This is a genomic window from Mesorhizobium sp. AR02 (genome assembly GCF_024746835.1).
Classification (GTDB): Bacteria; Pseudomonadota; Alphaproteobacteria; order Rhizobiales; family Rhizobiaceae; genus Mesorhizobium.
On sequence record NZ_CP080531.1, the window covers coordinates 6,140,334 to 6,253,415 of the forward strand.

Below are 113,082 nucleotides of genomic sequence, written 5' to 3' on the forward strand. Positions count from 1 at the left end.
ACATCGCGCATCTCGTCGCCGACGTGTCGCTAGCGCGCGAGACGCTTGGCTGGCGGGCGGAGGTCGCGCTGGCCGATGGCGTGCGCGATTGCCTGGGTGAGATGGCGTGACGCGGACGATCCTGGTCACCGGCGCGCAAGGGTTCATCGGCCGCTATCTGGTGCGCGCTTTGTGCGATCGCGGCGATTGCCGGGTGGTAGGCGTCGGGCGTTCGCCGGGCAATGCGACACACTTCACGCACCACATCCATCCCGGCGGTCCCGAGCGCGCCGCGCCGCTGCCAAATGCTCTGGTGCCCGACGCGCCGAATTATGCCTATGTCGCCACCGACCTGTCGGATGCGGCGGCAGCGGCGCGGCTGATCGCGGAAACGGCGCCTGACATCGTTTTCCATCTTGCGGGATCGCTTCGCGACGAACCGTTCGATCGGCTGGTGACCAACAACATTGTTGTCACGCGCCATCTCTGCGATGCGCTGGCGGCGCATGGTGCGGTGCTGGTGCTGGGATCCTCGGGCTCGATCTATGGCGAACTGGGCAGTGGGGGCCTGCCGCTGGTCGAGACTGGCGCGACCGAGCCAATCGACCTGTACGCCGCGACCAAGCGCACCAGCGAGGACATCGTGCGGATCGAAACGCGCGCGGGGAGGATCGATGGCCGCGTGGCGCGCATCTTCAACGTCGTTGGTCCGGGCCAGGAGGAGCGCCATGTCGCCGGCCGCATCGCCAGCCAGATCGCCGAGCTGAGGGAGGGGCGCCGTAATGGCATCGCCCTCGGTCCGCTGACCGCGTGGCGCGACTTCATCGACGTGCGCGACGTGGCCAATGCGCTGGTCGCGATCGGCTTCGCCGGGGCCGGCGATATCTTCTATAACGTCGCCTCAGGGTGCGAGACGCAGATCGCCACCGTCTACTATCTGCTCGTCGCCGCGGCTGGGATTCCCGATCCCACGCGGACGCCATTGCCGGGGCGGGCAGTAGATATCGCGCGGCAGGTGGTCGATGTCAGCCGGTTGCGCGCGCTAGGCTGGCAGCCCCGTGTCGATCTTCCGAAGAGCCTGGGCGACGTGATACATTATTATCTCGAACTGGAGACCAAAGCGTGACGGAGGACACGCAGCGATCGCATGGCGCGCTGGGGCGATCGGTGAGGCAGTGGCCGATTCACTTAACTTGCTCGACATTGGCCTGGTCGTGATCGGCGGTGCGCTCGCCCAGCATTTCCTACCGACGTTCGGCGCGCACGAAGCAGGCCGCGTTCGCCGAGATCGCCGCCGATACCCAGATTGAGGTGGCCCGAGCCGGGGCCGATGGTGGGGCGTGAGCGGCGATGCTGTTCGCCGAAGCGGCCTGCTGACGGAGAGCGTGATATGGCCGCGCCTTACCCGATAGCGAGACGACGTCCGACAACGCTCCGGGTTCACGGGGTCAAACGTCAGGATGGTCGTACCGCCGGCGTCCTTGAAAGACGGCTTTATAGGCGCCGGCATCATCCAGATAGATGTCAGGGAAGCGTCCTGCTGCGTGTATGATGATGGCGGTATGGAATACGGAACGACTTTTGCTGGGATGCACTAAAATTTGCCGGTGAGTAGTTCTGCCCGAACATCGGACTCAACCATGTGGATACCCACCCGAGAGCAGCTTTCCCTTCGGTCTTCCCGTGACCACACCTTCGATGTCACTCTTTTCGAAAGTCTCAACTCGTCGGATTTCTGCGAGTGGATTAACGCCCGTGCTCGCAATCGGACTATGCTGGCGGTCACCACCCCTACTGTCGACAGGCTCTATGGCAACGCGATTCGTGCAGCCTTCGCAAGCGTGGGTCTGAAGCCGTCGTGGCTCGTGTTGAACTGCACTGAGCGGACAAAGACCATGAAATCCGTGTTGACCGTTTGTCGCGCAGCCTCTGACGCCGAGATTGATCGCCGGGGTGCGTTGGTAGCGATCGGGGGCGGCGTCTGCTCAGACATCGTTACGATGGCGGCCTCAATGCTTCGCCGGAGTTTATCTCACCTTCGCATCCCTACCACCTTGATTGGGCAGGTCGATGCCGGGATCGGATTGAAAGGTGGCGTCAATTTCGGAGAATGCAAGAACTACCTTGGTTGTTTCCACCCACCAGAAGCTGTCGCGGTGATCCCGTCATTGCTCAAGACCCTGGGCGTTGACACGGTCAGACAGGGGGTTGCCGAGATGATCAAGGTTGCCTGTACCTCCGACATAGATCTCTTTCGTATGATTGAAGAGGCTCGCGGAGGCGTGCTGCAGTCCTGGTTCCTCAACGGCGACTTTTTGGCTCACGAGCCAATCCAGCGGGCCATCGCCGCTATGCTGGGAGAGCTTTCGAAGAACCCCTTCGAGGTTACGTCCTACGAAAGGGCGGTAGATTTGGGTCACACGATCGCTCACCCGCTTGAAGCTTCGACCCACTACGAGCTCCACCACGGCTTTGCCGTCGCGATCGACCTCGCTTTTTCCAGCGTCCTCGGCTGGCACCTCGGTTGGCTCAGGGAGGAAACGGCCCTGCGCATAATGGACATGCTGGTGGCCGTTGGTTTGCCGGTCTGGCACGAGCATCTGAACGAAGATTTGGTCTTGAAATCGTTCCGAGCCGCCGCCAAGCATCGAGGCGGCAATATTAATATGGTGGTGCCGACCGACATTGGCCGCTATCGCTTCCTCAAGCGGGACGATCAGTGTCCGCCCGGGCTGATACCCGAGGTTCTCACATATTTGCGCGCACGGAGCTGGCAGGAAGGTGATTCTAATAGCGGTTCGGCCCGATATGGGGCGGCACTTCCTGCCGAGGGAAATCTGGCCAGGATTGGCGTGCAATGAGCGTAGGGTCCTTCCTGTCAAGGCCAGGTTCGGAGCGAGTTTCTGTCTATGGCGACGGCGGTCGAGTGTCGGTAGACAGACCAATAACTTCGCGCCGGCCGACTTTGATCCATCTCCAGAGTGTCTTAGCCGGTCGCGGATCCAGCGCGGGGCGGTTCCCCATTATGGAGCCTCTTGCCGGCGAACTACAGGCGCTGCCAGCCCTGGTGTGCATACCCCAGGAGGAGACCGCCCACGTCACTGCGGCCGTCGGCTCGTCCCGGCAGTCCTGATGACGCGGGTCAGCGTTCTCGGCGGTAGTTCGCCCTTCACGGTGGCGCTTATCAACGCAATTGAGGAAAGCAAGGCGTTAAGCCACCACTTGCACGAGTGGGTGTTAATCCTCCAAGGGCGCAACGTGCAAAACCTCGATGCGGTTGCACATTATGCCCGGCACCGGCTCGGAGGATTTGGAACCTCGGTCATATCTACCACCGACCTCGACGCGGCCCTGACCGATGCCGAGGTCGTGATTGTCCAGACACGCTTCGGCGGGCTTGAGGCGAGGGCCAATGACGAACTCTTCGCAAGCGAACTGGGATGCATCGCCGACGAAACTTTGGGACCCTGCGGCCTCCTATCTGCCTTCCGTCAAATACGGCCGGTAGACCATCTCGCGATCCGCATGAAGGCAATCTGTCCCGGTGCCTTCGTCGTGAACATGATTAACCCGCTGAGCCTAACGACGGCCATGATGCTCCGCCGCGGCTTGGCTACGGTCGGCATCTGCGAGCTTCCCCTCGCCACACTCCAGGCTTTCGCAAGGGCGCTGCGCATTGATCCGCACGACCTTTACTGGAGTTACGAGGGCCTCAATCACAGAGGCTTTATTCCCATCGTCAGGACCCGTGACGGGGAGGATCTCCTGCAGCATGTCCTCCGGTTGGCCCCAGATACCGCAACGCAGAAGTACCGAGACGATATTCTTCGCCTTGGCGCAATATCCACAAAATACTTCGCTCTTTTCGATGGCCGGTCTTCGCACGACAAGGGTCGGGCGGTCGCGCTAATATCTCTGCGAGATGCGATTGCTAAGGATCTTATCGCGGATCCTACGCGAAGGCCTGCGCGAATAGCAGAGCGTGATATGCCTTGGTATGCGCAAGCTGTCGTACCGCTCGTCGCCGCTCGCGTCGGAGCGCAGGGCTACGATGCCACCATAAACGTCGCTGTGGATGGACTTCTCGTTCACGAGCGGCGAGCCCGCGTCCTCGGTGATCGCATCGATATTCTTGAAACGGCACCAGCGAACGGTTCATTCCGCGACTGGCTCGCGGCGTTCGAGCATCACGAACGATTGTGCCTCGCAGCGCTTTCCGATCCTACACCATACACGATAGGTGCAGCGCTCGAAGCCGATCGAATCACGCCTTCCGACAAAGTTCGGGCTGCAGCTACGCGAATTTTCCAGATTTGGCGCGATGCCGCCAGCAATCCGCCGACCGTGCGAGGCCAGCAATGACCAATAAGGAAATTGCTGTCTTTGATATCGGCGGCACGCATTTTCGTTCGGCCCTGTGGACAAATGGAAGGCTGGGTCCAGTGACGCGACGACGTGCGATCAACTACCTTAACACGGCTCACCACAGTCCCGTCGAACTTCAGGAAGCGTTGGCCGACTATCTGGTGGCCGAGACTAAGCGTTTGCAGTTGGAGAGCGGAACCGCGATAAATCATGCCGGCATCTCACTCGGAGCACCTGTGAACGCTCGTAGCGGTAGTGTGCTGCAATCTGGCCCACTCTGGGGCCCGAGGTCGGGCCCGTTCGAACTCCAGGCCGCGTTGATACGTCGTCGATTGGACATCCGCTGGACGATCGCGAATGACGTGACTGCTGGACTGGCATGTTACATACAGACCTGCGATCCGGGGAGGCATTCGCGTATCCTGTACGTCACGGTGAGCACTGGAATCGGGTCGAGGCTCTACGATTTCGCGCGAGGCGGCGTGCCGGTCGATCCCGTACACGGGATACAGGGCGAAATAGGCCATACCAAAGTAGAAGCTTTCTTCCGAGGCACGCGTCTTAAATTTACCTGCGATTGCGGTGGATCTGACCATCTGAACGCCTATTCGTCCGGACGAGGCGTGTTGAAACTACTGCGCGAGTTGTCAGCTCGTTCCCCGGACATGCTAGCAGTCTCGACCATGGCCGCAGCACGCGACCAGGACGATGATGCCATACTCGCGGAGTTCTCGCGTGGGGTAGCGGCCGCTGATGCCCTCGCCTTAGACGTCCTCGCTACGATCACGCAACCGCTAGCACTTATTTTCTCGGCGCTCCTAACGCACGATCCGCTACTTGATTCAATTGTTCTCACCGGGGGTGTCGTGGATGCACTCGAACCGGCCTATTCGGTTAGCCTTGATCGGCAATTCCGCGACCACGGATTATTCCAGATCATTGAATGCGATCCGTCCTATCTCGCCCGCCGGCTCCATATCGTCGCGCCGGGGGACCTGTCTGGACTCATCGGTGCTGGCCATCTCGCCGAAATGGCGGATGAGGGGCGAAGCATCTATGTTTTCCGGTGATCGGATCAGCTTGACCGGACCGAAGTCGCACCTCGCGCTGGTGCGGCCGCCGGGTGCGGGTGCCCCAAGACTGGAGCAGGTCCGGGCACCCGTGGCGCTACCGGGCGATCTTGTGTGCCGGACCCTCGTTGCCGGCGTCTGCGGGACCGACCTTCAGATTCTGCGCGGCGTGCGTGACGATCCAGCCCGGATCCTTGGCCATGAGGGCGTCGCGGTTGTCGACGAAGTGGCTGCGAAAGCGGACCAGCGCTGGCTAGGTGCGACGATTGCTGTGAATCCAACGCCAGACTGGGGCACCGCTGAACTCGGCCATACTCTCGATGGGATGATGCAGCAGCGCTTCCTCGTGCCTGCTCGGTTGCGGCCCTTGGTCGTTTCGTCGCCCGCAGAACTGGCAGCCGATCTCGCTATTCTCGCTGAGCCGCTCGCATCCGTCCTAACTTGCGGGGGCATTCTCAAGCGGGTCGCGGAATCGATCCGTGTATTGGTGGTGGGACGAGGTACGATCGGCCAACTGCTTCGTCTTGCGCTCAGAACTGTCTGCGCCTCGGTTCGGGACGTAGTAGTCATAGGGACGAAAGAGACGGCCGGTATTGAGTTCGGAGCGTTCGACACTGTGATCCTATGTTCCTCGCGGCAGGATGTAGCAGCCGCCCTCAGTATCGGGATCGACGCCTTGTGCGACGGTGGCATCCTTCATCTCTTCGGAGGTCTCCCGTCCGAGTGTCGAGATCCGCGTCTGCCCGGGGTCAATCTCAGCGAAGTCCGCGCGCGAAATACCGGCGGACGTGTCGGTTGGCCGCTTACCGAGCAGTGCCAAACAACTATCGGCCACAAGTGGGTCTCGATCACGGGGCACCGCGGTTCTTCCAACGCGATGCTGACGCGGGCAATGCTCGACCTCAGCGCTCGCCCCGATACCTATCGGCCACTTCTTACGATCGTGACAGACCCGGAGGAAGCTGTCCGCACATTATGCGACGCTGTCGGCTATCCGCCGGTTAGATCTTGGACCAAGCTTGGGATCGATTTACGGAGGTGGCGAACTTGAAGGACCGTCCGTTGACGAGCAGCGCGCATTTGACTGTCGCGCAGAGCATCTATCGACCACAAATCGGGGTCGCGCTGTGGAAGGTGGGGGACCGGGGTCTGACCGGCTTTGAAACCGTCGCCGCGGCGGGTCTCGATCACGTTCACGTCGACTTGGGTGGCCCGACCCGCGGTCCCGATCTCACAGATGCCGGAGTAATGGCGGCCTTCGACACAACGTCGCGCCGTTTCGCGCTTCCGATCACCGCCCTTGCAGTAAATCGGCTTAACGATCTTGGCCTGATTGCGCCAAAGGGTAGCGAGGAAGCGCTGGAAGTCCGGCGAAGTATTTTGCACGCGATTAGAGTGGCAGACTGTTTGCGGGTGCCTAGGATCATCATTCCGGGCTTTCGCCAGAGCGTCGTTCGGACGCCCGAGGACGTGGCTAAAACAGCTGAAGTGCTGCGTTTTGCACTTGGTCCCGCCCAAGCCGTAGGGATTACTTTGGCATACGAAAGCGGGCTTGACTCCGAAAGAACACTCCAGATTCTTCAAGCAGTTGGCCAGCCGGGCATCTGCGTACAGTTTGACACGGGAAATCCCGCTATCTATGGGCATGCTGCAGCCTCCATTTGGGCGCGACTTGCTGACGTCGCCTCGCTGGACGTCCACCTTAAGGATGCTTTGGGGGCGTCGGTAGAGGGGAATGTGCCGCTGGGCGGCGGTGTAGCCGAGCTAGAGCTTACGTTTGTTGCCTTCGCGCGCCAGCCGAGGCCTACATCCTTCACACTCGAGGGCGATTATAGTGTTGATTCAGGACCTCGCATCCGTCGCGACCTCGCCCGACTGAAGATACTCATCAGGAGGACGATGTTGTCGGGCGGCCCGTACTAGGTCCGGGGGCGAGTCTGCGTGGCCGGTCCAAACGCACAGCGGCGGCTACTAGGCTGCCGCGCTGGCGGCAAGGCACAAGGTAGTTCTTACCTCGACACGTTCCGGCCCCTGGCTTTGCCCGGTAGAGTGCGCCGTCGGCGCGTTCTATCAGAGCGTCAAGGCTCTCGCCTCCGCTGCTCTCGGCTAGGTCGACAGGACTTTGCATCCGGCAGAGACCGGCTCGATCCGACATTACCCAAATGCCCCGCGATGAACGGGGAGATTTTGATGCCGGCAAAGAGAAGGCTGACCATGAGACAGTTACCGGGGAGCGTTTGCGTCCAAGTAGCCTCCGCATAGGTGAAGTTGGATGCGCCAAGCACCGCCATGAAAATTCGCGAGGGAGATGGTGCCGTTGGCACGCCGGCCCGCGAGCGCCCGGTTCCTTTATTGGGGAAGCCGGAACAGACGCAAGCGATCCAGAAGTCGTCAAGATCCAACCGAGTCCACGACCGCCCGGTGACGCGCATACGTTCGAAGAAGGCCCGATGGCCAAGCGTTGGCCCGGCATCTCTCCCATGCGAGTGTTTGGGCCTTATCCATCTACGCGGGAGGTGCCGCGTTGACCTTCGCGACCCAGCTCGTCATTGCCCGGCTGGTGGGCGTCACGAGCTATGGCATCTACAACTACGTGTTCGCCTGGGTCACGCTCCTTTCCTACGGTTCGACTCTCGGTTATCACGTGGCGGTCTTGCGATTTGTGCCAGCTTATGAGGCGACGAACCAATTTCCGTTGGTGCTCGGATTCATCCATTTTGGTTTCAAGGCCTGTACCGCTGCGGCAATTCTAATCGCAATTGTCGCCGCGCTGATCGTTGCGGCGCCGCGAAATTTGGATCTGGAACTGGTCACCAGCATGCTGATAGGCATGGCGACGCTTCCCCTAATCACAATTTACCTGGCTGGCGCAGGTGTTGCCCGCGCCTTTGGAGGAGTTGTTTCGGCACGCCTTCCTGAGCGTATTGTGCGGGACGGACTTGTGCTCGCGCTCCTCGGCTTGGCAGCTCTCTTGACGTCGTGGCGCCTGGACGCAACGATTGTGATGTGGACGCTGCTGATGAGTTCAGCCGTTGCAGTCTGCATAACGGGTGTGAGCGTCTGACGCCTTTGGCCCGCTGAGCTGAGTTCCGCGCAGCCGGCCTATGCTCTCCAGGATTGGTGGCCTTCGCTTCTGCCGATCACGATTATGACGTTCCTCGACATCTTCATGAGCCGCACAGGAGTGATGTTGCTCGGCTGGAGAGGAGTCATTGAAGATGCCGGGATATTCGCGGTCGGATCGAGTATGGCAGCCATGTCGCCACCAGCTGCAACTTCCGGCGCAAAAAACGCCAAAGAACAGACCGACCGCGATCCAGCTATAGAAAACGATCTCGAAGACGATCGACCAGTAGACGCCGTCCATGAAGGGTCTCTTGAACGCCGCGGCGACGATGAACAGATTGGCGACCCACCTGCTTGGTTCATACGGAAGCTTGGGATCGGCAGCCACCGACTGCACGATGAAGCTGGCGGTCATGCAAACAAGGAAGCCAGGATAAAGGTGCGCTAACCTTGCTACGGCGAACTCCGTCCAGCTCCTGCCTTCGGCCGCCCATGCGATGACGAAACCGCTGATCAGAAAAAACAGATTGACGCCCATATAGCCATACATCGCGAAGGGGCTGGCTTCGGGATTGCCGTGTGCCAGAACCGGCGGCGCAATCGACGCCCGAAACAGGTAGTGGAAGCAGACGGCAAGCGTATTTGGGGCGGGTGATGCGGATCACGCGAAGCTGCGCCGGAACCCAGTCGAGCATCTCGCTGACGCTGTCGCCGATTGCATGCAGAGCGCCGCCGCAGCACGTGCAGACGGTGCCGCCGATGTCGAGCAGGACGTCCTCTCGCGGCAGATGATCGGGCAGCGGCTTACGATGGGATGGCCGCTCGGTCGGCTGTTTTTCGATACTGGGACGGCTCTCCCGGATGCGGGCGATATCGCCATCGAGGTCTTCCAGGGCGAGCGGCAGTTGATCGGGATCGAGGCGTTCGGAGCGCCGGCCGAACTGCGCCCGCTGGAGCTTTTTTGATGATCGACTGAAGGCGCTCGATCTCCCCGTCGCGGCTCTCGACGACATCAGCCATCTCGCGCACGAGACGCTGCAGGAGATCGACGTCGGAAGGCAAATCAGCAAGGTCGAGCCGCATGCTCGATTCTATCACAAGAGGCCCACAACCCCAAGGATTCTGGCCATTTCCGCAACGATCGGCGGAGTGTTTTCAGCCCGCCAGGGCAGGCTTCCAAACGCGCTCGGGTACGTGCCAGTCGATACCTTCGATCAGCATGGCGAGTTGCGCCGGACTGAGTGTGACGGAGCCTTCGACCCCTGTCATTCGGGGCCACGTAAACCCACCTTGATCAAGCCGCTTGTAACTCACTTGGAAATGCAGGCGGTTCATCGTCCCCGTTGCAGTTTGTGATGGTGACTCACCCCTTTCATCCGTATTCCGGGCAGCACGGTGCCTGCGTTGGGAAGCGCGGTAACCGAGCGGGCAAGCTGTTGCTGCTGCGCTTTGACGATGGCCGGATTTGCTCTGTTCCGCCGCAATGGACCGATGCAGCCGTGCCCAGCCTTGAGGTTGTCGCGGGAAACGGGCGCGCACTGTGCAGCCTCACCGACCTACTGGAACTCAGCAGTCTCGTAGAGCGCCTCATATCGCAAGGGAGATGCGCAACGCCGCAAGATTGTAAAGGAAATTTCGCCGATGTTGTAAGGAAAATAACGCCGCAAAATCCATGGGGGCTTCGCTGAATGTGCTGTATTAGTAGAGATTATATGCGATTGGTTGGCAGATACACGCTTGACAGTTTAATCATACGCGGCATATTTATAATTACGATAATTGAGTCGACATCGGGGGGCAGCGCAGGTGTCGGACAGCGTCAAACACAGGCAATCGAAAGCCAGCGCTTTGGCCGAGGATGGCACGCTCAATCCAGCCCCGGAAAAAATCGGCGATCAGAAGTTCCGGGAGGACGGCTTCTTCGATCCGCGCGACATCGTGCAGGTGAAGTACGAGATGCTGCGGCGCGTATCCGTCGACAAAATGTCGGTAACGGAGGTGTCCGACGAATATGGCGTCTCCCGCCCGACCTTCTACCAGGCCAAAGCGGACTTCGAGGACGCGGGTCTGGCCGGCCTAGTACCGAGGAAGCGCGGCCCGCACGGCCCGCACAAGATCCAGAGCGAAGTGCTGGCCTTTCTCAGGGCCCAAGTGGTTCCAGGCGAGCCCATTCGGGCACGCGAACTGACGAACCGGCTCTGGACAGAGTTCGGCCTCGATGTCCACCCCAGAACAATCGAGCGTGCGCTCGGCGTAAAAAAAACGGCGTAACCATCAGTGGTGGTGCGCAATTGCATTGCGCGATGCAGTCCCGCGCCACGGAGCGATACGAAATACTGCGCGCCGCCGCGCTTGGTGCCGCGCTCCCTGTGGAGGCACGCAGTGGTCTTAGCATCCTTCTGCATCGCGGCATGTGGGCCTGGGTTAGCGCGATCTTGCGTGCGCCGGGCTGGTCCCCACCCGCGGCTTCGCCGCCTGTAGCCAGGCTGCCGATCGCGGACGAAACGTCCGAGCGACGCACAATCATCCACTTGCTCGCCGCCATCGTGATGGCGGCCCCTGAACGGAGAACAGCATGAACGAAAAGCTCAAGGTCCAATCGCATCATCTCGAGCGGAGCGCTTACCTCTACATCCGACAGTCATCGATGCGCCAGGTCATGGAGAATGTCGAAAGCACCAAGCGTCAATACGATCTTCGTGGTCGCGCGATCGGGCTTGGATGGCACGACGACCAGATCACCGTCATCGACAGCGACCAGGGCGAATCCGGCGCTTCAGCGTCGTGGCGCGAAGGCTTCCAGCGCTTGGTGTCCGATGTCGGCATGGGGCGCGCGGGGATCGTCATGGGCCTGGAAGTCTCTCGCCTCGCCAGAAACAACGCGGACTGGCATCGGCTGCTGGAGATCTGCGCTTTGGCCGACACGCTCATTCTCGACGAAGATGGCGTCTACGATCCGGCTAACTTCAATGACCGGCTTCTGCTGGGCCTCAAGGGCACGATGAGCGAGGCCGAGTTGCACGTTATCAAAGCCCGGTTGCGCGGTGGCATTCTCAACAAAGCACGCCGCGGCGAATATCGCTGTCCCCTTCCGACCGGCTTCATCTACAACGAGGTTGGCGATGTGGTCCTTGATCCAGACGCTCAGATCCGGGAGATGATCACCCACTTCTTCGAGACGTTCTCGCGGGTCGGGTCGGCCACGCAGACCGTCAAGGCGTTTGCCAGGGAAGGTCTGCTCTTCCCATCCCGGTTCCGCAACAGCAAGCGGGTGGTCTTCCAACCGCTGACCACATCGGCGGCCTTACGCACGCTGCACAATCCTCGCTACGCGGGCGTCTATGCCTATGGTCAGCGTCTTTACCGCAGAACCGTCGACGGAAAGAAACAGTTCCGCAAACGTGAGCCCAATGAATGGCTCGCATGCATCCCGGACGCACATCCCGGCTATATCAGCTGGGAGCAGTTCCAGCACAACCTCAAGGCGCTCGAGGCCAATGGCCAAGGCTACCAGACCGCGCGCATCTCGCCACCGCGCGAAGGCGCGGCTTTGTTGCAGGGGCGCGTCATATGCGGGCGGTGTGGCTGTCACATGAGGGCCCGTTACGTCACCCGGCGCGGTCAGGTGGACACTTGGTACGTCTGCAGCCGCGCCTACGTCTCTCGGGGTGAGCCTCACTGCCAGTCGATCGCAGGCTGGCCCGTCGACGCGGCGATCGGTGAACTGATCGCTGCGGAAATGACGCCCGCCGCCGTGGAGTTAGCTCTGGAGATCCGAAAAGAGATCGAAGCGCGCTATGACGAAGCGGACAAACTCCGGCTCCGTGCCGTCGAACGCGCCCAAATCGATGCCGATCTTGCACAGCGGCGGTTTATGCTGGTCGATCCGAACAACCGCCTGGTCGCCGACACCCTTGAACGCGAATGGAACGACAAACTGCGCATGCTGTCTGATCTACGAGAAGAAAGAGAGAGTGCTCTGCGCGCAGACCGAGCGACACTCGACGATGCAATCCGCGATCGATTGATCGCCATGACGGCCGACTTCAAAACGGTCTGGCGCGACCCCGCCTTGCCGAACCGAGAACGCAAGCGGCTCCTTGCCTATCTCGTCGAAGACATCACATTGCTCAAGTTCCAGGCCGAGGGAGAGACACGGATACACATCCGCTTCAGAGGCGGAAAGACCGAAACATTGATCACTCAGAACCCGAAAACCTCCGCACAGCAGGTAAAGACCCGGCCCGAGGTGGTCGAATTGGTCGACAAGCTTCTCGACGAGCATATCTGCGCTGAAATCGCTGACATCCTGAATGCAAGGGGAATCCGTCCCGGCGGCTCAGCGCGGCGCGGTAAGGCTGACACCCAGTTCAGCGACTTGCGCGTCATCTATCTCGTCAAGCAATATGGTCTGCGCTCGCGCTACGACCGGCTGCGCGAGCGGGGAATGCTGACAAAAGCAGAAGCCTGCGCAAAACTTGGAATCACCGAATGCACCCTGGTCAGATGGGCGAAATACGGCATCGTGAAAAGACATGCCTACAACGGCTATATCGGCCTCTATGAACTGCCCGGACCGCACGTCCCAGCCAAACAGTGCAGCCGATGGAACCAGCTTGCCCATCGGGCAGAGGCCATCCGCCAACTCAACTCCTCAAAATGCTCCGATCTCAAGGAAAGGGCTGTAGTATGAAGCCAGTTAGTTTGTGAACAGGCACAGCCCGTTCCCGTCCCACCACAGGATCTTGATCAGCTGCGCTCTCTTCCCTCGGAAGGCGAACAGATGGCCCGAGAACGGATCCTTCTTCAGTGTCGCCTGAACCAGCATGGCGAGCCCGTCCAGGCCCTTCCTCATGTCGGTATAGCCCAGCGCCAGATGCACCCTCACGCCAGCCGGAGCGATCAACACAATGCGGCCTCCCGTTCGGCAACCTCACGGCGCACGGCTTCCGGATCGCTGCCGATCGGCGCGAACACCCGCCGTCCGTCCGCCAATTCCACCGCCGTCATGCCGTCGAGCGGCTGCAGCAAATCGTGCAGAACAGCGGGCATCGATGAGGCCGAAGTGCCTTCTTCAATCACCGCAACCAGCGCCAGCTTGGTGCGCTTTTTCTGCGCAAAGCCAAGCTGGACGCGCCAGCGGAATAGCATGCTGGTCACGATGCCATGGCGGCGGCAAACCTCCGCCACACTGATGCCGGGCTCCTCCGTTTCCAGGACGATGGCGAGCTTTTCCTCGTCCGCGAAGCTGCGTCGGTTGGTGCGTTCCTCGCGCGGCGGATCTGCATCCGGCGCGTCTGTCAAGCCGCTTTTCACCGACATTTCCTTAGCAGCGCTGCTAGCACTAGTGCTAACGACCGGACGGGCGGAGGGGTGAAGATGCGCGCGCCAGTCGATTTCCACCTCGCCGTCGTCGAAACGGTCACACCATTTGCGCAGCGAATAGGGCGACAGATGCAGCGCGGCTGCGTATTCGCGCACGCCCATTCCGCTCCAGCTCATCGCTTCAACATGTATCGCCCAGAACGCCTGGACGGCGCGGTTGCGCACGTCCGTGCTCACCGCATGGCGAAGCCGTTGGCGTTTCCTGAGCCGCTTTTCCCGCTCCTCCCGGCGCTTTTGACGGCGCAATTCCTGCAGATATTCCGCATGCTTACGCCCCACCTCCTTGCCGGCCAGGTACTCCAGCCAGCGATCGAACGTGCACTTCCAGAGCCCGTGCTGACGACAATAGTTCGTCCGATCAAGGCCGCTGCGTTGCCACGCCTCAATGTGAATCAGCCACCAGGACTGGCGCGCCTTGTTCTCGAAATGTCTCAAATTCACCGGAGATCCTCCATGCAACGAAGGAACCCCACATGCTGCGATTTTGCACTACTCGATCTGGGTGCACAGACCGGACGCTTACGACGCTTACAACCAACCGATTAAGATGGCAGGATAAAAGCGAGCACATTGCGCTGCGGTTGGGTTGTTGTTCTTCAATTGGTTAAGACGTGATTTCGCAATGTGCGAGTGTTTCCTGCACATTGCGAGAATCGCGATTTCCCAGCTATTCCCGTGACTTAGTGCAATGTGCGGGAGCCGTTCCCGCACTTTGATGAGGATGAGGCCGGGAAGGGGGCGTGGTCAGAGACGGCGCTGAGACAGCCTCTCGCCGGCACACAACGAGGTGGTGGATAGTCAACGTCGGAACCACGTCGACCTGGCCTGCGGTGGCTCGCGATGGGCGGCCGGTTCGGCTGCCGGGAGAGAGGCTTACTACGGCCCCGATAGTCGACGTCGCCAGCATCGGCCGTAGGATGGCGGCCGAGCGCTGGCTTGTCGGCTGGCGCCATCCTCCGCACTGCGGATGCATGGGCTTCACGGTCCCGATGGAAAGCGCGCCGGTAGCGACACGTCCGCCACCAAATCCAAGCGTCCACCGGAGGGTTCCTCGGGCCCGGCATCCGCCGGCGCTGCGCATCGCCCAGCCGTACTGGCTGTCGTCTGCCAGGGGTCTCTCCATCCTGACAGGAATGCGCAAACCATCGTGTTACGGTTTGGCCGTTTTACGTCACTGGCCTGATAGCCATCAAAGCAAATTGGAGAGGTTGCCACGTCTAGGATCAACCGCCGCGCCTTGCTTCTCCACTCTGGCAGCGCAGTCGTCGCCTCATCGGTTACGGCGGCGGCGCTCGGCACAGAGCCGCCGGGTCAAGACCAAGGACCGCCCAGTAATCTGCGAGCGCTGATTGAGGCGCACAAGATAGCCTATGCTGAGTTCTGCAAAGCCCTGCACGAGATAGGCGGTGGCCGCGGCGACTCCGCCAGAGCCAGCCGGGAAGAGGAGAGGGCACTGCTCGCCATCTGCGGCTATGTTGCGGTTGAGGAAGGGGATCGGCTGGCCAAGGCCCGATATCTATTAGAGATCGAGGCGCGCGGTGAGCTCGACCTCGCAGAGCATACGCAGGCGGTTCTCCGATCGACGATGTGAAGGGATGAGGCGACCGGAGCACGGTCGGTCAGCTACTGAATGTCTGGTATGCGCCTCATGCACGAACCCGCTTCGCGGGAGGGTCGCCTCGACCTGAGATGGCGCGACAGGCATTTGACTTGAGCGGGTAGAGGCGTCGATCTGACCATGGAGTTCCCTTCAACGAGGAACTCGCCATGGCTACCCTGTCGACCGATGCACCAATCTCTCCGCTTCGCCAGCGCATGCAGCACGACATGCTCATGCGTGGCCTGGGCTCCCATACCCAGCAGGACTACGTTCGTCACGTCCGGCGCTTCGCTGTGTTCCTTGGCCGCTCGCCGGACACTGCGACGGCTGAGGACATCCGCCGATTCCAGCTGCATCAGCATGAGAGCGGCGTCGGCCCTGCGACGATCAATGGCGCGGTCTCGGCATTGCGGTTCCTGTTCCTCGTGACGCTGAAGCGGCGGGATCTGGCGCGCGCGCTGGTGATTATGAGGTATCAGCGCAAGCTGCCCGACGTGCTGAGCGTGGAGGAAGCGGCGCGGCTGCTCGAAGCGGCGCCAGGCATCAAGTACAAGGCCGCGCTCGGTGTCGCCTATGGCGCTGGTCTGCGCGTGTCCGAGGTCGCGCACCTCAAGGTCGACGACATCGATAGCACACGCATGCTGATCCGCGTTGAACAGGGCAAGGGACGCAGGGACCGCAACGCCATGCTCTCGCCGCAACTTCTGGAACTGCTGCGGCTGTGGTGGCGCGAAGGCAGGCGGCGCGGGGTGATGCTCCCGCATGGCTGGCTGTTCCCAGGGCGCAGCTGCACGGCGCCGATCTCGTCGCGGCAACTGCATCGCGCGGTCCAGGAAGCAGCCGAAGTCGCCGGCATCCGCAAGCGCGTCAGCCCGCACACGCTGCGCCACAGCTTCGCCACTCATCTGCTCGAACAGGATGTCGACATCCGCGTCATCCAGGTGCTGCTTGGCCACAGCAAGCTCGATACCACCGCGCTCTACACCAAGGTCTCGACGCGGACGATCCATGCGGTCGCAGGGCCGCTCGACCGGCTGATGGCGCTGATGGAACACAAGACGCCGCCCGGCTGAGCCGTGCGCACCTCTGTCGAGGTCGCCGACATCTTCCGTGCTGCCGGCCCCGCCTATCGGGCCGCCCATGCAGGTCACCTGAGCCTCATCCAGCTCAAGGTGATGTCGGCGATCGAGCATTGCCGAACCGCGGCGCTCGGCGGTCACGTCGAGGCCTGCGAGGACTGCGGCCAATGGCGGATCGCCTATAACTCCTGCCGCAACCGGCACTGCCCGAAGTGCCAGGGCGCGGCCGCGCGGACATGGCTCGCCGAGCGTGAAGCCGACCTGCTGCCAGTCGGCTACTTCCACGTCGTGTTCACGCTGCCCGCCGAGGTCGCCGTCATCGCGTTCCACAACAAGGCGCTGGTCTATGACCTGCTGTTCAAGGCGGCATCGGAGACGATGCTGGCGATCGCGGCGGATCCCAAGCACCTCGGCGCGCGCATCGGCATCACCGCCGTGCTCCACACATGGGGCTCGGCAATGACGCACCATCCTCATGTCCACATGATCGTGCCGGGCGGCGGCATCACGCCGGACGCGTCACGCTGGATATCGTCGCGGCCGGCCTTCCTTCTCCCAGTCAGAGTGCTGGGCAAGCTGTTCCGCCGTCTGTTCCTGACCCGACTGGTCGCGCTGCACGACGCCGGTCGGCTCGCCTTCTTCGGATCGGCGGCGCACCTCGCCGATCGTCGGGCCTTCCTACGCCACCTGGCTCCCGTCAAGAAGAAGCGCTGGGTGGTCTACGCCAAGCCGCCCTTCGCCGGTCCCGGGGCGGTGCTCGCCTATCTGTCGCGCTATACCCACCGGGTTGCGATCTCGAACCGCCGCCTGATCGCCTTCGAAGAGGCTGGGGTCACCTTCCGCTACAAGGATTATCGCCGCGACGGCACCGACCGGCAGCAGGTCATGACGCTCGCCACAGATGAGTTCATCCGCCGCTTCCTGCTCCACGTCCTGCCGCGCGGCTTCCATCGCATCCGACATTATGGCCTGCTCGCCGGCTCCGCCCACAAGGCCAGCCTCGCACGCGCCCGCGAACTGCTGGGCGTCGCTGCCCCGTCCGATGACCACACACCCGAACCAGAGGACTTCCGGCCGCCATGCTCCTGCTGTGGCGGACGCATGATCGTCATCGAGGTGTTCGAACGGTGGAGGAGGCAGCCGCGCGGACCTCCGAACGCATCGGCACCGATCCGGGAGACCGCTCCATGACCCGGCATGGTCTGATTCAGCCTCCAGCCACAGGCGCTCAACCTGCGGCGACGGACCCACGCGCGCCCATGGTGCTCAGCGAGGCCCGCAGGGCCCCGTCCGCCTGCGCGCAGAGGCTACAAGGCTGTGCGGAGGCTTCACTGAGCGGTCCGTCCGTGTCCACCGCGTCGCCTAACGGGGGCGGTCACGCCGTCGCCGACATCAGCCGCAAACTAAAATCCCCATAGCCATCAACTGTGGCCCGCGGGTTCCTGCATGAGAGGCTTTCGTACGCCTCTCGGCACCCGAAACCCTTCAGCATGTCGGCCGCCTTGATCCAGAATTGTTTCGCCCAATAGCAGACATTCGAAAACCGCACTTGTTGGTCTGCAGCGCGCCACGGAACGAGACGTGGTCAGGCGTACCGCCCATGGCCCCGAAAGCCGTTAACGCACGGACGCGCGCCGAAAGTGCGGAGCTTTCTAGTCCCGAGCTTTGGGGGTAGAGTGTGTGTGCGGAATATCTCCGCGGCTATCGCGCGCGCCGGAAACTCTGCACTTGCGCGAAATTCGGTGCGTTCCGTGTATCGAGGGAAGCGGGGCGACCGATGACAACCTTTGTTATGGTGCACGGCGCGTGGCATGGTGGGTGGTGTTGGCGCAAGGTCGCTCAGTCACTGAAGGTGCCGGGCAGTGATCTGTATACCCCCACGCTTACCGGCCTCGGTGAGCGAGCACATCTCGCCTCTCCTGACATCGACCTGGAAACGCACATTTGCGATGTGCTCGGTGTGCTGGAGACCGAGGACTTGAAAGATGTTGTCTTGGTTGGACACAGTTACGCGGGAATCGTGGTCTCGGCAGCCGCGGACAGGGCGGCCAGCCGGATAGCGCGAGTTGTCTATCTCGACGCCATCGTTCCCCGCGACGGCCAGTGCCTGTACGACTGTGCATCGGCGCAGGCCAGGGACTATTTCGAGGAGCAGGCGCGGGTCGGGGGTGAGGGCTGGCGCATCCCTGCCAGCGCGGCGACCGTGCAATTCCTCGGGTTGAAGGAGGAGAGGGACGTGAGTTGGGTAATGCCAAGGCTTACCGCGCACCCGATCCGCACCTTCAGGGAGCCGGTCAAACTGAGTGCGGGTTTCCCACGGGTGCCGCGGACCTACGTCAATTGCATCGGCGATAAACCACTTGGCCAGCCAAAGAGCGCGCAAGCCGCTGATATCGAGGACTACCACGAGTTGCGGACGGGACACGACGCCATGGTGACCGCGCCAGACGATGTCGCCGAGTTGCTGAGCCGGATCGCGGAGGACATCACCGCCCAGCCCGGGCATCGGCGGACGCGCAGCAATCTGCTCGAACCTGACCGGCCGCTCGGCACAATTGCGAAAGACGCCACCTAGCCAACGGCGACATTGGTCAAACTGCGACGCCTACCGAAGCCAGGCCAAGGACCGCTTTTGCAAATTGGCTGCTTAAAGCGGTCAGACTGTTGCCGGCCCAAAACGGTCTTGGATCGCGCCACCCAGGATCAGCTGTCGAACCGAGAAATCGGTTCAATAACGTTGTCACCTGTGCGCTCTGTATCGGATCCCGTTCTCGGATAAGAACTCGATTCCGGCACCTTCCAGGGCATGCCTTATACTCGTCAGGTTGTTGGCGATAGGCATACGTGCCCCGCGTTCAAAATCTGCAATCGTTTGTCGAGCAACGGTTGCTGCTTCAGCTAACTGTTCTTGGCTCCATCCAAGCATCGCGCGAGCGCCACGACACTGCTCCACCGTTAGCGCACGTTGCATTTCTATCAATCCGATTGACGTCAATCAATTTGTATAAGATGATGTTCCCCTTATCGGCCGAGCTGAGCGCTAGCACGCCCAGCCCGACCTAACCACAACCAAGCTGTTAGGAGCTCGGATCATGGCTGATTCCGACAATAGCACGACTCCGCCTCGCGTCACCCGCAGGAGGCTACTTGGTGCAACGGCGATTGCAATCCTCGGATGGGAGAGGAATGGGCTTGCCGGTGAAGCGCCGGCAGTAGCCGTACCCTCCGATCCCGCACTGGCGATTTGGCGAGAATGGTACAATGCTCACGAAGTGAGCGAGCGCCTCTGCGATCAGACTGCGCACCTGGAGCGCACGCTTGTCGAGACCCTTGGCTACCCATGTGCGACCGTCCAATTGCCCGGTGGCGAGGACGTGACAATTCGTTCCATCAGAGCACTCCGCGAGGTGCTCGGTGCTGGTGCCGACGCCGCCGAAGCTCGCGCGACGGCGGAAGCCCATCTTGCGGCTCATCAAGCACGCTGGGATGCCGCCGACAGGCGAATTGGCTATTCGCTCGTTGCAGAAGCTGAAAGGAAAGCGGGCGATCGAGCCGAAGAGCTGCTCCAGGCCTTGTCGGTCGCACCTGCCACCTCGCTTACCGGTGTGGCGGCTAAATTGAGTGCGGTGCTTCTTGAAAGTGAGGTACGGGAGGGCGGCGCCGAGTTCCCCTGGCCGCAGATCCGCTCGGCGCTCGTTGATGTCATGCGTGTCGGCCGGCAGCTGTTTCCCGAACAAAGATTTCCGAGTGAGATGCTGCGACCGAAACACTCTCGGGAGGGGCGCCGTTTGCGGATCGATGCGTATGGAAGCACAGCATAAGAAAGCCGATCAATCGATCACCGATCATCATCGAGGATTCGTCTTTTCGCCGCGAGACAGACGAGGCTGACGCATCGCTTGGCGAATGGTCGGCAGTTGAAGTGGCTAGCGTTGCTAATGCCCTATGAGACGATTTGGCCGTGAGGGCGATCGCGTGGGTGCTCTGGCGGCCCATTGCGGAGAGAAGATGGGGAAACACCGATTTGGGTTTGGAGTGTTTTGCGCAGCTTCGTGCTGCCCTATCTAGTTTCGACCTGGAAGGACCAACGCCAAGGGGGCGCAATGCCACGGGGCCGGCGTTTAGACCCGATTGAGGTCGCCTGCCTTCGGCAGTATCCGAATGCTCGCCTTCGATAGCTCACATAATGCCTTGTATCGGCTAGCAATTTTGATTTGGGCAGCGAAAATGGCGGAATGTCAGCTAAGGTCTATCCACTTCGCAGGTCGGCTGAGCTCATCGGTCTATTCGACTACGCCGCACCCATTCGCTGTCCAAAATCAAACCGAGCGAAACGGAACGAGAAGGAGTGGCAACCGGAAATCCTCGACGATTGGCCCGATCGTATTCCCATTTCGGTGCGAGAGTTGGACCTGTTTGAGGTTCATTGCTCCGATCTGCTTGATGAGATTTCTTGGAGCCGGAAACTGACCTGACGAGAGGAGGCCGCTCATGAATGCCAAAGCGAGCTCTGCCTTGGCCATATCCGGCCGAGCCGCACTTTATCTTCGCGTATCGACGGGCCGGCAGGCCGAGCACGACCTTTCAATTCCTGACCAGCGTCGCCAGCTACAGGCATATTGTCAGACGAAGGGAATTGCTGTGGCGACGGAGTTCGTCGAGCCAGGCGCCTCGGCGACCGATGACAAACGGCCCGAATTCCAGCGAATGATGGACGCTGCATCGCAACGGCCTGCCCCGTTCGACACAATCATCGTGCATTCGTTCTCACGGTTCTTCCGTGACCAGTTCCAGCTTGAATTCTACGTCCGTCGGTTGGCGAAGAACAGTGTTCGGCTGACGTCGATCACGCAGGATCTTGGTGACGACCCCATGAGCACGATGATGCGCCAGATCATGGCGCTATTCGATGAATATCAGTCCAAGGAGAATGCCAAGCATACGCTTCGGGCTATGCGCGAAAACGCCCGGCAGGGTTATTGGAACGGTTCACGGCCGCCCTACGGCTATCGGATCGTAACCGCCGAGCAGCGTGGCACCCGGGCTAAAAAGAAGATCGAACCGGACCCTCTGACCGTCGACCACGTTCGCTTGATGTTCCGTTTGGCGCATGCTGGCGATAGTGATTGCGGCCCGATGGGAGTCCGTCAGATCGCCAGCTACCTAAACAATCGAGGGATTCGGACCCAAACCGGAGGACGGTGGGGTCTCGGGGGAGTGCATCAGGTTCTCACGCGCACAACCTACATCGGGCGACATCGCTTCAATGTCAGCGGCAAACGGAAAGGTGTTGAAAAGGTGCCGGAAGATATCATCGATGTTGTGGTGGAACCGATCATCGAGGAGGGCGAATTCAACGCGGTCCAGGATCTGCTCAAGTCGCGAAGCCCACAATTGCGGGCGCCCCGATTCGTGAACAGTCCCACGCTGTTGGGTGGCGTTGTATTCTGTGAGGACTGTGGGGGTGCAATGACTTTGCGCACCTCAGGAAAGGGCAAACAGTATCGATATTATACCTGTTGCACGACCGCTCGACAGGGGCAAAGGGGCTGCAGGGGCCGAACAATGCCGATGGAGAAACTCAACGATTTGGTCGCGAATTATGTGGATTTGCGGCTATTGAACCCAGCCAGGCTTGAGGAATTGCTTTCAGGGCTGTTGCGTCGGAGGGCAGAGCAAGGCGATCGCGAGAAGGATCGGGTGGGTAATCTACGACGACAAGCCGCCGACGCTGAGGGTAGGCTCACACGGCTCTACGAAGCGATCGAGAACGGTCTGGCCGATCTAGCCGATAGCAACCTCAAGGGACGAATCGCCGAATTGAAAAGAATTCGGGATGCGGCCAACGCCGATGCTGAGCGTGCGGAGCATCGAGACAGCCAACCGATCGAAATTACCCAAGAAGCTGTTGCGCGGTTCGCAGAAGGGGTCAGGCAGCGACTGCGGGCTCAGGATAGAACCTTTAGGCGTCACCATCTGCAAACGCTGGTGCAGCGGGTTGAGGTGGGAGCCAACCGGATTCTTATCAAGGGATCAAAGGCTACACTCTTGCAGACGCTTATCGCGTCTAGAGGAAGCCCCGGGGTGCATACGGCGGGGCACGACGTTCGCAGTTTTGTACTGAAATGGCTCCCCGGGCCGGATTCGAACCAGCGACCAACCGGTTAACAGCCGGTTGCTCTACCACTGAGCTACCGGGGAACGGAGGCTCTTTGAGCAAGTGGCGCAGCCTATAGCAAACACCTTTCGGCTTTGCAAAGAAGCATTTCGCTTTTTTCCGAGACTTTTTCGCTCAGGCGTTTCTCGCAATCAGCGGCGTCCGCCCTCATATTAGCCGTCCTGGCGATGGGCGCGGAACCGAAAGGGCGGTCGCGGCCTTCGTAAACAGGCATTTTCGAGCGACCAGACAAGCGACCACACAGGCAGCCTTTCGCGATGACGGCAGCAGACGAAAACCGGATACCGGTACGAAAGATCTCGATTTTCGGGCGCGAGTTCGCCATGCCGCAATCGCGCGGCCTCAGAATCACGATTGGCATTCTTTTGACCATCGGCGGCGTTCTCGGGTTTTTGCCGATTCTCGGCTTCTGGATGGTTCCGATCGGACTGCTGGTGCTTTCTTATGAATTCGCCATGGTGCGCCGCCATCGGCGCCGCTTCGTCGTCTGGTGGGAGCGGCGGCGACGGCCGGATTAAGCGACAGCGCCAGCCGCATCGCTGACCACACCGTCCTTCCGATGCGTTATGCCTTTGTTCGGGTTTCGGATTTTCGCGAATCGGCTTTTCGGTCCGCACTTCTCGCCAGATCCTCGCGGATTTCCTTGAGAACGGCGGCAGCCGAGGCGAGGCGCGCACGGTCACGCGGCGAGAGCCTGGCAGTGCGTCTATCGCCAGGCAGTCGATGGCATGGCGCAGCAACGCCTCGCATCCCGATCGCGACAAGCCGTCCCACGCGTTCGTTCCGTTGCTCGGGCCTGCCGGCCGCATGGCGCACTCCTCCACGTTTCTCAACGATTGCCGGGGCGTGGAGTTTCTTATGATCTCCTGCTATACTTAACGCTCTGCTAATATGTGTTGTGGTCAATATGGCTGCGACGCTTGATTCGGAGGGTCAGATTCTTGCAGAGGAAACCGCGTGGAATGCGTGGTGGCCGCTTGACGCCATTTTCGCCGCAACCTATTGGAACCGGGTGGAACGCCGGGAGCAATGAGGCCTCGTGGCGGAGTGGTTACGCAGAGGACTGCAAATCCTTGCACCCCGGTTCGATTCCGGGCGAGGCCTCCAATACCCGGGCTCCCGCGCGCTCAGCGCTGGAGCCTGACGTTCTAATCGAAATGAACCGCGGTTCTGGCGCGGCAAGCGGATTGGTTGGGACATGAGCGCTGATTTCTCCGAGCTTCGCGTCAAGATGGTCGATGGTCAGGTTCGCACCACCGACGTGACCAGCGCCCCGCTGCTGGAAGCCATGCTATCCGTGCCGCGCGAGGTTTTCGTCGGCGACCGCCAGCGCGATCTTGCCTATATCGACGAGGACATCCGCATTGCCGACGGCGCCAATGGCGCGCGCTTTCTCATGGAAGCATCGCCGCTGGCCAAGCTGATGCAGCTGGCCGAGATCAACCTGACCGATTCGGCGCTCGATGTCGGCTGCGGCACCGGCTACGCCTCGGCCATCCTGTCGCGGCTGGCGAGGTCGGTCGTGGCGATCGAAAGCGATTCGGTGCTGGCGCAAACCGCGGTTTCGACCCTTTCCGGCCTCGGCTGCGGCAATGTGACCGTGGTCCAGGGCGCGCTGGCGCAAGGTCATGCGGCCAAGGCACCCTATAACGTCATCTTCATCGGCGGCAGTGTCGCGAAAGTGCCGGCTACGCTGCTCGATCAACTCGCCGAAGGTGGCCGACTCGTCGCGGTCGAAGGCCAGGGCAATTCCGGCGTGGCGCGACTTTTTTTTAAGGCTGGGGGGGTTGTAACCGGGAGACGGGCATTTAATGCGGCAATTAAGCCACTACCCGGATTCGAACGTGAGCATGCTTTTGAATTCTGAATGGTTTGGCCTTGCAGCAAAGGCTTTGTCATGGTCGCTTGCATTTGAACAATCGTTGCTGATCCCAGACTGGGGGCACTTTGGGACCGAGCGACAGGGAACATCGAAACACGCCACTCCGGCCGCTCTAACGAGAAGCTGGCGCGGCGCGGTTCCCATGGAAAACGAATGAGGGATATACCCGTGCCGTCTGTATCCAAGACCCTTTTTGCCGCCGTCCTCGTTTCCGCGACCGCGCTGTCGCCACTGACTGCCTCGGCGGAAACCATCACCGGCGCACTCGCCAAGGCCTATCAATACAATTCCTCGCTGAACTTATCCCGCGCCGGTGTGCGCGTCACCGACGAAGGCGTGGCCATCGCCAAGTCGGGCTGGCGCCCAACCATCCACGGAACCGCCGACGCGAATTATGTGAACACGCGCGCCAGCGGGGCCAACAGCAAAACATCGTCGGCCAGCGTCGGTATTGTCATCAACCAGACCCTGTTCGACGGCTTTCAGACCAGGAACAATGTGGCGGCGGCGGAAGCCCAGGTGAAGGCGTCGGTGGAGAGCCTGCGCAACACCGAGGAGAACACCCTGTTCAATGCGGCCACCGCCTATATGAACGTGATCCGCGACCGGCAGATCGCGGTGCTGACCGAACAGAACCTGCAATTCCTGACCGAGCAGGCGCGCGCCGCGCGCTCGCGTTTCGAGGTTGGCGAGGGTACGCGCACCGACGTCGCGCAGGCCGACGCGTCGCGCGCCTCGGCGGTGGCCTCGCTCAGTGCCGCACGCGCGCAGGCATTGGCCAGTGCCGCAACCTATCACCAGGTGGTCGGCGATGAGCCGGGCAAGCTCAAGCCGGCTGCGCCACTGGCGAAGCTGTTGCCGTCGAGCCTCGAATCGGCGATTGCCATTGGTTCGGCCGAACATCCGGCCATTCTCTCCACCCAGCATCTGGTCGATGCCGCGGCGTTCTCGGTGAAATCGGCCGAAGGCGCGCTGTTGCCGCAACTGACAGCCTCGGCCGGTATCTCGGATGACTATCTCAGTCGCAATCCGAACATCGGAACGAACGGCAATTCGACCTCGGCCAATATCGGCGCGACACTGACCATTCCGATCTATTCAGGCGGACGGACCTCGGCGGTCGTGCGGCAGAACAAGGAATCGCTTGGCGAGGCCCGCATCCAGGTCGATGTCAGCCGCGACCAGGTGCGCCAGGCCGTTGCCACCGCATGGTCGCAATACACCGCCGCGCAGCAGAGCGTGTCGGCCAACAAGCAGGTGATCGACGCCGCGCAACTGGCGCTGAACGGCGTCATCGAAGAGCGCAATGTCGGCCAGCGCACCACGCTCGACGTGCTCAATGCGCAGGCCACCGTCATCACCGCCAAGATCAACCAGGCCAATTCCGAACACGATGTCGTCGTGGCGAGCTATGCCATCCTGTCGGCGGTGGGTCGCCTGTCGGTCGACCGGCTTGGCCTGCCTGTCACCAAGTACAAGCCGGAAGAGCACTACAACGCCGTCAAGGACAAGTGGATCGGCGTGCGCACGCCGGACGGCCGCTAGGCCGCCGGTTGGAATTCTCGCGTCCACGCAGGACGCGATTTTTCGAAAACCCGTCCCGTTTCTTCGGCTTCGTGCTCTAATCTGTTGAAATCCCACATGTCCCCAGATTGGGGATTCTCGTGCGGCGATCCGTCGGTTACGCTGTCGCCATGATTCGAATCCGGCTCGTGCCGGAGCGGAAGTCCACAGGGGTCACAAAGGCGGCGGATGTGACGATGGCTACGGCAAGCAGCGCACAGCGCGAACCTTCCATGGAAGAGATACTGGCTTCCATCAGGAGGATCATCGAGGACAGCGACAACGGCCGCAAGCAGCCGGGCGAGGCCGATGAGCTGCGGCAGGATCTGGAGCCATCGCCGAGCGAGGCTCCGGCCACCGATGTCGATGCGTTTCGCGCCGAGCTGCATACCGCCCCTGAAGTCAGGATGCCGGTCGCGCTCGGGGAAATCCAGGCGCCGTCGCCCGAACCCGCGCGCATGGAATCGCAGACGCGTGCCGATCCCGCGCCGGTCAAGCCGTCGATGACGCTTGCCGAGGTCAGCGCCAGGATCGCCGCCGAGCCGGTGCCTACCGTCAGAACCGACGCGCCAGCGGCGGCGCAGGCTGAGGCCCCGCAGCCTGGCGTGACGAGCGATACCATCGTTGCCGATTGGCGGCGCGAGATCGCGGCGGTCGGAGAGCAGGCGAAAGCGATACCGGACAGGAGCGTCCGCAGGCCGGTCGCCCAACCCGAGGCGCCCCAGCCCGAGGCGCCAATAAGCGAACCGGTGGTGGAGGCTGCGTTCGAGCGGCCTTCTTCAAGCGACGCTCCGGCAGGTACAGCTCAGGCACGTGCGGCGGCAAGCGAAGCGCCCGCGGCGCGTCCGGCAATCCTTTCCGAACATACGGGCCGGCAGGTCGCTGCGGCCTTCGGCGAACTGTCGGACGCCTTTGCCAGCCGCAGCAAGAAGACATTCGACGAGATGGCCGAGGAGATGCTGCGGCCGATGCTGCAGGACTGGCTGGACAACAATCTGCCGACGCTGGTCGAAAGGCTGGTGCGCGAGGAAATCGAGCGCGTGGCGCGCGGCGCGCAGTAAGGCTTTCGGCCCATCCTCTGACGAAGCGCCGCCTTCTTGGCGGCGTTTCTGTTGGTAAGGTCGGCTCGCGATGATCATGGCAAAGGAGATTGCCCTTTTAAAGCCATGTGTGATTGCTCCCCTTGGCCGATGGACCGACAGTTGACGTACAGCTACCGATTGCGGGCGATGGTTCCGATGCTGACCGATGAAGAGTATCGGGAGGTCGTCGGCGACCCCGCAGCGCTATATTTTCAGGTCAAGAGGTTCATTTCCCAGCACGGACAATGGACAGAAATGAAGCATCCGGCGGCCGATCGCTATCGCGAACGGACCGGAGTAACACTTCATCATACTTTCTGGCTCCTGCATGTTCGCCGTTCCGACTACGGCCCTGACTGCTCATCCTGCGGAAAGCCGTACCGGACACCGAGGGCGAAGTTTTGTGCCGAGTGCGGACACGGCATTCCGTTGAAATGAATACGGTCACGCCTATTTGCTTCTCATGAACCGAGGCGACCCTTGCGGTTGACTTGGCCAAGACCTTCCGATTTACACCGAACCAGCAAAAATCCCGACAGCGCGGACCATTTTCCCATGCTTGAAAAGACCTACGACGCAAAGACCGTCGAGCCGAAGATCGCCAAAGTGTGGGAAGAGGCGGACGCCTTCCGCGCCGGTGCCGGGGCGGAAGAGGGGGCCGAAGCCTTCACCATCGTCATCCCGCCGCCCAATGTCACCGGCTCCCTGCATATGGGCCACGCGCTCAACAACACGCTGCAGGACATTTTGGTGCGCTTCGAGCGCATGCGCGGCAAGAACGTGCTGTGGCAGCCGGGCATGGACCATGCCGGCATCGCCACGCAGATGGTGGTCGAGCGCCAGCTGATGGAAAAGCAGATCCACCGCCGCGATCTGACGCGCGAACAGTTCATCGAGAAAGTGTGGGAGTGGAAGGCCGAATCCGGCGGTGCCATCTTCAACCAGCTGAAGCGGCTCGGTGCCTCGGCCGACTGGTCGCGCGAACGCTTCACCATGGACGAGGGCCTGTCCAAGGCCGTGCTGGAAGTGTTCGTCACCCTCTACAAGGAAGGCCTGATCTACAAGGACAAGCGCCTTGTGAACTGGGACCCGAAACTGTTGACCGCGATCTCCGACCTCGAGGTCGAGCAGCAGGAGGTCAACGGCAATCTCTGGCACTTCCGCTATCCGATCGAGGGCGAGACCTTCGACCCGGAAAATCCGAAAACCTTCATCACCGTGGCGACGACGCGCCCGGAAACGATGCTGGGCGACACGGCTGTGGCTGTGCACCCGGACGACGAGCGATACCGGCATCTGGTCGGCAAGAATGTGGTGCTGCCGATCGTCGGCAGAAAAATCCCTGTCGTGGCGGACGAGTATTCCGATCCTGAAAAGGGTTCGGGCGCGGTCAAAATCACGCCGGCGCATGATTTCAACGACTTCGAGGTCGGCAAGCGCCACAAACTGCCGGCGATCAACATCCTCACCATCGAGGCTGCGATAAACCTCAGGGATAATGAGGATTTCCTCGCCGGTCTCGATGTGACGCCGGAGCGCCAGGCTGTCTGGGACGATCTCAACGGGCTCGACCGTTTCGTCGCGCGCAAGAAGATCGTCGAGCTGATGGAAGCCGGCGGCTTCCTTGAGAAGATCGAGCCGCACCACCATGCCGTGCCGCATGGCGACCGCGGCGGCGTGCCGATCGAGCCGTTCCTGACCGAGCAGTGGTATGCCAATGCCGCGGAGCTCGCCAAGCCGGCGATCGCTTCGGTGCGCGAAGGCCGCACCAATTTCGTGCCGAAGAACTGGGAAAAGACCTATTTCGACTGGATGGAAAACATCCAGCCCTGGTGCATCTCGCGCCAGCTGTGGTGGGGCCACCAGATCCCGGCCTGGTACGGACCGGACGGGCGCGTCTTCGTCGAGAAGACCGAGGAAGAGGCGCTGGGCGCGGCGATCGAGTACTATCTGGCGCTCGAAGGGCCGTGGAAGGCCTGGGTCGAGGACAAGCTTGAGAATTTCAAGCCGGGCGAGATCCTGACCCGTGACGAGGACGTGCTCGACACCTGGTTCTCGTCGGCCCTGTGGCCATTCTCGACGCTGGGCTGGCCGGACCAGACGCCGGAGCTGAAAACCTACTACCAGACCGACGTGCTGGTGACCGGCTTCGACATCATTTTCTTCTGGGTTGCCCGCATGATGATGATGGGCCTGCATTTCATGGATGAGGAGCCGTTCCACACCGTCTATGTGCACGCGCTGGTGCGCGACAAGAACGGGCAGAAGATGTCGAAGTCGAAAGGCAACGTCATCGATCCGCTCGATCTCATCGACGAATTTGGCGCCGATGCGCTGCGCTTCACGCTGACGGTGATGGCGGCACAAGGGCGCGATGTGAAGCTCGACCCGGCGCGTATCGCCGGCTACCGCAACTTCGGCACCAAGCTGTGGAACGCGACGCGCTTCGCCGAGATGAACGAAGTCGCGCGCAATGACGATTTCTGGCTGAACGACGCCAAGCTGGCGGTCAACCGCTGGATCCTGACCGAACTGACGCGGGCCGCACGGGAAATCACGGACGGCATCACCTCATACCGCTTCAACGAGGCGGCCGGTGCTGCCTACCGCTTCGTCTGGAACCTGTTCTGCGACTGGTATCTGGAACTGCTGAAGCCGGTGTTCATGGGCACGGACGAGGCTGCCAAGGCCGAAAGCCGCGCCTGCGTCGCCTTCGTGCTCGACGAGATCTACAAGCTCTTGCACCCGATGATGCCGTTCATGACGGAAGAGCTGTGGGCGCAGACGGCGGGCGAGGGCAAGGAGCGCGATTCGCTGCTTTGCCATGCCGCCTGGCCGGCGCCGGACTTCGAGAACGCTGATGCGGCGGCCGACATCAACTGGCTGGTCGACCTGGTCTCGGGCATCCGCTCGGTGCGTTCGGAGATGAACGTGCCGCCGGCGGCGATCGCGCCGCTGGTTGTGGTCGGCGCCAACGATGTGACGCGCGAGCGGCTGGTTCGCGAGGAGTCCGCGATCAAGCGGCTGGCGCGCGTCGGCGACATCTCGTTGGCTGACGCGGCACCCAAAGGCTCGGCGCAGATCGTCCTCAACGAGGCGACCATCTGCCTGCCGCTCGGCAGCCTGATCGACCTCTCCGCCGAGGCGGCCCGGCTGCAGAAGGAACTCGCCAAGGTCACCGAGGAAATCGCGCGGCTGCACAAGAAGCTGTCCAACGAACGGTTCGTCGCCAGCGCGCCGGCCGAAATCGTCGAAGCCGAGCGCGAGAAACTGGCCGAGTATCGCGACGGGCAGGACAAGCTTTCGGTCGCACTGACCAGGGTCCGCGACGCTGGTTGAAGGGCAGATTCGCACGTGGCTCCTGTCTATTTCCGGTGCGTCAATTGCCTCCAAAACAGGCATTCCGTTGCGTTAATGTTGACGTAAACGGAAACTTTGTGCCCCATTGTTGCCATAATGTAACAATGGGGCCGTAACCTCTTAAAAGTGGCTGTTTTTGAGCCCTTTTTGGTTCTTTTCCTTCACTTTCTGGGCCGCTCTACACGCTTCGGACCGTTTTTCGGCCCTCCGGTGCCGCATGCATTTTGTCGAAAATGCGTTTGGCAAACATGTACACGTACGCCTCATGAATTCGTTGTTGCACCGTTAACCTGAATTGGTTCTAGCTTGATGCACTGATGTTCGGGGAGGATTTTCATGAACAATTTGCGACTGAAAGCATTGCTCGGGGCAGGATGCTTTTCACTGGCTTTGATCGGGACGGTACATGCTGGCGGCCTGGAACGCGGTGGCTACAATATTGACCTGCTGTTTGATCCGGCTCCGGTCGCTGGCGAGCTTTCGGGCACTTATGTCATGCCTGATCGGAAATTGAAAAACGTTGTCGATACCCAGACTGGTAATGGCTTGCCTGGCGGCGGCAACCTCAACTACCGACCGAACTCGGCCGATGAGACAGAAGGCTACTTCGTCCCGCGTATCGGGTTCAAGGCGAGCATAGGCCAGCAGATCGATTGTATGGCCGATTACTCACAGCCTTGGGGAGCTCATACCAAGCCGGGATCGAACTGGGCTGGCGCAAACAGCAACATCGAAACGAAGATCAACAGCAACAATTATGCCGCGACATGTTCGTACAAGTTTGATGTGGGCAAAGGGCAACTTCGGTTCATTGGTGGTGTTTTCTACCAGGAGGTCGATGGTTTCAAGGAACGACTGGTTCAGGATACCACTTTCTTTCCGTTCCCTATCAATACGTTGAGCGGCGTTGGTCGTCTGGATCTGGCCGGTCATGGCGTTGGCTGGCGCATCGGCACCGCCTATGAAATCCCGGAGATCGCCCTCAGGGCGAGCCTGGTTTACAACAGCGCGGTAGACCTTGGCGAGATCACGGGTACGCTCGACCTGAGCCAGGTTCCTGGACAGCCCAAGACTCCGATAGACGTCTTCGGCCACCAGTCGATGCCGCAGTCAGTCGAGTTAAAATTGCAGTCGGGTATCGCGCCGGACTGGCTTGCCTTCGGTTCAGTCAAGTGGGTCGATTGGAGCCAGCTTGGGATTGTCAGCTTCTGCTCCACGGCGATTAAAGCGCTTGGCTTATCGTGTACATATGGCGGCCCTGGTTTTGCCACCTCATTGGATTTGCTTTATCGGGACGGCTGGACGATTTCCGGTGGTATCGGCCACAAGTTCAATGAGCAATGGAGTGGCGCGGCGACCCTTACTTGGGATCGTGGCACGACGACTGGCCTCAGCTCTTTGACCGACACATGGACCATCGCCGCGGGTGCATCCTATACGCCGTCTAAGAATGTCGAGGTTCGGTTCGGCGGCGCGGTTGGCATTCTGACCAGCGGTTCCGTCGGCCCGGAAAACGATCCGCAGGGATTTCCGCACGGAACCGACGTCTCCTATAATTTTGGCAACGACCTTGTGACGGCACTTTCTGCCTCCGTGAAAGTTAAGTGGTAAGTCAATCGATCTGCCAGCAAGAGGGCCGGGCACTAGCCCGGCTTTTTTGTTTGCTTGGCTATCTGGTCACCTTCCGAAAGGCTTGAGGCTGGCATTCCCTTGCGGCACTGTTGACGTAAACGGAAGTTTTTGCCTCATTGTTGCCATAATGTAACAGTGGGGCCATTTGCCTTTGAAGATGGTCTTATGCAGCCATTTTGACCGGTTTTCGTGTGTTTTCGTGGCTGCTTTGCACGCTGGCGGGTGTCTTGGGCGAGGCTGTGTCGGTGCTCACGGCCTCGGAATGCATTTTCTCAAAAATACGTACGTGTACGCCTCTTGAAATCATTGTTGCACTACCCAGCCGAATTGGTTCTTGCTTGGGTTGTGCTCGAATTCGGGGAGGCGATTCATGTTCAATCTGCGTCTTAAAGCGCTGCTGGGGGCAGGGTGCTTTTCGCTGGCTTTGATCGGGACGGCGACGAACGCGGCGCATGCAGGCGGCATCGAACGAGGCGGCTACGACATCGACCTTTTGTTTGATCCGGCTCCATTCACTACGGACGCGGAGGCGACATTCGTGATGCCGGATCGCAAACTCAAGAATGCGGTGGACACGACTGGTTTTGGCCTGAACGTCAGCAGTACTGCCAAGGAAAGCGAAAGCTATTGGGTGCCGCGCATCGGCGCCAAGGCCGAGATCGTAAGAGGTGTCGACTGCATGGTCGACTACTCGCAGCCTTGGGGCGCACATACGGCGCCCGGGGCATGGAATGGTGCGTTTTCCAACATGGAAACCGATATCAAAAGCGACAACTATGCCGGGACGTGCTCCTATAAGATGGATGTGGGCAAAGGCCAGCTTCGTTTCATCGGTGGTGTGTTCTATCAGGAAGTCTACGGCTTTAAAGAAAGCCTGATAAACCCTCTTATGCCGGCTTTCTCCGGCACCGGCCGTGTCGATCTCTCAGGCAGTGGCTGGGGCTGGCGTGCCGGCATTGCGTATGAAATTCCGGAAATCGCACTGCGGGCTAGCCTCGTTTACAACTCGCAAGTGAAACTCGACAATATCACCGGCACTATCGACCTGACGAATATTGGCGTAGGCATTAAGCCGATCTATGCACCAACGGAAAGCATGCCCGATTCGTTGGAATTGAAATTGCAGTCGGGCATCGCGCCCGACTGGCTCGCTTTCGGTTCGATCAAGTGGGTCAACTGGAGCCTGCTGCAAAGTGTTCCGATCTGCTTCCAAGGTACACCGGCTGCGGCATGCATCACGGGTGACAATCTTCATTCAGCTCAGGTCACCTCCCTCGACCTGATGTATCGTGACGGTTGGACCGTCACTGGCGGTATCGGCCACAAGTTCAACGATCAGTGGAGCGCCGCCGGCCAGCTTTCCTGGGATCGCGGTACCTCGCATGGCTATGGTTCGCAGACTGATACCTGGACGCTGGGCGGAGGCGTCGCCTACACGCCGAAGCCGAACATCGAACTACGCCTAGCTGGCGCGATCGGCGTGCTGACAAGCGGCCACTCCGGGACACTCGCCGGACAGAATGGGTTTGTGGCCGGTACCGACGTCAGCTACGACTTCGGCAACGATCTGGTCACGGCGATTTCTGGCGGCCTCAAAGTCACGTTCTAACCTACTGAAAATCATAATGAAAGGCCGGGCAATGCCCGGCCTTTTTCGTTTGAGCCGGGATCACCGGTGCTCCCGTCATCCAAGCTGCGTTGCATATAAGCCGCACTGGTGCCGCCTCGTGCGATTGTGACGTTTTGGCAACACTTTCTGAACAACCCCTGCGCTAGAAGTCGGGCCGGGGAAATTGCCCATTTCCCGCCATAAACCCGGCGCACCTCGATCTTGTCTCGGGACACGCGCCAAAAGGCTCGGCGATGGGACAGGCCGCACCGCCCGCGGCAAGGATGAGAATGGACGCCAAGGTCATTTCAAAGGCTAAGCTCCCTAGCCGCTATGTGACTGTCGGTCCGGCGCGCGCGCCGCACCGGTCCTATCTCTATGCCATGGGCCTGTCGGCGGCCGAGATCGCGCAGCCGCTGGTCGGCGTCGCGTCCTGCTGGAATGAAGCGGCACCCTGCAACATTTCGCTGATGCGCCAGGCGCAGGTGGTCAAGAAGGGCGTCGCGGCCGCCAGTGGCACGCCGCGCGAATTCTGCACCATCACCGTCACCGACGGCATCGCCATGGGCCACCAGGGCATGAAGTCGTCGCTGGTGTCGCGCGAGGTCATCGCCGATTCGGTCGAACTCACCATGCGCGGCCATTGCTACGATGCGCTGGTCGGCCTCGCCGGCTGCGACAAGTCGCTGCCCGGCATGATGATGGCCATGGTGCGGCTCAACGTGCCGTCGATCTTCATCTATGGCGGTTCGATCCTGCCCGGCAGCTATCGCGGCCGCCAGATCACGGTGCAGGATGTGTTCGAGGCGGTCGGCCAGCACTCGGTCGGCGCGATCGACGATGCCGAGCTTCTTGAAATCGAACAGGCGGCCTGTCCGTCAGCCGGCTCCTGCGGCGCCCAGTTCACCGCCAACACCATGGCCACCGTCGCCGAGGCGATTGGTCTCGCGCTGCCCTATTCCTGCGGTGCGCCGGCGCCTTACGAGATGCGCGACCGTTTCAATTTCGCCTCGGGCGAAAAGATCATGGAACTGATCGCGAAAAACATCCGGCCGCGCGACATCGTCACGATGAAGGCGCTGGAGAATGCTGCGACCGTGGTTTCCGCCACCGGCGGCTCGACCAACGCAGCCCTGCATCTGCCGGCGATCGCGCATGAGGCAGGCATCAAATTCGATCTTTTCGACGTCGCAAAGATTTTCGAGAAGACGCCTTACATCGCCGACCTCAAGCCGGGCGGCAAATATGTCGCCAAGGACATGTTCGAGGCCGGCGGCATTCCGCTCTTGATGAAGACGCTGCTCGACCATGGCTATCTGCATGGCGATTGCCTGACGGTTACTGGCCGCACTTTGGCCGAAAACATGGAACATGTTGCCTGGAATGAACACCAGGATGTGGTCCGCCCGGCCAACAGACCAATTACCCAAACCGGCGGTGTCGTGGGCTTGAAGGGAAACCTCGCCCCCGAAGGCGCGATTGTGAAGGTCGCGGGCATGGCGGAGTTGAAATTCTCCGGCCCGGCGCGCTGCTTCGATTCGGAAGAGGAATGTTTCGAGGCGGTGACGCATCGCAACTACCGGGAAGGCGAGGTTCTCGTCATTCGCTACGAAGGGCCGCGCGGCGGTCCCGGCATGCGCGAGATGCTGTCGACGACGGCGGCCCTCTACGGCCAGGGCATGGGCGGCAAGGTGGCGCTGATCACCGATGGCCGCTTCTCGGGCGCGACACGCGGCTTCTGCATTGGCCATGTCGGGCCGGAAGCAGCGGTTGGCGGCCCGATCGGTCTCATCCGGGATGGCGACGTGATCTCGATCGACGCGGTGAACGGCACGATCGAGGTGGCGCTGACCGAGGCCGAACTGACGGCGCGGGCCAAGACTTGGAAGGCGCGCACGACCGACTACCAGTCGGGCGCGATATGGAAATACGCACAGACGGTCGGGTCTGCCCGCGACGGCGCGGTCACCCATCCGGGCGGTGCGAAAGAAACACACTGCTATGCGGATATCTGAGTTGTTGAGGTCATCTGTCCTTCCGGCACTGGTCGCTGTCGCGATCTTTGGCGCCGTGGGCCAGGCTTTGGCCTTCGACGACAAGGTGTTCGACGACAAGACCGGCGTGAAGCCGCAGTCGAGCCCTTGGGCGGTGTTCCAGTTCGGCTTCTCCGCCTACAAGAACGGCCACAAGGAACAGGCCGCCGAAGCCTATAAATATGCCGCCGAAAACGGCCAGATCGGTGCCACCTGGAAGCTTGCCCGCATGTATGCCGAGGGCGACGGCGTGGCCCGCGACGACTATGAGGCGTTCAAGTTCTTCTCCGAGATCGTCGACCAGGATGTCGAGCCCGGCTCGCCCGAAGAAAGCTACGTTTCCGATGCGCTGGTGGCGCTCGGCGATTATCTGCGCACGGGCATTCCCGGCAGCCCGGTTACCGAGAACGAGGTGGCGGCCCAGGAATACTACATGCGCGCCGCCGCCAACTACCGCAACCCGAACGCCCAGTTCGAGATGGGGCAGATGTTCCTGAAGGGTGAGGGCGGCGTGAAGGCCAGCGTCAAGCAGGCCGGGCGCTGGTTCCAGCTCGCCGCCGAGAAAGGCCATGCCGGCGCCCAGGCGACGCTTGGCCATCTCTTGTTCCAGAGCGGCAAGATCGTTCGCGGCCTGGCGATGATGACCGCGGCACTCGAGCGCGCGTCGCCGGCCGATCAGCCCTGGATCCGCGGCATGCAGGAAGAGGCCTTCGCTGCCGCCGGCGAAGCCGACCGGCGCACGGCGATTTCGCTGGCTGACGACATCCTGACCAAGGGCACCACCAACGCAGACCAGTAGGGGGTGGTCTCCTCCACAAGGGGGAGATCAGCGAAAGCAATTCCAGGAAGGTGTGAAGCGGTTTTCCGTCCGGAATTGTTTCAAGACCGCTCTAACGGAAAAATCAGTTCTCAGTCGGCTCCGTCGGCACCATGCTTGGCGCGGGCGTCGAGATCGGGGTGACATGCAGGTGAGGTGCCATCGTGTTTCCGGGGCAGCTGTCGCCGACCTTCGTCCAGGATGTGTTGTTGAGCACCATCTCGCAGCGAGCCAGATGGCTCTGGTCGGCAACCGTCAGGCATGCAACCTGACCGACCGGATAGGATTTTCCATTGGCAAGACATTCCGGGGCGGCGAACGCCGGCACCATGGCGGCCGTGGCAAATGCCAAGCCGATCGGACAAACAACAAATCGAATGGTCATGGGAACCCCGGCCGCCATGATGATCTCCCATCATGCGCCTGAATGTGGCGATATGAGGTCCAGCATCAGCGTGCCCGGCCCCAGACCGCAGAGGTCTCTCAGTCAGGCCGGCAGCAGTGCGAGGTCGATCGCCACCGGCACGTGATCGGACGGCTTTTCCCAGGCGCGCACATGCTTCTCGATCGAGGCCGACGAGAATCGGTTGGCGGCTTCCGGTGACAGCAACAGATGGTCGATGCGGATGCCGTTGTTCTTCTGCCAGGCGCCGGCCTGATAGTCCCAGAAGGTGTAGGTGTCGGGAGCATCGGTGACCGCGCGCACCGCCTCGGTGAAACCGAGGTTGAGCAGCCTGCGGAAGGCCTGCCGCGTCTGCGGCTGGAACAGCGCGTCGCCCAGCCAGTTCTCCGGAAAGCGCGCATCGATCGGCTCGGGAATGACGTTGTAGTCGCCGGCCAGCACCAGTGCCTCTTCCAGCCCCAGACGCTCCTCGGCCCAACGCTCCAGCCGCGCCATCCAGGACAGTTTGTAGGGGAACTTTTTCTCGTCATCGATCGGATTGCCGTTCGGCAGATAGAGCGAGGCGACGCGCAACGCGCCCTTGTCGGTCGAGAACACGCCCTCGATGAAACGCGCCTGCTCGTCGGTGTCGTCACCCGGGAGACCTCTGATAACTTCGTCAAAGCGCAGCTTCGACAACAGTGCCACGCCGTTGAAGCCCTTCTGGCCATGAGTCTCGACATTGTAGCCCAGCGCCTCGATCTCGGCGCGCGGGAACTGCTCGTCGACCGTCTTGATCTCCTGCAGGCAGACGATGTCGGGCGCGCTCTCGGTCAGCCAATGGGTGAGGTTGCCGATGCGGGCGCGAACGCCATTGATGTTCCAGGTGACGATTTTCATGACGGTCTTATTCTTCCTACGGCGGGTGGCGTTCGACGAGCCCGATCGTATTGCCTGCCGGGTCCTTTAGGAAGGCCATCCACTCGCTTTCCCCCGCCGGACCGAACTGGCCAACGGTATCGCGATGCACGAGCGTCGGTGGCGCGGTGAAGGGGACGCCCGCGGCTTTCGCCTCGGCGTGGAAGGCTTCGAGGCCCGTAATGTCGAGATAGACGATACCGGCCGGTATGCCGTCGGTGAACAGCAAGCGCACGTCGCCGGCCATGATGAAGGCGATGCCCGGGGGGATCGTAGCGAGCGTGAACGCCCATACCGAGCACGGCCTGCCAGAAGGCCAGCGTCGAATCGAGGTCGCGTCCGGCCGACAGCGCGACCTGACGGACCGCGCCGATGGCAGGCATGCCGTTAGATGGAGAAGCTCGTGCCGCAGCCGCAGGAGGCGACAGCGTTCGGATTGCGGATCTGGAAGGACTGGCCCATCAGATCGTCGACGAAGTCGATCACCGAGCCGCCCATATAGACCAAGGACAAATCGTCGATCAGCACCGTGGCGCCGTCCTTCTCGATGGCGACGTCGTCGTCGTTGCGCGTCTCGACTAGGTCGAACTTGTAGGAAAAGCCGGAGCAGCCGCCGCCTTCAACGGAAACGCGCAGCGCCGTCTTGCCGGCCTCGCCAGAGACAATCTTGGCGATCCGCCTGGCGGCGGCCTCGGTCATGTCGACTTTCATGGCAGTCTTGGCATCAGCGCCCATGGGCGTCACCTTGCTTTCGGTTTCACATCATAGGTATGAAGCGCGACGGGGCAAGTCAACTGCGGCAGCATTAGCCATGACCAATGAGCTTGGCGACATCGGATTCGGCTATCGGCCGCGCGCGGCCTATGCCACCGATCCGGCGCGCTCGCGCGGCCGGTTGTTCGACGAGGTCGAAAGCCCGACCCGCACGCCGTTCCAGCGCGATCGCGACCGCATCATCCACTCGACGGCTTTCCGGCGGCTCAAGCACAAGACGCAGGTCTTCATCGCCCATGAAGGCGACCACTATCGCACAAGGCTGACCCATTCGATCGAAGTGGCGCAGATCGCGCGTGCGCTGGCGCGGGCGCTGCGCGGCGACGAGGATCTCGCCGAAGCGGTGGCGCTGGTGCATGATTTCGGCCACACACCCTTCGGCCATACGGGAGAGGACGCGCTGAACAACAAGATGGCCGCCTGGGGTGGCTTCGACCACAACGCGCAATCACTGCGCATCGTGACGCGGCTGGAGGCGCGCTATGCCGAATTCGATGGGCTGAACCTGACCTGGGAGACGCTGGAGGGCCTGGTCAAGCACAATGGCCCGCTGACGGACGCCAGCGGCAAGGGCCTGAAAGGGCCGGTGCCGCAGGCGATTCGCGATTATTCGGAACTGCAGGATCTCGAGCTCGACCGGTTCGCCGGCATCGAGGCGCAGTGCGCTGCGATCGCCGACGATATCGCCTACAACACGCATGACATTGACGACGGCCTGCGGGCAGGGCTGCTGACGCTTGATATGCTGGAGGCGGTCTCGCTGCCGGGGAAGATCTTGGCGGGCGTGCGCCAACGCTATCCCGGGCTCGATGACGTGCGCACCGGCCACGAACTGATGCGGCGGCAGATCACCGCCATGGTCGAGGATGTCATAGTCTCGGCGACCGCCAATCTGGAGCGTGTCGGGCCGCGCAGCGCCGATGCGGTGAGGGCGGCGGGCGAGACGATGGTGACCTTTTCCGCCGAGATGGCCACGGCCGAGAAGGAACTGAAGGCTTTTCTCTACAAGCACCTCTACCGGCACAAGGAGGTGATGCGGGTGCGCGCCGGCGCCGAGCAGATCGTCAGGGACCTCTTCGACGTCTATTTCGCCGACCCGCGCGCAATGCCGGATGGCTGGCGCGAGGGGCTGGACCGGGCCGACGATCGCATCAAGGCGCGCAGCGTGGCCGATTTCCTGGCAGGGATGACCGACACCTACGCGCTCAAGGAACACAGGCGTTTGTTTGACCGCACCCCGGATTTGAGCTAGGGCGGGCGCGATTTTGCCGGCCAACGAGCCGGATTCGCCATAAAGCCGCCAGAGCAATACCCATGAACATCTTCGCCGATTTCACCGCGCGAGTCACAAAGGCTGTCGAAGCGCTTGACCTGAAAGACAAGGACGGCGTTTCGCCCGACCTGTCGCGCATTGCCGTCGAACCGCCGCGCGACGCCAGCCACGGCGATCTCGCGACCAATGCGGCGATGGTGCTGGCCAAGCCCACCGGGCAGAACCCGCGTGTGCTGGCCGACAGGCTGGCACTAGCGCTTCGGGACGACAAGGATGTCGCCGCCGTCGAGGTTGCCGGTCCTGGCTTCGTCAATCTCAGGCTCAAGGACGGCTTCTGGCAGGCCCATCTGTCGGCGCTTCTGGGCGAGGGGCGCAATTATGGCCGCTCGACGATCGGCGCCAGCCGGAAAACCAATGTCGAATATGTCTCCGCCAACCCGACGGGCCCGATGCATGTCGGCCATTGCCGGGGCGCGGTTGTCGGCGACGCGCTCGCCAACCTGATGGCGTTTGCCGGCTACGACGTGACCAAGGAATATGTCATCAACGATGCCGGGGGACAGATCGACGTGCTCGGACGCTCGGTCATACTGCGGTATCGGGAGGCGCTCGGCGACGAGATCGGCGAGATTCCGCCCGGCCTTTATCCAGGCGATTATTTGGTTCCCCTCGGCCAGGCGCTGGCGACAGAGTTCGGCCGCAGCCTGCTCCAAATGCCTGAGGATGAGGCGCTAGCCATCGTCAAGGACCGCGCCATCGACGCGATGATGGCGATGATCCGCGAGGATTTGGCGCTGCTCAACGTGCATCACGACGTGTTCTTCTCCGAACGCACGCTGCACGCCGACAATGCCAGGAAGATCCGTTTGGCGATCAATGACCTGACGCTGAAGGGCCATATCTACAAGGGCAAGCTGCCGCCCCCCAAGGGCGAGAAGCCTGATGACTGGGAAGACCGTGAGCAGACGCTGTTCCGCTCAACGGCGGTCGGCGACGACATGGACCGGGCGTTGGTCAAGTCCGATGGCTCGTTCACCTACTTCGCCGCCGATGTTGCGTATCTGAAGGACAAGGTCGATCGCGGCTTCGTCGACCTGATCTACGTGCTTGGCGCCGACCATGGCGGTTACGTCAAGCGGCTGGAAGCCTTGGCGCGGGCGATTGCCGGCGACGACGTGAAGCTCACGGTTCTGCTCTGCAATCTGGTCAAGCTGTTTCGCGACGGCGAGCCGGTCCGAATGGGAAAAAGGGCGGGGAATTTCATCACGGCGCGGGAAGTCATTGAAGAGGTTGGCCGCGACGCGGTGCGCTTCATGATGCTGTTCCGCAAGAGCGATGCGCCGCTCGATTTCGATTTCGCCAAGGTTACTGAGCAGTCCAAGGACAATCCGGTGTTTTATGTGCAGTACGCCTCGGCGCGCTGCCATTCGGTGTTCCGGCAGGCAAGCGAGCAGCTGGGCGAGGCGAATTTCGATCGCAAAAGCCTGGCTGCCGCGGCGGCTTCGCTGACCGACGAGGGCGAGCTTGGCCTGATCCGCAAACTCGCCGAATATCCGCGCCTGATCGAGTCGGCCGCTCTTGCGCTGGAGCCGCATAGGCTGGCATTTTATCTCTATGATCTGGCTTCCAGCTTCCACGGGCACTGGAACCGGGGCACGGATAATCCAGACTTACGTTTTGTTAAGGTTAACGACCGACAATTGACGCATGCCAGACTAGGGCTGGTGCAGGCTGTTTCGGACGTTCTCACGTCCGGCCTGACGCTGATCGGGGCCGCCGCGCCCACCGAAATGCGTTAGGTTTGACTAAAAAACCTGTCACCTTTTGCCCACATTGCGCTGGTAAGGGCCAACCCTGCGCGACGTCCATGGCGTCCGAATGAGTGCGAGTTCGGGAACAATAATGGCAGACAGAACCCAGCTGAGAGTAGCCGACAACAACGACATCGCTGACGATGATCCGTTCGCGGAACTGACCAGGATCATGGGATTCGACCCACGCCAGCCGGTCAAGCAGCCGGCGCCGGCCCAGCCACAGCCCGCTGTCGCCGGTCAGTCCGTGCGAGAGGACGATTTCGACATCGATCTCGAAAAGGAACTGATGGGCGATTTCGACGCTGGCGACAGCGACGCCGCTCCGGTTGTCGAGGCTCATGAGCCGGCATTCGAAACGGCGGCCACGCATACGGCTGACGACGATCTTGCGCTGTCGCTCGATGACGATTTCCATCTGGACTTCACGGGTGCCGATGACCAGGGACTCGTCGCCAGCCATGCAATTCCCGGCGCTGCCGAAGCCGCGCCGGCGGTCGAACCTGCCTTCGACGCCGATTTCGACAATGCCGTCGCCAGTTCGCTCGAGGATGTTTCGCCCTTCGAGGACGATCTGCCGATAGAGGACGAGCTTGCCGCGTCGCTCGATCAGGATTTCCACATCGAGGACCATGCCGTCCAGATCGAGGACGAGGCCGTCGAGCCCCAGCATGCCTTTGCCGAAGGGCCGGTGGCTGTCGAGCCGGCCGCCGAGCATGAATTCGATGATGCGGTCGCGCTTTCGCTCGAAGACGAGCTGATGCTGGACGACCATTCCGCGGATCAGCACCATGTGACTGCGACCGCGGTCGACTATCCGGAGCCGGTGCCGGCCGCCGCGCATGAAGCCCAGGCGATTTCCGACGAGGACTTCGAGGGTCACTTCGACGACGCCATGGCTGATGTCGATATGGATTTTGACGTTCAGGCGGACGAGCCGGTGGCCTTTGATGGCGCGGAAACGCACGAAGTGCTCGCCGATGCCGTGGACATGAAGGGCGAGATTTCAGACCCTGAGGCCGTTTCGGATGATGTTTTCGATCTGAACTTGGACGACGCGTTCGCCGAGCCTGCCGAAGAGCCGGTCGCCGAGGTTGCCGCCGCCGCGGTTCAGCCGATAGCTCCTGCAATTCCGGCAGCAATTATGGCCGAGCCAGCGCCGGCCCCCGTGGCGGACGAACGAAGCCTCGAAGACGAGCTGAACGCGCTTCTGGGTGCCATGACGGCGCGCACGCTGCCGTCGGCCAAGGAGCAGCCTGTCGTCGCTCAGCCTGTCATCGCTCAGCCCGTTGTGGCTCAGCCGGCTGCCGCTCCCGTTCAGCCGCATGTTGCCGCGCCTGCAAAGGCCGCCGAGGAGCCTGCCGATCTTGTCGGCGATCTCGACTGGGATCTCGACGAACACGCGCCCGAGGATTTGCATCCCTCCAGTGCGGCCGCTGATGCCGATCTCGACAATCTGCTGCTCGATGAACTCCAGGGCCAGGATCCTGGTTCGGATGCCGCTGATCATGTCGATGTCGATTTCGACAATGATGCGTTCGATGCGGCCTTGGTCAGGAATCTCGATTCGCGCGACGAGGTTGCCTCCCGGCAGGATCAGGCTGATTCCCTCGATTGGCTGGCCGAACGCTCCGCGCCGACCGAGCCCACCCGTTCGTGGAGCCGTGTGACACCGGTTCCCCAGCAGCCGGCATTTGCCGCGCAGCCGGCCGCTTCGATGGCGGCCAGGACCGCTGCGCCGGAAGTGGCCCCAGCGGCGGCCGTGGTGCCGTCCTACCGTGCACCCGAGCCGGTTGCGGCTGCTCCCTATGCAGCCCCCGTATCCGTGCCGCAGCCGCGACAGTCCCCGCATTACGAAGAGATGCCGGATGTTGAAACAGTCGATGTGCCGGAGCGCGTTGTGGCGCTGGCGGACGATCTCGACATTCCGGAGCTGCATTTCGAAGAAGATGAGCCGGCCACATCAGGCTATGACGATCTCGACGCCGAGTTCGCCAGCCTTCTGACGGAAATGAATTCGGTGGAGGTCGCGCCTGCTCCCGCGGCTCCTGCAAGCAGCGCTGCCTATGCCGACGAATCCTACAATGCCGGATTCACTTCGAGCTATCAGGCGCCGGCATATGAAGAGCCCAAGCCGGGTTATGACGGGTTCAAACCGGCCTTCCAGCCGGAAGCGCGGACTTATCCGGCGCGGCCGGCTGAAACGCCGGCCCGCGCGGCGGCGAACACAGGCTATGCCGACGCCGCCGACGGCTTCGATCTCGACAATCTGCCCGGCAGCCAGCCGGTCTCGCAGGCGGACGATTTCACCGTCGATGAACTCGACTATGATCCCGAGCTGGATGAGGCGATGTCTGTTCCGGGTCTCGGCGAGCGGCAAGCGGCCAGACCGTCGGGCCGCCGCGGCCTGTTCATCGCTGCGATCGTCGGTGCCGTAGCCGTCGCCGGCGGCCTTGGTGCCTTCGCCCTGTCCTTTGGCGGCAAGGGCGGCAGCGAAGCTCCGGTGATCGTCAAAGCCGACAACTCGCCGATCAAGGTCAAGCCGGAAAATCCGGGCGGCACCGTGGTACCGAACCAGGACAACAAGGTCTATGACGCGGTGGTCAAGGGCGCGAAGCCTGCTGAACCCGTGCAGCAGAAGCTTGTCACCAACACCGAAGTCCCTGTGGATGTGCAGGCGAAGGATCCGGCCCGTGCCATCGATCTTTCTGCTGATCAGAGCGCTGCCGCTGGCGGCGCCGATGACGGCAATGCCGCGCCGACCGCCGGCGCGGCACCGGCCGCCAATGCAGCGCCTGCCGACAATGCGGCGGCGCCCGCGCCCAAGTCCGAGGATCGCATCGCGCAGGTGTTGCAGGATACCGACAAGGGCACCAACACCGATGTCGTCGCCGTTGCGCCGCGCAAGGTGAGGACCATGGTGGTCAAATCGGACGGCTCGCTGGTGCCGCGCGAGGATCCGGCACCGGCCGTGCCGCAGGTGGCGGCCGCTGAGCCGACCGATCCGGCGCCGCAGCATGTCGCGCCGTCCGCCGATGCCGACCAGACTGGCACCGTGGCGCCCGCCGCCCAGTCGAACGACGAGCCGGCCCTCAAGCCGGCAGCCAAACCGGCAGCCACGGCCAAGGCCCAGTCGGCCAACACGCCGGCCAAGGTAGCGATCGCGCCGCAGCGTCCGTCCGACCAGCCGGTCGACGTCGTCGGCGAGGTCAAGCCCGATCAGGTCGCGTCCATCGATCCGGCAACGACGGCGACCGGTGGTGGTTCGTGGTCGATGCAGGTTGCTTCGCAGCCGACGGTGGAAAGCGCTCAGTCGACCTACCAGGATCTGCAGCGCCGCTACGGCAGCGTGCTTGCCGGCCGTACCGCCAACATCGTCAAGGCCGAGATCGCTGGCAAGGGCACGTTCTACCGCGTGCGCGTTGCGGCCCAGTCGCGCAACGATGCCATCAATTTGTGCACCAGCTACAAGGCTGCCGGTGGCAATTGCTTCGTCTCTCGCTAGACGCGTTCAACCAATCAAAGCCGGCGCGGCCCAAGGTCGCGCCGGCTTTTTCATGTGCCAGCGTTTTCATGTGCCAGCGTTTTTCATGTGGAAGCATTTCTGGCGCTGGACCGCATGTAATCCCAGACGATTCCCTTTGGTCGCGTGAAGCCCTAGACTCCTGATATGACCGAATCAAAATCCATGATCCTTGGCTGTGCCGGGAAATCGCTCACCCGCGAAGAAATCAATTTCTATCGCAATGAATGCCCATGGGCCTTCATCCTGTTTGCCCGCAACATTGGCGAGACCGAGCAGATCCGCGATCTGGTCGCCGAGATGCGCGACTGTATCGGACGCCCGGACGCGCTGGTGTTCATCGACCAGGAAGGCGGCAGGGTGCAACGGCTGCGGCCGCCGCTGGCGCCGAACTATCCGGCGGGCGGGGCGCTTGGCGCGCTGTGGCGCGACGATCACGACGCCGGCGCCCGTGCTGCCTGGCTGATGGCGCGCCTGCACGCCTTCGACCTGCTGCGTTACGGCATCACGGCGGATTGCCTGCCGGTGCTCGACGTGCCGATCGAGGGCGCCAGCGATGTGATCGGTGCGCGCGCCTACGGCAAGGAGCCGCGCGCGGTCATCGAACTCGGCCGCGCCGCCGCCGAAGGCCTGATGTCCGGCGGCGTGCTGCCGGTGATGAAACACATTCCGGGCCATGGCCGGGCTTTTGCCGACACGCATTTCGAGCTGCCAATAGTCAACGCCTCGCTCAGCGATCTGCAGCGGCATGATTTTGCCCCGTTCCGAGAGCTCAACGACCTACCGATGGCGATGACGGCGCATGTCGTCTACAGCGCCATCGATCCCAACAACCCGGCGACGACCTCCGGCAAGGTCATCGACGAGATCATCCGCCGCGAGATCGGCTTCGATGGGTTGTTGATGAGCGACGACACCTCGATGAAGGCACTTTCTGGGGATTTCCCGACAAAGGCAGCCTCGATCCTTGCGGCGGGCTGCGATCTGGTCCTTCACTGCAATGGCGTTTTCGAGGAGATGGCGGGCATCGCGTCGCGCACCAAGGGGCTTGAGGGCAAGTCGCTGGAGCGCGCAAAGCGGGCACTGACCTATATAAAGAAACACGACGCGGTCGAAGAAACCGAGATACGCGCTGAATTCGCCACCTATTTCGATGCGGTGGCCTAACCAAGAGGAAGTGACAGGGCAGTGGCGGAAACATTGGAAGGCAAGGCCGCGAAGGCCGCACCGATGGACCGCCTGTGGGCCGAGAATGACGATTCACGCGTCACCGGCGATCCGTCGCTGGTCGTCGACGTTGCCGGCTTCGAAGGCCCGCTCGACCTTCTCTTGCATCTTGCCCGGACACAAAAGGTCGATCTGGCACGCATCTCGATCCTGGCACTGGTCGAGCAGTATTTGACCTTTGTCGAGACGGCGAGGGCGCTGCGGCTCGAACTTGCAGCCGACTATCTGGTGATGGCGGCGTGGCTGGCTTTCCTCAAGTCGAAGCTCTTGATCCCCAAGCAGCCGGGCGAAGAGGGCGAAAGCGGCGAGGAGTTGGCGGCGGTGCTGCAATTCCGGCTGAAGCGGCTGGAAGCGATGCGCGACGCGGCGGCGCGTCTGGTCAACCGCAACCGGCTCGGCCGCGACGTGTTCGCGCGCGGCATGCCGGAAATGGTCATCATCGAGAAGCGCAACGCTTATTCGGCATCGCTCTACGATCTCTTGACCGCCTATGCCCAGCAGCGGCAGAAGCAGGCGATCAACAATGTGACGATCGCCAGGCGTGGTGTCTGGTCGCTCAAGGACGCGCGCGACATCCTGACCCGCCTGGTCGGGGCTGTAAGCGACTGGACCACGCTGGAAAGTTTCCTGATCGTGTACATGACCAGCCCCGAGGAAAGGCGCACGGCGATCGCGAGTTCCTTTGCGGCAACATTGGAACTGGTGCGCGACGGCACGATGGACGTGCGGCAGGATCAGACGTTCGCACCGATCTATCTGCGCGGCCGAGCGCAGGCAATCAAGGCAGTCGAGGTGGCATCATGAGCGAACGCGCCAACGCTTCGGTTATCCCCTTCAAGGTGGATGATGGGCCGGAAGAGGGGGATCTCGACCAGGCCTCCGTCCAGAATCCGGCACAGAACCCGGCCGAGCGCCTGCATATGGCAGAGGCCGTGCGCATGGCCGAGGCGATTGTCTTCGCCAGCGCCGAGCCGGTCAGTGAAAAGCAGCTTGCCGTACGCCTCCCCGACGGCATCAACATCGCCCTTGCCATGGCCGAGTTGCAGCAGGTCTATGCGCGGCGCGGCGTCAATCTGGTGCGGGTCGGCGACGCCTGGGCTTTCCGCACCGCCGGCGACCTCGCCTTCCTGATGAGCCGTGATACGGTCCAGCAGCGCAAGCTGTCGCGGGCCGCCCTCGAAGTGCTGGCGATCATCGCCTACCATCAGCCGGTGACGCGCGCCGAGATCGAGGATATCCGCGGTGTCGAGACGTCGAAGGGCACGCTCGACACGCTGCTCGAGACGGAATGGGTGCGCATGCGCGGCCGCCGCAAAACGCCCGGCCGTCCCGTCACCTACGGCACCACCGAAACCTTCCTCGACCATTTTGCGCTCGAGGAAATCCGCGATCTTCCCGGCATGGAGGAACTGAAGGGGGCGGGCCTGCTTTCGGGCCGCATGCCGTCGAACTTCTCCATCCCGCAGCCGCCGGCCGATCCCGATGCGCTGACCGAGGACGAGGATCCGCTGACCGACATCGACCTCGAGGAACTTGGGCTGCTGACGCCGCGCGTCACGGAAGATTGACCATTGGCGCTCTGTCCAAGCGCGCCGATAGGTCGTAGATGCGCCGATTGGTAGCGGGCCAGCGAGTCGAAAAAGCGTGACATCCGTCACCCTTTCATAAACTCTGTCGCTGTTGTGTTTGAATCCCAACGCGAAAACGCATAGATCATCGCCAGGGAAAACATTCGAGAGAGATTTGCTATGGGTTCATTTTCGATTTGGCACTGGATGATCGTGCTGGTGATCGTGCTGCTGGTTTTCGGCCGCGGCAAGATTCCGGAACTGATGGGCGACATGGCCAAGGGCATCAAGAGCTTCAAGAAGGGCATGGCGGACGACGACGTTGCCGACGACAAGCGCACCGTCGAGCATCGCGCCGACGAAACCGTTTCGGCCGTGAAGGAAAAAGCCAGCAAGAGCTGAGCCAAGAAGTTCTAGTCGGAACAGAGTGCCATGTTTGAAGTCGGCTGGAGCGAAATGCTGGTGATCGCGATCGTCATGATCGTGGTCGTCGGGCCGAAGGATTTGCCCAATATGCTGCGCACCTTTGGCCGCACGACGGCGAAGCTACGCGCCATGGCGGCCGACTTCCAGAAACAGTTCAACGAAGCACTGAAGGAAGCCGAGCTCGACGACGTCAAGAAGTCGGTCGACGAGCTCCGGGGCCTGAGCCCGGTTGCCGAAATCAAGAAGCAGCTTGATCCGTTCCAGCAGGCGGCAGCCGATGTGCGTGCCGGTGTCGACGCGGCGATGAAGCCGAAGCCAGCCGCTGATCCGGCAACGCCCGCCGCTTCGACGCCGCAGGCAGCCGAGCCGCTGAGGAATGGCGCGACGGAAATGCCTGGCGTCAGCGGGCCAGAGGCCGCGCCGCCAACGCCGATTTTCCCGGCGATGACCGATGAATCGGTGGTCGCGGCATCCACGGAACCCGCCGTGGCGCCGAAGGCAGCTTCGGCCAAGAAAGCCGCCAAGGCGGCGCCGGCAGCAAAAGCACCGTCCAAGGCCGCGACTTCCGCGAAAGCGGCGACGGCAAAAGCCGCACCTGTGGTGACGGCAAAAGCCGCACCCGCGACCAAGGCGTCGACAAAGGCCGTGGCAGCGGCAAAGCCTGAAACCGCCGCTGCGACGAAGCCCGCGACCAAGACGGCCTCAACCAAGACCGTGGCGAAAGCCGAACCGAAACCTGCGCCGGTGAACAAGCCGGCGGCGAAGAAGACGGCTGGAGCCGCCAAGTGAGCGTTTCGGACAAGGAAAAGGACGAGATAGAAAAGTCGTCGGCTCCACTGATGGAGCATCTGATCGAGCTGCGCCGGCGGCTGATCTGGTCGCTCGGTGGCTTCTTCGTCGCCTTCCTCGTCTGCTTCTTCTTCGCCAAGCGGCTGTTCAACCTTCTGGTCGTCCCGTTCAAATGGGCGACGAAATGGGCGGGACTCGATCCGCACAAGGTCGAGCTGATCTACACCGCGCCGCAGGAATTCTTCTTCACGCAGGTCAAGCTCGCCATGTTCGGCGGCATGGTCATCGCCTTTCCGTTAATCGCCACGCAGATCTACAAATTCATCGCGCCTGGCCTCTACAAGAACGAGCGCAACGCCTTCCTGCCGTTCCTGATTGCGTCGCCGATCCTGTTTGTGATGGGCGCCTCGCTGGTCTATTTCTTCTTCACCCCGATGGTGATGTGGTTCTTCCTCGCCATGCAGCAGGTCGGCACCGACGATCAGGTGCAGATTTCGCTGCTGCCAAAGGTGTCGGAATATCTCAGCCTCATCATGACGCTGATCTTCTCGTTCGGCCTGGTGTTCCAGCTGCCGGTGGTGACCAGCCTGATGACGCGTGTTGGCATACTCTCATCCAAAGCGCTGGCGGAAAAACGCAAATGGGCAATCGTCATTGCCTTCATCGTTGCCGCCGTGCTGACGCCGCCGGATCCGATGAGCCAGATCGGTCTGGCCATTCCGACCATCCTTCTCTACGAGGTCTCGATCTGGGCCGCCCGGTGGATCGAGCGGGACCAGGAAAAGCAGCGGGTGGCGCGCGAGAAGCAGGACGCCGGCGAGACCGTGGCCGATAAAACGCCGGACGAGCCTCCAGCGCCGGCTGCCTCGTAAGCCCTCAGCAGCGGCGGAAAACGACAACCGCCGCCCAGCCTCATCTTGCATCGGTCAAGGATGCGGTTTACGCCCTCGGAGCTTAGCTCAGGAGCGTTCAAACCATGCTTGACATCAAATGGATTCGCGACAACCCGAAGGCCCTTGTCGAGGCGCTGACCAAGCGCTCGTGGTCGGCGGCTGAGGCGCAGTCCACGGTCGATGATTTGATCGCCAGGGACGAGGCGCGGCGCGAACACGTCACCGAGTTGCAGACCAAGCAGGAGCGCCGCAACGCCGCCTCAAAGGAGATCGGCAACGCCATGCGTTCGGGCGATGCCGCCCTGGCCGAAAAGCTGAAGGCCGAGGTCGGCGAGATCAAAACCTTCATCCAGAATGGCGAGGCGCGCGAACGCGAGCTCGACAAGGCGCTCAATGACGCGCTGGCGGTGCTGCCCAATGTGCCGCTCGACGATGTGCCGGTCGGCAAGGACGAGCACGACAATGTCGTCAAACACATCGTCGGCACGGTGCCGACGCGGCCGAACTGGGTGAAGGAGCATTTCGAGATCGGCGAAGCGCTCGGTATGATGGATTTCGAGCGGGCGGCAAAGCTGTCGGGCTCGCGCTTCACCGTGCTGAAGAGCGGGCTGGCGCGGATGGAACGCGCGATCGGCCAGTTCATGCTCGACCTGCACACGACCGAGCATGGCTATGAGGAAGTGATTCCGCCGCTGATGGTGCGCGACGAGGTGCTTTTCGGCACCAACCAGCTGCCGAAATTCGAGGAGGATCTGTTCTTTACGCCGCACGGGGAGGGCAGGCTCGGCCTGATCCCGACCGCCGAGGTACCGCTCACCAATCTGGTGCGCGAGGAGATCACCGCGCATGAAAAACTGCCGCTGCGCTATACGGCACTGACGCCGTGCTTCCGTTCGGAAGCGGGCTCGGGCGGGCGCGACACGCGCGGCATGCTGCGGCAGCACCAGTTCTACAAGGTCGAACTGGTGTCGATCACCGATCAGGAATCCTCGCTGGCCGAGCACGAGCGGATGACTGAGTGCGCCGAGGAAGTGCTGAAGCGGCTCGAACTGCCGTTCCGCACCATGGTGCTGTGCACCGGCGACATGGGCTTTGGCGCGCGCAAAACCTATGACATCGAGGTCTGGCTGCCCGGCCAGAACGCCTATCGCGAAATCTCGTCCTGCTCGGTCTGCGGCGATTTCCAGGCGCGCCGCATGGACGCCCGCTACAAGGACAGGGACGGCAAGGGCAATCGCTTCGTCCACACGCTCAACGGTTCGGGCACCGCTGTCGGCCGCGCTCTCATAGCTGTCATCGAAAACTACCAGAATGAGGATGGCAGCGTAACCATTCCTGAAGTGCTGCGGCCTTACATGGGTGGTCTGGCAAAGATCGAATCGAAATAATGCGCATTCTTCTGACCAATGACGACGGCATTCATGCCGAGGGCCTGGCGTCGCTCGAACGCGTCGCCCGCACGCTGTCCGACGATGTCTGGGTGGTGGCGCCGGAGCAGGACCAGTCCGGCTATGCGCATTCGCTGTCGATCTCGGAGCCGCTGCGGCTGCGCAAGATCGGCGAGAAGCATTTTGCCGTGCGCGGCACGCCGACCGATTGCGTCATCATGGGCGTGAAGAAGATCCTGCCCGACGCGCCCGACCTGATCCTGTCCGGCATCAATTCGGGCGCCAACATCGCCGACGACGTCACCTATTCGGGAACCGTCGCCGGTGCCATGGAAGGCGCGCTGCTCGGCATCCGCTCGATCGCGCTCAGCCAGGGCTACTCCTATGTCGGCGAGGACCGCATCGTTCCTTACGAGACCACCGAGGCGCTGGCGCCGGCATTGCTGAAGAAGCTCGTCGCGACGCCGCTGCCGGACGGCGTGCTGCTCAACGTCAACTTTCCCAACTGCCTTCCCGAAGAGGTCGCCGGCACGGTGGTCACCACGCAAGGAAAGCTCGTGCACAGCCTGTGGGTCGACGAGCGCCGTGACGGGCGCGGCCTGCCTTACTATTGGCTGCGCTTCGGCCGCGAGCCGGTCGAGGGCAAGCAAGGCACCGACCTCTATGCGCTGCGCAACCGTCTGGTGTCGGTGACGCCATTGCAGCTCGACCTCACCGCGCATGAAATCCGTGACCAGCTGAGCAAGGCGCTTGCATGAACCTGCCAATCGATGACCGCGAAGGATTTGCCGCTTTCCTTTTGCGCCTGCGTGGCAGAGGAACCGTGCCGAAGGCGCTGATCGCGGCATTCGAGGCGACGCCGCGGCGCGGTTTCCTGGCGCCCCATTTCCACCAGATCGCCTGGTCCGACCGCATGCTGCCGATCGAATGCGGCGAGGCGATCGAAGGCGCCGATATGCAGGCGGCGGTGATCGCGGCACTTGCCATCGAAGCGGGAAACCGTGTCCTCGAGATCGGCACCGGATCGGGCTATACGGCGGCGGTGATGTCGCGGCTGGCGGCGCGCGTCGTGACCGTCGATCGCTACAAGACGCTGGTCGAGCAAGCAAGGCAGCGTTTCGAGGCGCTCGGCATCGGCAACGTCATCGTACGCCAGACGGACGGTTCCGGCGGCTTGCCGGCCGAAGGACCGTTTGACCGCATCGTTGCCTGGGCGGCCTTCGACAGCCTGCCGCGATTCCTGCTCGACCAACTGTCGAGCGGCGGCATCGTCATCGCACCGATCGGGCCGGAGGAGGGCGAGCAGGTATTGGCCAAGCTGACCAAGGTCGGCAGCCGTTTCGAGCGCGAGGATATCGGCCTGGTGCGGCTGCAGCCGATCCTGCGCAGCGTTGCGGCGGTTATCTAGTTTTCCGGCAGGACGCTGGTCCTCGGTCGAACACCTATTCGGCCTCGTGATCCATACCGCCAGCTACCCCCAAAATGTTTTAAGAAAATTTTCGTCGGATTCTAATGGGTTAACCGCCCAGTAACATTAACGCGCTTTAATCCTGTCTCAGTTGGTGAGAGTTTGTGCGGGTTAGTGCGATGCAACTCAGTGTTTTGAAGGCAAACAGTCGCAATCTGGCGCGGGGCTGCGCTGTTCTCATGATTGCAGGCGCGGCCGCCGGGTGCAGTTCCCAGGCTTCGCGGTTCAACAGCGTCGACGATGTCTTCACTTCCTCGACCAACAATCAGCGCGCCATCATCAACAAGCAGGATGCGGTGCAGCCCTATCCGGGCGACGTCTCCGCTGCTCCGCTTGACGGCAGCCACACGCAGTCGGTCAGCCGCTCCAGCCTCGAGCCGGTTTCGAGCCGGCCGTTGCCGCCGCCCGTTTCAGCCCAGGCCGCGCCGGCACTCGCGCCTGCCGCCAATCCGGTGCGTGTCGCATCGGCGCCAGCCATGATGCGCCCGGCGCCGCATGTCGACAGGACCACAACCGGCACTGTCGAGCCGGCTGCGAAGCCGTTCAAGAATGCCCAGCCCGACGAGCCGAAGATGGCAGAGGCGGGCAGGCCGCACGCGACCGAGATCGTCGTTCGCGACGGCGAAACGATCAACGGCTTGGCGCAGCATTACAAAGTGCCGGCCGACGTCATCATGAAGGTCAACGGGCTTAGCGCGACCAAGGGACTGAAGACCGGTCAGAAGATCGTCATCCCGGCCTACGCCTATTCGAGCAAGGCAGAACCGAAGGTCGCCGATGCCAAGCCGGCGAAGGATGGCAAGCATGACTTGCCGGCCACCGCGCCAGACAAGGTCGCCGTCCTGCCGCAGCAGCCGAAGCTCAAGGAGGGCAAGGCTGCCGCGCAGGTCGATGCTTCGGCCGCCGCGAGCCAGCCCAAAGAGCCCAAGCCGGCGCAGGTCGCCAAGGCAACCGGCGCCGCCGGCACCTACACGGTCCAGTCGGGCGACACGATGTCCTCGATTGCCAGGAAGACCGGCGTCGGCGTCGTAGCGCTGAAGCAGGCCAACGGCATGAAGGATGGTTTGCTCAAGATCGGCCAGACCCTGAAAGTGCCGGCCGGCGGAACCGCGACGGTCGCCAGCGCCAAGCCGGCGAAGGTCGATCCGGTGACCACGGCCACGACGCAGCCCCCGGCCAAGACCACACCGTCCGAAACGCTGGCATCCTACACGCCGCCGAAGAAGGACGCGAAGGTCATCCAGCAGGCCGAGGACGACGGCGCGGTGGCGCCGGATGCCACGGGGATCGGCAAGATGCGCTGGCCGGTGCGCGGCCGGGTGATTTCCGGTTTCGGATCCGGCAAGGACGGCGTCGACATCGCCGTGCCCACGGGCACGCCGATCAAGGCGGCCGAGAACGGCGTCGTCATCTATGCCGGCGACGGGCTCAAGGAATTCGGCAATACGGTGCTGGTGCGCCACGAGAACGGTCTGGTCACGGTCTATGGCCATGCCAGTTCGATCGAAGTGCAGCGCGGCCAGAAGGTCAAGCGCGGCCAGGAAATCGCATTGTCGGGCATGAGCGGCACGACGGACTCGCCGAAGCTGCACTTCGAAGTGCGCAAGAACTCGGCGCCGGTCGATCCCTCGACCTATCTCGAATAGAATAAAAAAAGCGATTTGCGGGCCGTCTGACCTCCAGTCCGGCCCGCCGGCTCAGCCCGTTCCGCAAGGAGCGGGCTTTTTCAGTTTTGTCCAAAAGCCCGCTCGCAGGGTTCACATATGATCCCGGAGCGTGTCGGCGATCATCTCCTCAAGGCTGCTGGCCTTCACGCCCAGAAGCGCCTCGGTGTCGGAGGAATCAACCAGCAAGGGGCTCTCGAAGAGGTAGCGCATCTCGATGAGCTCATGCATGCCCAAGGCTTCCATCTCGGGGACGGAATAGGAACGTATCCCTGAAATCTCTCGTGCGAGCATCGCGGCGGTTTTCTGGATGAGCTGCCGGGGTGAGGCGGATTGCGAGGGAACGTGAAACGCCCGCCCCCATTCACCCTTGTAGCGGGCGGCCGCGACCAGTGTGCTGGCGGCGTCCTTGGTGAAGCTCCAGGCATGAGTTGCGTCGAGGTCTCCAATGAAGGCGGTGGGTTTGCCCTCGATGATGGAGGGCAGCGCGACCAGTGAGAAGTAGCTGATCGCGCCATGTCCGAGATAGTCGCTGGCGCGTATTTCGATCGCCGGTACATTGGCGCGGACCGCCCGCTGCCACATGATCGTCCTGGCGGTTCCCTTCTTCGAAGTCGGGTCTAGGGACAGGTCGGAGCGAAGCGGGCTCTCGGCATTTTCCCCATAACCATAGAGGTTTCCGAGCACAATGAGCTTGGCGCCGACCGCTTCGGCCGCGCGCACGGTGCCGTCGATGATGGGGAAAAAGTCGGTCGGCCAGCGATGATAGGTGGCCATGGCACACATGAAGATGGCATCGGCGCCTTGGCAGATACGCGACAGTTCCGAGGCATCCGTGGCGTCGGCCTGTATGGCCCGCACGTTCTGCAAGGCGTTTGAACCGACGCTTCGGCTGGTGAGAACGACCTCATGTCCTTCTTCGCTGAGAAGGCGAGCGGTCTCGCGTCCAACCGGGCCTGCGCCGACAACAACATAGAAACTCATGGCAACCTCTCTTCCAAGCTTGATGGAGAGGCGTGCGTACAGGTTTGCGGCATTGAAAATCGCGCGGGAATTGCCAAATCTTGAACAGGTTTCGCCATGAATCGAGAGAGTATGCTTCTGCAATCCGCTCCGGTCCGATCTCTGTCCGACGTGACAATGGTTTCCCGGCACATTGAGGCAGGTGTCCATCGTCTGCCACGGGCGCCGCACCACCGCGTCATGGTGCATGCAAGCGCGGCGACACGCTCTTACTGCAATCAGGTTGGGCGCTATTTCGTCAGGCGCGCCGGCGATATCGACCTGGTGCCGGCTGGCGAGGAGGGCGGTTTCGAGGCTGAAACCCCATTTGACACGATCGAGATTGTCTTGCAGCCGGCCTTGATGGAAAGGGTAGCGGCGGAAATTGGTGGCAGGGCGCTGGTATCGCGGCTCGACACACGCCATTTGCTTCGTGACCAGCGCATCGAACATCTCGCTCGAGCACTCCAGAGCGACCTCGATGCAGGCGCGCCTAGCGGCTCACTGTTTGCCGACAGCATTGGCGCCGCGCTCGCGGTGAGGCTGCTTGGCGTCGACGATATAGACATCGATCGAACGAACCGGCTGTCGGATAGCCAGCTCAAGCGCGTCCTGGAGCACATTGAGGCTGCTCTCCACGAGCCGCTTTCAATCCATCGACTGAGCCGGGTTGCCGGCGCGAGCAGCTCGCATTTGCGGACATGGTTCAAGGTGGCGATGGGCGTCACCCTGCATCGCTACGTGTTGCGGCGTCGCGTCGAACGCGCGCGCGTCCTGCTGCTGCAGGGCGATCTCAACACAAGCGAGGTTGCGGAATTGACGGGCTTCGCACACCAGTCACATCTGGCGCACTGGATGCGCCGCGAGATTGGCCAAACGCCGCGCGACTTGCGACGGGCACGGCCGCCCAAATGACATCCTGGAATTCGCTTTAGGGCATTTCACCGTTTCACGGAAACGGCGAACCGCTCTAACTCTTTGTTTTTGACGCAATTCCGGACGGAAAACCGTTCACACTTTTCCTGGAATTGCTCTAGCGGCGCTTCAATCCTTGAGCGGCTTGCCAAGACGGCCAGCCAGGTCCTGGGTAAACTGCCAGGCGACGCGGCCCGAGCGGCTGCCGCGCGTCGTCGCCCATTCCAGCGCCTCGGCGCGCAACTGCTCGGGGTCGATGTCGAGGCCATGGTGGCTGGCATAGCCGTTGATCATCTCGAGATATTCATCCTGCGAGCATTTGTGGAAGCCGAGCCAAAGTCCGAAACGATCGGACAGCGAGACCTTTTCCTCGACCGCTTCGGACGGGTTGATGGCGGTCGAACGCTCATTGTCGATCATGTCGCGCGGCAACAGATGGCGGCGGTTCGAGGTGGCATAGAAGATGACGTTGGCCGGGCGGCCTTCGACGCCGCCTTCAAGCGCCGCCTTCAGCGACTTGTAGGAGGTGTCGTCATGATCGAAGGACAGGTCGTCGCAAAACAGGATGACGCGGAAGGGAGCCGCCTTCAGCAAACCCATCAGCTTCGGCAGCGTGTCGATGTCCTCGCGATGGATTTCGATCAGTTTGAGCGGCAGGTCGGACTTGGCCTTGGCATTGATCTCGGCATGCACGGCCTTGACCAGCGACGATTTGCCCATGCCGCGCGCGCCCCACAGCAGCACGTTGTTGGCAGCAAAGCCGGCGGCGAAGCGCTCGGTGTTGTCGACGAGGATGTCGCGGACACGGTCGACACCGCGGATTAGGCCGATGTCGACCCGGTTGACCTTGCGCACCGGCTCCAGGTAGCCCGGATCGGCCTGCCAGACGAAGCAGTCGGCCTCGCCGAGGTCGGTTTCAGGCACCGGCCGCGGGGCGAGGCGGCTGACCGCCTCGATCAGGCGGTCGAGTTTCTTGTTGAGGGCGTCGATGGTGCTGTCGGTCATTTCAGGTCTTTTTTGGTTCGTTTCCTGGGGCGGGCAGGTGGGGGCGTTCGATTCCGTCGGGTTCGAAACCGGTTCCAACCGTTTGTTCGAGCGTGATCTTTTCGGAAAACCGGCTCGCGCTTTTCGCGGTCATGCTCTAACACGGCCCGACAAGCCGGAAAAGCAGCCGATTTGGCTGGCCGCGCAGTTGCATTGACAACTTTACCGACTATATTCCGGCCAAATTTCAAGGGGCCGCCAAACTCCGCAGGACGGTTGGCGGCTGTTTTCAAAATTCAGGAGTACTCTCGATGTTCGTGACACCGGCATACGCCCAAGGCATCGGCGGGGCCTCTCCCGATATGTTCATCAGCATTTTGCCGTTTGTCCTGATTTTCGTGATCATGTATTTTCTGATCATCCGCCCGCAGCGCACGCAGTTGAAGAAGCGCGGCGAGATGCTGGCGGCGGTCCGTCGCGGCGACACGGTCGTCACCGGCGGCGGTTTCGTCGGCAAGGTGACGAAGGTGATCGACGACAACGAGCTCGAGATCGACCTTGGTGGTGGCACCAAGGTGACGGCGCTGCGCTCGACGATCGCCGACGTGCGCGTCAAGGGCGAACCGGTGGCGAACCAGAACGCCAAGAAATAACCTAATTCCAGGCGGAGCGATCCGCGGACACGCTCTGACGGACGACGCCATATGCTGTATTTTTCGCGCTTCAAGATGATCCTGATCTGGGTGGCCGTCGCCATCACAGTGATCCTCGCCGCGCCCAATCTGTTCTCCGCCAGCACGCTGGCCCAACTCCCGAGCTGGGTGCCGAAGCGGCAGATGACACTCGGCCTCGATCTGCAGGGCGGCTCGCACATCCTGCTCAGGATGGATCCCAACGACCTGATCAAGGACCGGCTGTCAACGACGCGAGACGAAATCCGGACGCTGCTGCGCGATGCCAAGGTCGGCTATACCGGTCTTGCCGGATCGGGCCGGACCGTGCAGGTCCGCATTACGGATCCCGCCCAGGTCGATGCCGCCAAGAAGGCATTGAAGTCATTGACCGACCCTGTCGCTGCCGGTCTTTTTAGCGGCGGCTCCATCCAGGAGATGACGCTGGATGATTCCGAACCCGGCCTGCTCAAGTTCAACGTCACTGACGCCGGCATCAAATACCGCACCTCGACGGCGCTGACGCAGTCGATCGAAGTCGTCAGCCGCCGCGTCAACGAACTCGGCACCACCGAACCGATCGTGCAGCGGCAGGGTGACGATCGAATCCTTGTTCAGGTGCCAGGCCTGCAGGATCCGCAGCGGCTGAAGGAAATCCTCGGCCAGACCGCCAAGCTGACCTTCCAGATGGTCGATCAGTCGATGCCGGTGCAGGACGCGCTGAAAGGTCGCCCTCCTGCCGGGTCATCGATCCTTTATTCACAGGACGATCCGCCGGTTCCATATCTGATCGAGAACCGCGTCATCGTTTCGGGCGAAAACCTCGTCGACGCGCAGGCGACCTACAATTCGCAGAACAACGATCCGGTCGTGTCGTTCCGCTTCGATTCGAAGGGTGCCGCGCGCTTCGGCCAGGCAACCTCGCAGAATGTCGGCAAGCTGTTCGCCATCATCCTCGACAACCAGGTGATCTCGGCGCCGCAGATCCGTGAACCGATCCTCGGTGGCACCGGCCAGATTTCCGGCAATTTCACCGCCCAGAGCGCCAACGACCTCGCCGTGCTTCTGCGCGCCGGTGCGCTGCCGGCGACACTGACGGTCATCGAGGAGCGCACTGTCGGTCCGGGCCTCGGCCAGGATTCGATCCATGCCGGCAAGATCGCCGGCATCATCGGTTCGATCCTCGTCGTTGCCTTCATGTTCGTCGCCTATGGCTTCCTTGGCTTCCTCGCCAACATCGCGCTGGCGGTGCACGTGGCGATGATCGTTGGGCTGTTGTCACTGCTTGGCGCGACGCTGACCTTGCCCGGTATTGCCGGTATCGTGCTGACCATCGGCATGGCGGTCGATTCCAACGTGCTGATCTACGAGCGTATCCGCGAGGAGCGGCGCGCTGGCCGCTCGGTGATCCAGGCGATCGATACCGGCTTTACAAAGGCGCTGGCCACAATTGTCGATTCCAACGTCACCTCGCTGATCGCCACCGTGGTGCTGTTCTATCTCGGCACCGGCCCGGTGAAGGGCTTTGCCATCACCTATGCCATCGGCATCCTGACCACGGTCTTCACCGCCTTCACCTTCACCCGCCTGCTGGTTTCGATCTGGCTGCGTCGCGCCCGCCCGAAGGAGTTGCCGAAGGCACCGGTGACCTTCATCCCGCCAGGCACCAAAATTCCCTTCATGGGCATCCGCCGCTGGACGTTCGCGCTGTCGAGCTTCCTGTCGGTGCTGTCCGTGGTGCTGTTCATGACCGTCGACATCAATTACGGCATCGACTTCAAGGGCGGCTCGATGATCGAGGTGCAGTCCAAGAGCGGCGACGCCAATCTCGGCGATATCCGCACCCGATTGACGGAGCTCAACATCGGCGAAGTGCAGGTTCAGCAGTTCGGGGCGCGCCGAACGACGTGCTGATCCGCGTCGGGACGCAGGATGGCGGCGAGAATGCCGAGCAGACGGTCATCGACAAGGTGCGCGGCGAGCTGCAGGACCAGTATGATTTCCGCCGTGTCGAAGTTGTGGGACCGACGGTTTCCGGTGAACTGGCCAAGCAAGGCACCATCGCCATGTTGGTCGCGCTGATCGGTATCCTGGTCTATGTCTGGTTCCGTTTCGAGTGGCAGTTCGCGGTCGGCGCTATCGTGGCGACGGTGCACGATGTGGTCATGACACTTGGCTTCTTCGTCATTACCGGGCTTGAATTCAACCAGTCGTCGCTGGCGGCGATCCTGACCATCATCGGCTATTCGCTGAACGATACGATCGTGGTCTATGACCGCGTTCGAGAGGATCTGCGAAAATACAAGCGAATGCCGCTGCCGCAGCTGTTGAACAACGCCATCAACGAGACGCTGTCGCGAACGACGCTTACCTCGGTGACGACGATCCTGGCGCTGCTGGCGCTGGTGCTGTTCGGCGGCGAAGTCATCCGCTCCTTCACCGTGGCGATGCTGTTCGGCGTCGTGTTCGGCACCTATTCGTCGATCTTCATCGCAGCGCCACTGCTGATCCTGTTCAAGCTGCGGCCGCAGGCTTCGGCCGATGGGGAAAAGCCGGTCAGCGGCGGCAAGGCGGTCGCGACCTGACGCGCGGCCCCGAAGGGGTGACAGAGTGGTGACCGGCAAAGGCATCGTCATCCGCGAGGCGCATTTCCCCGGCCGCGCGCCGATCGAGGCCTATGGCAATGGCGGGTTCCGCTTTGCCGACATGTCGCATCGCGGCTCGCTCCTATGTCTGCCGTCAGGCATCCACGGCTGGGAACCGGCAGACGCCACAGCGCTCACGGTGGCGGATTTCGAAAAACTGTTGGCTGAGGCCGACAAGGTCGAGATTCTGCTGGTCGGCATGGGTAAGGATTTGAGGCCATTGCCGGCGGCACTGCGGGCGGCGCTGAAAGAAGCAGGCATTGCGTCCGACCCGATGTCGACGGGGGCCGCGGTGCGGACCTACAATGTCCTTCTGGCGGAAGATCGCGCCGTGGCTGCCGCGCTCATCGCCGTCGATTGATATGTCGCAGAATGCCAAAATCGTCATGGACGCGGTGCGCGCCGCCGACCATGATCGCTATCTCACCGCGCTCTACGCGCCGGCCGACAGGCGCGATGCGCTGTTTTCGCTTTACGCTTTCAATGCCGAGATCGCGGGTATCCGCGATCGCATCCACGAACCGTTGCCCGGCGAGGTACGGCTGCAATGGTGGCGTGACCTCGTCGCCGCCGACAATGATGGTGCAGGCATCGGCCATCCCGTCGCCGACGCGCTGAAGGCAACAATTTCTACCCATCGCCTGCCAAAGCCGGCGTTCGACAACATGCTCGAAGCGCGCATCTTCGATCTCTACGACGATCCGATGCCGTCGCGCACTGATCTCGAAGGCTATTGCGGCGAGACGGCAGCCGCGCTGATCCAGCTTGCGGCGATGGTGCTCGATCCCGTCGAGGCGCCCCGCTTCGCCGAACTGGCGGGCAGGGCGGGCTGTGCGCAGGCCATGACCGGCCTCTTGCTTCTGTTGCCGCTGCACCGCAAGCGCGGGCAGTGTTTTGTCCCGGCCGACATCCTGGCGGCGGCGGGGTCGTCGCCGGAGGAGTTTGTTGCCGGCGACGGCGGGCCTGGAGCACAGCGCGCTGTGGCGGCGATGATCGCGCTGGCGCGCGAACACCTTTCCGCTTTCGAGCAGGGCGTCCCAGCGCTGCCGGTGGTCTTGCGTCCGGCGTTCCTGCCGCTGGCGCTGTCGCGTGCCTATCTCGACAAGATGGAAGGGTCGCGCCATTCACCGCTCGACGGCGTCGTGCGGCTGTTGGCCTTGCGCCGGCATTGGCTGCTGGTGCGTCGCGCGAGCAAGGGCTGGTCGGCACTTTGACGTAAACGTCAATCGTGTTAAGGATTCGACCGGGCCGAGAAACTGTTGCCGAAGACGACAGGCCGGCCCGGAGGAAATCCATGAGCTTGCCCGTGCTGGTCGCGATCGTCGTCCTTGGTATTGCGCTGTCGGTTGCCGCGGTGCATTTCACCGGTGGCAGCGAGGCGGCCACATTGGCCAACTCGGATCAGGCTTTGCGCCGCTTCGCCGAGGATTTTCCGGATGAAGTGACGGGAGCAATCCGCTTGACGGCGGACGCCAAGACGGCATTTCTGGAGCTAGGACGAGGGCGCATCGGCATTGTTCACAGCATCGGCGACTGCTTTTTGACCCGCATCGTCACGGCTGAGGACACAAAGGTGTCCAGCGCTGACGAGACGAACACAATTCTGATGCGGCTGACGGACTTCACCTGGAAGGGCGGCCGCTTCCGCTTCGCCAATGCCGGCGATGCGCAGGCCTTGCTGAAGGCTCTTGAAGCACGCCACTCAGATGCAACCAGAGAGGCCGCGTGATGGACAGCTATGATTTTCCGCAGGTCACCCAGCTGGCCATTCCGTTCTTCGTCGCCGCCATCCTGATCGAGCTCTGGTTGGTGCGCAGCGGCCGCGCGAAAGGCTCGTTCGAGACGCGCGACACGCTGACCAGCCTGATGATGGGCACCGGCAATGTCGTCGCCGGGCTGCTGCTCGGCGTCGTCTCCTACTGGGCGCTGCTGTGGCTGTGGCAGTTCCGCATCTTCAATCTCGGCCTGTCGGTCTGGGTCTTTTTGACCGCCTTCCTGCTGGATGATTTGCGCTACTATGTCTATCACCGCATCGCGCACCGGGTGCGCTGGGTGTGGGCAGAGCATGTCAACCATCACTCGAGCCAGCACTACAATCTGTCGACAGCGCTCAGGCAAAGCTGGACGGGCCTGTTCACCTTCATGTTCGTGCTGCAGGCGCCTCTGGTGCTGCTCGGCTTTCACCCAGCGGTGATTGCCTTCACCTTCGGCTTCAACCTGGTCTGGCAGTTCTGGATCCACACCGAGACGATCGGCAAGATGTGGGGCTGGTTCGAATTCGTCTTCAACACGCCCTCGCACCACCGCGTCCACCACGCCACCAATCCGCGCTATCTCGACGCCAACTATGCCGGCACGCTGATCATCTGGGACCGCATGTTCGGCACTTTCGTCGAGGAGCTGGAGGAGGACCGGCCGCGCTATGGCATCGTCAAGAATCTCGGCACCTTCAACCCGCTGAAAGTGGCCTTCCACGAGTGGATCGGCATGTTCAGGGATGCGTTTGCGCCGGGTCTGACGCTCGGCGAACGCCTGAACTATCTGATCAAGCCGCCAGGCTGGAGCCATGACGGTTCGCGCGATACGTCGGAGAGCCTGAAGGCTGCCTATGTCAGGCGAAATCCCAGCGAGGCGGGCAAGCCGGGACTGCCGATGGTGGGTGCCGAGCCGGCGGAATAGCTGTTTTGGCTGCTAAGAGGGCTCGTTCGAACCGCCATCGCGCATCAGCGTCTCATAGTCGCGGCCGCCGTAAAAGATGTTGACGATGCGGATAACATCGCTCTCGATGACATAGGTGATGACGGCGGAACGCTCGAACGGGACGGCTCGCAGTCCTGGCAAGATCTCGTCGCGAGAGCGACCACCACGGGGCGCATTGCCGATCTTCTGGCACCGCTCATTTATCCGGTCCACAAAACCGTTGGCGATGTTTTCGCTGCCGCTATTCTCAAGAATGTAGGCGCCAATCGTTTCGAGATCGGAGATTGCGTTTTCGCTAAGAACGACGGCGAGGCGCTGGATCATCATGGTCTTGCGCCAGTTGCGAAATCCGCTTCTTTACCCGGTCGATTGCTTCGTCGAGCGGAACAGCAGGCCTCGTATCCTCGATCGACGCCTTTACCCGCGCCCGGATCGACGCCATCCGCTCGGCATGCTCTTCCTCTTCGCGCTGGAAGGCGCGGAGCGCCGCGCGGATCACTTCACTCGCAGAGCCGAAAGACCCATCCTCGACCTTCTCGCGGATCATGCGCGCCATGGCGGGGGTGACGGTGACGGACAGTTTTTCGGCGGATTCCATGGAACGGCTCCCGTAGGTATGAAGTAGGATGATATCCTACTTTCTGCTTCGGGTCCAATCCGAAGGTTTGCTACTCCGCTGCTTCCGCCTGGGCCGGCAACCCCAGCCATTGCCGGCAATCGCCCAGCGCACGCGATGTGATGGCGTGCCTTTTGGCGACCGTCTTATCCTTGCCGCGCAGGCGCTTGCCTTCGATCTTCACCGCTTCCACCGGCGGGAACAGGCCGAAATTGACGTTCATCGGCTGGAACGAGCGCTTGCCCGGCTCGTCCTCGGAGACGATGTGGCCACCGGTGATGTGGTTGAGCAGTGCGCCAAAGGCGGTGGTGAGCGGCGGCAGCGACGGTGCATGGCCGAGCCTTTCGGCGGCGGCGAAGCGGCCGGCGAGCAGGCCGATGGCGGCGCTTTCAACATAGCCCTCGCAGCCGGTGATCTGGCCGGCAAAGCGCAGGCCAGGGCGCGACTTCAACTGCAGCGAGGCGTCGAGCAAGATTGGCGAATTGATGTAGGTGTTGCGGTGCAGGCCGCCGAGGCGGGCGAAATCGGCGTTTTCCAGACCTGGAATCGTGCGGAACACCCGCACCTGCTCGGCGTGTTTTAGTTTCGTCTGGAAGCCGACCATGTTGTAGAGCGTGCCCAGCGCATTGTCCTGCCGCAACTGGACGACGGCATAGGCCTTGACCGTCGGGTTGTGCGCATTGGTCAGCCCCATCGGTTTCATCGGCCCGTAGCGCAGCGTCTCGACGCCGCGTTCGGCCATGATCTCGATCGGCAGGCAGCCGTCGAAATAGGGCGTGCCTTCCCATTGTTTGAATTCGGTCTTCTGGCCATCGACCAGCGCCTGCACGAAGGCAAGGTATTGCTCCTTGTCCATCGGACAGTTGATGTAGTCCTTGCCGGTGCCGCCCGGTCCGACCTTGTCATAGCGCGACTGGAACCAGCAAATGTCCATGTCGATCGTGTCGAAATGGATGATCGGGGCGATTGCGTCGAAGAAGGCGAGCGCATCGGCGCCGGTCGCCTCGGCGATCGACTGGGCGAGCGACGGTGCGGTCAGCGGACCGGTGGCGATGATCGCCTGGTCCCAATCCGCCGGCGGCAGGCCCGGCACTTCCTCGCGCTGGATGGTGATCAGCGGATGTGCCTCGAGCATCTTCGTCACGGTTTCAGAAAAACCATCGCGGTCGACCGCCAGTGCACCGCCCGCCGGCACCTGGTTGGCGTCGCCGGCGCTCATGATCAAAGAGCCGGCCAATCGCATCTCGGCATGCAGCAGGCCGACCGCGTTGTTCTCGGCGTCATCGGAACGGAAGGAATTGGAACAGACGAGTTCGGCCAGGCCATCGGTCTTGTGGGCGTCCGTGCCGCGAACCGGGCGCATTTCATGCAGCACCACGGGAACGCCGGCTTGCGCCGCCTGCCATGCGGCTTCGGAACCGGCGAGACCGCCGCCGATGATGTGGATAGGGTTTTTGCTCATGAGCGCCGGAATAATCGCTTGCCGCCGCGATTGCAATTGTCGCGCGGCGGTAACGGGAAACGCTTGATCGGGAAAGCCTGCCTCGAAAACAACAACACCCGCCGGGGGAGGAGGTCCGGCGGGTGTCGTTTTGGGGGTCGATCCTCGGGAGGAGGTGAAGATCGACCGTATTCGTCATCGCCGGGGAGGAGGTCGGCTTTGACGAAATCTCTTTTGCTATCTTTTAAAAGGGGCAAAACCCTTTGGAGCAAAAATTCGTTTTGCCCCGGGGAAACAACGCCCGCCGCGGGAGGAGGTGCGGCGGGCGCCGTTTGGGTGGCCAACCCTCGGGAGGAGGTGAAGGTTGGGCCTATTCGTCATCGCCGGGGAGGAGGTCGGCTTTGACGAAATCTCTTTCGCCATTTTTAAAAGGGGCGAAACCCTTTGGAGCAAAATTCATTTTGCCCCGGGGAAACAACGCCCGCCGCGGGAGGAGGTGCGGCGGGCGCCGTTTTGGTGGTCAACCCTCGGGAGGAGGATAAGGGCTGACCGTTCGCTGGAGGTCGGGGAGGAGGTCGACCCCAGCGAAATTCCGTTGTTAGATCGCCCGGCGGGCGACGATCTTGATTTCGTCGCGGACGATACCGAGATCATGCAGCTGGCGGTTCGAAAGGCGACCCAGCTCGGTAACCGTCTCGCGATAAACGCGCCAGTTACGATAGTTGCGGATCAGGTTCATTGTCGTTCTCTCTTCGGAAACTTGTTCGGACCATTTGCGGTCCGAAGGATTAGACCGCCTTGCGAGCGACGTAAGGAATGTCGCTGCGGCTGATGCCGAGGTCGGTCAGTTCACGGTTGCTCAGGCGGCTCAGCTCGGACACGGTGTCCCTGTAGCGGCGCCAGTTGCGGTAGTTGCGGATCAGGTTCATGGTAGTTCTCGTTTCGTCTTTCTTGCGGATCATTCCGTTTGTGTACGAACCATAAATAGGCGGGCTCATATCGATTTAAAAGCGCTATGGCTGCATGGCAGCAATGCAAATTGTGCAATGCAACATTAACGCGCCTTCACGGACCTGACACAAAGAAGCCAGAATCAGAAAGTGCCGTGACGTCAACGGTTTGGCTGGTTTGGCTGAAAAAACGACCTAGCTGGGGAGGCAGGGCATGGCGGGCTACTCGACACGGGTCAGGTCCGATATCGCGCGGTGGCACCAGGCAGGCCTAATCGACGCCGCCACAGCCGATTCCCTGACGCGTGATGTCGAGGCCAACGCGCGCAAATCACTGAGCTTCGGTTCGATCCTGGCGATGATGGCGGCGCTGCTGTTTGGCGCGGCCATCCTGATCTTCGTCGCCGCCAACTGGGATGCCATCCCGCGGCTGGCGCGGGTGGCGGCGCTCTTTGCCATCATCCTTGGTGGCTATGTCGGCGGCGCGGTGCTGAAGACGCGCGACCATGCGGCGATCGGCGAGGCCTTGTGGATCGTGGCGGCGGCTGCCTTCGGCGGTTCGATCGCGCTGATCGGCCAGATGTATCATTTGTCCGGCGACGAGGCGTCCGCGCTGGTCACCTGGGGTGCCGGCACGGCGCTGGCGGCGGTCGCGCTGCGGTCGAACCCGCTGACCGTCGCGGCGGTCGGTATCGCCGATGCCTGGCTGTTCCTGAAAGGGTTCGACTACTACAGCCGTAGCGACTTTCCGCATGCCTTCGTCATCATGGCGGTCGTGCTGTTCGCCGTCTCGTTCTGGACCCGCAGCCAGCCGGCGCGGCACCTGATCATCCTGTCGCTGCTCTTCTATCTCGTGCTGTTGGCCGGGAATCACGCGACGCTGCCGGTGGCGATCCCCCTGGTCATTGTCTCTGTCGTGCTCTTCGCGGCTGCCGTCTTCGCACCGGAGCCGGTCGACCGGATCGTGCAGCTTGGCGGCCGCTTGCCCCTGCACGCGCTGCTCGGCTTCCTCACCGGGCTGGCCATTATCCAGTTCGAACTGGCCGACGAAAGCACCTACAACAGCGGTTTCACCATCGCCTCGGTCGTCGCGCTGGCCGGCATCGTCGCCGCTCTCGTGCTGGCAGGAAGGGAGAGCCGAGGCATGCGCTGGCTTGCCTATCTCGGCTTCGCCTTCGAACTCGCGACGATCTATGTCGTGACCTTGCAATCGATGCTCGATACGGCCGGCTTCTTCCTAGCCGCCGCGGTGATGCTCGGCATCCTGGCGATCGTCATCATCCGCGTCGAAAAACGCATGAAAGGTCCGGCCACCGGAGGAGCCACCGCATGATGACCGGAAAGCGGCTTGTTATCTCGGCGGTGGTGCTGGCGCTCGTCCAGATAGGTTTCCTCAGCTGGATCATCGCCGGCCGGGCGGCGATCCTGCGCAACGGCAAGGAGGTGCTGCTGAAGATCGAACCCGTCGACCCGCGCGATCTGCTGCGCGGCGACTATATCATCCTCGGCTACGACATCTCGCGCATACCGGTGAAGATGATCGCCAACATTCCGGCCGATAAACTTTCCAGCGACGACACGTTGATCGTCGTCCGCCTGAAGAAGGGTGCCGATGGCTATTGGACGCCGACCACCGCCTGGTTCGGCAAGGCGCCGACGCCAGCCGCTGTGGATGAGGCGGATATATCGGGCCATGTTGCAGCGGGCTGGGATCTTCGCGGCGAGGGCATGACGATTGCGCCCGACTACGGCATCGAACGGTTCTACCTGCCGGAAGGCGAGGGGCTGATGATCCAGAACGACATGCGGGTGCGCCCGTTCGGGATAAGGCTTGCCTTGGCCAGCGACGGCACGGCGCAGATCAAGGCGCTGGTCGATGGCGACAAGACGCTGTTCGAGGAACCGCTGTACTAGGCTGCATACCCACAATCGGCGCGCTGGCGCTAGCGCGTCGCCCGGAAGAGTTAGCGCGGGGCCATGCCGCTGATTGCCACGCGCATCGCCGCTATCGCCCTGTGTGCCAGCGACGCGGTGATCACCAATGTCGATTTCAGTCGAACGAAGTAGGAGATTGTTCAGTGTCGCTCGAACTCATCAATCCCGATGATCTGCCAGTTCCAGAAATGTACACGCAGGTTGTCGTCGCGACGGGATCCAAGCTGGTATTCGTCTCCGGTCAGCAGCCCGAAGACATACACGGCAAGCTCGTTGGGCATGGAGATTTTGCGGCGCAGGCGCGCTTGGCATTCGGCAATCTCGGCCGAGCGCTCCGTGCGGCAGGTGCTCGGCCTGAGCAAGTTTGCAAGATCACAATCTACATTGTCGATTATAGGCGCGATGAACACGTTCCGATCATCGAAGAAGCGCAGATTTCGCTGTTTGGAGATCACAAACCAGCAAACGTGGTGGTCGGGGTAGCGATAATGTCTCCAGGCTACCTCATAGAGGTCGACGCGATAGCGGTCATTGACGAGGCCATCAGAAGCTAGCGTCGCTACAATGCCGCTTTTTCTCGGAGGACACTCTTTCACCTAACGATTTCAGGTGGCCTGCCACCCGAAGCTCGAAGAGCGAAGGGTGGTGCGGGTAGAGGGACTCGAACCCCCACGATCTCTCGCCAGAACCTAAATCTGGTGCGTCTACCAGTTCCGCCATACCCGCGTGGTCCGGCAAATCCCATGTAGCCATCATTCTGTCAATGTCAGGGACGAAATGTCGGGTCATGGCCAAAATGTTGGTTATTCGCCTAAACGCGAAGACTGTTGAAAATTAGCCTCGCCTGTGACAAAAGGCGTGTCAAATGTGACGGGACGCGACGATCCGCTTCTACAAAATGTGATAAGAAGTAGGAAAAACAAGAACTTATTCACATTTTGGAACGCAGTTTGGGAGAGTTTGAGCCGTAATTTCGGTCAAATCGCCAGGTTCCGTACCAAAAGCCATTCCCGGCAAGATTATACCGGCAGGCTGTAAACGGCAGAGGCCGTGGCAGTCTCATTGGTGAAAACAAAGGTTTTACGATGCAGGTCACCGAAACGCTCAACTCCGGTCTCAAGCGCGAGATCAAGATCACCGTGCCGGCCGGTGACATGGAAGCCAAGCTGATGGCGCGGCTGTCGGACGCCCGCAACAAGGTTCGCATCAACGGCTTCCGGCCGGGCAAGGTGCCGGTGCAGCACCTGCGCAAGGTCTATGGCAAGTCGTTCATGGCCGAAGTGGTCAACGAGATCCTCAACGATTCGACCCGTTCGATCATTACGGGCCGCGGCGAAAAGGCGGCCATGCAGCCCGAAGTCATCATGACCGAGGACGAGAAGGAAGCCGAGAAGATCCTGGCCGGCGGCACCGACTTCGAGTTCCGCCTCAACTACGAGATCATTCCGGCGATCGAGATCAAGGATTTCTCCGACATCAAGGTGACGCGTCAGGTGTTCGACGTGCCGGACACCGAGATCGACGACCAGGTCAAGCGCGTCGCCGAATCCGCACGCAGCTATGAGCCGAAGACCGGCAAGGCCGCCGAAGGCGACCGCGTCAGCATCGACTATGTCGGCAAGATCGACGGCGAGGCCTTTGCCGGCGGCGCCGGCACCGACCAGCCGCTGGTGCTGGGCTCCAAGGAGTTCATTCCAGGTTTCGAAGACCAGTTGGTCGGCGCCAAGGCCGGCGACGAAAAGCAGGTCACCGTGACCTTCCCGGAAAACTACCAGGCGGCCCATCTGGCCGGCAAGGAAGCCACCTTCGACGTCACCGTCAAGGAAGTGTCGAAGCCGGGCGAACTGGAAATCAACGACGAGACCGCCAAGAACCTTGGCCTGGAATCGCTGGAGCGCCTGCGTGAGATCGTGCGCGGCCAGATCGAGAACCAGTTCGGCTCGATGACGCGCCAGAAGGTCAAGCGCCAGCTGCTCGACCAGCTCGACGCGGCCTATTCTTTCGAGGCGCCGTCGAAGCTCATTGAGGCCGAGTTCAACAACATCTGGGCGCAGGTCAACCGCGATCTGGAAGCCGCCGGCCGCACCTTCGCCGACGAGGAGACGACCGAAGAAGAAGCCCGCGCCGAATATCTGCGTCTAGCCGAACGCCGCGTGCGCCTCGGCCTGGTGCTGGCCGAGATCGGCGAGAAGGCCGGTGTCACCGTATCGGACGAGGAATTGCAGCGTGGCCTGTTCGAACAGGTTCGCCGCTTCCCGGCCAACCAGCAGCAGGAAGCTTTCGAGTTCTACCGCAACAATCCCGAGGCGTTGAATGCGCTGCGCGCGCCGATGTTCGAGGAAAAGGTGGTCGATCATCTGCTCGGCCAGATCTCGGTCACCGACGTCAAGGTCAGCAAGGAAGAGCTGATGGCTGACGACGAGGACGCGGAAACCACGACCAAGGCCAAGCCGGCGAAGAAGGCCGCGGCCAAGAAGGCTGAAGCCAAGGCGAACGAGGACGAGGCGGAAGAGCCGAAGAAAAAGGCCGCGCCGAAGAAAAAGGCCGCCAAGGACGCCGAATAAGTCTCGGCACTTGATGGAATCGACGAAGGCCGCCCTCGGGGCGGCCTTTTTCGTTGCGAAACTGCAACAGCCGATTCGCTTCGCGGGAGGCGGCACTTGGCTATACCAAGCGCTAATCACTATCTGCGCTGTTGCTGCAAACCGTGTGGTTCCTGGAGGGGGCGTTGAGCCTATTCTTCGAAACGGGGCGTACCATCGCCCTGGCGCTCGTTCTGGCCTTCGCCTGTGATCTTGCCCAAGCCGACGCGCTTGCCGGCGACTGGCGCTTCGGCACGGACGACGACGGCCTTGTCACCGCTTCGCTTCATGGCACCAACAAACTGATCACGGGTGGCGGCGCCCTGAGCTACAGCCCGGTGCTGACCATTGCCTGCCGGGCAGACGGCGAACCGCGCTGGAGCGAATGGCTGCAACTGAACGACGGGGTTTCGGCCAGCCGCAAGATCACCATGTCTGTCACCGTCGACGGCGGCGGCAAGTTCGACGAGAGTTGGTCGGTCGGGGCGCGCGGCCGGATGCTGGTGCGCGACGGCGCCGACGGCATCAAGCGCCTTGTTCCCGCAAGCCGGCTGTCGCTTTCCTGGCGGTTCGGATTGTTGTCAGGCCGCGGCCAGGCCGATTTCGACCTTGCCGGGCTTGAACAGGCGGTCGAGCAGATTGCCGGGACTTGCCGGACGGATCCGCCTTGAGCGCGCCGGGGTTCTAAACCTTCGCAATGCTTGGCTTTTTCTACCCGCCGCCTGGATTCCATGGTATGTAAGTACTGCAATTCCACTGGGGAGAGATATTCTGCCTAGGCGCGATCGTCCGAGGCATAAATGGCGATCAGGGAGGAAATGCCATGCGCGCTATAGCGTTTTTCGTTGCGGTGTCCGTTACGATCTTCATCGCGCATCCGTCGCGGGCACAAGACGCCGCGGCTGGTGAGAAGGTCTTCACCAAATGCCAAGTCTGCCACATTGCAAACGAGGACAAGAACAAGATCGGTCCATCGCTGCACGGCGTCATCGGCCGCACGGCCGGTACGCATCCGGATTTTAAATATTCCGATGCCATGATTGCGGCAGGCAAATCCGGCATCAAATGGGATGAGCCAACGCTGACGACCTACCTTCACGATCCCAAGGCCATGGTCAAAGGCACCAAGATGACGTTTCCCGGCCTCAAGAACGATGCAGACGTGGCCAACGTCATTGCCTATCTGAAAACGTTCTCCAAGTGACCTGGCTCCTCCGCCATTCGTCTAACGCCTTGTTTTACCGTGATCTTATCCGAATCAAAGGACAGCGTAAGCAAAAACAGGGTTCCAGTTTTCGCCCACGCGGGCGCTCAGTTCGGGATCATGGCCCGGCTTGCCTGCTTCCATCGGTGGTCGTCTGAGATGTCGACTGGGGAAAGCCGCCTCAAGGATACCGCTATCCGCCTCTCGGAAGCGACGGCGGGCGATTTCTTCGCGCTTTTGAAGCCGCGGGTTATGGCGCTTGCCGTATTCACCGCCTTCGTCGGCCTGATGGTGGCGCCTGGCGCGACGAATCCGGTCATCGCCGTGATTGCAATCGGTGCGATTGCGATCGGAGCAGGAGCGGCGGGAGCCCTCAACATGTGGTATGACGCGGACATCGACGCGCTGATGTCGCGCACATCAAAGCGGCCGATTCCGTCGGGCCGCGTCACGCCGGGCGAAGCTCTCGGCTTCGGCCTTGTGCTTTCCGCCCTCTCGGTCATGACACTCGGCGTACTGGTGGGCTGGCTTGCCGCATCGCTGCTGGCCTTCACCATCTTCTTCTACATCGTCATCTACACGATGTGGCTGAAGCGCTCGACGCCGCAGAACATCGTCATCGGCGGCGCGGCTGGTGCCCTTCCTCCTGTCATTGGCTGGGCGGCCGCAACTGGCGCCGTCGGCGTTGAAAGCGTCATCCTGTTTCTGATCATCTTTCTGTGGACGCCGCCGCATTTCTGGGCGCTGGCGCTGTTCAAGGTTGGCGACTACGCCGCTGCCGGCATTCCGATGATGCCGAATGTGGCCGGCCCTGCTTCGACGCGAAGGCAAATTCTTGCCTATGCTTTGCTTCTGGTGCCGGTCGGCGTGCTGCCTTGGCTCTTCGGATTCGCCAGCGGCTACTACGGAATTGCCTCGGCCGCATTGGGTGCCGGTTTCATCTGGCATTCCTGGAAGGTTCTGGCCGCTTCCGAAACGGAGTTGAAACCCGCCAAGGCGCTGTTTGCCTATTCGATCTTCTATCTTTTTGCGATCTTTGCCGCGCTGCTTGCCGACACCATTGCCATGCGCGCGTTGATCTCAGCCGGGGCTTGAGTGCAGATCGCCGTCCGCGAACCGTTCTGCCGAAGACGCTTGCAGAGCTGTCACGATGGCAGCGCACAGAATCCCAGCAACAGCAGAATGATTATGCCAAGGCCGAGTATGACAAGCGTCCTTGCGTCCATGACCTTCGCCTTCGACCCGGTGCATGATCCTGAAGATCGGGATCGACTTTGCTTCGCCGATCTCCGGTTGGCAAAGGATCATGCGCCAATCCAAGTGGTCAGCGTCTGTACGTGCCCAAAGAAGGGACACGCGGCGCTGCATGAACATATCGAAGAATGGCCTCCAGAGCCAGCCGTGCGGCTCGGCCCCCTGTCCGTGCCAACAACGGGCGACAAGTCTCCCACAAGAGAGTATATTGGTGGCGGTGCAGGTCGCGGTTTTGCGTGGCCAGTCACGCAGACGACAGCACCGCGAAACCGCGACCTTTCCGGACCCAGTCTGGAGGAACGGTCATGGCAAGTTTTCATGTGATAGCAGGCGCCAGCGAGACGCTGGAACATACCAAAATTCGAAAGATCGGGGTTTCCGACCTTTTTGACGCGCTCAAGCGGGGCGTCGATGATTTCATGGTCAAACCGTCGCATATCGTCTTTCTCTGCCTGATCTATCCACTCGTGGGCGTCGTGCTCGCCGCTTGGACTTCAGGCGCCAATGCTTTGCCGTTGTTGTTTCCGCTGGTTTCTGGTTTTGCGCTGGTTGGCCCATTCGCGGCGATAGGCCTCTATGAAATCAGCCGTAGACGGGAAGCCGGACTCGACACCTCCTGGAGGCACGCTTTCGAGGTCAGGAATTCTCCGGCGCTGCCGGCCATCGCCGCGGTAGGGATCATGCTATTTGCAATCTTCATCACGTGGCTTTTGACGGCGCAGATGTTCTACGAATATCTTTTCGGCCCGGCTCCGCCGGAATCGATATCCAGCTTCATCAAAGCAATATTTGCCACCGGACGCGGCTGGACGCTGATTATCCTGGGGCACGCCATCGGCTTCGTCTTCGCCGTGGTGGTGTTGTGCACGACGGTCGTCGCCTTCCCATTGTTGCTTGATCGCGATGTCGGCGCCTATGAAGCGATCTACACCTCGGTGCGCGTGGTCCTGGCGAACCCGATCGTGATGGCAGTCTGGGGGCTGATCGTCACCGTCGGCCTGATCATCGGCTCGCTGCCAGTGTTCGTCGGGCTCGCCGTCGTGTTGCCGATCCTCGGTCACGCCACCTGGCATGTCTACCGCAAGGTGGTGGAGTCGCCCGCCAGACCGACGAGTTGAGGACGTTTTGCCTCACCGCACCGGCCAGGGTGCCGGTGCGAGTTTGATCGAAGCCGTCAGGCGGCCCGGTGACTGAAGCGGGCGCGATATGCGCCCATGGTCAAGTTGCGGAAATCCTCGCCGCTGACATGCACCAGCGTTCTGTGGTCGCCGCCTTCGAAGTAAATGTCGGCGGCGTCACCAAGGCTTTCATCGACAATCACCGGCACATCGTAGGGTGCGCCGATCGGCGGAATGGCGCCGGTGTCGCAATCAGCGAAGAGCGAAATCACCTCGTCTTCGGAGGCGAGCCCGAGACGCTTGTCCATGACGTCTTGCAGTGTGCCGAGCTCGATCCTGTGCGTGCTGGGAACCACGGCCAGCGCATAGCCGAGTTCGTGGTGAACAACTACCGATTTGGCCACTATGCTGCCGGGTATATGCGCTGCAATGGCGGACTGTCTGCTGGTGGATGTGCGATGGTGGACGACGGTGTCGTATGAAATTCCCTTCCCGTCGATAAAGTCCTTCAGTCTGGTTGCGATCGTCATCTTGGCCTCCCTTTGCCGGAGTTCGCGACGCGTGGGGAAACGAGGGCAATCATTCTCCTTGTGTCGTTTCCTGTACTAAAATGGACCAGCTGCTGATGGTTCGAGGCGCGGCGGCAAGATCTGAATGCGATTTGCGCGTCAGGGTCCGGTTCCGAAAAATGCCAGCCGGGTGAAAAGCGTGTAGTCGGCTTCGAAGACCATCATTGTCACGAACACCAGCACGAGTATCGGCGGCAGGATGATCGCATAGGCCAGCGCCAGCCGTTCCCAGGCCATGTGCATGAAGACGGCGACGATCAGCCCTGCCTTGAGGATCATGAAGATCAGGATCAGCGACCATCTGAGATAGCCGTGGAGGCCGAAATAATCGACCAGGTAGGAGCAGGTGCTGAGGATGAACAGCCACGCCCAGACTACCAGATAGAGCTTGATCGGATGTTCCTGATGCACATCGGCACGGGTGACGGCCGCCGGCGCTTCATGGGCATGACCAGCATGAAGTGCGTGTTGTCCGAGGCCGTTTGCGGTTGCTTCAGCCATGTCTGCCTCTCACCAAAGATAGAAGAATGCGAAGATGAACACCCAGACCAGATCGACGAAGTGCCAGTACAGCCCCATGATCTCGACGTTCTCGTAGCGGCCGGTGCGGCTGGTGAAGAAGCCGGGCCGCCCGGTGTCATAATCTCCGCGCCAGACCTTGCGCGCCACGATGATCAAGAAGATCACACCGATCGTCACATGCGTGCCGTGGAAACCGGTGATCATGAAGAAGCACGAACCGAATTGTGCGGCGCCCCAGGGATTGCCCCAGGGCCGCACCCCTTCAGTGATCAGCTTGGTCCATTCGAAGGCTTGCATGCCGACAAAGGTCGCGCCGAGTGCCGCAGTCAGAAGCATGAGGATAGCCGTCTTGCGGCGGTTGTGGCGATAGCCGAAGTTGACCGCCATGGCCATTGTTCCGCTGCTGGAGATCAGCACGAAGGTCATGATGGCAATAAGGATCAGCGGGATATCCGAGCCGCCGATACGAAGCGCAAAGACCTCGCTCGGATTGGGCCACGGCACGCGTGTCGACATGCGCGCGGTCATGTAGGAGAGCAGGAAGCAGCCGAAGATGAAGGTGTCGCTGAGCAGGAATATCCACATCATGGCCTTGCCCCAGGACACGTTCTTGAACGCACGCTGATCCGAGGACCAATCGGCGGCAATGCCTCGCCAGCCTGTGGGCCGTGGCTCCGTCTGGCCGATATGTGTCAGTGTCTCTGCCATCCGCTTGATCCCCTTAGGTCAGCAACTGCCGGCAAATGTCGATGAACGTCGCGGCCCAGCCGGCCAGCAGCGCGAAGATGGCAAGCCAGACGAAAAGCAGGAAATGCCAGTACATGGCGCATAGTTCCACGCCAAGGCGAAGCCGCTCCGGCCGTGCTCCCTTCCATGCGCTCGTGGTGGTCCTGCCCAGACCCACCAGCCCTCCCAACACGTGCAGGCCATGCATGCCGGTTATCAGGTAGAAGAAACTGTTGGCTGGATTGGAGGCCAGAAAATAGCCGTCGGCGGTCAGCTGCCGCCATGCCATGAACTGTCCGACCAGGAAGGCGAGCGCAGTCAACCCGGCGGTGGCTAGGCCGAGCCTGACGGTGTCGATCTGGCCCCTGCGCGCCGCGACCGAGGTGCATTGCAGGGCTACGCTGCTCAGGACCAGCACGCCGGTGTTGAGCCAGAGCAACCGCGGCAGGGGCAGCGCCTGCCAGTCCGACACTGCCATCCGCATGAAATAAGCGCTGGTGAAGAGCGCGAACAGGCAGCCGACGACGGCGAGGAATACACCGAGGCCGATCTTGGCGGTTGGCAGCGCTGACCGGTCGAGGCCGACAAAATCTCCGGCCACGCCTTGCTCGAGCCATGGCTTCGACATCAGCCCCTGATGTGAAAGCCACCATCCGGCAAAGCCGGCGATGACGAACAGGAAGACGATGATGACGCTCATGCCGGCTCCCTTGAGGGGCCGTAGGAGCCCGGCATGTTCTGCGGGATGAAATCCTCTTTGGCGCCCGGCACGCTGTAGTCATAGGCCCAGCGATAGACGATCGGCAGGTCCTTGCCGAAATTGCCGTGGGCCGGCGGTGTGTGCGGCGTCTGCCATTCGAGAGTCGTGGCCCGCCACGGATTGCCGCCGGCCTCGCGGCCATGGCGGATGCTCCAGATCAGATTGAACAGGAACACCATTTGGGCAAAGCCGACGATGAACGCCATAATGCTGATGAACGAGTTCAGGTGGTGGGCCGACTCCGTCATGATCGTCATGTCGGTCAGTTCAGCGTAGCGCCGCGGCACGCCCATCAGGCCGAGGTAGTGCATGGGGAAGAAGATCAGGTAGGCGCCGAGGAAGGTGACCCAGAAATGGAATCGGCCCAAGGTCTCGTTGAGCATCCGGCCCGTGACCTTCGGGTACCAATGGTAGATCGCGCCAAAAACGACGAGGATCGGGGCGACACCCATGACCATATGGAAGTGGGCGACGACGAACATCGTGTCGGACAGCGGAACATCGACGACGACATTGCCGAGGAACAGGCCGGTCAGCCCGCCGTTGACGAAGGTGACGATGAAGGCCAGGGCAAAGAGCATGGGTATGGTGAGATGGATGTCGCCGCGCCACAGGGTCAGCACCCAATTGTAGACCTTGATGGCGGTCGGAACGGCGATGATCAATGTCGTGGTGGCGAAGAAGAAGCCGAAATAGGGGTTCATGCCGCTGACATACATATGGTGCGCCCAGACCACGAAGCTCAGCGCGCCGATGCCGACGATGGCCCAGACCATCATCCGGTAGCCGAAGATGTTCTTGCGCGCATGGGTGCTGATCAGGTCGGATACGATGCCGAAGGCCGGCAGCGCCACGATGTAGACCTCGGGATGGCCGAAGAACCAGAACAGGTGCTGGAACAGGATCGGGCTGCCGCCATTGTGCGGCAGTTGCTCGCCCATCTCGGAGATCGCCGGCATAAAGAAACTGGTGCCCAGGACGCGGTCAAGCAGCATCATCACGCTGGCGACGAACAGCGCCGGAAAGGCGAGCAGCGCCATGACGGTCGCGGTGAAGATGCCCCAGACGGTCAGTGGCAGGCGCATCATTGTCATGCCGCGCGTGCGGCCCTGCAGCACCGTCACCACATAGTTCAGGCCGCCCATGGTGAAGCCGATGATGAACAGGATCAGCGAGGAGAGCATCAGGATGATGCCCCAGTCCTGGCCGCCTGGTGTACCGCTCATGATGGCTTGCGGCGGGTACAGCGTCCAGCCAGCCCCCGTCGGTCCGCCGGGCGCAAAGAAGCTCGACACCAGAACCAGCACGGCGAGCAAGTAGATCCAGTAGCTCAGCATGTTGACATAGGGAAAGACCATGTCGCGCGCGCCGACCATCAACGGGATCAGATAGTTGCCAAAGCCGCCGAGGAAGAGGGCGGTGAGCAGGTAGATCACCATGATCATGCCGTGCATAGTGATGAACTGGTAGTAGGCTTCCGGGGTGATGAAGTCGAACGTACCGGGGAAGCCGAGCTGCAGCCGCATCAGCCAGGATAGCACCAGGGCGACCAGGCCGATTGCCGTTGCTGTCGCTGAATACTGGACGGCAATGACCTTGGCGTCCTGCGAGAAGACGTATTTTGTCCACCAGCTGTGCGGATGGTAGAGTTCTACCTCCGCGACTTCGGCCGGCGGGATGCCATCTGCAGGCGTGATGTCGACCATAGGAACACCTCCGTGTCCTTCTCAGCGAGACCCGACCGTTTCGAGCCTTGCTGCAATTTTCAAACCTGACGCCAGCGTCTTGCCCAGCGCCTGGTCAGCCGAGCCCGTTTGCTTGGGTACCGACAACTGCGCGAAAGTCTGCTGCTGGCCAAGCCAGGCAACGTAGTCTTGCTGTGTGTCGACCACGACCACACCATGCATCAGAGGATGCCCTTGGCCGCAAAGTTCGGCGCACAGGACCTGAAAGGTTCCGGTCCTGGTCGGGGTGAACCAGAAATAGGTGACCGAGCCCGGGATCATGTCCATCTTGGCGCGGAATTCCGGCACATAGAAATCATGCAGCACATCGATGGAGCGGAGCAGCATCTTAACCGGTTTGCCGACCGGCAGATGCAGGTCAGCCGCTTCGACCACGACGTCGTCCTGACCATTGGGATCGCTGGCGATCACGCCCAGCGGATTGTCTGCGGTGACGTCGCGGGTGTCGGATGTGCCAAGCTTGCCGTCCTTGCCGGGCAGACGGAAACTCCACTGCCACTGTTGGCCGACGACTTCGACGTCGGTTGCATCGCTTGGGACGTGGACGAACCGGCTCCAGACGAACAGGCCGGGAACCAGCAACGCCGTAACCCCGACTGCGGTGACGATCGTCAGCCACGATTCGAGCCGCTTGTTCTCCGGTTCGTAGGCGGCGCGGTTGCCTTCCTTGTGCCGGAACCGGAACACACAGTAGGCCATGAAGAGAACGACGGCGGCGAAGACGACGCCGGTGATCCAGAAGGTGATGATGATGGTGTTGTCGATATAGGCCCAGTTCGAGGCAATCGGAGTCCACCACCATGGGCTCAGGAGGTGAAACAACACTGAGCCCACAACGATCAAAACGAGTACAAGCGCTACGGCCATGTCCCGTTCCTCCGGATATTTCGCGGTGCGCGAAGCAGGCCTGCGAAATACCAACTCGCATCATGCTCGATTTTCGGTTGAAATTCCAGAGCCGACTATTTGATGTGCAAAACGTTGCTTTTCGCCGGCCGGACGTGTGTCGGGTCTTTGCGGCAGCGCGTCACAGGAACGTTTCCGCGATGGGTTGCCATCCGGCGATGAGGCTGATGGTGCGGGAAGGCTGCGGCTTTGGCCTGACCGCCATTTCCGACAGATCATCGACCGGGGCGAGCGATGACCTTGCTTGTCTGCCGCTCGGCGACAAGAGCATTCCGCCGCTGTCCTTGATCGTCGCTCCGGAGCGGAAGTTTACCCTGACGTCGATTTTGGCAAGATGGTACTTCGAGGTGTATCTCGACGGTCTCGGACAGGGTGGCGGCCAATAGAGGCAATTGGAAGCGACGCCCTAGTTGGAATGCGGCCCATGAAACCGTCTTCCCGAAAAGACTTCGAGCGCTTGCGGCTTTTCACCGCTGACGATCCAGTCCGCGAGGTATTTGGTGAAGCCAAGGGCGATGGCGAAGCCATGGCCGGTCCAGGCAAACCCATAGATGGTGTTGTGCAAGGCAGCAGGCGTGTCGACGATCGGGATGCCATCGACCGCACAACTCTCGACGCGGGAAGCATCGACCTTCAGGAAGGCGGACTCGTCGATGAAGGGCAAGGTCGCGATGGCATCGGTCAGGCTGAGCGCTGTCGCACTGAGCGACCCCTTCCAACGGCCCTCCGGCGTATGGGCAACGCTCTGGCCGCCTGAAAGCATCAACGTGCCATCTGGGAGCTGCTTCACCGATAGCTTGCGGTGGGCATGGCCGAGAAGATGATTGATCTTTTTGCCGTGCGGATTGGTGACGAACATCATCTGCGGCATCAGGGTGATGACGGGCATGATTTCCTGCGGCTTGAGAACCGGTTTCAGCAGCGGCAGGACGCCGTTGTTGGCCAGGAGAACGAGTTTTTCCCCAACCGGCACAACTTCGCCGCTCGCCAGTCTCACCCCCGTTGCCTTCCCTTTGGTGTGGAGGATTTCGGTGACGCGCGTGCCTGTGCGCAGGCTCGCTCCGGCCTTGCGCGCCTGTTTGGCGAAGGCCAGCGTGGCGAAGGTGTGATCGCATACACCGTCATGCGGGCAGTAGATCGAGCCGATCAGATCCCCTGACGATTCCGGCTCGCGTTCCAGCGTTTCGTCACGGGTGAGAAGCCGGGAAGGAACGCCTAGCGCGTTCTGTGTCATGGCCATGGCTTCCATGGTGCCGCGCACTTCATGCTCGTGAGCGCCATGCGGGATATTGAAGAGATGAAGGCCGCCGATCCGGCGGTAGCCAACGCCGCCTTCGAACTGTTCCTGATACTTCGCCCAGAGCGGAAAGCTGACAGCTGCCATTTGCAGTTCGCGCAAGTCGCGGCTGTTTGCCCGCACGCCCCGCTCACCGGAGCCACCCGATGCGCCGGCGGCGATGCCGTCGGCCTCGAGCAACGTCACGGTCCGGCCGGCCTGCGCCAGGTTGTAGGCAAGGCTCGTACCGTAGATGCCGCCTCCGACGATCACGATTTCAGACGCGGTGGCCTGTGTGGTCATGCTGTCAGTTCCTTCTCAGATATTTGTCGTGTGTATCGCATGCGTGGGAAGGTCGGCTCACTTCAAACCGTTGCCGCCGGACAGGAATTGCCGGAAGCATTCGGACCGGCCGGCGGCGAACATGTCGTGGGAAGAGCCTTCCGCCTCGACCGCGCCCTTGTGCAGGAACACGACCTTGCTGGAGACGTCCCGGGCGAAGCCCATTTCATGGGTAACGACCAGCATCGTCCGTCCTTCCTCGGCGAGCGCCCGCATGACACGCAGGACCTCGCCGACAAGCTCCGGGTCGAGCGCCGAGGTCGGCTCGTCGAAAAGCATGACCTTCGGGCGCTGGGCCAGCGCACGGGCGATGGCCGCGCGCTGCTGCTGACCGCCGGAGAGATGGGCGGGATAATGATTGCGCTTCTCGGCAATGCCGACCTTTTCCAGAAGCGCTTCGGCTTCCGCGACACAATCGGCGCGGGGACGCTTCTGGACATGGATTGGGGCCTCGATCAGGTTTTCCAGGATCGTCATATGAGACCAGAGATTAAAGCTTTGAAACACCATGCCGATGCTCGCGCGCATCCGCTGCAACTGGTGCCTGTCGGCCGGCCGCGTCCTGCCGCCGGCAGTGGTCAGGCGGATGGTCTCTCCGCCGACTTCGATCCGCCCGCTATCGGGTGTCTCCAGCATGTTGATGCAGCGCAGCATCGTCGACTTGCCGGAACCGGAGGAGCCGAGGATGGAGACGACATGACCTTCCATCGCTTCGAGCGAGATGCCTTTGAGCACCTCGAAGGCGCCGAAGCTCTTACGCAGTTCCGTCAGGCGCACGGCCGGCTTGAGCTGGTCGGTCATAGGATTCCTCCTTGCTTGGGGGCCGCAGCCGGAGGCGGCCTTAGATCGGCGCTCAGCGCGTATTCGGCCCACTGAACGAGCCGCGTGACGGTAAAATTGAGGAAGAGATAGATCGCGGCCGCGACGATCAGGATTTCGATGGCACGGAAGGATTCGGAAATGAGCTGCGCTGCCAGGCCGGTCACCTCCATCAGGGTGATGATGGAGGCCAGCGCCGTCGATTTTATCATCAGGATGAACTCGTTGCCGTAGCCCGGCAAGGCGTGGCGCAAGGCAAGCGGGAAGACGATGCGGCGGTGGAGGGTGAAGGCCGACATGCCGCAGGCCCGCGCGGCCTCGATCTGGCCTGATGGAACCGACAGCAAGGCACCGCGAATGATTTCACTGGAATAGGCTGCGGTGTTCAAGGTCAAGGCGATGAGCGCGCACCAGTAGGGTTCGCGCAGGAGAGGCCAGAGAAAACTGGCCCGCACTGCATGGAACTGACCAAGCCCATGATAGATCAGAAAGATCTGCACCAGCAGCGGCGTGGAGCGGAAGATGAAGACGTAGAAGGACGCGGGCCAGGCGAGCAGCCGCCAACCGGACAGTCGCGCCAGGGCGAGCATGACGGCCAGAACGGCACCCAAGCCCACGGAGGATGCGGCGAGCTGCAATGTCAGCGGCACTCCCGTCAGAAGTTTCAGCAGTGTCTCGTAGAGGAACGGAATGTCCATCAGGCCCGCCTCGCGCCGAGTGCGAGCCGTCCCTCGGTCCACCGCAGAAGCCATGTCGAGAACGACGAGATGGCCAGATACAGAACGGCGGCGGCGAGGAAGAATGTGAATGGCTGGCCGGTCGATCCCGCACCAATCTGCGCCTGCCGCAGGATTTCCACGAGCCCGGTGACCGAGACCAAGGCTGATTCCTTGAGCACCAGCTGCCACACGTTGCCGAGGCCAGGCAGTGCATGCCGCAGCACCAGCGGCGCGACGATGCGGCGAAACATTGTCATACGGGACATGCCGGCGGCGATCGCCGCTTCGATCTCTCCGGGCGAGACCGCGCGATAGGCGCCGCGCATGATTTCGGCCTGATAGGCACCGGACACCAGCCCGATCGCCAGCGCTCCGGCCATGAAGCCGGGCAGACTGATGAAACCCGAAATGCCGAACAGGCCGGCCAGCGGTGTCAAAACCGCGCTTGAACCGAAATAGAAAAGATAGATGACGAGGATGTCCGGTGTGCCGCGAAGCACCGTGGTGTAGGCATCGGCGATCAACCGCGGAAGAATTCCGCCCTTGATCTTTGCCCATGCGCCGAAGCTGCCCACCAGGAGGCCGAAGGCGTAGCCGGTCAATGCCACGGCAAGCGTCATCATCGCGGCTTGAAGCAGTGCCGCTCCCCAGCCGGCTTCGCCAAATCCCAGAACGAAATCGGAAGCTGTCATTGCGGGCTGACATCCCTGAAACAAGCTGCATGGGAGGTGCGAAGTGAGCGACCCGGTGGCGGTCGCTCATCAGGTGGAGACTATCGCGGAGAGACGCGAAGCTGATCGCGCTCGTTCGTTCAGTCCTTCACGGAGATATCGACGCCGAACCATTTTTCCGTCAGCGCCTTGTTGAAACCGTCGGCGTTGACCTCGTGGATCACAGCGTTGAACTTGTCCTTCAACGCAGTGTCGCTCTTGCGAAAGGCCACGCTTGTCCCGCTGGCCAGGAGAAAAGTCGGTCCCACGAGCTCCGCCTCAGCCATGTCAGGCCGTTTCAGCGCCTCGGCGAGAACCGTGATGTTGGCCATTGTGAGATCGATTCGACCCGCCAGAAGATCGAGATTGGCTTCGTCCTGCGTCTTGTAGGATCTGACCGTGACTGCGTCCTTCAGATACTGGTCGACAAATTTACCGGCGGTCGTCGATCCCTGGATGCCGAGGACTTTTCCCTTGAGCGCCAGGTCGAGCTTTTCGACAATGTCCTTTGATCCGGGGGCTTTGTCGCGGAGATCGAATTTGTCATGCCAGGGCAGGGCTCCTGCCAAACCGCTGCCCTTCAGCGCCAGGAAAGCGTTGGGCGCGGTGGAATAGGGATCCGAAAACGCGGCCACTTTCTCCCTCTCGGGCGTTACGCCCATGGAGGCGATGATCGCATCGAATTTTCCGGCGTTCAGCGCCGGCAGCATCCCGTCCCAGTTCTGCGCAATGATTTCGCATTGCGCCTTCATGCGCTTGCACAATTCCTTGGCGAGGTCGATCTCATAGCCGGCAAGCGTGCCATCCGGCAGCGTATAGTTCCACGGCGCATAGGCGCCTTCGGTTGCGATGCGGATATGGAGCGCGTCCTGCGCCAACGCCTCACCATTTGAGTAAAGGCCAGCCAGCGATACGGCTGCCGCCAGGATGATATTTCTGATCATGCGAAGCTCCCACTCTTGTTTTTGAAACGCCCGCAGCCTCACCGCCGACGATAGGAAAAACCGATATCTTCACCCAGGCAAAAAGCGAGGATGCCGATCTTCCCTGTCGTCCGGATGCCTATGAAAGGTTGCCTCAGCGAGCTACTGAGCTTGACTAGAAAGGAATTTTCCGAAGCATTCCAATATGAAATGTTGTACGCAGCATAGGTTTTTTCTATAGGATTTGCCTATTCGGACCGCCTTGGGGATGGCTGATGAACTACAAGCAGCTTGAAGCATTCCGGGCGGTCATGGAGGCAGGAACGGTCACCGGCGCGAGCGAGCTGCTGCATATCGCCCAGCCTTCGGTCAGCGCGCATATTTCGAACCTGGAACATGCGTTGAAAATCCCGCTCTTCATTCGTCGGGCGGGACGTCTCGTTCCGACGGCGGAAGCCATGCTTCTCAACGAAGAGGTCGGGCGGATCGTCAAGGGAATGGCAAGGATACGGCGCCTGGCTGGAGATATCAGGCAACTGGAAGCCGGGCGACTGATGATCGGTGTCTATCCGGCGCTTGCCAGCATCGTCTTGCCGCGTTTCCTGAAATCATTTGCCGGGCATCATCCGAAGGCGCGCATGAGCATCTTTCCGGCGGCTTCGCTGCGGATCGCGGAATTGACGGCAAACAAGGAGATCGACATCGGCCTCGTTCAGATGCCGGTGGTGGATCCGGCAATCGCCTGCGATCTGATTTTCCAGACCGAATGCGTCTGCGTGGCGCCGCTCGACCATGCATTCGCCAATGACGGCGTGATCTTCGCAGCCCAGCTTGAAGGTCAGGAATTCATCGCGCTTGGCCGCGAGGACCGCACCCGGCAGGATATCGAGCGCGCCCTGGATGACGCTGGGGTTGCCGTCGGCTACCGTTTCGAAACACCGTTCGCCGATACGGCATGCGCGCTGGTCGCACAGGGGCTGGGCGTGTCGATCGTCGACCCGTTCTCGGCGGCTCGATGGGCAGGCAAATTGACGATACGGCCCTTCAGCCCCGATCTTCTCTGCCACATCTACATGGTCAGAAACAGGGCTCAGGTCTCGTCCATGTTGCAGCAGGCGTTCGAGCGGGAATTCCGGACCGCGCTCGAGGAGAATATGAGCGGAGGCACGCACTTATTTTAGCCGGCTTCGTAACCCTATTTCAGCAGGTCGACCAGGACATCGAAGGCAGCGTCGATGTCGGCGCGGATCGCCTGGCGGACGGCATCGGCGTCGCGGTTGCGCAGCGCCGCGTACATCGCCTGGTGGTGCTCGTTGGCGGTCGAATAGTTTCCGGAATCATGCAGCATGTTGAAATAGGGGCTGATCTGTAGCCACAAATTCTCGATGATGTTGAGGATGTTTTCGGAGCCAGCCGCCCGGTATATGGAGAAATGAAAGGCGTAGTTGGCGCGCAGATAGGATTTGACGTCTCCCGCCGCATTGGCCTGCTCGAGTGCTGCCAAATGCTGGCCGAGCTGCGCGATGCCCTGGTCGTCGATGCGCTCGGCCGCCCAGGCGGCGGCGATCGCTTCGATCTCGAAGCGGACATTCCTGAGATCGACGAGGCGCGCGCGGCTGAGTGCGGGAATTCCGATCGAGCGGCCTGAAACGACCATCAAGGCGTTGGCCGCGGTCAGCCGCCGCAACGCCTCCCTGACCGGCATCGGGCTGACTCCGAAGGCGTCGGCCAGGCTTTGCACCGTCACCATCTCGCCGGGCACGATGCTGCCGTCGAGGATCAATTCGGTGACATGGCGATAGACCCTGTCCTGCAGGGTTTCCCTGGACAGGGGCACGATCTCGACACCAGGCTTCCTGAACGCCGCTCCGGCCATCTCCTGTCAACCTTTCCGCGCAAAGGCCGCGCCACAACCCGTTCCCGGAATGCAGGGTTCCAGCTGCGGCGTCAAGCGTATGCGACCGTCGCCTTGATATAAAGCTATTTCATCATTGATCTTTGATCAAATGATGTTAGGATTATCGGCATCGGATGGCGAGGGCTACGTTTCGTGCCCTCGGGAGGCATTCGGTCGTTCGTTTCGGGAGGAATTCACATGGGTATCGGATTGAAAGTCCGGCGGCTCGCGCTGCTGGCGGGCATGGCTGCTTGCGCCTTTGGCATGTCGGGCGCCGAAGCAGCCGAAAAGCACAAGATATTTCTCAGCATGAGCTACATCGGCAATGACTGGCAGGCCGAGGCGGCAAACATGGTCAAGGCCATGGCGGCTCACAAGAGCCTTGCCGACAAGGTCGACCTGCAGGTCCAGGTCGCCGGGCCCAACGCACAACGCCAGATCCAGCAGATCAACGCCATGGTGCAAAGCGGCGCCGAGGCGATCGTCGTCTATCCGATCTCGCCGACCGCGCTCAATCAGGTCGTGAAGAATGCCTGCGACAAGGGCGTGAAGGTCTTCGCCTACGACGCCGAGATCACCGAACCTTGTGCCTACAATGTCCATATCGACCAGCTGGAAGCGGGCAGGGTAACCGCCGAATGGCTGGTGAAAAAGCTCAACGGCAAGGGCAACATCATCGCCATCACCGGTGTTCCCGGTACATCCGTCGACGATCAGCGCACAAAGGCCGCCAAGGAGGTCTTCGCCAAATATCCCGACATCAAGATTGTCGGCGAGGCTGTCGGCATGTGGAGCCAGGCGGTCGCGCGCACCGAGCTCTCCAAGATCCTCGCCACGCGCAGCTGGAACGACATCAACGGGCTGTGGATGCAGGTCGGCTGCTTCACCGCGAACTCGATGCAGCTCGAGGCCGGCAAGAAGGCCAGCGAACTCTTGCCCTGCGCCGGCGAAGGCTCCAATGGCGGCCGCATCCAGATGTTGCCTGAGGGCACCGAAGTCGAAGGGGCGGCTCCGCCCTATGCACCGGCGGGCGCGCAGCGCATTTCCTATGCCTCGCCGCCTTATTCCGGGGCGCTGGCGCTGAAACTTGCCGTCGAGGCGATCGAAGGCAAGGATGTGCCGAAGACCACGATCCTGCCGCTGCCGCTCGTCACCAATGAAACGATCAAGCTGTGCGATGAAGGCACATGGGCGGAAATGAAGGCCGGGTGCAACGTCTTCAAGCCGTCGCTGGTTTCCAACCCCGGCTGGTTCGCCTCGATCTTTTCCGACCAGACGCCCGAGATCGGCCTCAACGCCGCCCTCGTCGGACAGCCGGAAAACTGAACCTCCAAGGCAAATCGCGACGATGCGCTGACGTCTTGTCCGCGCATCGTCGATCCGCGCCGATGCGTGGTGTCCAAAAGTGCGCAGCCTGCGATCGAGGATATGACAGAACATTCCGAACCCCCCGCCATCGAGATCGACGGCATCGGCAAGGCGTTCGGCGCGACCGTCGCGCTGGATGGCGTGTCGTTCCGCATCGCGCCCGGCAGCGTCCACGCATTGCTGGGTGAGAATGGCGCCGGCAAGTCGACGCTGGTGAAACTGCTGTCGGGGCTGGTGCGGCCGAGTGCCGGTCACATCAGGGTCTTCGGCAAGGAGATCGGCTATGGCGCGCCGCGCACGGCCCATGCGCTGGGCGTGCAGACGGCGTTCCAGGAGATGACCCTGGTGCGCGATCTCTCCGTCCTCGACAACATGCTTTTACCCTACGCCCCCGTCGGCATCTCCGGTCTGATCCGCCGCGCAGCCGCGCGCAAGGCTGTCCGCCGACACATCGACGAACTCGGTTTTTCCGTCGATCTCGACGCCGAGGTCGGCGAGCTCGAGCTTTCAGTGCGCCAGAAGATCGAGATCGCGCGAGCAGTCTATCGCAAGCCGCGCATCCTGCTGCTCGACGAGCCCACCTCGACGCTCGCCGGTCGCGATGTCGACTGGCTGGGCGACATCATCGCCAGGCTGAAGGCGGCGGGCACCACCATCGTCTTCATCACCCACCGCATGCGCGAGGTGCGCGCCTTTTGCGACACGCTGACGATCCTGAGGAACGGCCGTCACATCGTCACCGCGCCGGTCGCCGATGTCTCGGACGGCGACGTCATCGAGAAGATCATCGGCCGCAGCATCGAGCAGACCTTTCCGCCCAAGCCCGACGGCGCTCAGGCGTTCGGCCCACCGGTTCTGGGGGTGCGCGACCTCAAGGTCGGGCGCAAGCTCGATGGCGCGCGCTTCGACCTGCGCCGGGGCGAGATCCTCGGCATTGCCGGACTGCAAGGCATGGGCCAGCAGGACCTGTTCCTGGCCTGCTTCGGTATGGCCGAAATCACCTGCGGCGACGTCCTTGTCGACGGCCGCAAGGTCTGGCTCGGCTCGCCGGCGGATGCCTTGCGGCCCAACATGGCCATCGGCCTGGTGCCGGAAGACCGCAAATCCGAAGGCCTGTTCCTGAAACTGTCGGGCAGCCAGAACGCCACGCTGCCGGTGGTGTCGCGCTTCACACGCTTCGGCCTGCTCGACGCCGCGGCCGAGACCCGTTCGGTCGAGGAGGCATTCGCCACTGTCGAAGTCGACCGCCGCGCGCTGTGGACGCGGGCCGGGGCGTTTTCCGGCGGCAACCAGCAGAAGATCGCCATCGCCAAATGGCTGGTGGCGCAGAGCCGGATCCTGCTTCTGTTCGATCCCACACGCGGCATCGATGTCGGCACCAAGCACGAGCTCTATGTGATGATGCGAAACTACGTCGCCGCCGGCGGCTCGATCCTGCTGCATTCGACCGAGATTCCCGAACTGGTCCACCAATGCGACCGGGTCCTGGTCCTCTATGACGGGCGCATCGCGGCCGAGCTCGAAGGCGACGCCATCACCGAGCCCGCCATCATGCGCCCGGCGCTCGGCCATGCCGGCGAAGCCGCATGAGCAGCGTTTCCCCCGCTGTTTCCGCTGGTTTCGGGCTGCGCCGTGCGCTGATGCGTCATCGCGGCGCGCTGATCGCCGCGGCCGTGCTTGCGATCCTGCTTTTCATCGTCGACTGGATCAGTGCCGGGCCGCTGACCTATTTCGACGTGTCGTTCCTGTCGAGCGGCGGCGCGACCTCGGCGCTGGCGGCGATTGGCCAGACCATCGTGATCCTGTCGGGCGGCTTCGACCTGTCCGCCGGCGCGGTGATTTCGCTGGTCAATGCCGTGCTGGCATCGAACATGGACCCGATGGCGCCGGGCGCCAGCATCTTGCTGTGGACTGCGGTCGGCATCGGCGTCGGCATGGCGGTGGGTGCCTTCAACGGCTTCTTTATCGCGGTGCTGCGCATGCAGCCCATCGTGGTGACGCTGTCCACCATGTTCATCCTGCAAGGTGTCACGCTGCTGGTGATGGACAAGCCCGGCGGCTTCGTCTCGCCCGATCTCGGCACCTTCTATCTGGGTGACGCGATCACCGGCTGGCTGCCGATGCCGCTGGTGGTCATAGGCGTGGTTCTGCTCGCCTGGTTCTGGCTGAAGGGAACCCGTTTCGGCACCGCACTCTATGCCGTCGGCAGCGACCCGGATTCGGCCGCTGCCGTCGGCATCAATGTCGTGCTGGTGCGCTTTGCCGTCTATGTCATCGCCGGCGGCTGCTACGGCCTTGCCGGCGTGTTCATCAGCGCGCAGACGGGCAGCGGCGACCCGCTGGTCGGCAATCCGCTGCTTCTTTCGATGTTCGCGGCGGTCGTCGTCGGCGGCACGCGCCTTGGCGGCGGGCAGGGCGGTCCGGTGGGCACCGTCTTCGGCGCCTATATCCTGATGATGGTGGTGAACATCCTGCTGGTGCTCAATGTATCGGCTTACTATTCGACCATCGCGGAAGGCACCATTCTGGTGCTGGCGGCCCTTGCCGGATCCCTGTCTCACGCGTCGGTGCTTGCCGTGCAGTTGCGTGCGGCCCGCGCCCGGATCGCAGCCTGGCGCGCCGGCATATTGCCCTCGCAGCTTGAGCCGATCGACCGGCGGCTCAAGATTTCTGGACCGTCGCATGGCCAGCGCGGTGCGGCAGCGCCGCGCCCGGCTTTCCGCCTGCGCAATGCCGAGACGCTGCGCTACGCGTTGCCCGCCTATGTCTGCCTGCTCATCATCGTGGTCGTTACGCAAATCTGGCTCGGCCGGGCCATCCTCAACCCGGGTTACTGGAACTCGCTGCTGGTTCTGTCGTCCTTCCTCGCCGTCCTGGCGCTTGGGCAGGGAACAGTCATCCTGACCGGCGGCCTCGATCTTTCCGTGCCGTGGACGATCGGCATTTCCGGCATCATCCTGGCCGGCATGGTCAATGGCTCCGATGCTGCCCTGGTCTACGCCTTGCCGGTCGTACTGGTGATGGCCTGCGCCATCGGTTTCGCCAATGGCTTCGGCATCGCCTATCTCGGCATCTCGCCGATCGTCATGACGCTCGCCACCAACGGCATTCTGCAGGGCTTCGCGCTCATCTATTCGCAGGGAACGCCGGCTGGGTTTTCCTCGCCGATGCTGCGCTGGTTCATGACGGCCAAGCTCGGTTTCGTGACACCGATCGTTCTGCTGATGGTCGTCTTCGTCGCTGCTGCGGTGCTGCTGCTTGGACGCACGCCGTTCGGGCGCCGGGTCTACGGTATCGGCAACGGGCTGCGCGCGGCGCGCTTGTCCGGCATCGGCGTCGAGCGCACGCTGATCCTGGTCTACATGCTGTCGGCCGTCTGTGCTGCTGTCGTCGGCATCATGCTGACCGGCTTTTCCGGGCAGGCAAGCCTTGGCATGGGCGACGATTATCTCTTGCCGTCGATCGCTGTCGTGGTGGTCGGTGGCGCGCTGATCACCGGCGGGCGCGGCCACTATCTCGGCATGCTCGGCGGCGTGCTGCTTTTGACGGCGCTGCAGATGCTGCTGGCCGGCACCACGCTTCCCTACGCCACCAGGGCAATTCTTTACGGGCTGGTCGTTCTCGGTGCCGTCATGGCGCTGCGCGAACGGCGGCTGCAATGAAAAGGACAGGACGATGAGCGCAAGAGCACCTGAAACGGCGGACGAATTTCTGGCCGGGCTGAAGGGACAGCGTGTGCTGGTGACGGCGGGCGCCGGCGGCATCGGCTTCGCCATTGCCGACACACTTTCGCGGCTCGGCGCACGCATCGTGGTCTGCGATATCTCCGACGAGGCGCTGGCCGCAGCTCCGGGCAAGATCGACCTGGTCGCGGCGGTCAAGGCGGATGTCTCGCGTGACGAGGACGTCGACCGGCTGTTCGAGACGGTCAAGGAAAAACTCGGCGGGCTCGACGCGCTGATCAACAATGCCGGCATTGCCGGGCCGACCGGCGGTGTCGACGAGATCGAGCCGGACGACTGGCGGCGCTGCATCGACATCTGTCTCACCGGCCAGTTCCTCTGCGCCCGGCGCGCTGTGCCGCTGATCAAGGCGGCGGGCGGCGGCTCGATCGTGTCGATGTCATCGGCGGCCGGGCGCCATGGCTACGCGTTCCGCACGCCCTATTCGGCGGCCAAGTTCGGCGTCATCGGCTTCACGCAGAGCCTCGCCAAGGAGCTTGGGCCGCACGGCATCAGGGTCAACGCCATCTTGCCCGGCATCATCGAGGGGCCACGCATCGAAGGCGTTATCGCGGCACGCGCCAAGCAGGTCGGCATCAGCCACGAGGAGATGACCGGGCGCTATCTGCAGAACATCTCGTTGCGCCGCATGACCAGTCCCTATGACGTGGCCTCGATGGTCGCATTCCTGCTGTCCGACGCGGGCATCAACATTTCGGGCCAGTCGCTCGGCGTCGACGGCAACGTCGAAACACTCTGAGGACCAACCCATGGCCAATGTCGCGATTGTCGGAAGCGGGTTCATCGGGCGGGCCTGGGCGATCAGCTTCGCCCGCGCCGGCCATGATGTGCGCATGTGGGACCAGTCGCCTGCCGCGACGGGTGGCGCGCGCGACTACATAGAAGGTGTGCTGGGCGATCTCGCCGCGAACGATCTGCTACGCGGGCAGTCCGTCGACACCGTGCTTGGCCGCATCGCCGTCGTGGCCGAACTGGCGGAGGCACTGGCCGATGCAGCCCATGTCCAGGAGAACACACCTGAAAACCTTGCCGTGAAGCGGGAAGTGTTCTCGCTGATCGATAGGCTAGCTGACCCCCAAACGGTCATCGCCAGTTCCACCTCGGCGCTGTTGCCGTCGAAATTCACCAACCATCTGCAAGGGCGGCACCGCTGCCTGGTCGTGCATCCGATCAACCCGCCCTATCTCATTCCGGCGGCCGAGGTGGTGCCGGCGCCGTGGACATCAGCCGAGACACTGGAAAGGACCCGCGCCTTCCTCACAGATGCCGGCCATGCGCCGCTGGTGATGAAGCGCGAGCTCGATGGCTTCATCATGAATCGGCTGCAAGGCGCCTTGCTGGAGGAGGCTTTCCGGCTTGTCGCCGATGGCTACGCCAGTGTCGAGGATGTCGATATCGGTATCCGCGACGGGTTGGCGCTGCGCTGGTCCTTCATGGGGCCGTTCGAGACCATCGACCTCAATGCGCCCGGCGGCGTGCGCGACTATGTCGATCGCTACCAGGGCATCTATTCCAACATCTTCCCGCAGATGCTGCGCCGGGTCGACTGGGCGGGCGAGGTCATGAAAACCGTCGAGGCCGAGCGCAGCAAGCGCCTGCCGAGGAAGAATCTGGGCGACCGGCAAGTCTGGCGGGATCGCCGGCTGATGGCGCTGGCGGCGCACAAGAAGAAATCGGATCAGGAGTTCGGACAATGACAGAAACCAGCCGCAAATCAGGCGCAACGGCGGCCAAAGGCAAGGTCATCATCACCTGCGCGGTGACGGGCGCGATCCACACACCGACCATGTCACCCTATCTGCCGATCACGCCGGATCAGATCGCCTCGGAGGCGATCGCCGCGGCGGAGGCCGGTGCCGCGATCCTGCATCTGCATGCAAGAGACCCGGAAACCGGCAAGCCCGACCAGACGCCGGAGGCCTTCGCCCGCTTCCTGCCGCGCGTCAAGCAAGGCACCAATGCCGCCATCAACATCACCACCGGCGGCAGCCCCTACATGAAGGTCGAGGAGCGCGTGCGCCCGGCTGCCCAGTTCAAGCCGGAGGTGGCCTCGCTCAATATGGGCTCGATCAATTTCGGGCTCTATCACCTCGCCGACAAATACGAGACCTTCAAGTTCGACTGGGAAAAGCCGCATCTGGAGGCGACGCGCGACCTCGTTTTCCGCAACTCGTTCAAGGACATCGAATACATACTGGCGACTTGCTACGACAATGGCACGCGCTTCGAGTTCGAGTGCTACGACATCGCCCACCTCTACAACCTCGCCCATTTTGCCGATCGTGGTCTGGTGAAGCCGCCGTTCTTCGTGCAGTCGGTGTTCGGCCTGCTCGGCGGCATCGGCACCCATCCCGAAGACGTCGCCCATATGAAACGCACCGCGGACCGGCTGTTCGGCGACCAGTTCCGTTGGTCGGTGCTCGGCGCCGGCGCCAGCCAGCTGCGCATCGCCGCGCAATCGGCAGCCCTTGGCGGCAACATCCGCGTCGGGCTGGAGGACAGCCTGTGGGCCGGCAAGGGCAAGCTTGCCAAGTCGAACGCCGAACAGGTCGTGCTGGCGCGCAAGATCATCGAGGGGCTTGGCATGGAGGTGGCGACGCCGGACGAGGCGCGCGAGATCCTGTCGCTGAAGGGCGGCGACAAGGTCGCCTTCTGACGCAGCCCGATAATCGCTGCACGGGATGCCAATACACAGGAGGATGACATGAAGATCGAAGTCGTTGTGGACGTGAAGACGACGCTGGGCGAAGGCCCGCTATGGGACGTCGAGCAGGAGCGCCTGTACTGGATCGACAGTTTCGACGGGCGCGTGTTCCGCGCCACCGCCGACGGGCGCGAAATCCGCTCCTGGGACGTGCCGATGAAGATCGGCTCGATGGCGCTGCGCAGGGATGGCAGCGGCGCGGTCGTCTCGCTGCAGCGTGGTTTCCATCTGCTCGATTTCGCTTCTGGCGATGTGACGCTGATCCATGATCCCGAGCCGGACAGGCCGATGAACCGTCTCAATGACGGCAAGGTCGACCGGCGCGGCCGCTTCTTCGCCGGCTCGATGGACACGATGGAGGAGGGGCCTTCCGGCGGGCTCTACCGGCTCGATCCGGATTTCTCGGTCACCAAGATCGACTCCGGCATCATCTGCTCCAACGGTCCGTGCTGGAGCCCCGACGACCGCACCTTCTATTTCGCCGACACCTGGACCGGCGAGATCTGGGCCTACGACTACGACATCGCCACGGGCGCCGCCACCAACCGCCGTACCTTCGTGCGCGTCGATACCAGCAAGGGCGGTGCGGCCGATGGCTCGACCGTTGATGCAGAGGGCTATCTGTGGAATGCACTGGTCTATGACGGCCGCTTGGTGCGCTATGCGCCGGACGGCACCGTCGATCGCATCATCGACATGCCGGTGAAGAAGATCACCAGCGTTATGTTCGGCGGGCCGAAGCTCGACACGCTCTACGTCACCTCGATGGCCAAGCCGCCGCTGCCGCGCTTTCCCGGCGACGGCGTCCTGCGCGGCAGTCTGTTCGCCATTTCTGGCCTTGGCGTAACCGGCGTTCCCGAGCCGCGATTTGGCGGGTGATCGGCCGCGTGAGCCGCTGGCTGCTAGCTAGCGGCACCATTTCTCGACGGCAATCGCAATCGCCTTTGTGCAGTCGACGAGATCGCGCACCGAGACCCGCTCGTTGGGTTGATGCGCCTGCGCCGGATCGCCGGGACCGAAGTTGACCGTCGGCGTGTTGCCAAGGCCGGTCGGCAGGCCGATATCGCTGTGCGCGCCAAAACCACTGAGGATCGGTGACAGACTGGCTTCCTCGACCGCCTGCTGAAAGACGCCAACGAACGGATTGTCCGACGGAATCTCGGCGCAGTCGGCGTCGAGGATCCATTCGATGCGGGCCGGGTGCTTTCGCAGATAGGGGTCTGCCTGGCAGACATTGGCGATATGCTCTTCGATTTCGCGTTTGACGTTGCCGCCCAGCCTGAACTCGTCATGCTCGCTCGGCAGATATTGCGCGTCGATGATGATCTCGCCGCGTCCTGCCATGGAGGAGGGGTGTTCGCCGGCATTGATCTGGGTGACGATGATCTGGTTGGGCAGGTCCATCAGCGGATGGTTCTTCCGGGGATCGAACATCCAGCGCCGGTTAAGGATGTCGATGCCGTCGAGGATTTGCCGGCAAAGCTGGACGGCATCGACCGGGCCGCTGGAATACCAGGCATTCGGCGTGAGCTCGGCATGGCCGCCTATGCCGTCGATGATGATCCTGCCCCACAAGATGCCGTGGCAGAGCGGCGCTATTCTGTTTGCCGTCGGTTCGGTCATGATGCCGGCGTCGGCGTGAAAGCCGCGATCGACCATGGCGAGCGAGCCCATGCCGCCGATTTCCTCATCGACGACGGTCGTGAAGACGATGTCACCGGACAGGGGAATATCGAGCTCCTTGAGGATCTCGACGGCCATCAGCATGCAGGCAACACCGCCTTTCATGTCGACCGTGCCGCGGCCGTGCAGGAAGCCGTCCTTGAGAACGGGCTGGAACGGGTCGGTCGCCCAGTGGCTGGCGGCACCCGGTGGTACGACGTCGATATGACCCGTCAGCATGATGGAGCGTCCGCCGCCCGTACCCTTCAGGACGCCGCCGAGATTGGGCCGGCCCTCGAAGGTCCTGCCCTTGTTGGCGCCGGCGCGGCCCTTGTACTTTTCGTAGAGCGCCGGGCCATCCGGATCCCAGAGATCGGTCGTGAAGCCGAGCGCTTCGATGCGCTTTTGCAGATAGAGCTGGCAATCACGTTCACCGGGACCGGCCTCCTTGGGATTGGATTTCACGATGGAGGGGAAGGCGACGAGATCGCTCAGTGTTGCGACGATGCGGTCGGCGGCTGCCTCGACGCGTGCGGCAATGATCTCTTCTTTGGACGGCATCATGATCTCCAACGTTGGGAAAGTCGGTCGGCGAGAAGGACGAAAACCAGAAGGGCGCCGACAATCCCCACCTGCCAAACCGTGTTGATGTTCAATTGCAGAAGGCCGGTCTTCAGCGTGACCAGCAGCAGGACGGCCGCGAACACGCCGCCGACGCCACCGCGCCCACCGGTGATGACGATGCCCCCCAACATGGCGGCGGTCAGCGATTCCAGTTCGAGGTTCTGGCCGATATTGGGCCTGCCGCTGCCGAGCCAGGCCAGCGAAACCAGACCGGCAGCGCCGGCGAGCGCGCCGCTCAAGCAATAGAGAATGAAACGCACGCGATCGACCGGAATGCCGACCAGTTTGGCTGAGCGTTCATTGAAGCCCATGGCGTAGATCCAGCGTCCCCAGGCAGTCGAGATCAGCACCAGGCCGGCCAGTACGAAGCACGGGATGGCCAGCGTGAGAAACGGCAAGGGAATGCCCATGACGACGCCACGCCCCCAGACAAGCAGCCATGACGGTACGCCAGCCTGGGCTGCGCCGCCGGTAACGGCAAGTGCCGCGCCGGAATAGACGAAGAATGTGCCCAGCGTCGCAATGAAGGGCAGAAGCGCGAGCCCGTTGACCAGCCATCCGTTCAAGGCGCCGAGCAAGGCTCCGGCCAGGATGCAGACGACCGGCAATAGGAAAGGTGGCAAGCCCAGCTTGACGCAAAGCATGGCAAGGATGGCCGAGAGCGAGACCGCGCCGCCGACCGACAGGTCGATGCCGGCGCCGCCGGCCAGGATGACCAGGGCCTGGCCAAGACCGACCAAGGCCAGGATCGTCGAGAACTGAAGAATGGTGGTCACGGTGCCGAGATTGAAGACCGAAGGCCTGAGCGCCAGCAGGCCGACGATCACGATCAGCCAGAGCGCGCAGAGCAGGGCCAGGGTGAGGGCTGGGCCTTGCAGGTTGCGGAGCGTTTTCATGCGCGGGCCCGCTGTATCAGGCCAAGGGGCAACCGGTTGGAGACGGCCTCGAAACCGAGCACGCCGATGATGAGAACACCGGTGACGACGGACTGCCAGAGCGAGGGGACGCCGATCAGCAGCAATCCGTTTTGGAGAATGCGCAGGAGAAGCACGCCGAGCACGGTGCCGATCAGGCTGCATTTGCCGCCCAATATGCTTGTGCCGCCGAGAATGACCGCGGCAATGGCATCGAGCGCCAGCGTGCTGCCGATCGTCATTTCGACATTGCGGTAGGTGGCGACATAGAAAGTGGCGGCAATGCCGGTCAGAAAGCCGCTGATGAGGAAGGTCATGAAGCGGGTCTTGATGACCGGTATGCCAGACAGCCGCGCCTTTTCCTCCGAATTGCCGATCGCCAGCAGATGCAGCCCATAGGGCGTTCGCCGCAACGCCAGCCAGACGATGAGATAGGCAATGGCAATCACCAGGGCAGGGACAGGGACACCGAGTACGGTCGTTGCTAGAACATTGGTGAGGCTCGAGGGCAGGCCGGAAAGCCATTGCCCGCCGAGCAGGACGAAGACGGCGGTGCGGTAGACGCCGAGCAGGCCGAGCGTTCCGACGATGGCCGGAACGCGGCCGAGGACGACGACGGTGGCCGTGACGCATCCCAGCAACGCCCCGACCAGCGGGCCGACAATGATCGCCAGCGCCGGATTGCCATCGGCACCGAGCACGCGGCCGATGGCGATGGCCGCGAGCCCCATGACGATGCCGATCGACACATCGATGCCGCCCATGGCCAGAAGCAAGGTCATGCCAAGGCCGATCAGCAGCAGTTCGACGCTGTTGCGCAAGACTGTCGCCGCATTGCCTGAGGTGGCGTAGTGGGGCGATGCGACAGAAAAGATGACGATCGCCAGCAAACAGGCGACAAGCAGAGACCACTCTCGTCCGTTCATGGAGAAGACACCGTTTGCAGACTGTCGCACCGCGTTCATGTCAGAGCTCAGAAGTTGAACTTGTCGACATTGTCCTTGGTGAAGACAGCCGGCGGCCCGAGCAGCAGGATGCCCTTGGCGGCATCATAGGTGACGGGCTTGTCGAGGCCGGCGATCTTGTTCTCCGCCTCGAAGGCCTTGCCGTCGATCAGCTGCTTGCCGGCCCAGACCGTGAGATAGCCGAGCTGCTCGGGATCCCACAGCACGGTGAAGCCGAAAGCGCCGCTCTTCAGGTACGAGCGCGCCGTGTTCGGGCTGCAATAGCCGGCGCCGATGACGGAGCCGATCTTGCCGGCGGTCTCGATGGCCTGCGCAACGCCCGGACAGGTCGAGGATGCGACGGCGATGATGGCCTTGATATCGGGATTGGCGGCCATGAGATCGCCTGATATTTGCGCGGCGCGCTCGGCTGTGCCGCCGGCAAATTGCGGGGCGAGCAGCTTCAGCTTGGGATATTTGGCGGTGGCTTCCTTCTGCATGAAGCCGATCCAGGCATTGAGATTGGACGCCGTAGCCTCGCCGGAGACGATGCCGATCGTAGCGTCCTCGCCGACGCGCTTGACGAGTTCGTCGACGATCGTGGTGCCGAGGCCTTCGTCGGTCGCTTGCGCCACATAGACAGCGCGGCCGCTGTCGGGCGCATCGCTGTCGCTGGTGAAGAGTTTGATGCCCTTCGCCTTGGCGCTCTCGACAACGGGGGCGATGCTGGAGGCATCGAGCACGCTGACCGAAATCGCCTCGACACCCTGGTCGATCAGGTTCTGGACGATCTGCAACTGGTCGACCGGATTGGTGTCGACAGGGCCGGAATAGATGAAATCGACGCCGAGATCCTTGGCGGCGCGATTGCCGCCGGCTTCCATGGCGTTGAAATAGGGGATGCCGATCAGCTGCGGGACGAAGGCGACCTTGTGCTTGTCGGCGGCGTGCGCTGCCGTGGCAATGACGAGTGATAATGCGGATGCGGCGAGCACTTTCTTGAGTTGTGAAAGCATTTTGGGTTGATCCTCTCTGGAAATGACGTGCGTTTCAGTTTGTTTTTTCGAGCGCCCGCACGTCGGGATGAGCGCCTGTTATGAGCGAAACGACTTCCTCGTGATTGGTCTCGGCCGCCAGCCGTTCGGCCACCTTGCGGCCGCGTCGGAACACCACGATCCGGTCGGCAACCTCGAAGACTTCGGAAATGTTGTGGCTGATGAGGACGACGGCACAGCCGCGCGCGGCAAGCCGCCGCGTCAGCGCCAGCACCTTGCGGGTCTCGGCAACGGCAAGCGCCGCCGTCGGCTCGTCCATGATGACCAGTTTGGCGTTCAGATTGAGCGCCCTGCAGATGGCGACAGCCTGGCGCTGGCCGCCGGACAGGCTGCCGACAGGCGCTTCCGGATCGGAAATATGGGCATCGAGCTCTTTGAGAAGGCCGTCGACGCGCTGGCGCATTTCCTGGCGCTTCAGAAACGGAATGCCCAAAATGGAGCGTTTCAATTCTCGGCCGAGAAAGACGTTTTCGGCGATCGAAAGGTTCTCCGAAAGCGCCAGTTCCTGGAAGATCGTCGCGATCCCCGATGAGGCCGCATCCTTGGGCGAATGAAACGAGACCGGATTGCCCTCGATGATGAGTTCTCCCTCGCTCGGCGCATGGGCACCCGCCAGGATCTTGATGAAGGTCGATTTGCCCGCGCCATTGTCGCCGAGCAGTGCCAGCACCTCACCGGAGCGGATTTCCAGGTCGACATTGGCAAGCGCGGTCAGCGCGCCGAAGCGCTTGGCGATGTTTCTGGCCACAAGAAACGGTGCTGTCATGACGGGCTCCCCGGCGGTTGATCGGGCTGGGTGGCTAAACGGTCTTGCTCACCCAGCGCAGCACATTGGTCCAAAGGCGTGCATAGCCGGGCCATTCGACAAAACTGTTCGGCAGCCAGTGCGGGCCGATGTCCGACGTCCAGACCAGGGTGCGACCCTCGCCATGGCGACCGGTGACCAGCAGCGGATGGCCCCCTTGGTCCTGCGGCAGCCGCGCCAGCACTTCGACATCGTCCCGGTCGCGGGCGATGACCTCGTTGGCGCCGAGAAGAATGGGCCACTCGCCGTCTATGCCGGCAAAGAGCGGGTGATCCTTGGGCCCGATGATCTCAGGCCGAAAGCCCTCGGGAATTTCCAGCCGGTCGTCATTGGGCAGGCAGGTCACCGGCAGCGCATCCTCGACCGCCGTGCGATGCCAGCGGGCCTTGCCGTCGATGCCCTGGAAGGAGAAGTAGCCGCCGATCATGATCAGGCCGCCGCCGGCCTGCGTCCAGTCGCGCAGAAGCTTGAGCCGGTTGGGGACCGTCTTGCCGTGCAGCCAGACATCGGGGTGGAGCAGCAGCGAGTTCGCGCCGATGTCGGAGAGGATGATCGCCTTGTATTGCGACAGGCCCTCCATGGTAAAAGGCAGCTTTTCGACAGCCTCATGGGCCGGCATGTAGTCAAGATCGAACTCGCTGTCCTTCAGGGCGGCAACGAGCGGTGTTGCGCCCAGATGAAAGGTGACGCTGCCGAATTGGTCGAAGCCCTTGTAGTGGGTCGCCGAGCTCATCCAGCTCTCACCGACCAGAAGGACTTTTGCTCTCGCCATAATCATATTCTCCTGATTTCGCCAGATGGGCCGATGTCCAGAAACCGATAAGTCTTTGATTTAACTTGCCATCACAGTCTCGTTCGCCAAGGCGGTGGCCTTGAGGGTCGCGAAATCCGCGATGTAGCCCTGCGCGCCTTCGACAGTGGTCGTCAGGCTCGCGCCGATCGCGGCATAGCGGGCGGCGGCATCCAGCGACGCGCCATGCAGCCACAGGCTGAGGAAGATGCCGGCGAAGCTGTCGCCGGCGCCGGTGGCATCGACGCGGTTGACCGGCAGTGCCGGCACCTCGATCTGTGGGCCGCCGCCAGCCGGGAAGACGACCGCGCCGAATTCACCGAGCGTAAGCACCAAAGTTCCGCGCGGCTTGATGCGTGACAGCATCAGCCGCACCTCTTCGATCATGCTCGCCATCCCAGTGCGAAAGCCGAAAATCTCGCGCATCATCACGTCGTTGATGAAGGCCAGGTCGATCTGCCTGACCATCTGCATAAAAGCCTCCGGCGTGCGCGCGCTTTTGGGCAGGCCGGCCGAATGCAGGCTCACCTTCCAGCCGGCCTGATGAAAACGCTCTATCGATGCGGTCATCGTCTCATAGTGAAAGCCTTCGATATGAAGGCATGCCCGGCGCTGCTCGGGCTGGATGTCCAGGTTGGCGGTCAGGTCGACCTCACCCAGTTCGAATGGTTCGCTGATGATGGTGCGGCTGCCGTTACGCTCGATGATGACGATCGCCTGCGAAAGCCGGTTGTTGGGCGTGCTGCGGATCGGCAAGGCGTGGACACCCAGTTTGGCGAGCTCGCCCAGCGCCCAGTCGCTCTCGGCATCCCTGCCGACCGCTGTCGCCAGTTCCACGTCAAGGGCATAGGGCACCCCGACATCGGCGGCGGCAACCGCGAGATTGGCCGCCGGTCCGCCCAGCGCCTTTTCGATATGGCTGGCGGTGATGCGGTCGTCGCGATGCGGCAGCACGTCGACGCGGCACAGGAAGTCGACGCTGACGCGGCCAGCGACCAGAAGCCTTGGCAGGTGATCGAGATTTTTTGGCCTGCGGGGCGCGCGGCCGGGTAGCGAACGGGCGAAGGAACTCGGCCGGTACATCAGCGCGGCAACCGCTTTCTCGATGCGTTCGCGTGTGTCTTCCCTGAGGCCGGCGGTGCCATTGATGAAGTTCGAGACCGTGCCGATGGAGACACCGGCGGTTCGTGCGACATCCGCTATGGTAGGGCGCTTGCGTTGCAATTGCCTGGTTCCGATTGAAGCGTTTCAAACGGTAGCAGCGGAAACGTAGCGGCTCAATGAAACTATTTTCCAAAAAAATGGAGGCAATTTCTCCTTGTTGGAAGTGTGATCCGATATTTGCTCAACTTTCGGATCAATTTTTTCAAGATTGAACAATTTTCAAATTCTCTCGGCCAAAAAGATTGTGCCGCCGGGCCATCATCTTGGAAATCAGAGCACACGCGGCCGGCGCCGGAACAGGGGCTGCCGCACTTCCTGTTATCTCGGCGACGGTCTTCCCGGGCTGGTACGGGTCAAATTTCGGGCCAAGACTCCATGTTGGCATGCATCGGGCACTGGTCCCCGGGACACGCCGTAAATTCGCAGAGACGACAGAAATGGCTGACCCCGTATGCATCCGTCGCCAGTGGGCGCATCAGCTTCTCGAGGAGGCCGGTGAGCTGTTTTTCTTCAGCGGCGGTAAGGACTCCAAGATAGTCCTTGACCGCCGCGCAACGTGCGACGAGAGCGGGCAACACGGCTTTGCGGCCGGCCGGAGTGACGTGGAGATGCGTGGCACGCTTGTCTTCACCCTTGCGAGCTTCGACGAAACCCTGGGCCTCCAGCTTGTCGACGAGACGCACCGTCGCAGTGTGCGACAGGTTTAGCGCCCGCGCCAGCTGCGCGTTGGTGATGCCCTCCCAAAAGCCCATGATGTTGAGTGCGGCTGAGGCAGAGTCGGTTTGGTTGGGGTGACTTTTGAGGGTCGCCTCAACGCGTTCGGTAATTTCGCCAGCAAAGGCGGCAAGCATATTGGCGGTTCTCAAGCGGGTCATGGCGGCAATCTTTATCATGAGGGGTTGACGGCGCTAGCCTTTATGTGACTTATTATGTGCGTGCAGCACGCACTTATCAAGGAGAAAAGTCATGACGACTTTACAGAAATGGACCCTTTCGGCAGGGCAGGTGATAGCTCGATACAGCGTTGTCCTCTTTTTCGTGGTGTTCGGGGTGGCGAAGTTCACCCCGGCCGAAGCGACGGCGATTCACCCGTTGCTTGTTCACAGTCCGTTCTTGTTCTGGCTCCCCGAGTTGTTTGATCAGCAGTTGTCTTCGGGGATCATCGGTGTCGTGGAGATCGTCTTGGCTCTCATGATGGCCTCGCGTCCCGTTACGCCGTGGATCTCGGCGGTCGGCAGTTACGGCGTCGCTGCCTCGCTGGTGGTCACGCTGAGCTTCCTCGTCACCACGCCACAACTCGACCCGGCGCTTGGCGCCTTCATTATCAAGGACCTGACCCTTCTCGGGGTGGCACTTTGGTCCGCTGGTGAGGCCCTGGCGTCCACAAAGCCGCGCGTGGCTTCGCTTTGAAATGAACCCGGTGTGAGCAGTCAAGAGATCCGTCAGCGGACGTTAACAATCAGGAGATGGCAATGGGCGCCGTAATAGGGATGGGCACCAGAAATACGGCTCCCCACCAGAAGTGCGATAGAAGCAGACCACCGACGACCGGGCCGATCGCGCCGCCAAACGAGAAACTCGCAACCCAGACGCTTACGGCGAAGGTCCGCTGGCGGTCGTCACGAAACATGTTGCTGATGAGCGATAGCGTCGAGGGCGCCATCGTCGCGCCGGCGATCCCGATCAGCGCCCGAGCCAGGATGAGCATCTCGGCACTTCGTGCAAAGGCCGCGACCAGCGACAGGAGCCCGAAACATGCCGATCCAATCAGCAGCAGCTTGCGCCGGCCGATCCGATCGCCAAGAGCTCCCATGATGAGCAGCGACGCGGCCGCCAGAAAGCCGTAGATATCCACGATCCAGAGCAATTGAGCGGCCGTGGGCTTGAGGTCGGCGCTTAGCGATGGCACGGCCAGGTTCAGCACGGTCAGATCCATCGCGTAGAGGATGCAAGGCAGCGCGATGATGGCGAGGCCGATCCATTCGCGACGCGTGGCTCGGCCCGCGCGCGGACCAGTGTCGGATGCGCTTCTGCTGGCAGTCGGGCCGGTATGGCTGCCCGAGCATAAGACCCCAAACGCCGGGCGGCTTGATATCCTCAGCGCTGCCTTGTCTCTGGCGGCCGTGTTGCCGATCGTCTTTGGCATCAAGCTCATCGCCGAAGGCGGCAATTTCGTGTGGGCGACATCGGTGATCGCGTTGGGCCTGGTGCTCGCAGTGGTGTTCGTGAGGCGGCAGATGGACTTGCCTGATCCGCTCCTTGACTTACGGCTGTTCAGGCGGCCCGCCGTGACCGCAGCGCTCGGCATCAACATCCTCGACTTCTTTGTCGGCTTCGGAATTCTCGTTCTTGTTGCCCAGTACCTCCAACTGGTTTTGGGACTAACCCCCCTGGAAGCGGGCCTCTGGAGCATCCCGGCCGGGGTTGGCTTCGTGGTGGGATCATTGTTGACTTCGACCGTGCTCAGGCTGATGCGGCCAGCCTACGTTCTCGGCCTCGGCCTGGCGTTTGCAGCCGGCGGTCTCGCGCTGATGGCATACGCCGCGGAAATGCATAGTTTGATTCTGATTGTCCTGGGCAACGCGCTGTTTTCTGTCGGCTCAGCTCCGGGCATCGCGATCGTCGCGGACCTCGTCGTCAGCGCGGCGCCCAAGGAGCGATCCGGCGCTGCCTCGGCACTTTCCGAGACGGCCTCCGAGTTCGGTGGCGCGCTAGGCATCGCCTTGCTTGGCAGCCTCGCAACCCTGCTTTATCGTTCTGCGCTGGGCTTGGCCATGCCGACGGGCGTTCCCGTCAACACTATGGAGACTGCGCTACGCGGTATTGGAGCTGCAAGCAGCCTTACGCCAGGTCTCGGTAATGGCGGTGCGTTGTTGTCGGCAGCGCGAGGCGCATACACAAGCGCGGCGGACGTCACCTTCCTGACTGCTGCTGGGATAATGCTGGTGGCAGCGATCGTCGCGGTGACGATGTTCCGGGGGTCGAAGACGCAGGAATAAACCTCGCTTGGGCAAGCGCGATCTTGTCGGATGCCTTCATCTGCGCGCGGCCGCGACATGACGCAGCCACGACGCTCAGATTAGCAGCAGGCCATTCATGCTGGCGGATCCCTTCCGCCCGATGATGATGTGGTCGTGCACGGCGATGCCCAGCCGCTTGCCTGCGTCGATGATCTCTTTCGTCATCTCGATGTCGGCACGCGACGGCGTCGGGTCGCCCGACGGGTGGTTGTCGATCAAACCATCATGGATGGGATTGTTATATCGATCATATACTTACCAGGTCATAGCGGCGAGATGGGGTCGTCAATTGGGGCATGCCTCTAGTGACCACTCGTGATCTTTCACGTTCCAGCATGGGGAAACTTAGTCAGTACCCTGATGTCCCGATTGGCCACGGATTCCGAATGCTCATCGTCTCAATCGCAACGAACAGCTGGCATCCACGGGGCCCTCGCGTTCCAGTGCTACTTAAATGACGGTTGTGCCAGGGCATCGTCCTCCAGAAGGGTCCCCAGTTCGAGATTCTGTCAGCCCGAAGCCGCAGCAGTACAGATCAGGCGAGCCGTCGGCAGCCGTCTTCGGGTTTTCATCTTGAATCCTCAGAAACCGGCGCCAACTCTCCGGGGTTATGGGCACTCCGACCTAGGTGGCGCACCGCCCGCCGGCCCGGATTTGACGCGCGACCCTTTCGCTGCAAAGATATATTAACGACTTGTTTACCAAGCGTCAGCCGCCGCTGGGAATTGGGGGGAATTTGGAACCGTTTCTGGGTGCGAACCGTCTTAATTGGGATGATCGGGCCGAACTGCATTCGACCGACACAACGGGCAGCTACCAGATCGAAAATGTGCTGGCAGGCGGATCCAATCTCTATGAGCTGGAAACGGGCGAGGTCGGAGATATTGTCGGCAAGGATATCGTCCATTTGCAGTGTCATATCGGGCTCGACACGATCAGCTTGAAGAACCTCGGCGCGGGCAGCGTGACCGGCCTCGACTTTTCACCGACGGCTATTGCTGCTGCGCGGGATTTCGCGGCGAAGGCAGGCACTGATGTGCGCTTCGTGGAAGCGCCACTATTCGAGGCAGTCGAAGCGCTCGGCCGGACCTTTGACATCGCCTACGTTACCTGGGGTTCGGTAAATTGGCTGGACGATGTGTTCCGCTGGGCGCGGGTTGTTGCCGATCTCCTGCGACCAGGCGGCCGGCTCTATATGGCCGAGGGCCATCCGTTGATGTTTCAGTGTGATCGTAAGGCCGCGGCGCTGGAGTTTAAGCACGATTGGCGAACGCCTATAGCTCGACCGCTCGCATGGAACGAGGAACGGACCTATACCGGCGACGACCGCATTTTGAAGCATCCTCGGTATTATGAGTGGATCCATCCGATCAGCGACGTGGTGAACGCGCTGATTTCAGCGGGGCTGACGCTCGATTTTCTGAATGAGCATGACACGGTTTCGTGGCAGCACTTTTCATTTGCAGTGAGGGCAGGCAAGGATATGTACGGCTTGCCAAACAACTCCCCCAAGATCCCAATGGCCTATTCCATTGGCGCGACGAAGCGAAGCGTCGGCAAGATACCATACCTTGTTGCTCCCAAAGCGATTGAGGGCCACTAGTTCTACTGTTAATCCGGGTTTTCATTGTCATCGCCGAGGCACGATTACCACAACCCCGGAATCGTCCCCAGCCGATACGTTGCCTCATTGAGTGGCGGCTGGTTCCAACCCCTCCGGCGGCGTGCCAGAACGACCTCAGCGGTCGGACAGTGCAAAGTTTTCAGGACTGTGAAGTTCAAAATTAATTAATGACAGCTAATGTTCCATCGGCGGGTCGATCCGAGAACCTGAATAACACAAGGGGGTTTTCACCCTATTGGCTCTTTTCGGCGCTAGGTTAGGCGGCATAAAGGATGCCGTGTTTTCGTCGGCAAATATTCCGGCGGCAGTGGCGGTTTTGGTTATTGCCATCAGCGCGGCGTATGCGGACCACCAGAACAAAATCGTTTCGGACCAGGCCGTCCGCGCTGATGTCCTAGCCAAGGTCAATCTGATCCGCGCCAAGCTGGAAGGGAATATCAACGGAAACCTTCAACTCGTGCATGGGCTGGTCGCAACGGTCGTGACTGAACCCTACATGGGACAGCAACGCTTCGCCTCGCTCGCGAGTAATCTGTTTGGCGAGGGCTCGCAATTGAACAACATTGCCGGCGCACCCGATCTGGTCGTTTCCTTGATGTACCCGCTAGAAGGCAACGAGAAAGCCGTGGGCCTCGATTACCGTAAGGACGATCGGCAGCGCGACGCCGCGCTACGGGCGCGAGACGGGCGCAAGTTGATTCTTGCCGGTCCGGTCGAGCTGAAGCAGGGAGGCCAAGGCTTCATCGGCCGGTTTCCTGTTTTCGTGCCGAGTGCGGGCAACACTGAAAGGTTCTGGGGCATCATTTCCGCTGTTGTCGACGTGCAGCGCCTTTACAAGGCGAGCGGCCTGTTCGACGATGATCTCGGGATTGACATCGCGCTCATCGGTAAAGACGCCCTCGGCCCAAGCGGAGATCAATTCTTCGGCGATGTGGGCGTCCGCAAAAACAATCCAGTGACGGCCGAAGTTCTGCTCCCGTCGGGATCGTGGCAGATCGCAGCCATCCCCAGAAACGGCTGGCCTTCGACGCCCAGCAACGCGTGGTTCTTGCGTGCGATCATGGCCGCGGCCGGGGCGTTGGTTGTGGTGCCATTCTTGGTCACAGGTCGTCTGATCGGCGAGAGACAGCGCAACTATGCGGAACTGCGTCGATTGTCGAGACGACTAGAACTCGCTTTGGAGGCATCGGCTATTGGCGTTTGGGAACACGATCTCGCAACCAATGACCTGTCGTGGGACGATCGCGTCAATGAAATATATGGCAAACCCAACGATGGAGGACGTCGCGGCTACTCTGATTGGGCGGGCGCAATTCACCCCCTAGATTTGGCCGGCGCCAATGCGGATTTCGACAATGCTGTGGCCAGCCGCGGAACATATTCGTCGGAGTACCGGATTGTTCGTCCGGATGGCGAGATTCGTCATGTCCGATCCAAAGCGACCATATACCAAGCCCCAAATGAGACACCCAAAATGATCGGGGCGGAATGGGACGTGACAGCCGACGTCCTGCTGAACAGCGATCTGGTTCGCGCAAAACAGCTGTCCGAGTCTAAAAATGCAGAACTCGAGGCGGCCAGGGCGCGAATAGAGCATATCGCGCTTCACGATTCGCTGACCGGTTTGCCCAACCGTCGTTACCTCGACCAGGTATTGGAAGAGTACGCGGCGAACGCCAGGCGCGACGGCGGTTATGCGGCCCTGCTTCACATCGACCTGGATCGGTTCAAGCACATCAACGATACGCTTGGCCACGCCGCGGGCGACGCGATGTTGGTTCACGCATCTACCGTCCTCCGATCCAAGGTCGAGGAGGGGGGATTCGTCGCTCGGATCGGAGGAGACGAATTCGTCGTGCTGTGCACGGTGCATGACGATATCAAGCAACTGGCGCTGCTGGCTGACCGCGTCATCAGCCAGATGAGCGAACCCGTCTACTACCAGGGCCACCGATGCCGTTTTGGTGTTAGTGTGGGAATTGCGATCGACAATGGAAAAGACGTCGAAGCCAAGCACCTGCTGGTGAACGCCGACATCGCGCTTTACCGAGCAAAGAGTCGTGGGCGCAATCGGCACGAATTCTTCACTGAGGCGATGCAAAGCGAAATCGTCGACACAAAGCGGATCGCCGATGAGGTGCTTGGCGGCCTTGAGCGTAACGAGTTCATAGCCTTCTACCAGCCCCAATTTAGCGCAAAGACGCTCGAAATTGTCGGAGTCGAGGCGCTTGCGCGATGGAGGCACCCAAAGAAGGGTATTTTAGCGCCGGATGTCTTCCTAAGGATTGCAGAAGAACTAAATGTCGTCTCGACGATCGATCAAACCATACTGAACCAAGCGCTTTCGGATTTCCAAGGCTGGTCTGCCGCGGGTCTTCATATACCGCGCGTATCAGTCAATGTTTCGGCACGGCGCCTTCAGGACGAAGAACTCATAAAGAGCTTGAGAGATCTGAATATCAAGGAGGGAACAGTTTCGTTCGAGCTTGTTGAGTCCATTTTCCTAGACGAAAACGATGATCTGGTAACTTGGAATGTCGATCAGATTAAGCAACTCGGCATTGATATAGAGATAGATGATTTTGGTACGGGCTATGCCTCCATAGTCAGCCTGCTCAAGCTGCAGCCTCGCCGACTGAAGATAGATCGGCAACTGGTCATCCCAATTGTCGAATCGCCTCAACGAAGGCAGGTTGTCTCGTCGATCATTGAAATCGGCAAGTCCTTGGGTATCGAGGTCGTAGCGGAAGGCGTCGAGACGATGAAGCACGCAAGGGTACTCAAGGACTTGGGCTGCGACATATTACAGGGTTATGCTTTTGGGCAGGCGTTGGATTCCAACGGCTTAAAGGCGTTTGTTCGCTCTCGGCGGCTGCGCGCGGCCAGCTAAGTGTCAGGCCGGCGTTTGACTGGCACGATTGGGTCGGCAGGGCGATCGTTACCCGCCTTCGGCCATTCCCGTGGCAGCCCCGATCCATCATTTCGTGCTGACGGCCCAGGTACTCGAATGCATGCTCTTCAGACGTAGCAGCAATAGGCGCACAGTGGGACTGCCGCATCAGCCCAGTTCATTCCGGTCAGCAACAAGATCTAGATCAGCAGCAAACCCTTCATGCTGGCGTATCCCTTCCGGCCAATGATGATGTGGTCGTGCACGGCGATGCCCAGCCGCTTGCCTGCGTCGATGATCTCTTTCGTCATCTCGATGTCGGCGCGCGACGGCGTCGGGTCGCCTGACGGATGGTTGTGCACCAGGATGATCGCGGTGGCCGACAGCTCAAGCGCCCGCTTGACCACTTCTCGGGGATAGACCGGCGTGTGGTCGACAGTGCCGGTCTGCTGCACCTCGTCGGCGATCAGCGCGTTCTTCTTGTCGAGGAACAGGATGCGGAATTGTTCGCGTGCCTCGAAGGCCATGGCCGAGCGGCAATAGGCGAGAAGCTGCGTCCAGGACGAAAGGACTTCTCGGCCATGCACCTCGCCGTGTGCCATGCGCTGCGCTGTCGCCGCGACGATTTTCAAGTCGAGCGCCACGGTCGGGCCGATGCCCTTGATCTCCTGCAGCAGGTTGATGGGCGCGCCAAGCACTTCGGCCAGCGTGCCGAAGCGCGCCAGCAGCGCCTTGGCGGCAGGCTTGGTGTCGGCGCGCGGGATCAGCCGGAAGAGCAGGAGCTCCAGAAGTTCATAATCGGGCAGGGCGTCTGGACCCGCTGAGGCAAAGCGCTCGCGCAAGCGGTCGCGGTGGCCGAGATAGCCAGGTTTTTCGGCTGGAGCCTGCCTGGCCTTCGCCGTGGGCCGAACCGGCACCTCGGAGAAGAAACTCCGCTCGTCGTCGCCTGTGTCTCCCATATGCCCCCGCATCCAGCCAATCACGCGGACAAGCTGCCGCCCGACCCGGCGAAATACTAGGCCGGCAGGCCGGGGCGGTCGAGTTTTTTTGGCGACAGTGTGAAAACCCCGCAATTGGCAATCACGCCGAACCTGCTTTCGCATTGCGTGGCGGGCGAACCATCGCGCAGGCAGTCAAACCCGTTCATCCAACCTTGCCGCCAAGCCCGTCCATCACCGCGCGGATCAGCGGCACATCCTTGATATCCGTGTGCACGACCAACCAGAGTTCACGCGTCAGCGGATCGCCCGGCAAGGGCAGCCTGGTCAAATTCAGATCCGCCGCCATGAAATCAGGCAGCAGCGCGACGCCGCCGCCGGCCTTGACGGCAGCCAGTTGAAACTCCAGCGTCGAGGCGCGGATGGCGACCGGACGGCTTCCCACAATTTGCGCAAGCAGCCTTTCCTGCGGCGACGAGGCCATGGTTTCCTCGTACCCTATGAAGGACCAGTCCGTTTCGCGCGTCGCGGCCAGATAGGCGGGATCGGCATAGAGGCTGAAACCTATCTCGCCGATCTTGGTGACGGTCAGGTCGCCCCGTTCCGGCCGCGCCATCCGTACGGCGATATCCGCCTCCCGCCGTCCAAGCGACGCATAGCGCGTCTCGCCGATGACCACGATATTGATGCCGGGATGCCTTTGCCGGAGGCCAACGAACCGCTCCGCCAGCAGCGCGGTCGCCAGGGCGGGCGGGGCGCTGACCCGGACGGTGCCGGTATGCCGGTTTTCGGTATTCAGCGCCGCCCGCTCGATCATCAGCGCATCTTCGCTCATGCGTGTCGCGATGCTGGCGATCTGCTGGCCCTTGGCGGTCAGCGAAAGGCGGCGCCCGCGCCGGTCGACGAGCTTGGCGCCGATCCTCTCTTCCAGATGCGCCACGCGTCTGGCCACCGTCGCATGCTCCACACCGAGTGCCCGGGCAGCGGCCGAGAGTGTGCCCAGGCGGGAAAGGGCGTGGAAATGGCGCAAGTCTTCCCAATCCGGCATCTGATCGTTTTTTCCCATTGGCTGGCAAATTATAGGTAATTTTCAATCAGCTTGCCATCTGCCATTCATCCCATGAAGCATCAGATTGGAGAATGAGGATGGATATCGCCGTTACGCTGACCGCCACGGGAGGCATCGACCAGTTGCAGGTGTCGCAGCGCGCGCCGCAATCTCCCGGCCCGAAGGAGATCCGGATCCGTCATGAGGCGATCGGCGTCAATTTTCTCGATATCTACCATCGCAAGGGCATCTACCCGCTGCCCGCCTATCCCCATGTGCTGGGTGCCGAGGGAGCGGGGATCGTCGAGGCGGTCGGCTCGGAGGTCGCGTTGCTTGTCCCGGGCGACCGCGTCGCCTATGCCGGCGCTCCGGTCGGTGCCTACAGTTCCACGCGCCTTTTGCCGGCGGAGCGGGCGATCAGGCTGCCGGCCGGGATCGGATCGCGTACAGCGGCGGCATCGACGCTGAAAGGCATGACGGCCTACATGCTGCTCAACCGCGTTTACGCCGTGAAGCCGGGCACCGCCATCCTGGTCCATGCGGCGGCGGGTGGTCTTGGGGCTATTCTGGTCCGTTGGGCAAAACATCTGGGCGCAACGGTGATCGGCACGGTCAGTTCCGAGGAAAAAGCCGCTCTTGCTCGCACTCACGGCGCCGACCATCTCATCGTCGGACGCGACGCCGATCTCGTCAGGGAGGTCATGGAGTTGACGGGCGGTCGCGGCGTGGATGTCGGCTATGACGGCATTGGTGGCGCCATGCTTGCCAAGACGATCCAATGCATAAGGCCATTCGGCACTGCCGTGAGCTTCGGTCAGGCCGCCGGGCCGATCCCTCCGGTTTCGCTCGACCAGTTACGGCCCAACCGCGCTCTCGCTCACCCGAGCATCATGGCCGCGACCGGCGACCAGGCTTTCTACGTCGAAGCCGCGGCAGCCCTGATCGATGCCTTTCGTCTGAACATTACGGCGGCCGTCGGCGGGGAATTCGCGCTCAACGATGCAGCCGTGGCCCATACGGAACTCGAAGCCGGACGGACGACCGGAAGCCTGCT

At 61.8% G+C, this 113,082-nt stretch carries 106 protein-coding genes, 3 tRNA genes and 5 pseudogenes (2 of these 114 running past the window's edge); 71 read left to right on the forward strand and 43 right to left on the reverse strand.

The genetic code is table 11. The annotated features are described in order from the left end of the window. The 8 genes from DBIPINDM_RS33955 to DBIPINDM_RS33990 all read left to right on the forward strand — a co-directional run. Window positions 1-110, forward strand: partial view of an NAD-dependent epimerase/dehydratase family protein gene (locus tag DBIPINDM_RS33955; RefSeq protein ID WP_258583305.1) — the final stretch only. It extends 769 nt beyond the left edge of the window; only the last 110 of its 879 coding nucleotides appear in the window; the start codon falls outside the window, past its left edge; the stop codon is at window positions 108-110. Further along, the gene (locus DBIPINDM_RS33960; RefSeq protein ID WP_258583306.1) at window positions 107-1,105 is read left to right on the forward strand and encodes an NAD-dependent epimerase/dehydratase family protein; all 999 of its coding nucleotides are present in this window, start codon (window positions 107-109) and stop codon (window positions 1,103-1,105) included. The genes DBIPINDM_RS33955 and DBIPINDM_RS33960 overlap by 4 nt, the downstream gene beginning before the upstream one ends. Window positions 1,106-1,619: 514 nt before the next feature. Then, window positions 1,620-2,840, forward strand: coding sequence for a sedoheptulose 7-phosphate cyclase (locus DBIPINDM_RS33965; RefSeq protein WP_258583307.1), 1,221 nt, complete (start codon window positions 1,620-1,622; stop codon window positions 2,838-2,840). Window positions 2,841-3,111: 271 nt separating this feature from the next. Next, on the forward strand, window positions 3,112-4,341 hold the full coding sequence (locus tag DBIPINDM_RS33970; protein WP_258583308.1) for a 6-phospho-beta-glucosidase: 1,230 nt from the start codon (window positions 3,112-3,114) through the stop codon (window positions 4,339-4,341). Beyond that, window positions 4,338-5,414 (forward strand): ROK family protein, encoded by a 1,077-nt coding sequence (locus tag DBIPINDM_RS33975; protein WP_258583309.1) that lies wholly within the window; start codon window positions 4,338-4,340, stop codon window positions 5,412-5,414. The genes DBIPINDM_RS33970 and DBIPINDM_RS33975 overlap by 4 nt, the downstream gene beginning before the upstream one ends. Further along, window positions 5,401-6,465 carry an alcohol dehydrogenase catalytic domain-containing protein gene (locus DBIPINDM_RS33980; RefSeq protein ID WP_258583310.1) on the forward strand — a complete coding sequence of 355 codons (1,065 nt, stop codon included), beginning with the start codon at window positions 5,401-5,403 and terminating at the stop codon, window positions 6,463-6,465. The genes DBIPINDM_RS33975 and DBIPINDM_RS33980 overlap by 14 nt, the downstream gene beginning before the upstream one ends. Further along, on the forward strand, window positions 6,462-7,337 hold the full coding sequence (locus DBIPINDM_RS33985) for a sugar phosphate isomerase/epimerase family protein (protein ID WP_258583312.1): 876 nt from the start codon (window positions 6,462-6,464) through the stop codon (window positions 7,335-7,337). The genes DBIPINDM_RS33980 and DBIPINDM_RS33985 overlap by 4 nt, the downstream gene beginning before the upstream one ends. A gap of 601 nt (window positions 7,338-7,938) precedes the next feature. Continuing rightward, window positions 7,939-8,478 carry a hypothetical protein gene (locus tag DBIPINDM_RS33990; protein WP_258583313.1) on the forward strand — a complete coding sequence of 180 codons (540 nt, stop codon included), beginning with the start codon at window positions 7,939-7,941 and terminating at the stop codon, window positions 8,476-8,478. Here DBIPINDM_RS33990 and DBIPINDM_RS33995 read toward each other — a convergent pair. The 3 genes and pseudogenes from DBIPINDM_RS33995 to DBIPINDM_RS34005 all read right to left on the reverse strand — a co-directional run bounded on the left by DBIPINDM_RS33995 (window position 8,440) and on the right by DBIPINDM_RS34005 (window position 9,749). After that, window positions 8,440-9,018, reverse strand: a complete 579-nt coding sequence (locus DBIPINDM_RS33995; protein WP_323806065.1) for a hypothetical protein — start codon at window positions 9,016-9,018, stop codon at window positions 8,440-8,442. The two genes, DBIPINDM_RS33990 and DBIPINDM_RS33995, sit on opposite strands and share 39 nt — an antisense overlap. Before the next feature lie 148 nt (window positions 9,019-9,166). Beyond that, a pseudogene (locus DBIPINDM_RS43725) lies at window positions 9,167-9,493 on the reverse strand (IS66 family transposase); the annotation flags it as partial. A 142-nt stretch (window positions 9,494-9,635) separates the two neighbouring features. Beyond that, entirely contained in the window at window positions 9,636-9,749 is a 114-nt protein-coding gene (locus tag DBIPINDM_RS34005) for a hypothetical protein (RefSeq protein ID WP_258583314.1), read from the reverse strand. An 86-nt stretch (window positions 9,750-9,835) separates the two neighbouring features. Between DBIPINDM_RS34005 and DBIPINDM_RS43730 the strand changes: the two genes are divergently transcribed. From DBIPINDM_RS43730 to DBIPINDM_RS34015, 3 genes are all read left to right on the forward strand, one after another. Further along, window positions 9,836-10,168, forward strand: coding sequence for a DUF5372 family protein (locus DBIPINDM_RS43730; protein WP_416361686.1), 333 nt, complete (start codon window positions 9,836-9,838; stop codon window positions 10,166-10,168). A gap of 160 nt (window positions 10,169-10,328) precedes the next feature. Continuing rightward, entirely contained in the window at window positions 10,329-10,751 is a 423-nt protein-coding gene (locus tag DBIPINDM_RS34010) for a helix-turn-helix domain-containing protein (RefSeq protein ID WP_258580931.1), read from the forward strand. Between the two features lie 304 nt (window positions 10,752-11,055). Continuing rightward, entirely contained in the window at window positions 11,056-13,173 is a 2,118-nt protein-coding gene (locus DBIPINDM_RS34015) for a recombinase family protein (RefSeq protein ID WP_258580930.1), read from the forward strand. A gap of 6 nt (window positions 13,174-13,179) precedes the next feature. Here the strand turns inward: DBIPINDM_RS34015 and tnpB are convergent, their stop codons facing one another. Continuing rightward, a complete protein-coding gene (gene tnpB / locus DBIPINDM_RS34020; RefSeq protein ID WP_416361729.1) occupies window positions 13,180-13,389 on the reverse strand; it encodes an IS66 family insertion sequence element accessory protein TnpB in 210 nt (69 codons plus the stop codon). After that, on the reverse strand, window positions 13,383-14,306 hold the full coding sequence (gene tnpA / locus DBIPINDM_RS34025) for an IS66 family insertion sequence element accessory protein TnpA (protein ID WP_258583315.1): 924 nt from the start codon (window positions 14,304-14,306) through the stop codon (window positions 13,383-13,385). Before tnpA ends, tnpB begins: the two co-directional genes overlap by 7 nt. Before the next feature lie 796 nt (window positions 14,307-15,102). On the opposite strand from tnpA, the gene DBIPINDM_RS34030 reads away from it, so the two are divergent. The 4 genes from DBIPINDM_RS34030 to DBIPINDM_RS34045 all read left to right on the forward strand — a co-directional run bounded on the left by DBIPINDM_RS34030 (window position 15,103) and on the right by DBIPINDM_RS34045 (window position 19,119). Further along, window positions 15,103-15,456 carry a hypothetical protein gene (locus DBIPINDM_RS34030; protein ID WP_258583316.1) on the forward strand — a complete coding sequence of 118 codons (354 nt, stop codon included), beginning with the start codon at window positions 15,103-15,105 and terminating at the stop codon, window positions 15,454-15,456. Window positions 15,457-15,632: 176 nt separating this feature from the next. Then, complete coding sequence (locus DBIPINDM_RS34035; RefSeq protein WP_258582557.1) at window positions 15,633-16,538, forward strand: tyrosine-type recombinase/integrase; 906 nt, start codon at window positions 15,633-15,635, stop codon at window positions 16,536-16,538. Between the two features lie 3 nt (window positions 16,539-16,541). After that, complete coding sequence (locus DBIPINDM_RS34040) at window positions 16,542-17,735, forward strand: IS91 family transposase (RefSeq protein ID WP_258582559.1); 1,194 nt, start codon at window positions 16,542-16,544, stop codon at window positions 17,733-17,735. Window positions 17,736-18,321: 586 nt separating this feature from the next. Continuing rightward, window positions 18,322-19,119 (forward strand): alpha/beta hydrolase, encoded by a 798-nt coding sequence (locus tag DBIPINDM_RS34045; RefSeq protein WP_258583317.1) that lies wholly within the window; start codon window positions 18,322-18,324, stop codon window positions 19,117-19,119. Window positions 19,120-19,284: 165 nt separating this feature from the next. On the opposite strand, the gene DBIPINDM_RS43460 is transcribed toward DBIPINDM_RS34045, so the two are convergent. After that, the gene (locus DBIPINDM_RS43460) at window positions 19,285-19,515 is read right to left on the reverse strand and encodes a helix-turn-helix transcriptional regulator (RefSeq protein ID WP_323806057.1); all 231 of its coding nucleotides are present in this window, start codon (window positions 19,513-19,515) and stop codon (window positions 19,285-19,287) included. Between the two features lie 121 nt (window positions 19,516-19,636). On the opposite strand from DBIPINDM_RS43460, the gene DBIPINDM_RS34050 reads away from it, so the two are divergent. Beyond that, entirely contained in the window at window positions 19,637-20,365 is a 729-nt protein-coding gene (locus DBIPINDM_RS34050; RefSeq protein WP_258583318.1) for a hypothetical protein, read from the forward strand. A 670-nt stretch (window positions 20,366-21,035) separates the two neighbouring features. Next, on the forward strand, window positions 21,036-22,712 hold the full coding sequence (locus DBIPINDM_RS34055; protein WP_258589412.1) for a recombinase family protein: 1,677 nt from the start codon (window positions 21,036-21,038) through the stop codon (window positions 22,710-22,712). On the opposite strand, the gene DBIPINDM_RS34060 is transcribed toward DBIPINDM_RS34055, so the two are convergent. After that, a tRNA-Asn gene (locus tag DBIPINDM_RS34060) sits at window positions 22,671-22,745 on the reverse strand. The two genes, DBIPINDM_RS34055 and DBIPINDM_RS34060, sit on opposite strands and share 42 nt — an antisense overlap. Before the next feature lie 234 nt (window positions 22,746-22,979). Between DBIPINDM_RS34060 and DBIPINDM_RS34065 the strand changes: the two genes are divergently transcribed. From DBIPINDM_RS34065 to DBIPINDM_RS34115, 11 genes are all read left to right on the forward strand, one after another. After that, window positions 22,980-23,240 carry a hypothetical protein gene (locus tag DBIPINDM_RS34065; protein WP_258583319.1) on the forward strand — a complete coding sequence of 87 codons (261 nt, stop codon included), beginning with the start codon at window positions 22,980-22,982 and terminating at the stop codon, window positions 23,238-23,240. A 515-nt stretch (window positions 23,241-23,755) separates the two neighbouring features. Then, a tRNA-Cys gene (locus DBIPINDM_RS34070) sits at window positions 23,756-23,829 on the forward strand. A gap of 91 nt (window positions 23,830-23,920) precedes the next feature. Next, window positions 23,921-24,589, forward strand: a complete 669-nt coding sequence (locus DBIPINDM_RS34075) for a protein-L-isoaspartate O-methyltransferase family protein (RefSeq protein WP_258583320.1) — start codon at window positions 23,921-23,923, stop codon at window positions 24,587-24,589. 168 nt (window positions 24,590-24,757) lie between these two features. Next, entirely contained in the window at window positions 24,758-26,149 is a 1,392-nt protein-coding gene (locus DBIPINDM_RS34080; protein WP_258583321.1) for a TolC family outer membrane protein, read from the forward strand. 215 nt (window positions 26,150-26,364) lie between these two features. Then, window positions 26,365-27,228 (forward strand): PopZ family protein, encoded by an 864-nt coding sequence (locus DBIPINDM_RS34085; protein ID WP_258583322.1) that lies wholly within the window; start codon window positions 26,365-26,367, stop codon window positions 27,226-27,228. A 177-nt stretch (window positions 27,229-27,405) separates the two neighbouring features. Continuing rightward, entirely contained in the window at window positions 27,406-27,687 is a 282-nt protein-coding gene (locus DBIPINDM_RS34090) for a hypothetical protein (RefSeq protein ID WP_258583323.1), read from the forward strand. Window positions 27,688-27,804: 117 nt separating this feature from the next. Continuing rightward, the gene (locus tag DBIPINDM_RS34095; protein WP_258583325.1) at window positions 27,805-30,588 is read left to right on the forward strand and encodes a valine--tRNA ligase; all 2,784 of its coding nucleotides are present in this window, start codon (window positions 27,805-27,807) and stop codon (window positions 30,586-30,588) included. A gap of 357 nt (window positions 30,589-30,945) precedes the next feature. Beyond that, window positions 30,946-32,220 (forward strand): OmpP1/FadL family transporter, encoded by a 1,275-nt coding sequence (locus DBIPINDM_RS34100; protein ID WP_258583326.1) that lies wholly within the window; start codon window positions 30,946-30,948, stop codon window positions 32,218-32,220. Window positions 32,221-32,611: 391 nt separating this feature from the next. Continuing rightward, window positions 32,612-33,850, forward strand: coding sequence for an OmpP1/FadL family transporter (locus DBIPINDM_RS34105; RefSeq protein ID WP_258583327.1), 1,239 nt, complete (start codon window positions 32,612-32,614; stop codon window positions 33,848-33,850). A 290-nt stretch (window positions 33,851-34,140) separates the two neighbouring features. Next, entirely contained in the window at window positions 34,141-35,865 is a 1,725-nt protein-coding gene (gene ilvD, locus DBIPINDM_RS34110) for a dihydroxy-acid dehydratase (protein WP_258583328.1), read from the forward strand. Further along, window positions 35,852-36,682, forward strand: coding sequence for a tetratricopeptide repeat protein (locus DBIPINDM_RS34115; protein WP_258583329.1), 831 nt, complete (start codon window positions 35,852-35,854; stop codon window positions 36,680-36,682). Before ilvD ends, DBIPINDM_RS34115 begins: the two co-directional genes overlap by 14 nt. A 103-nt stretch (window positions 36,683-36,785) precedes the next feature. Here DBIPINDM_RS34115 and DBIPINDM_RS34120 read toward each other — a convergent pair whose 3' ends face one another. From DBIPINDM_RS34120 to erpA, 4 genes and pseudogenes are all read right to left on the reverse strand, one after another. Then, on the reverse strand, window positions 36,786-37,103 hold the full coding sequence (locus DBIPINDM_RS34120) for a hypothetical protein (RefSeq protein WP_258583330.1): 318 nt from the start codon (window positions 37,101-37,103) through the stop codon (window positions 36,786-36,788). Window positions 37,104-37,187: 84 nt separating this feature from the next. Then, window positions 37,188-37,982: an exodeoxyribonuclease III gene (xth, locus tag DBIPINDM_RS34125; protein WP_258583331.1), complete on the reverse strand. Its 795-nt coding sequence runs from the start codon at window positions 37,980-37,982 to the stop codon at window positions 37,188-37,190. Between the two features lie 16 nt (window positions 37,983-37,998). After that, window positions 37,999-38,383 (reverse strand): annotated as a pseudogene (locus DBIPINDM_RS34130) (VOC family protein). A gap of 4 nt (window positions 38,384-38,387) precedes the next feature. Next, window positions 38,388-38,735 (reverse strand): iron-sulfur cluster insertion protein ErpA, encoded by a 348-nt coding sequence (gene erpA / locus DBIPINDM_RS34135; RefSeq protein WP_258583332.1) that lies wholly within the window; start codon window positions 38,733-38,735, stop codon window positions 38,388-38,390. A 76-nt stretch (window positions 38,736-38,811) separates the two neighbouring features. On the opposite strand from erpA, the gene DBIPINDM_RS34140 reads away from it, so the two are divergent. From DBIPINDM_RS34140 to DBIPINDM_RS34200, 13 genes are all read left to right on the forward strand, one after another. Then, entirely contained in the window at window positions 38,812-40,026 is a 1,215-nt protein-coding gene (locus tag DBIPINDM_RS34140) for a deoxyguanosinetriphosphate triphosphohydrolase (protein ID WP_258583333.1), read from the forward strand. Between the two features lie 62 nt (window positions 40,027-40,088). Then, on the forward strand, window positions 40,089-41,846 hold the full coding sequence (argS, locus tag DBIPINDM_RS34145) for an arginine--tRNA ligase (protein WP_258583334.1): 1,758 nt from the start codon (window positions 40,089-40,091) through the stop codon (window positions 41,844-41,846). 103 nt (window positions 41,847-41,949) lie between these two features. Next, the gene (locus DBIPINDM_RS34150; protein WP_258583335.1) at window positions 41,950-45,363 is read left to right on the forward strand and encodes an SPOR domain-containing protein; all 3,414 of its coding nucleotides are present in this window, start codon (window positions 41,950-41,952) and stop codon (window positions 45,361-45,363) included. 165 nt (window positions 45,364-45,528) lie between these two features. Beyond that, window positions 45,529-46,548: a beta-N-acetylhexosaminidase gene (nagZ, locus tag DBIPINDM_RS34155; RefSeq protein ID WP_258583336.1), complete on the forward strand. Its 1,020-nt coding sequence runs from the start codon at window positions 45,529-45,531 to the stop codon at window positions 46,546-46,548. Between the two features lie 63 nt (window positions 46,549-46,611). Then, window positions 46,612-47,412, forward strand: a complete 801-nt coding sequence (locus DBIPINDM_RS34160; RefSeq protein ID WP_258589413.1) for a segregation and condensation protein A — start codon at window positions 46,612-46,614, stop codon at window positions 47,410-47,412. Further along, window positions 47,409-48,176, forward strand: coding sequence for an SMC-Scp complex subunit ScpB (gene scpB, locus DBIPINDM_RS34165; protein WP_258583337.1), 768 nt, complete (start codon window positions 47,409-47,411; stop codon window positions 48,174-48,176). The genes DBIPINDM_RS34160 and scpB overlap by 4 nt, the downstream gene beginning before the upstream one ends. A 180-nt stretch (window positions 48,177-48,356) precedes the next feature. Continuing rightward, on the forward strand, window positions 48,357-48,578 hold the full coding sequence (locus DBIPINDM_RS34170) for a twin-arginine translocase TatA/TatE family subunit (protein ID WP_010909892.1): 222 nt from the start codon (window positions 48,357-48,359) through the stop codon (window positions 48,576-48,578). 30 nt (window positions 48,579-48,608) lie between these two features. Then, window positions 48,609-49,391 (forward strand): Sec-independent protein translocase protein TatB, encoded by a 783-nt coding sequence (gene tatB / locus DBIPINDM_RS34175; protein WP_258583338.1) that lies wholly within the window; start codon window positions 48,609-48,611, stop codon window positions 49,389-49,391. Next, the gene (tatC, locus tag DBIPINDM_RS34180; protein ID WP_258583339.1) at window positions 49,388-50,263 is read left to right on the forward strand and encodes a twin-arginine translocase subunit TatC; all 876 of its coding nucleotides are present in this window, start codon (window positions 49,388-49,390) and stop codon (window positions 50,261-50,263) included. Before tatB ends, tatC begins: the two co-directional genes overlap by 4 nt. 104 nt (window positions 50,264-50,367) lie before the next feature. Further along, window positions 50,368-51,672 carry a serine--tRNA ligase gene (gene serS, locus DBIPINDM_RS34185; RefSeq protein WP_258583340.1) on the forward strand — a complete coding sequence of 435 codons (1,305 nt, stop codon included), beginning with the start codon at window positions 50,368-50,370 and terminating at the stop codon, window positions 51,670-51,672. Further along, window positions 51,672-52,430 (forward strand): 5'/3'-nucleotidase SurE, encoded by a 759-nt coding sequence (gene surE / locus DBIPINDM_RS34190; RefSeq protein ID WP_258583341.1) that lies wholly within the window; start codon window positions 51,672-51,674, stop codon window positions 52,428-52,430. The genes serS and surE overlap by 1 nt, the downstream gene beginning before the upstream one ends. After that, window positions 52,427-53,080, forward strand: a complete 654-nt coding sequence (locus DBIPINDM_RS34195) for a protein-L-isoaspartate(D-aspartate) O-methyltransferase (protein WP_258583342.1) — start codon at window positions 52,427-52,429, stop codon at window positions 53,078-53,080. Before surE ends, DBIPINDM_RS34195 begins: the two co-directional genes overlap by 4 nt. Window positions 53,081-53,259: 179 nt before the next feature. Further along, entirely contained in the window at window positions 53,260-54,786 is a 1,527-nt protein-coding gene (locus tag DBIPINDM_RS34200; RefSeq protein ID WP_258583343.1) for a peptidoglycan DD-metalloendopeptidase family protein, read from the forward strand. A 111-nt stretch (window positions 54,787-54,897) separates the two neighbouring features. Here the strand turns inward: DBIPINDM_RS34200 and DBIPINDM_RS34205 are convergent, their stop codons facing one another. Next, window positions 54,898-55,788, reverse strand: coding sequence for an NAD-dependent epimerase/dehydratase family protein (locus DBIPINDM_RS34205; RefSeq protein ID WP_318036918.1), 891 nt, complete (start codon window positions 55,786-55,788; stop codon window positions 54,898-54,900). A gap of 96 nt (window positions 55,789-55,884) precedes the next feature. Between DBIPINDM_RS34205 and DBIPINDM_RS34210 the strand changes: the two genes are divergently transcribed. Further along, window positions 55,885-56,721, forward strand: a complete 837-nt coding sequence (locus DBIPINDM_RS34210) for a helix-turn-helix domain-containing protein (RefSeq protein ID WP_416361730.1) — start codon at window positions 55,885-55,887, stop codon at window positions 56,719-56,721. A 129-nt stretch (window positions 56,722-56,850) separates the two neighbouring features. Here the strand turns inward: DBIPINDM_RS34210 and DBIPINDM_RS34215 are convergent, their stop codons facing one another. Beyond that, window positions 56,851-57,726, reverse strand: a complete 876-nt coding sequence (locus DBIPINDM_RS34215) for an ATP-binding protein (RefSeq protein ID WP_258583346.1) — start codon at window positions 57,724-57,726, stop codon at window positions 56,851-56,853. Between DBIPINDM_RS34215 and DBIPINDM_RS34220 the strand changes: the two genes are divergently transcribed. From DBIPINDM_RS34220 to DBIPINDM_RS34250, 7 genes and pseudogenes are all read left to right on the forward strand, one after another. Further along, a complete protein-coding gene (locus tag DBIPINDM_RS34220) occupies window positions 57,710-57,922 on the forward strand; it encodes a hypothetical protein (protein WP_258583347.1) in 213 nt (70 codons plus the stop codon). The two genes, DBIPINDM_RS34215 and DBIPINDM_RS34220, sit on opposite strands and share 17 nt — an antisense overlap. Window positions 57,923-58,016: 94 nt before the next feature. Then, window positions 58,017-58,358, forward strand: a complete 342-nt coding sequence (gene yajC / locus DBIPINDM_RS34225) for a preprotein translocase subunit YajC (protein ID WP_010909882.1) — start codon at window positions 58,017-58,019, stop codon at window positions 58,356-58,358. Window positions 58,359-58,409: 51 nt separating this feature from the next. Then, a pseudogene (gene secDF, locus DBIPINDM_RS34230) lies at window positions 58,410-60,961 on the forward strand (protein translocase subunit SecDF). A gap of 25 nt (window positions 60,962-60,986) precedes the next feature. After that, a complete protein-coding gene (locus DBIPINDM_RS34235) occupies window positions 60,987-61,382 on the forward strand; it encodes an Mth938-like domain-containing protein (protein WP_258583348.1) in 396 nt (131 codons plus the stop codon). 1 nt (window position 61,383) lies between these two features. Further along, the gene (locus DBIPINDM_RS34240; RefSeq protein WP_258589414.1) at window positions 61,384-62,235 is read left to right on the forward strand and encodes a phytoene/squalene synthase family protein; all 852 of its coding nucleotides are present in this window, start codon (window positions 61,384-61,386) and stop codon (window positions 62,233-62,235) included. An 80-nt stretch (window positions 62,236-62,315) separates the two neighbouring features. After that, window positions 62,316-62,750 (forward strand): hypothetical protein, encoded by a 435-nt coding sequence (locus DBIPINDM_RS34245; RefSeq protein ID WP_258583349.1) that lies wholly within the window; start codon window positions 62,316-62,318, stop codon window positions 62,748-62,750. After that, a complete protein-coding gene (locus DBIPINDM_RS34250; protein WP_258583350.1) occupies window positions 62,750-63,700 on the forward strand; it encodes a sterol desaturase family protein in 951 nt (316 codons plus the stop codon). The genes DBIPINDM_RS34245 and DBIPINDM_RS34250 overlap by 1 nt, the downstream gene beginning before the upstream one ends. Window positions 63,701-63,712: 12 nt before the next feature. On the opposite strand, the gene DBIPINDM_RS34255 is transcribed toward DBIPINDM_RS34250, so the two are convergent. From DBIPINDM_RS34255 to DBIPINDM_RS34275, 5 genes are all read right to left on the reverse strand, one after another. Then, the gene (locus DBIPINDM_RS34255) at window positions 63,713-64,045 is read right to left on the reverse strand and encodes a type II toxin-antitoxin system RelE/ParE family toxin (RefSeq protein WP_258589415.1); all 333 of its coding nucleotides are present in this window, start codon (window positions 64,043-64,045) and stop codon (window positions 63,713-63,715) included. Beyond that, window positions 64,017-64,319: a type II toxin-antitoxin system ParD family antitoxin gene (locus DBIPINDM_RS34260; RefSeq protein WP_179297921.1), complete on the reverse strand. Its 303-nt coding sequence runs from the start codon at window positions 64,317-64,319 to the stop codon at window positions 64,017-64,019. The genes DBIPINDM_RS34255 and DBIPINDM_RS34260 overlap by 29 nt, the downstream gene beginning before the upstream one ends. Before the next feature lie 70 nt (window positions 64,320-64,389). Further along, window positions 64,390-65,799 (reverse strand): methylenetetrahydrofolate--tRNA-(uracil(54)-C(5))-methyltransferase (FADH(2)-oxidizing) TrmFO, encoded by a 1,410-nt coding sequence (trmFO, locus tag DBIPINDM_RS34265; protein ID WP_258583351.1) that lies wholly within the window; start codon window positions 65,797-65,799, stop codon window positions 64,390-64,392. Between the two features lie 577 nt (window positions 65,800-66,376). Beyond that, a complete protein-coding gene (locus tag DBIPINDM_RS34270; RefSeq protein WP_013895120.1) occupies window positions 66,377-66,517 on the reverse strand; it encodes a DUF1127 domain-containing protein in 141 nt (46 codons plus the stop codon). A 49-nt stretch (window positions 66,518-66,566) separates the two neighbouring features. Further along, window positions 66,567-66,707: a DUF1127 domain-containing protein gene (locus DBIPINDM_RS34275; RefSeq protein WP_013531315.1), complete on the reverse strand. Its 141-nt coding sequence runs from the start codon at window positions 66,705-66,707 to the stop codon at window positions 66,567-66,569. A gap of 235 nt (window positions 66,708-66,942) precedes the next feature. Between DBIPINDM_RS34275 and DBIPINDM_RS34280 the strand changes: the two genes are divergently transcribed. The 3 genes from DBIPINDM_RS34280 (at window position 66,943) to DBIPINDM_RS34290 (ending at window position 69,217) form a co-directional block, all read left to right on the forward strand. Beyond that, window positions 66,943-68,061 carry a DUF2157 domain-containing protein gene (locus DBIPINDM_RS34280; RefSeq protein ID WP_258583352.1) on the forward strand — a complete coding sequence of 373 codons (1,119 nt, stop codon included), beginning with the start codon at window positions 66,943-66,945 and terminating at the stop codon, window positions 68,059-68,061. Beyond that, the gene (locus DBIPINDM_RS34285) at window positions 68,058-68,642 is read left to right on the forward strand and encodes a GDYXXLXY domain-containing protein (protein WP_258583353.1); all 585 of its coding nucleotides are present in this window, start codon (window positions 68,058-68,060) and stop codon (window positions 68,640-68,642) included. The genes DBIPINDM_RS34280 and DBIPINDM_RS34285 overlap by 4 nt, the downstream gene beginning before the upstream one ends. A gap of 164 nt (window positions 68,643-68,806) precedes the next feature. Beyond that, a complete protein-coding gene (locus DBIPINDM_RS34290) occupies window positions 68,807-69,217 on the forward strand; it encodes a RidA family protein (RefSeq protein ID WP_258583354.1) in 411 nt (136 codons plus the stop codon). 89 nt (window positions 69,218-69,306) lie between these two features. Here DBIPINDM_RS34290 and DBIPINDM_RS34295 read toward each other — a convergent pair. Further along, window positions 69,307-69,389, reverse strand: a tRNA-Leu gene (locus tag DBIPINDM_RS34295). Window positions 69,390-69,748: 359 nt separating this feature from the next. On the opposite strand from DBIPINDM_RS34295, the gene tig reads away from it, so the two are divergent. The 5 genes from tig to DBIPINDM_RS34320 all read left to right on the forward strand — a co-directional run bounded on the left by tig (window position 69,749) and on the right by DBIPINDM_RS34320 (window position 74,821). Then, window positions 69,749-71,227 (forward strand): trigger factor, encoded by a 1,479-nt coding sequence (tig, locus tag DBIPINDM_RS34300; RefSeq protein ID WP_258583355.1) that lies wholly within the window; start codon window positions 69,749-69,751, stop codon window positions 71,225-71,227. Window positions 71,228-71,391: 164 nt separating this feature from the next. Then, window positions 71,392-71,916: a type VI secretion protein gene (locus DBIPINDM_RS34305; protein ID WP_258583356.1), complete on the forward strand. Its 525-nt coding sequence runs from the start codon at window positions 71,392-71,394 to the stop codon at window positions 71,914-71,916. Window positions 71,917-72,068: 152 nt separating this feature from the next. Then, window positions 72,069-72,449: a c-type cytochrome gene (locus DBIPINDM_RS34310; RefSeq protein ID WP_258583357.1), complete on the forward strand. Its 381-nt coding sequence runs from the start codon at window positions 72,069-72,071 to the stop codon at window positions 72,447-72,449. A 159-nt stretch (window positions 72,450-72,608) separates the two neighbouring features. Next, on the forward strand, window positions 72,609-73,544 hold the full coding sequence (locus DBIPINDM_RS34315) for a heme o synthase (protein ID WP_258583358.1): 936 nt from the start codon (window positions 72,609-72,611) through the stop codon (window positions 73,542-73,544). 464 nt (window positions 73,545-74,008) lie between these two features. Next, the gene (locus DBIPINDM_RS34320) at window positions 74,009-74,821 is read left to right on the forward strand and encodes a DUF2189 domain-containing protein (protein WP_258583359.1); all 813 of its coding nucleotides are present in this window, start codon (window positions 74,009-74,011) and stop codon (window positions 74,819-74,821) included. A 56-nt stretch (window positions 74,822-74,877) separates the two neighbouring features. Here the strand turns inward: DBIPINDM_RS34320 and DBIPINDM_RS34325 are convergent, their stop codons facing one another. The 6 genes from DBIPINDM_RS34325 to DBIPINDM_RS34350 all read right to left on the reverse strand — a co-directional run bounded on the left by DBIPINDM_RS34325 (window position 74,878) and on the right by DBIPINDM_RS34350 (window position 80,010). Then, window positions 74,878-75,351 (reverse strand): aminoacyl-tRNA deacylase, encoded by a 474-nt coding sequence (locus DBIPINDM_RS34325; RefSeq protein WP_258583360.1) that lies wholly within the window; start codon window positions 75,349-75,351, stop codon window positions 74,878-74,880. Between the two features lie 138 nt (window positions 75,352-75,489). Further along, window positions 75,490-75,891, reverse strand: a complete 402-nt coding sequence (locus tag DBIPINDM_RS34330) for a cytochrome C oxidase subunit IV family protein (protein ID WP_258583361.1) — start codon at window positions 75,889-75,891, stop codon at window positions 75,490-75,492. 9 nt (window positions 75,892-75,900) lie between these two features. Further along, the gene (locus DBIPINDM_RS34335; protein ID WP_258583362.1) at window positions 75,901-76,620 is read right to left on the reverse strand and encodes a heme-copper oxidase subunit III family protein; all 720 of its coding nucleotides are present in this window, start codon (window positions 76,618-76,620) and stop codon (window positions 75,901-75,903) included. Window positions 76,621-76,633: 13 nt separating this feature from the next. Next, window positions 76,634-77,338 carry a cytochrome c oxidase subunit 3 gene (locus DBIPINDM_RS34340; RefSeq protein WP_258583363.1) on the reverse strand — a complete coding sequence of 235 codons (705 nt, stop codon included), beginning with the start codon at window positions 77,336-77,338 and terminating at the stop codon, window positions 76,634-76,636. Continuing rightward, window positions 77,335-79,104, reverse strand: a complete 1,770-nt coding sequence (gene ctaD, locus DBIPINDM_RS34345; protein ID WP_258583364.1) for a cytochrome c oxidase subunit I — start codon at window positions 79,102-79,104, stop codon at window positions 77,335-77,337. The genes DBIPINDM_RS34340 and ctaD overlap by 4 nt, the downstream gene beginning before the upstream one ends. Window positions 79,105-79,125: 21 nt before the next feature. Next, the gene (locus tag DBIPINDM_RS34350; protein WP_258583366.1) at window positions 79,126-80,010 is read right to left on the reverse strand and encodes a cytochrome c oxidase subunit II; all 885 of its coding nucleotides are present in this window, start codon (window positions 80,008-80,010) and stop codon (window positions 79,126-79,128) included. Between the two features lie 62 nt (window positions 80,011-80,072). On the opposite strand from DBIPINDM_RS34350, the gene DBIPINDM_RS34355 reads away from it, so the two are divergent. After that, window positions 80,073-80,435, forward strand: coding sequence for a hypothetical protein (locus tag DBIPINDM_RS34355; protein ID WP_258583370.1), 363 nt, complete (start codon window positions 80,073-80,075; stop codon window positions 80,433-80,435). A gap of 20 nt (window positions 80,436-80,455) precedes the next feature. Here DBIPINDM_RS34355 and DBIPINDM_RS34360 read toward each other — a convergent pair whose 3' ends face one another. From DBIPINDM_RS34360 to DBIPINDM_RS34380, 5 genes are all read right to left on the reverse strand, one after another. Beyond that, a complete protein-coding gene (locus DBIPINDM_RS34360; protein WP_258583371.1) occupies window positions 80,456-81,628 on the reverse strand; it encodes an NAD(P)/FAD-dependent oxidoreductase in 1,173 nt (390 codons plus the stop codon). A 57-nt stretch (window positions 81,629-81,685) separates the two neighbouring features. Further along, window positions 81,686-82,468 carry an ABC transporter ATP-binding protein gene (locus tag DBIPINDM_RS34365; RefSeq protein ID WP_258583372.1) on the reverse strand — a complete coding sequence of 261 codons (783 nt, stop codon included), beginning with the start codon at window positions 82,466-82,468 and terminating at the stop codon, window positions 81,686-81,688. Beyond that, window positions 82,465-83,184, reverse strand: a complete 720-nt coding sequence (locus DBIPINDM_RS34370; RefSeq protein ID WP_258583373.1) for an ABC transporter permease — start codon at window positions 83,182-83,184, stop codon at window positions 82,465-82,467. Before DBIPINDM_RS34370 ends, DBIPINDM_RS34365 begins: the two co-directional genes overlap by 4 nt. Beyond that, on the reverse strand, window positions 83,184-83,897 hold the full coding sequence (locus tag DBIPINDM_RS34375; RefSeq protein WP_258583374.1) for an ABC transporter permease: 714 nt from the start codon (window positions 83,895-83,897) through the stop codon (window positions 83,184-83,186). Before DBIPINDM_RS34375 ends, DBIPINDM_RS34370 begins: the two co-directional genes overlap by 1 nt. Before the next feature lie 119 nt (window positions 83,898-84,016). Then, complete coding sequence (locus tag DBIPINDM_RS34380; protein WP_258583375.1) at window positions 84,017-84,859, reverse strand: transporter substrate-binding domain-containing protein; 843 nt, start codon at window positions 84,857-84,859, stop codon at window positions 84,017-84,019. A 254-nt stretch (window positions 84,860-85,113) separates the two neighbouring features. Here DBIPINDM_RS34380 and DBIPINDM_RS34385 point away from each other — a divergent pair, with 254 nt between their 5' ends. Continuing rightward, window positions 85,114-86,019: a LysR substrate-binding domain-containing protein gene (locus tag DBIPINDM_RS34385; RefSeq protein WP_258583377.1), complete on the forward strand. Its 906-nt coding sequence runs from the start codon at window positions 85,114-85,116 to the stop codon at window positions 86,017-86,019. A 14-nt stretch (window positions 86,020-86,033) separates the two neighbouring features. Here the strand turns inward: DBIPINDM_RS34385 and DBIPINDM_RS34390 are convergent, their stop codons facing one another. Continuing rightward, window positions 86,034-86,714 carry a GntR family transcriptional regulator gene (locus tag DBIPINDM_RS34390; RefSeq protein WP_258583378.1) on the reverse strand — a complete coding sequence of 227 codons (681 nt, stop codon included), beginning with the start codon at window positions 86,712-86,714 and terminating at the stop codon, window positions 86,034-86,036. A gap of 219 nt (window positions 86,715-86,933) precedes the next feature. Here DBIPINDM_RS34390 and DBIPINDM_RS34395 point away from each other — a divergent pair, with 219 nt between their 5' ends. The 7 genes from DBIPINDM_RS34395 to DBIPINDM_RS34425 all read left to right on the forward strand — a co-directional run bounded on the left by DBIPINDM_RS34395 (window position 86,934) and on the right by DBIPINDM_RS34425 (window position 95,429). Then, window positions 86,934-88,061, forward strand: coding sequence for a sugar ABC transporter substrate-binding protein (locus tag DBIPINDM_RS34395; RefSeq protein WP_258583379.1), 1,128 nt, complete (start codon window positions 86,934-86,936; stop codon window positions 88,059-88,061). Window positions 88,062-88,163: 102 nt separating this feature from the next. Further along, window positions 88,164-89,693, forward strand: a complete 1,530-nt coding sequence (locus DBIPINDM_RS34400) for a sugar ABC transporter ATP-binding protein (protein WP_258583380.1) — start codon at window positions 88,164-88,166, stop codon at window positions 89,691-89,693. Further along, a complete protein-coding gene (locus tag DBIPINDM_RS34405; protein ID WP_258583381.1) occupies window positions 89,690-91,765 on the forward strand; it encodes an ABC transporter permease subunit in 2,076 nt (691 codons plus the stop codon). The genes DBIPINDM_RS34400 and DBIPINDM_RS34405 overlap by 4 nt, the downstream gene beginning before the upstream one ends. A gap of 13 nt (window positions 91,766-91,778) precedes the next feature. Continuing rightward, window positions 91,779-92,585, forward strand: coding sequence for an SDR family oxidoreductase (locus DBIPINDM_RS34410; protein WP_258583382.1), 807 nt, complete (start codon window positions 91,779-91,781; stop codon window positions 92,583-92,585). 10 nt (window positions 92,586-92,595) lie between these two features. After that, window positions 92,596-93,543, forward strand: a complete 948-nt coding sequence (locus tag DBIPINDM_RS34415) for a 3-hydroxyacyl-CoA dehydrogenase (RefSeq protein ID WP_258583383.1) — start codon at window positions 92,596-92,598, stop codon at window positions 93,541-93,543. Beyond that, window positions 93,540-94,502: a 3-keto-5-aminohexanoate cleavage protein gene (locus DBIPINDM_RS34420; RefSeq protein ID WP_258583384.1), complete on the forward strand. Its 963-nt coding sequence runs from the start codon at window positions 93,540-93,542 to the stop codon at window positions 94,500-94,502. The genes DBIPINDM_RS34415 and DBIPINDM_RS34420 overlap by 4 nt, the downstream gene beginning before the upstream one ends. 48 nt (window positions 94,503-94,550) lie before the next feature. Beyond that, entirely contained in the window at window positions 94,551-95,429 is an 879-nt protein-coding gene (locus DBIPINDM_RS34425) for an SMP-30/gluconolactonase/LRE family protein (RefSeq protein ID WP_258583385.1), read from the forward strand. A gap of 27 nt (window positions 95,430-95,456) precedes the next feature. Here DBIPINDM_RS34425 and DBIPINDM_RS34430 read toward each other — a convergent pair whose 3' ends face one another. The 8 genes from DBIPINDM_RS34430 to DBIPINDM_RS34465 form a co-directional block, all read right to left on the reverse strand. Further along, the gene (locus tag DBIPINDM_RS34430; RefSeq protein WP_258583386.1) at window positions 95,457-96,773 is read right to left on the reverse strand and encodes a M20 family metallopeptidase; all 1,317 of its coding nucleotides are present in this window, start codon (window positions 96,771-96,773) and stop codon (window positions 95,457-95,459) included. Continuing rightward, a complete protein-coding gene (locus tag DBIPINDM_RS34435; protein WP_258583388.1) occupies window positions 96,773-97,732 on the reverse strand; it encodes an ABC transporter permease in 960 nt (319 codons plus the stop codon). Before DBIPINDM_RS34435 ends, DBIPINDM_RS34430 begins: the two co-directional genes overlap by 1 nt. Further along, entirely contained in the window at window positions 97,729-98,676 is a 948-nt protein-coding gene (locus tag DBIPINDM_RS34440) for an ABC transporter permease (protein WP_258583389.1), read from the reverse strand. The genes DBIPINDM_RS34435 and DBIPINDM_RS34440 overlap by 4 nt, the downstream gene beginning before the upstream one ends. Before the next feature lie 47 nt (window positions 98,677-98,723). Beyond that, complete coding sequence (locus tag DBIPINDM_RS34445; protein ID WP_258583391.1) at window positions 98,724-99,710, reverse strand: autoinducer 2 ABC transporter substrate-binding protein; 987 nt, start codon at window positions 99,708-99,710, stop codon at window positions 98,724-98,726. 34 nt (window positions 99,711-99,744) lie between these two features. Then, window positions 99,745-100,515 carry an ATP-binding cassette domain-containing protein gene (locus DBIPINDM_RS34450; protein ID WP_258583393.1) on the reverse strand — a complete coding sequence of 257 codons (771 nt, stop codon included), beginning with the start codon at window positions 100,513-100,515 and terminating at the stop codon, window positions 99,745-99,747. A gap of 34 nt (window positions 100,516-100,549) precedes the next feature. Continuing rightward, window positions 100,550-101,326 carry a glutamine amidotransferase gene (locus tag DBIPINDM_RS34455; protein ID WP_258583394.1) on the reverse strand — a complete coding sequence of 259 codons (777 nt, stop codon included), beginning with the start codon at window positions 101,324-101,326 and terminating at the stop codon, window positions 100,550-100,552. A gap of 60 nt (window positions 101,327-101,386) precedes the next feature. Further along, window positions 101,387-102,568 (reverse strand): carbohydrate kinase family protein, encoded by a 1,182-nt coding sequence (locus DBIPINDM_RS34460; protein ID WP_258583395.1) that lies wholly within the window; start codon window positions 102,566-102,568, stop codon window positions 101,387-101,389. 293 nt (window positions 102,569-102,861) lie between these two features. Beyond that, window positions 102,862-103,401 carry a MarR family winged helix-turn-helix transcriptional regulator gene (locus DBIPINDM_RS34465; RefSeq protein WP_258583396.1) on the reverse strand — a complete coding sequence of 180 codons (540 nt, stop codon included), beginning with the start codon at window positions 103,399-103,401 and terminating at the stop codon, window positions 102,862-102,864. A gap of 73 nt (window positions 103,402-103,474) precedes the next feature. Here DBIPINDM_RS34465 and DBIPINDM_RS34470 point away from each other — a divergent pair, with 73 nt between their 5' ends. After that, on the forward strand, window positions 103,475-103,918 hold the full coding sequence (locus tag DBIPINDM_RS34470; RefSeq protein WP_258583397.1) for a DUF417 family protein: 444 nt from the start codon (window positions 103,475-103,477) through the stop codon (window positions 103,916-103,918). Window positions 103,919-103,991: 73 nt separating this feature from the next. Here DBIPINDM_RS34470 and DBIPINDM_RS34475 read toward each other — a convergent pair. Then, window positions 103,992-104,603 (reverse strand): annotated as a pseudogene (locus DBIPINDM_RS34475) (MFS transporter); the annotation flags it as partial. A 31-nt stretch (window positions 104,604-104,634) separates the two neighbouring features. On the opposite strand from DBIPINDM_RS34475, the gene DBIPINDM_RS34480 reads away from it, so the two are divergent. Continuing rightward, complete coding sequence (locus DBIPINDM_RS34480; RefSeq protein WP_258583398.1) at window positions 104,635-105,507, forward strand: MFS transporter; 873 nt, start codon at window positions 104,635-104,637, stop codon at window positions 105,505-105,507. 75 nt (window positions 105,508-105,582) lie between these two features. On the opposite strand, the pseudogene DBIPINDM_RS34485 reads toward DBIPINDM_RS34480, so the two are convergent. Next, window positions 105,583-105,747 (reverse strand): annotated as a pseudogene (locus tag DBIPINDM_RS34485) (JAB domain-containing protein); the annotation flags it as partial. Window positions 105,748-106,222: 475 nt separating this feature from the next. On the opposite strand from DBIPINDM_RS34485, the gene DBIPINDM_RS34490 reads away from it, so the two are divergent. Beyond that, a complete protein-coding gene (locus tag DBIPINDM_RS34490; RefSeq protein ID WP_258583399.1) occupies window positions 106,223-107,131 on the forward strand; it encodes a class I SAM-dependent methyltransferase in 909 nt (302 codons plus the stop codon). 298 nt (window positions 107,132-107,429) lie between these two features. After that, window positions 107,430-110,042, forward strand: coding sequence for an EAL domain-containing protein (locus tag DBIPINDM_RS34495; RefSeq protein ID WP_416361731.1), 2,613 nt, complete (start codon window positions 107,430-107,432; stop codon window positions 110,040-110,042). 200 nt (window positions 110,043-110,242) lie between these two features. Here the strand turns inward: DBIPINDM_RS34495 and radC are convergent, their stop codons facing one another. Both radC and DBIPINDM_RS34505 read right to left on the reverse strand, forming a co-directional pair. After that, window positions 110,243-111,001, reverse strand: coding sequence for a RadC family protein (radC, locus tag DBIPINDM_RS34500; protein WP_258583400.1), 759 nt, complete (start codon window positions 110,999-111,001; stop codon window positions 110,243-110,245). A gap of 184 nt (window positions 111,002-111,185) precedes the next feature. After that, window positions 111,186-112,028 carry a LysR family transcriptional regulator gene (locus DBIPINDM_RS34505; RefSeq protein WP_258583401.1) on the reverse strand — a complete coding sequence of 281 codons (843 nt, stop codon included), beginning with the start codon at window positions 112,026-112,028 and terminating at the stop codon, window positions 111,186-111,188. A gap of 98 nt (window positions 112,029-112,126) precedes the next feature. Here DBIPINDM_RS34505 and DBIPINDM_RS34510 point away from each other — a divergent pair, with 98 nt between their 5' ends. Beyond that, window positions 112,127-113,082 carry the 5' portion of a quinone oxidoreductase family protein gene (locus tag DBIPINDM_RS34510; protein WP_258583402.1) on the forward strand. It continues 13 nt past the right edge of the window, so the window shows 956 of its 969 coding nt (coding positions 1-956); its start codon is at window positions 112,127-112,129; the stop codon falls past the right edge of the window.

Coding starts and splice junctions, on each gene's coding strand:
- DBIPINDM_RS33965 (WP_258583307.1), top strand. CDS start 1,620: ATGTGGATACCCACCCGAGAGCAGCTTTCCCTTCGGTCTTCCCGTGAC.
- DBIPINDM_RS33970 (WP_258583308.1), top strand. CDS start 3,112: ATGACGCGGGTCAGCGTTCTCGGCGGTAGTTCGCCCTTCACGGTGGCG.
- DBIPINDM_RS33975 (WP_258583309.1), top strand. CDS start 4,338: ATGACCAATAAGGAAATTGCTGTCTTTGATATCGGCGGCACGCATTTT.
- DBIPINDM_RS33980 (WP_258583310.1), top strand. CDS start 5,401: ATGTTTTCCGGTGATCGGATCAGCTTGACCGGACCGAAGTCGCACCTC.
- DBIPINDM_RS33995 (WP_323806065.1), bottom strand. CDS start 9,018: ATGGGCGTCAATCTGTTTTTTCTGATCAGCGGTTTCGTCATCGCATGG.
- DBIPINDM_RS34005 (WP_258583314.1), bottom strand. CDS start 9,749: ATGACAGGGGTCGAAGGCTCCGTCACACTCAGTCCGGCGCAACTCGCC.
- DBIPINDM_RS43730 (WP_416361686.1), top strand. CDS start 9,836: ATGGTGACTCACCCCTTTCATCCGTATTCCGGGCAGCACGGTGCCTGC.
- DBIPINDM_RS34015 (WP_258580930.1), top strand. CDS start 11,056: ATGAACGAAAAGCTCAAGGTCCAATCGCATCATCTCGAGCGGAGCGCT.
- DBIPINDM_RS34035 (WP_258582557.1), top strand. CDS start 15,633: ATGGCTACCCTGTCGACCGATGCACCAATCTCTCCGCTTCGCCAGCGC.
- DBIPINDM_RS34045 (WP_258583317.1), top strand. CDS start 18,322: ATGACAACCTTTGTTATGGTGCACGGCGCGTGGCATGGTGGGTGGTGT.
- DBIPINDM_RS43460 (WP_323806057.1), bottom strand. CDS start 19,515: ATGCAACGTGCGCTAACGGTGGAGCAGTGTCGTGGCGCTCGCGCGATG.
- DBIPINDM_RS34050 (WP_258583318.1), top strand. CDS start 19,637: ATGGCTGATTCCGACAATAGCACGACTCCGCCTCGCGTCACCCGCAGG.
- DBIPINDM_RS34055 (WP_258589412.1), top strand. CDS start 21,036: ATGAATGCCAAAGCGAGCTCTGCCTTGGCCATATCCGGCCGAGCCGCA.
- DBIPINDM_RS34065 (WP_258583319.1), top strand. CDS start 22,980: ATGACGGCAGCAGACGAAAACCGGATACCGGTACGAAAGATCTCGATT.
- DBIPINDM_RS34075 (WP_258583320.1), top strand. CDS start 23,921: ATGAGCGCTGATTTCTCCGAGCTTCGCGTCAAGATGGTCGATGGTCAG.
- DBIPINDM_RS34080 (WP_258583321.1), top strand. CDS start 24,758: ATGAGGGATATACCCGTGCCGTCTGTATCCAAGACCCTTTTTGCCGCC.
- DBIPINDM_RS34085 (WP_258583322.1), top strand. CDS start 26,365: ATGGCTACGGCAAGCAGCGCACAGCGCGAACCTTCCATGGAAGAGATA.
- DBIPINDM_RS34090 (WP_258583323.1), top strand. CDS start 27,406: ATGCTGACCGATGAAGAGTATCGGGAGGTCGTCGGCGACCCCGCAGCG.
- DBIPINDM_RS34095 (WP_258583325.1), top strand. CDS start 27,805: ATGCTTGAAAAGACCTACGACGCAAAGACCGTCGAGCCGAAGATCGCC.
- DBIPINDM_RS34100 (WP_258583326.1), top strand. CDS start 30,946: ATGAACAATTTGCGACTGAAAGCATTGCTCGGGGCAGGATGCTTTTCA.
- DBIPINDM_RS34105 (WP_258583327.1), top strand. CDS start 32,612: ATGTTCAATCTGCGTCTTAAAGCGCTGCTGGGGGCAGGGTGCTTTTCG.
- ilvD (WP_258583328.1), top strand. CDS start 34,141: ATGGACGCCAAGGTCATTTCAAAGGCTAAGCTCCCTAGCCGCTATGTG.
- DBIPINDM_RS34115 (WP_258583329.1), top strand. CDS start 35,852: ATGCGGATATCTGAGTTGTTGAGGTCATCTGTCCTTCCGGCACTGGTC.
- DBIPINDM_RS34120 (WP_258583330.1), bottom strand. CDS start 37,103: ATGGCGGCCGGGGTTCCCATGACCATTCGATTTGTTGTTTGTCCGATC.
- xth (WP_258583331.1), bottom strand. CDS start 37,982: ATGAAAATCGTCACCTGGAACATCAATGGCGTTCGCGCCCGCATCGGC.
- erpA (WP_258583332.1), bottom strand. CDS start 38,735: ATGGGCGCTGATGCCAAGACTGCCATGAAAGTCGACATGACCGAGGCC.
- DBIPINDM_RS34140 (WP_258583333.1), top strand. CDS start 38,812: ATGACCAATGAGCTTGGCGACATCGGATTCGGCTATCGGCCGCGCGCG.
- argS (WP_258583334.1), top strand. CDS start 40,089: ATGAACATCTTCGCCGATTTCACCGCGCGAGTCACAAAGGCTGTCGAA.
- DBIPINDM_RS34150 (WP_258583335.1), top strand. CDS start 41,950: ATGGCAGACAGAACCCAGCTGAGAGTAGCCGACAACAACGACATCGCT.
- nagZ (WP_258583336.1), top strand. CDS start 45,529: ATGACCGAATCAAAATCCATGATCCTTGGCTGTGCCGGGAAATCGCTC.
- DBIPINDM_RS34160 (WP_258589413.1), top strand. CDS start 46,612: ATGGACCGCCTGTGGGCCGAGAATGACGATTCACGCGTCACCGGCGAT.
- scpB (WP_258583337.1), top strand. CDS start 47,409: ATGAGCGAACGCGCCAACGCTTCGGTTATCCCCTTCAAGGTGGATGAT.
- DBIPINDM_RS34170 (WP_010909892.1), top strand. CDS start 48,357: ATGGGTTCATTTTCGATTTGGCACTGGATGATCGTGCTGGTGATCGTG.
- tatB (WP_258583338.1), top strand. CDS start 48,609: ATGTTTGAAGTCGGCTGGAGCGAAATGCTGGTGATCGCGATCGTCATG.
- serS (WP_258583340.1), top strand. CDS start 50,368: ATGCTTGACATCAAATGGATTCGCGACAACCCGAAGGCCCTTGTCGAG.
- surE (WP_258583341.1), top strand. CDS start 51,672: ATGCGCATTCTTCTGACCAATGACGACGGCATTCATGCCGAGGGCCTG.
- DBIPINDM_RS34195 (WP_258583342.1), top strand. CDS start 52,427: ATGAACCTGCCAATCGATGACCGCGAAGGATTTGCCGCTTTCCTTTTG.
- DBIPINDM_RS34200 (WP_258583343.1), top strand. CDS start 53,260: ATGCAACTCAGTGTTTTGAAGGCAAACAGTCGCAATCTGGCGCGGGGC.
- DBIPINDM_RS34205 (WP_318036918.1), bottom strand. CDS start 55,788: ATGAGTTTCTATGTTGTTGTCGGCGCAGGCCCGGTTGGACGCGAGACC.
- DBIPINDM_RS34210 (WP_416361730.1), top strand. CDS start 55,885: ATGAATCGAGAGAGTATGCTTCTGCAATCCGCTCCGGTCCGATCTCTG.
- DBIPINDM_RS34220 (WP_258583347.1), top strand. CDS start 57,710: ATGGTGCTGTCGGTCATTTCAGGTCTTTTTTGGTTCGTTTCCTGGGGC.
- DBIPINDM_RS34215 (WP_258583346.1), bottom strand. CDS start 57,726: ATGACCGACAGCACCATCGACGCCCTCAACAAGAAACTCGACCGCCTG.
- yajC (WP_010909882.1), top strand. CDS start 58,017: ATGTTCGTGACACCGGCATACGCCCAAGGCATCGGCGGGGCCTCTCCC.
- DBIPINDM_RS34240 (WP_258589414.1), top strand. CDS start 61,384: ATGTCGCAGAATGCCAAAATCGTCATGGACGCGGTGCGCGCCGCCGAC.
- DBIPINDM_RS34245 (WP_258583349.1), top strand. CDS start 62,316: ATGAGCTTGCCCGTGCTGGTCGCGATCGTCGTCCTTGGTATTGCGCTG.
- DBIPINDM_RS34250 (WP_258583350.1), top strand. CDS start 62,750: ATGGACAGCTATGATTTTCCGCAGGTCACCCAGCTGGCCATTCCGTTC.
- DBIPINDM_RS34255 (WP_258589415.1), bottom strand. CDS start 64,045: ATGATCCAGCGCCTCGCCGTCGTTCTTAGCGAAAACGCAATCTCCGAT.
- DBIPINDM_RS34260 (WP_179297921.1), bottom strand. CDS start 64,319: ATGGAATCCGCCGAAAAACTGTCCGTCACCGTCACCCCCGCCATGGCG.
- trmFO (WP_258583351.1), bottom strand. CDS start 65,799: ATGAGCAAAAACCCTATCCACATCATCGGCGGCGGTCTCGCCGGTTCC.
- DBIPINDM_RS34270 (WP_013895120.1), bottom strand. CDS start 66,517: ATGAACCTGATCCGCAACTATCGTAACTGGCGCGTTTATCGCGAGACG.
- DBIPINDM_RS34275 (WP_013531315.1), bottom strand. CDS start 66,707: ATGAACCTGATCCGCAACTACCGCAACTGGCGCCGCTACAGGGACACC.
- DBIPINDM_RS34280 (WP_258583352.1), top strand. CDS start 66,943: ATGGCGGGCTACTCGACACGGGTCAGGTCCGATATCGCGCGGTGGCAC.
- DBIPINDM_RS34285 (WP_258583353.1), top strand. CDS start 68,058: ATGATGACCGGAAAGCGGCTTGTTATCTCGGCGGTGGTGCTGGCGCTC.
- tig (WP_258583355.1), top strand. CDS start 69,749: ATGCAGGTCACCGAAACGCTCAACTCCGGTCTCAAGCGCGAGATCAAG.
- DBIPINDM_RS34310 (WP_258583357.1), top strand. CDS start 72,069: ATGCGCGCTATAGCGTTTTTCGTTGCGGTGTCCGTTACGATCTTCATC.
- DBIPINDM_RS34315 (WP_258583358.1), top strand. CDS start 72,609: ATGTCGACTGGGGAAAGCCGCCTCAAGGATACCGCTATCCGCCTCTCG.
- DBIPINDM_RS34320 (WP_258583359.1), top strand. CDS start 74,009: ATGGCAAGTTTTCATGTGATAGCAGGCGCCAGCGAGACGCTGGAACAT.
- DBIPINDM_RS34325 (WP_258583360.1), bottom strand. CDS start 75,351: ATGACGATCGCAACCAGACTGAAGGACTTTATCGACGGGAAGGGAATT.
- DBIPINDM_RS34330 (WP_258583361.1), bottom strand. CDS start 75,891: ATGGCTGAAGCAACCGCAAACGGCCTCGGACAACACGCACTTCATGCT.
- DBIPINDM_RS34335 (WP_258583362.1), bottom strand. CDS start 76,620: ATGGCAGAGACACTGACACATATCGGCCAGACGGAGCCACGGCCCACA.
- DBIPINDM_RS34340 (WP_258583363.1), bottom strand. CDS start 77,338: ATGAGCGTCATCATCGTCTTCCTGTTCGTCATCGCCGGCTTTGCCGGA.
- ctaD (WP_258583364.1), bottom strand. CDS start 79,104: ATGGTCGACATCACGCCTGCAGATGGCATCCCGCCGGCCGAAGTCGCG.
- DBIPINDM_RS34350 (WP_258583366.1), bottom strand. CDS start 80,010: ATGGCCGTAGCGCTTGTACTCGTTTTGATCGTTGTGGGCTCAGTGTTG.
- DBIPINDM_RS34355 (WP_258583370.1), top strand. CDS start 80,073: ATGCTCGATTTTCGGTTGAAATTCCAGAGCCGACTATTTGATGTGCAA.
- DBIPINDM_RS34360 (WP_258583371.1), bottom strand. CDS start 81,628: ATGACCACACAGGCCACCGCGTCTGAAATCGTGATCGTCGGAGGCGGC.
- DBIPINDM_RS34365 (WP_258583372.1), bottom strand. CDS start 82,468: ATGACCGACCAGCTCAAGCCGGCCGTGCGCCTGACGGAACTGCGTAAG.
- DBIPINDM_RS34370 (WP_258583373.1), bottom strand. CDS start 83,184: ATGGACATTCCGTTCCTCTACGAGACACTGCTGAAACTTCTGACGGGA.
- DBIPINDM_RS34375 (WP_258583374.1), bottom strand. CDS start 83,897: ATGACAGCTTCCGATTTCGTTCTGGGATTTGGCGAAGCCGGCTGGGGA.
- DBIPINDM_RS34380 (WP_258583375.1), bottom strand. CDS start 84,859: ATGATCAGAAATATCATCCTGGCGGCAGCCGTATCGCTGGCTGGCCTT.
- DBIPINDM_RS34385 (WP_258583377.1), top strand. CDS start 85,114: ATGAACTACAAGCAGCTTGAAGCATTCCGGGCGGTCATGGAGGCAGGA.
- DBIPINDM_RS34390 (WP_258583378.1), bottom strand. CDS start 86,714: ATGGCCGGAGCGGCGTTCAGGAAGCCTGGTGTCGAGATCGTGCCCCTG.
- DBIPINDM_RS34395 (WP_258583379.1), top strand. CDS start 86,934: ATGGGTATCGGATTGAAAGTCCGGCGGCTCGCGCTGCTGGCGGGCATG.
- DBIPINDM_RS34400 (WP_258583380.1), top strand. CDS start 88,164: ATGACAGAACATTCCGAACCCCCCGCCATCGAGATCGACGGCATCGGC.
- DBIPINDM_RS34405 (WP_258583381.1), top strand. CDS start 89,690: ATGAGCAGCGTTTCCCCCGCTGTTTCCGCTGGTTTCGGGCTGCGCCGT.
- DBIPINDM_RS34410 (WP_258583382.1), top strand. CDS start 91,779: ATGAGCGCAAGAGCACCTGAAACGGCGGACGAATTTCTGGCCGGGCTG.
- DBIPINDM_RS34415 (WP_258583383.1), top strand. CDS start 92,596: ATGGCCAATGTCGCGATTGTCGGAAGCGGGTTCATCGGGCGGGCCTGG.
- DBIPINDM_RS34420 (WP_258583384.1), top strand. CDS start 93,540: ATGACAGAAACCAGCCGCAAATCAGGCGCAACGGCGGCCAAAGGCAAG.
- DBIPINDM_RS34425 (WP_258583385.1), top strand. CDS start 94,551: ATGAAGATCGAAGTCGTTGTGGACGTGAAGACGACGCTGGGCGAAGGC.
- DBIPINDM_RS34430 (WP_258583386.1), bottom strand. CDS start 96,773: ATGCCGTCCAAAGAAGAGATCATTGCCGCACGCGTCGAGGCAGCCGCC.
- DBIPINDM_RS34435 (WP_258583388.1), bottom strand. CDS start 97,732: ATGAAAACGCTCCGCAACCTGCAAGGCCCAGCCCTCACCCTGGCCCTG.
- DBIPINDM_RS34440 (WP_258583389.1), bottom strand. CDS start 98,676: ATGAACGGACGAGAGTGGTCTCTGCTTGTCGCCTGTTTGCTGGCGATC.
- DBIPINDM_RS34445 (WP_258583391.1), bottom strand. CDS start 99,710: ATGCTTTCACAACTCAAGAAAGTGCTCGCCGCATCCGCATTATCACTC.
- DBIPINDM_RS34450 (WP_258583393.1), bottom strand. CDS start 100,515: ATGACAGCACCGTTTCTTGTGGCCAGAAACATCGCCAAGCGCTTCGGC.
- DBIPINDM_RS34455 (WP_258583394.1), bottom strand. CDS start 101,326: ATGGCGAGAGCAAAAGTCCTTCTGGTCGGTGAGAGCTGGATGAGCTCG.
- DBIPINDM_RS34465 (WP_258583396.1), bottom strand. CDS start 103,401: ATGATAAAGATTGCCGCCATGACCCGCTTGAGAACCGCCAATATGCTT.
- DBIPINDM_RS34470 (WP_258583397.1), top strand. CDS start 103,475: ATGACGACTTTACAGAAATGGACCCTTTCGGCAGGGCAGGTGATAGCT.
- radC (WP_258583400.1), bottom strand. CDS start 111,001: ATGGGAGACACAGGCGACGACGAGCGGAGTTTCTTCTCCGAGGTGCCG.
- DBIPINDM_RS34505 (WP_258583401.1), bottom strand. CDS start 112,028: ATGCCGGATTGGGAAGACTTGCGCCATTTCCACGCCCTTTCCCGCCTG.